Genomic DNA, 96,300 nt, shown 5'->3' on the forward strand with positions numbered 1-96,300 from the left:
CCGTAGTTTCACTACGTTGTCAGAGAGGCTTTATTAACTCTCGTAGGTTCATCTGACGACACAAATGGTTTTCGGAATTTCTTCCGATTAACAACTCAAAACAGCGACTTTTCTTGTCGCACCACACACCACGCAATGTGATTGCTTTAAAGAATTTGCGCATAACCATATGATTTATATACAAATAACTAAACAACTCTTTAAAAACGAGTAATTTAAAGTAAAATCCCTATGTATACAATTGTATACATAGACCCCTTGTAAAATCAATGGATATCAACTTAAAAATACAGTTGTATACATAAATAATACTATTGTATACTTGTATTGATTCAATAAATGAGCCCCTCTATGAAAGAAAATGACGTCATTACCTTACGTATTTCAGAATATGAGCGGGAGTACTTAAATAAAATTGCACATCAATTTGATTTACAAAAACGAGGCTCATCAGATATTTCGCCAGCAAAAGCATTAAAATTTCTTTTAGAATTTTGCCTGCATAATGAAATTTCACCACATAAAAAAAGTGAAAATCCATTGCAAGATATAAGAAAAATGATTGAACAAATTCATGCATCCATACCCCATTTGATGTATCACAATCATTATCAAAGCTTAGTTATTTCATCCAATATTAATGACGATTCCTTGAAGGAAATAAAACAAAAAACCATCAAATATTTAAACGATAATTTCTCAGGATTTCAGAATAATTCTTATAAAGAAGTTCGGTTTAAAATGAACGGAATTGGACTTAAAACAATACCTATAGAAGAAGGTGAATCGTTATGGAAATAACTATTGATGTTGGTGCAGATACTCTTCATTCGTTGAATAAAATAGCAAAAACAAATAACACCGAATTAAATATAACTGCAGCAGAAATGCTATCATTTGGAGCACGTATTTATCTGCAATCTTTAGAAAAAAAGACAGATGAATCAACCCAATTATTACTCGAAAATAGTGTTCGCTCCATACAAATTATTACTGAAATTTTATACAGTGTATACAACAAAGATTTGTCTAAAATTGGTGCTTATGATGCAGAAACTGCATTAGCCCTGATTGAACGTATGATTCCAAATTTATTAAAAGGCAGGTAACAGGATCTCAGTAATGGGATCCAATTACCTACCAAGAAAGTGATTCCTTGCTACCATGAGCAGCGAGGCAAACTAACATCACTTTATTCTGCAAATATAAATCCTCCCACTTGAGTTTTCCAAAGAGTTGAAAAAACACCGCCCGGTTTTTTTGTTAACTGTTCCAGGCTACCATGCTCAATGATATTCCCATTGTCAAGTACTACAACAGTATCCACTTCTTTTAAGGTTGAAAGTCGATGTGAAATAATCAAAGTTGTTTTATCTTGCATTACTTCATGCAATGATTTTTGTATGGCTTGTTCAGTTTCAGTGTCTAATGAAGAGGTTGCCTCATCAAGAATTAGAATTTTCGTATTTCTAAGGAATGCCCTAGCAATAGAAATGCGTTGTTTTTGTCCACCCGAAAGTTTTAAACCACGCTCACCAACGAGTGTGTTATATTGTTCTGGCAAGTTCATAATAAACTCATGGCAATTTGCTTTTTTTGCTGCACTAATCACTTCATCTTTGGTTGCAGTATCGTTAGCAAAGTGTATATTATCAAAAATACTTCGATGAAATAATTGCGTTTCCTGAGGAATAATTGTTATTTGTGAACGAAGAGATTTGAACTGAACTTCGCTTATCATTTGTTTATCAATAACGATATTTCCTGAAGATGGTTCTACAAGACGCAGTAATAATTTCAAAAGTGTTGATTTACCACTGCCTGACTTACCTACAAGCCCAATTTTTTCTCCTGCTGCAATAGATAGATTAAGTTGATTAAAAAGGAGTGCAGAATTAGGGTATGAGAAGTTTATGTTATCAAAAATAATTTCACCTTTTGAAACCTGTAATGGAGGGACGTTAGGTTTATCAATAATGGCATGCGGAATTTTAATGAAGCTTAATGCATCATTGCATGCACCTATAAGTTGATGTACTTTCAAAATTTGCTGTCCTAATCCGAATATCATCATCAAACATGAGAGTGCGATACTAAGTACTAGAGCAAAATCACCTGCATGAATAGAATGTTTTTGAGCGCCATAAATTAGGGCACACACAAATGCTGACGTTAATGCAGTTACTAAACAGCCCTGGTAAAAAAACACTTTAATCGTTTGGCATTGTATTTTTTTCTCAGATTTTGCTACTTCAGTTACCGCCTTTTGAATCGTTTTAGATTCTTTGGTACTACCTGAAAATAATATTGTGCTAGAAATATTGCTAATAGAATCAGAAAGGTAACCGCTTAATTTTGTTTTGGCACTTGCTAGTTCTGCTGAGGAGGTCTGCGTAGTATCCGCAGTAATAAATGAGATACCTACAAATAGGATTGCCCATGTAAAGAGAATTAATGCATAAATACTACCCACAAATACATACAGAGTTAGCACAGCAATTAAAATTCCAAGAACAGAGTTATAGATCCAGCCTGAGGCGATTTTAAGTAACTCCTCAATGCTTTCAGAAATGTCTATTATTTTTTTTGTTAATGTACCAGAGAAATTACTTTCAAAAAATTCATAGGAATGACCTAATAAGTACTCAAACATATCTTTTTTAATGTCCGATTTCATTGAAGGGTATAAACACGCCTCAAAATACTCTTTTAATCTAACAGCAATGTTAGTTATCATTGGCATGATTGCATAAAATATGGCAGGCCAGATAATAAGCGATAAAAACTGTTTACTTGAATTATAATTACTCACAATAGAAACCATTTTCCCTAATAAATAGGGAGAGATGGATCCTTCTAATGCAAAAATTGTAATCATCGCGAGTATACCAATCATAAGACGCTTATTCTTTTTAATCTGTAAATAGCGCCATATAAAATGGCTTAATGTTGATGGGATCTCTTGGCTATAATTCATCTATTGAGGCCTTATAATGGAGGATGTTTATCATCCAAATTGGTTTTGTTATTTGGTATTGAGCTATGGTATTTATCGTATAACTCTCGAGGGTTTCTTTGTTTTTTAAAATTTTATGCAGTAGCCTCACTAATGCTAGTGCTTAGCCAGCTCTATGATAAGACGTGTCAATTCTTTTTGTAAATCTTTAACAACAGAGTTACTCCCTTATGTTTTCCTGCAGATTTTGCTTTGACCACGCCTTCTCTGCCTAAATGGAAATACTGTACATATTTTATATATAAAAAATATTCAACAATCTTATAAATAACTTTTTTACTATTTTTTTACAGCGAAAGCAGTGTAATTTTATTAATCATCTTAATCATGCTAAATTGTCACCTTTGGGACGAAAACATATTAACTTTTTGTGGGTCTTTTCGTTTCAATGATTGTCACACTCCGATTTTTAGCATATTAAACTGTTAAGCATGAATAAGTTGCACAGAAATGTCCTAATGAAAAAAAATTCAGTACATGTATGGTTCAGGTCAGGCTATTCATTTAAAAATTTTTAAAGCTCGCGCTCCATTTCTCGATTAGACTGTGATTTATTAAAAGTACGAATATTTTCTACAAAATCTTTGTTGTAAACACGGTCTTTAATTTCATTAATTAATCCTTGATTGAGTCTTATAAACTGATTATCGCTTTGTGCATTAAGTTTGCGTTCTTGTTTTATCAAAGACTGAATTTGTCTATCCTGATTTATTTTTATTAGCTCCGATTCCTTATTTTCTAAAGCACATTGTTTTTTAAATTCCTCTAAGCTCATACACCGATTTAATTGTTTTTTTAGCTCGTCCTTTCCTTCTTTAACAAGAACATCATTTAAATCGGTATTTTCTTTTTTAGGAATCATAATGGATATGTGGATACCAGAATCATGCAATCTCTGAGCTGCTTTTATAATCGCATTGGTTTGTTCGTTCTTTGCGTATTTATAGGTGTCTTTTCCATCATTATCCAGGCAAATAATCACCTGTTTGGGACTATTTTTTGGATCAATATTTGAAAAATTTACTTTCCCCAATACTGCATACACACGCGCATGTTCATTGGCTTGAAGTATACTTAATCCTGTCTCAACCCCTTCGGTAAAATAAGCAATATCGCCTTTACCATGGTGATTTAAATTGACAAAATAATTGCTGATTGAGCCAAACGTTTGTTTCACAAATTCACACGACTTATCTTTATTAGCAGAATGAGGATCTAATTTGGTGATCTGAACATGATGTATGTTACCCTGTTCATCTTTACTAAAAGCCAAAAGAGCAGGAATATGCTTTTTCCCATCCTGGGTCTTGGTGTATACCGAACCACAAAACCGTAAATCAGCATGCTCATAATGAGCTAATCCGCGATGAATGATTAAGTATTTTTCAGCGATAGTGCCTTGAATAGGCTGTGATTGTTGAAATAACTTTTGGGCCAGTTGACGTTTCCCTTCTTTGACTCCCCTCTCTTTTTTCTCATTCAATTTTTGCGGTGCTTTACGCTCGTATTCAGGAATGTAATGGATATATTGCGCTGCATGCTCCAGAGTTTCTTTAAAACCGGATAAACCCTTCTCACGTTCAATAAGATGAAATAAATTACCCGACTCCCCTGTCTCAAAATGGTGCCAAAGACCTGAATCAAGATCAATTTTCAAGCTTCCTTTGGCTCCATATCGATATTCGGATTGGGTTGATAATCGATGATTCGGCTCTCCTAAAAGGCTTTTAACTAAAGAATCAGATACGTTCAATAATCCATTATACAGTTCTTCCGCATTAATGGACGGCTTTTGAGCAGACTCATATTTTTTTATGAGTGGAGAATCTTTTACCTGTTCCTTAGGTTCTTCCAGAATGTGCTCCTGAGCTCGATTCATTAACTGCGTACTGATTCTTTGCTGTTTCTGTTGTTTAAAACGATAATCCTCTTCGGTAAATACAGCAGAGGTTTTATCCGCATCGCGTTGTTTCAGGGGATCTTCAAGTCTTTTGACTAACCCCTCGAAATTATCGGTATAAAATGTTGCTTGATGGCTGGCACGAGTTGCATCAATTTCATGAGATCTATGGGTGGTTACAACAAGACGGTCCTCCAATTCCAAGGCAATCATGAACTTGGATGTAGCACCCTGACTGGAATAAGCCGTATTCGTATAGGAGTAATCCCAATGAAGATCTGATTGTTTTTTTAAATTCAGCGTGACCTGATTTTTACTGTTGCTTAAGCCTACTGTTTCACCAAAAACCTGTGTGACCGTATATTCTTCATTGGCAATAATGCCGCGAGCGTCATCATTTCGTTTTAATCGAATCCGATCCCCTGAGGCTAAAGGCCGTTCGTGCAATTTATAGAAGGAAGGCATTGTTTTGGGTAAAATAGAAGCGCTGATTGTAAACGCAACCTGTGACTCATCAACACAGAACAATTTATTTGATTCACTATCAATGGATTTGATAGTGAAATAGTCGTCCTTTTTAGCCACCGAATAGTTTTTACCAAACCGAATGACATCACCTGGCTCAAAAGATTGTGCTCGTACCTGGTCGGCTTGATCCATACTGATTGGGAATAACCGTTTACAAAGTACATCTTGACTGTGTAGTTGATGTTGTTTATGCAACCCATCACGTATTAACACTTCAATGGGTGTTCTGTCCTCATGAGCATGAACAACTACTAGCGTATTTTTTTGACACTCAGGGGTTCGGCTAAGAAAATCTGCAGCAATTGCACGGTAAATGGATTTATAGTCCTTTTTTCCTTCCTCATCAGTACAATTAATTTCAATCAGTGATGAATGATTCAACCCCTGTACCGGTGTCTTTCGCTGCACGTACTCTTCTGGATTAATGTTTTTTATGAGTTCAAAAGCCTTCCCAATTTCTCTACGTGATGCAAACTCCGCTGCTTTTTTTAATTCAGGATTCGGATTTTGGCGCACAATCTCCGTCATAAATGCTGTTTTTTGCGATTGGCTTTTGATGGTAAGCTCATGAGGAATCCCTGAAGCCAGCGATTGCAACTGAGTAATATCCCCTGTAAACACCATTCGCGATTGGGAATCAATGCACTTTTGTTGTAAGGCATGGTACTTCTCATTATCAATCATGGAACTTTCATCCACAATGACTAAGTAACTGGCACCCAACCCACCGTCCTTGCGCAAAAAACTATCGATGGTCTGCGCCTGGATGCCATTCGCATTGAGCTCCTCTACGGCTTTATGCGTAGGTGCTAATCCAAGTACTTGAAACTGATTGCTCTCAGCAATGTCCTTCACATGCCGCATCATTGTGGTCTTACCAACACCCGCAAGCCCTTGAATGGATACAAACCGGTCGGATGTGCTCACCACCAACGTGATGGCATCTTTTTGTCCTTGCGTTAAGGTTTCAGGTAATAACAAAAGCTTTTGTGCAGAAGACTCAATGGGCTTTACCGTATTTTGCTCTTTGTAATTAGCCTGCAGTATCGCCTCTTCAATGTTTAACGACTCTTTGGTCGTCCAATAGGTATCCAAATAAACTAAGGAATCTGCTATTCGCCCTTTAAGTAATGGAGCAATGTCTTCAAAATCTGCCGTTCCTAATGCATGCATTAAAGCATGGGTCATTAAATCACTGTGTTTAAAGGCTGCATTGCGTTCCGTGCATTTAGCAAGCGCATACGTGAGCGCTGTGGCCACAATGTGTTCTTTGTCTTCTGATTTTAGATCCAGGTGATGAATTAACGAGTTAAGTTCTCGTTCCAGTGCCTTATTGGCATAGGCCATATCACGGTAGACTAAATCTGGCTTTTTTTGTTGCACATCATAGGCGGTCCATTTTAATTGTTCTTTTTCTAAAAAGCGCTGTGCTTTTTGCCCATCATCAGTAAACAGAATCACATGCTGCGCGTGTTCACCGATTTCTCCGATAAGGTTACGATTGAGTTGGTAAGGTCGTGCCGCCATAAACACTTGTGTGGTGTCTGGTTTTATCTCATGCGGTTTTTTACAATAATCATAATCAAAATGGTATTCAGACAACGCTTTATTAGTCAAAAATAAGGTGTTGGACTCATGGCGTACATAGATGCCTTCTTCAGTAATTTTTGACACAACAAACGAACTCTTAGGCGCATATTTGACTCGTTGATGATATAATGATTGTTCATTGATTAACCGTTCTCCAACAGCGACCTCTAGTATTTTTTCTCGTGATACACTAAAGTCTTCTTTAGTGTCATAAGCAAACAGACTTGTCTTGCCTTGGGCATTTTTTAAATGCAGCCCATTGGCACCAAGGTCACACACCTTATAGTGCTGCGGTATTCGACCTTCATTATAAAATGTGATTTTATCGCCCACTCTATAAGACTGAGCGTGTCCTTTTTCCGTTTGTGTCAATGAGACTGTTGCCAAAACAGTTACCTTTTTCATTAATCTTGATAACTGCCCCTGCTGCACCAGCCCTTCTCGTATCTGGCTCGTCAAAGTCTCCTTTTGTTTGTTATTCAAGGCAACCAGTGCACTTTTTTGCTGTTGTTCTGGCGTTAATTGAAGCCAAGCAGAACTCATGGATTCATTTGCTTGTTTCCCAATCGAGAGCTTAAGCGCTCCTTTGATAGGGGCTGTTAACGATTTATACGAATGAATGCCCTGCTCTTTTAATAGCTTAATCGGATTTCCTGCACTAAAACCCAATGTTCCTGCCGAGTTATTCAATAAAATGAGTTTGCTTCTGTGTGCTTGAGTGATGTCGCTTAACGCGGATAAATCATCAAAAGAAAGTTTTTGTGCATCATGAACAATCACTAAATCTTGCTTTTTTTTCGTAAACGGTGATGATTTGATGTGCTTCCCATAATGATATTGAAATCCAGACACCGTATGCACAATATCGTCTTTAAACAAATTTTTAATCCTGGAAATAAATCCTGTATCCAAATGTTTGATGTCTGCTCGAAGTTGCTGCGTTTTTAGGCTACCAGGATGAAGTACATAAGAATTGAGAAAATGCGCTTCTGCAAGATGCACCATGTCTTGAATCAGCTCTTTCTCGCACCGAAAACCGGCTACATCAATGATTTGAATGCGCTCGTTATTTTTAAATACCTGCGAAGAGAGCCCGTGATTTGGTACTGGAATCGAAAAGCTTACTTTTAACTCGTTGGTAGTTTTTGCAATAAAGTCCTTCTCGCGTGCAAGAAGATGCGCCGTTGTATAATATTCCAAGGGTTTTCCCTGGAGTGCCCTTGCCTCCAAAAGAGATCCAATTTCCCGTTCAATGTCCTCATGGCCAACAAGACCTGCTGAAAAAGTCATAGCCTGGCGCACCAAAGCCCCATGCTGGATTTGAGTAGAATATTCGGACAAATGAGCCAGTGCATCACCCACTGCTTTTTGCGCATCAGGGCTTAAAGGTGTGGTGTGAGTGCTTTTAACCGCTCCTCGTCCGCTATTTAATTTGGAATCCTGAATAATCGTGCCTAAATCAATACCAAGCTCCTTAATTTCATCTACCCACTGTTGATGCAGCGCTTGACTGTCTATTTCAGTTTTTGGGTTGCGCGTCGATAAATTAGATTTCTCGGCAGCCTTGGCACTGCTTGTACCGCGTTCCTTCATATCATCAAGAATCTGCACGCGCCTTTTGGATGTAGCAGTAATAGCCTCATCACTAATACCTACAATCTCAAAATTACCGTACCTGTCTTTAATGCGAATATCGTAGCCCAGCTCCTTAACTTTTTTAGCTAAAGAGGACATGTACACCAATCCCAAATAATGCTGGTTGGAATAAATTAATTCACGAAAACCATGATCCAGATGTTCTTTATCATTTTTTGCTCGTGACGATAAAGAACGCCATAATCCATCCGAACGCTCAGTCATATTGAGTATGGGTACATGCGTGTGCAAATCGGGATCTAATTCACGAGAGGTTGTATGGACAAACATGGCTGCTACTAAATTACGGGTTTTTTCAAAGGTGGTTTCGCCATTAAATGTAATGCGTGCTTCTGCTGCCAGCTGCTCAATCCGACCAAAGGTAATGTTCACGGCTTCTTGATGGGCTTGAAGCAAGCGCGCGTCTTGCCCCACCAGGGCTAAAATGGATACGGACTTAGGCGCTGATAAGGTCACATCAGTGCCAGGACGATGTTGACGTACTCCCTTATCGATAATACCCAGCAGTTGCCCGCTGGGTAATTGTCCATCCAATAATTGCAAAAATTGCGAAGGCTCAATTTCACCGGACAATTGTAACTTCTGCGCACCGCGCCCGATCCATCGGGACAGACTGTTGAGCGAATCTCGATCGCTTAAATAATAATTATCTTGATTGGTGTAATAATGCAGCGCGTCTTTAGCCGCACTTATTTTATTTAAGGTCAACATAATACCTCCCTGGATGGCTTAAAAAATTTCTTTTATAACAATGGAGGCCTCACGCAACTCAATAGCATCAGTGTCGTTTTTGTTGGCTGTAACGTGATCTTTGGGTTCCGCATAAGGTGATTGTGGAGGTACTAAATCCTTATCCGATACCTCATGCGCCAATGTTTCAAATTGATGGATTTTTTTAACATCCTCATTTCTTTGAGGATTATTTTGGACCATTAACGCGCGGTGATTTACTTTTTCCAACGCATCAAAATTGATGGATCGCTCAACAAGTGGTACGCAAATTTCTTTACGCTCAATGTATTTGTTTTTCAAACGAGTGATGGGATGATTTCCTACCAAACGGACATAACACTCCATGTCATCAAGAGTCATAATATCGCCCTCTTCAACCGTATTTCTTTTAGTGCGTTGCGAGCCCACCGTATTACCATCACGAACCGAATCAGGACCATAAGACTGACTTTCTTTCATCTCATTAATCACTTGTGGGCCTAAATCCTCGGAAACCCACTTAGCCACTTTCGATTTTGGACTCCTAAAATAAATGGATGTATTGAGTAGATCCGCAATGGCTCCGGCCTCATGAGTTCCATAGATAAAATCTAATTGCGCAATGGATTGAATGCCAATGGCAACACAACCTCCAAATTTACGGATATCAGCCAGAGTGTCTGAAATGGTTTCTAAACGATGCAGGCTTGCTAATTCATCCATGACAAGCCATATACGCCCCTTATTATTAGCCACCAAGGATTGCACCCCTTGCATAGCGAGTCCTAACCACAGAGAAATTAAAGGCTTTATCTCTTTATGGTATTTGGAGCGTGAGGTAATAAATAACCACCCTTTATTGTATTTTTTAGGATCGGTTGTATTTTCAATCCATTCTTTAATCGAAAAATCTTCTTTACCCGATTTATCAAGCCCTTCAAGAAAGCGCAGCGCCTTGGTATAGGTTGCCAACACTGATTTAATGGAAATGGCCGTTTTTTCAATTTCCTTACTCACCAGATTTTCAGATTCCGTACCTTTGAGAATGTTCCTGATTTCCTCCAATGAGGTGGTGAGTAATAACTGCAGAAGAAACACTGGATCTTTTTCTGCATAATCCCTGATTTTCCACGCCATCGAGGTGAAAATGGTTCTTGCAGAGTCAACCCAAAACGGATCGCTGCCTTGAACTGATTTAGGAATTAAATAAGTGGCAAAGGAGCCAAACTCCAACGGATTGGCACATTCTCGCCACATTTTCCAATTGGCACATAATTCTGAAATGGGATTGAGTTCAACATCAATGAGCTCATCAAAGAAATAAGGTTTGATGGTACATTCTTTATCATAGATGATTGCCGGCTCGCCCAGCGCCCTAATTTGCTCCAACAGCATCATCATGGCTTGCGTTTTTCCTGCACCAGTTGTGCCATGAAACAACATCCCTTGTTTTTCAGAATACTTAGGCATAGGAAGTCGGTTCAAAAGTTTAATTTCTGAAGCGCCACGTTGTGATTCGTTGACCGATTTGATGGTTTCTTTAGGCGATAGAGCTAAGCGCGTACCGGAAACAAATTGATCTTTGGTGTATTTTTCACCTAACTTAATAAAGAAACGGGAAAACAACAGCGTAATCAACAAATACACCGCTCCACCAAAAAATAAAGAAACTTGCGCTTTTCTCCAAAGAGCATCCAAAGCCTGCTGCACGGATGCTTGAATAAGGGGACTTTTTTGATAAAAAAGCGCTGTAATTTTACTCCCATTGAGACTTGTCCATAATACATACTCCCCGTAATGGAATTTAACCAGGAACCTTGAAATGTGGTTAAGCACCACCAGCTTTAATTCAGAGGAGGCATAAAATGCCATAATCAGCGAAAAAAGTACGACAAAACCTAAGACAGCCCAGTGAAAAATACGTTGACTTACCTGAATCATCATTTTGGTTTTATAGTCAAAAATCTGACCGCCACTCATAAATTGCCACATATTTTGCAAAGAACTTTGTTTCATGATTTTAAATCCATCGATTTGACCGCTCTTCTTGAAGAAACCAATGCACTAGGCGCACGCGTAAGCGCGAATGTTTGCTTATTCATAACGCCCTTCCTTGTACCAACGCTCATTGTCCACATAATCGTGTTTTTGTTTTGCTTGCCGATTCGCTAAATCCGCTTCAGATGCTTTAATCTCCTTTTGTGTACTGCCCTCTTGGTGTTGATAGGCTTTCGATAAATCTTCTCGATTCTCCATACGCAGATCGTGAGCTTGCTGGATGGTGTTGTCTTGCACCTGGCTTAAATGTCGCTCTTGCGATTTATTTAAAACGTCTCCAGAACCATCCTGATGGGCTTGGTTGATTAGTGCTTTTTGATGTGCTGTCATCGAAGCACGTTGCGCCTCAAATTGGCTCTTAGCCTTATCGGATGATGAGTGGATCATGCGGCTTACTTGCTCTTTTACTGCCGATTGTCCTTGGGAAGAACTCATAAACTGATCGGCCAATTGTTGTTGTGCACTCAAGCTCGAAGCATCTGTCCCCATCAGTGCCTTTTCTGCCTGCACCCCATGATGCTGCACCACCCAATCGTGAAACGCTTGATCCAATACTCTATCCATACCGTCTGAGTGCTCTTTCACACGGTTAGCCATGTGCTGATAATGTTCGCCCTTACTGTATTCTGCTGAGGCCATATCAGATAAAGCATGTCCTTGAGATAGGTTGGCTGCGATTTGTTCCGATTTCGACAAGTTAAACGAATCATTGGCATCCAAGTGATGCGTCTTGGCTGTAGACTCCATGTGGCTTAATGCGCTAGAGAATGATTGACCTTCACTGGAGTTAAAAAAGGCTTGAACCGAGTTAGAAGCAGACAAACCTGTTTTCAAACTCGTGCTCGCTTCCCCAGAAATACCCGTGACTGCATGAGCGAACGATCCAAATACCCCTTTGCGTGTATCAATTCTGGCCGAAACCGCCGCATCCCACGACACCTGTCCTGATTTGTCATGATGCTGATTGTATTGGTTAACCGCATCGTGCATTTGACGAATATCTTGATTCAACGCATTACTGAGCGTTCTATTAATACCCGTTCCTTCGCGCACCTCGCTGGCATCGCTTTCATTAAATTGAGAGAGTCCACTCAACGCTTGTTGGTAATGAGAATCTGCACTGGTTCGATGCGATTGGGCATTTTGGAACGATTGGCTTGCACTGTCTTGCAATGAAGCGCTGATTCTGTCGGATGCGTGTAATCGCGTTGCCATCTGACTCATTGCAGACTGTGCGTTAATCACGCGTGACCCATCCAATCCTTGCGAGAGCAACGCACCATTATCCGCTTGAACAGTAGCTCGTCCTTCCATATGCTGATAATTAGTATCCCATTTATTCGCATGCATGTTGTTGTAGTTCATGTTCCAACCACTGTAAGACGCCATGGAAATATTTCCTTGCGTGGCCGATTGAGCCTCTCCAGTAGATAATGATTGGGCCATTCCTCCTAGATGTTGAGACGCAGCACTTAATAAATTAGGTAAGCCTTTGGCAATAAAAAGGGCAATCACTGGAACACTAATAGCCAAGCCCCCTGCCGTATACGCAAAGCTACTTTGAATACTGGCGATGGAGTCAATGGTTGAAAAAGTAACCCCGCCATTTTTAGAACCAAATAAAGTCAGTGTGGTAGAAGACGCTAATGACACAAAAAAATGAATAATGATAAACATCGGAGGCCAAGACCATAAAAACACTTGGGTTTGCATGTAGATCATGTATACCCCATGCATGGCGGGCACTAGCGCTAGTAACATCACTAAAGGGAAAATACACAGAGTCAGCATCCAAAAGACGGTCATATAATAAGGAAGCCGATATCCTGCAAGCCAAAAACTATTCGCTTCAGCCACGTGCATTTTTTGCAGACTGGAGCTGTTGGTGTAATTCATCAGCTCAGCATCCGCACCAGCAAAAGCAAAGGCATCAAGGGCTGATTCTCGGGTGGCATTAATTAAAATATTTTGTGTGAGTACTTGGGCTGCATCTTTGGACACGTTCATAAAATAGGAATGAGCTGCCGCCAAACCATCACTAAACTTCTCTTTATCCCCCTTGGTCATAATATTCGATAAATGAACGAGTTGTTTTTCTATTCCCATATTCAATTCTGGTTTTAAACGTGCTGCTGCATCAATACAGCTCAAATTAGTGCCATCATGAAATAAGACACGATAAATAGGAGAGGGATGCTCAAAATACAGGCGAATTAAATCCGAGCTGTGCTTCATTTCATTGGGTGAAATTTGCTGACTCCCCAAAAGTTTGGCTGAAAAAATGCATTGCCTGATGTAAGTGGACAAATCACGAGAGAGTTCAGGTGACAAAGACAAGTTAGAACTGGTGGACGCTAAGAAGGTACGTGAACCAAACAACATGCCAGTTCGTGTGTAATCTAAATCCTGTGGCATATGAAACACATCACTAAACACTTTAGTAATCCCATACCCAATGCCACTAATAAGTGCTGCAGGTAGCCCTACTCCTAATGGCACATTATCTACAGTAAGTGCAAGCCCCGCTGAATCAGCCGTTTGCATGTCAATGATGGCCACTGGCGTTTTGATGCCTAAAATACAGAACAAAAAGACAAACGTACACAAAACATAACGACTAATGGCTTGAATTCGTTTACCACTGACGTATTGAAACCCAACCACCCCTACAGCAAGAATACTCACAATGTCCTGAGCCGATTTGTAGGTTGAGGTGCCAAGCAGCGTGACCATGGCATCCAATACTGTTTTGAGATACTCCCCATTTTGTGGCGTATAAATGGTTAAAAGACTCATTGCGCGTCTCCATAATAGGCTGTTCTTAAGGTGGGTGTTAATGCACTTAATGCTTGTTTGACGTTATTGCGGATTAATTCATTCGTCTGTAACGCTGCATTAAACCGCTCACGGCTCTCCGTGCTAAACCGCGCCACAAACTGTTGTGCCGTCTGCAGATTTTTGTATAAACGCTCTTCATTGTGAGCGCCGAGTTCTTTTCCTGAGAGCGAAGCGCGAATAATATCGAGGGAATTGGAAAGGTATTGTGCCAATAAATCAGTTGCCACACTTTGAGCCAATTCATAACTGCCTTGAATACCGGTGTTTTGTTGCGCATTGGCGGAAATAAGATTAAAAACTGCGGGTTGTGTTAACTCAATCAGCCCCTTTTGCTTATCGGATAACTCTTTGCCCATTTTAATGTTGTCATAAATCCCCTGCAGTAATTCCTGGACTTGAGCCACTAAGGCTTTTTTGGCACTGATTTCTTGCGTGTTTGTGGTATCAATAGATAAGCAATGCGACTGTGGCCCTGTATCAGTACAGTGGTAACTGGGTAACTTTCCTCCATACAACAAGGCTTTAATAAAATCTTGATTGGTTGCAAGCGAAGGGTAAGTCATTAACGCCCCTTTCGCGTTAAAGACAATGGTTCCTGAAATGGACATGTATACTTCCGCTAATTTGGGATCTTGTGCAATAAACTGATTAATTTGTAAGGAATCCCAAACAATATTGGTGTTGATTAACACACGGTCCTTGTATTCAGGATTATTTTTAGCCTCAGCTAATATGGAATCCGCTTCACCGCCTGTGGAGCATTTCTGACGCGCCATGGCCCAATCCGTAAAGGTTCCTTTGTGACGACCCAAATCTTCGCAAAGACGCTGTTGTGCCGCCCTATTTCGCGGCCACACCGCAGCACTTAAATTTTCACCCATTTCACAGGAATTAAAATTGGTGCCATTAATTTCATTCGCCAGTTTCTGCATAAACTGCATCGCATGTGCAATTTCAGGCAATTCTGTTTCTAAAGCCAGGTTTAATGCGTAGCCTGCTCCTCCTGATAAAATATTTTGCATGAACTTCACAATCTGATCCGACTTGATGAAGGAAAAACCGCCTGCGAAGAGATCAATGCCACCACAACCAGAGCGCATTCCAGGTACATCCACATGCGCAAGGCGGATGGTACGTACTTGATTACGGGCATACACCGAACCAAGGGCTGCATAACCTGCCGCTTGTGTTTGATAAGCATGCGATCCCGTCACATTGGCATCAAACCCCAAATTATTAAAAAAATGGGATAAATCGGATTCTGCGTTTGCAAAGAGCTGACTGGTCCCTAACAACAATAAGGCTGCAACGGTTTTTTTAAACATAGTCATCTCGCAAAGTTGTGAATCTATTCATCATGAAATTGTTCCTCCAAATGCGTCATGAGTTCATCCACGCGGTTTGCAAGTTGTGCAGGCTGTGCCTCACCAAACAACACGGCATACGCTTGATTCGTAGGACGATTCACGAGATACAGGGCAGGCACTACAGGCTTGTATTCACCAGACACATATAAAGTTTGAAACAACTCAGGCGTTAAATTGGCTGAATCAAATCCATCTAAAGACTCGCCATCCAAACTGTAAGCCTCTACAGGGATATGAAAACTGGATGCAAAATCACGAAGTATGGGCGCAAATTGATGACAATGAGGGCATGTAGAGCGGTATATAAAAATAAAGTAATGTTGTTCCGAAAGTGCATTGATTCTTTTGTTTTTGGTGCGCGCCAATACTTGTTGCTCTTGTTTTTTATTTAAGAGCTGGGTTAGCTCATCCAATGCAACATTCGCAAACGCCTCTGTGCTGAGAAGGAATAGCACGATTAAAAAGAAGCTTTTCTTCATTCATTCACTCCTTCATAACTGAATCGTTTAAACTGCGTCATCACATCAAAAATGCGCTGCTTCAGCTCTTCTAAAGATAAAAACCCATAAGACACTGGCGACATCTTATTACTCTTTAAATCAACGAAATAAAGAGCGGGCATATACTTCGCCTCAAGTGCTACTTGTTTTTGGACCTTTTCCAGAGGAATTGATTTAGGATTAGGAAGCCCATCAATGAGTTGGCCATCCGTACTGACTGAAATCATGGAAAAACCATATTCTTTGATAAAGGGAAGCAAATGCATGACCATTTTTTGTGAAATGGAACTCGTGCCACGATAAAATAAGATAAAGCCATAACGCGCACTGCTTTCTTGAATGACTTTGTTGATTAATACTTTTTGTGCATCATTGCGTACTGCAATCGCTGAGTTATCGGTTGGAAAATTAAGCGTGCTGTCCAGCTCAGGATGGATTAATAAGACTTGTTGCCAATAGCGTACAAATTGCTGGTTATTTTTTGAATAATCCATCTGTGCATTCATGTATTCATGTGTTGAATCAAATGAAGGAGAGAGCAATGCTTCGGCCAATTTATTCAGTGTAATCTTACGCTTATCCATTAAGCGTTCATAAGGAGATTTCACCACGGGAGCAGGTCGTGGCTGCAGTGTTTTTTTAATCGGTTTGGGCGCCTCTTCAACGGTATACCAATGAAAGCCTTTTGCATGCTCCTGCACAATGTCCGCATGAAGCGATGTCATGAACAGTCCCCATACCATCAGCATCAACAGGCGACTCATAATTCACCTGCCTTTTTTTGCATTCTTCGTGTGACTTCATCAATGGACTTTTTAGGATCTTGAGACTTGATCTTTAGATCACCTGCAATCCCTGCCGCTTTATTGGGTGTCCCGTGACCAAAAGGATAGATTGGGGTCACAAAATCAACCCGCCCCAAATCCATCTTCTGCAGTTCCGCAACACTCATTCCTGCACAGGTTGGATGCTCTGCATCACCCAAACCATGACCATTAACTTGTGTAAGACGAGCCTCCTGGATAATTCGGGCCATTTTGCTTGGAAATACGCAGTAAGAGCGTTTGTGTTCTAAACAAACCCCAGCCACTTTTTCACTACAATACTCGCCCAGATAATGAGCTACATAATTTAATTTGGCGCGACCCAGCGCTTTGTCTTCCTCACGACAATGAAGCAAATCAATGTCTTTTCCCCATCCTTTATCATGACAACAATCAATAAGATCCAAGGGCCATATTTTGCATTGCACTGCTTTACCACCAAAAAGAGACGCATTGGGTTGTTGACTTAATTCATGCCCCGCTTCCCCCACAACCGCTAAAGAAGAAACACTTTGCCCAAAATCAGTATTTTGGGTTTGGGAATGCTCTGTACAGTCACCATCGGCACAAAATAAGTCTTTAATGCATTCGATAGGTGCTTCACACACATTTTCTTGACAACTGTACGTTTGCTTATACAGAGCACAAGTCTGCTTATCAAAACGCGCACACCCAGAGGCCGTTTGAAAACACCCTTTATTTTTCTGTGTGATGCATTCATCAGCAGCCGCGCTAGAACAAGAGTACGTCAGCACACGCGCCCAACACACACGGGATACAGGAAGACCATCAATTACTTTAGGTGACTGAGTATCCGTGCATTGTTCTTTTTTGATTCGACACAGCGACCCCTTATTTTCAAAGCTCATGCAATGATTGTCCCAATATTCTTGGCTGATGTAGGGTTTGGAGTGTGCTGTGACCGTCAAAGCAACTTGAATGGGATAAATTCGTCCCCATCCTTTATTAATATAAAAGGTCAACAACCCATTATTAGCGCATGTTGGAGTACCAATCACCTGAACCCAATACGCATTCGCCCCATTATTTCGTATCGAATGAATGGTGGCACTCATTCCATCACACGAATGTTTCATCCGAATGGGATAAGGAACAGAGCCGCCCACAGCATTAGTGATTGCGCCAGTCACCAAATTTACAGTAATCACTCCGGTCCATTTTTTAGCAACATAAAACGAAAAATCAGCGCGTTGCACCACTTTTTCGGAATCCACCAGGACCTTAAGGTACTTGGTGCAGGTTTGATCGGGCAATAAACGAGAGCTGAAGCATTGTTCTTCATGTGTCTTAATCGTGCAGGTAGGCTTTTGATTCGAGCATTGAACGCGATTATTGGATTGTCCGTGCGTAATCGCATAACTTTCATCCTGAATTAATTGAGATTGAGCCAATACGGAATTTGCTTGATTGAGTTCAAATTTGTTTGTTCCAAAATGATCAATGACCGTTTGGGCACCAGGATCATTTTTAATCGCCGCATTGGCCTGGCTTGATAAATCTGTTTGCTCCTTTTGAATCCCTTGATAGTATCCTTCTTGCGCAGGGTGCTCTGAGTACTGATCAAAAAGCGCATGGGGATCAAATCCGTGCATGGCATCTTTAGGTTGGGCGTTTAACGATTTAGCATAATTTTTAAAGGCGTTAAAATCGGTTCCTGTTTGATTCGCAAAACATCCCATAGAAAGTAACGCCATTAAAACAACCCACTTAGACATGAGTGTTCTCCAAAAGAGCCTGCGCCACCTCGTTTGCACTATCCCCTTTCTGTGCAATGAGTTGTAAACTGTTTTTTATAGATGCATTGCCATACACCACATCATAAGTCTGTTCGGGACAAATAAGTTGCTGTCTACAGGAGCTCGGCCTTTTGCTCACAACAAGTGCAGGCACCGCAGTGATATGAAATTGTTCAAACCATAGAGGATCAATCGATATTCCATTAAACGCCCATTTGGACTCTTTTGCCTTGGCTTGAAGCATGGAAAACGCTGTGATGGTTTTTTTAAAATCCCCCTCAATCAAACCATTAATCACTACTGGAATTTTATAAGAAGCTGCCTCATCGCTCAGTGAAAACAACAAGGATTCGGGCATGGAAAAAGACACAAATAATACGGCTCCATCAACCGTTTGACCTTTTTGAGCAACGGGAGCTCCTTGGCGTAAACGTTCAATAATCTGATCAATCAGAGTCTTATTTTGTGCATAGGATTGATTGGATGTTGCATTCCAATGAGCCAACGTGTCCTGGCTTACTGAATCGTGCGCCGCCTTACCCGTTGCCGATGCCTCATTAAGAAAATCATTCACATTGGCATGACTTGCGGTGGCTAAAAACAGGCTACTTAAAAAAATTCCGAATGCATTCATAATTCATCCCCATCATTTAAAGAAAACAACAGTTCCTTTTCTTCCAAATTAAAAACCCAAAATTGTCACCATCACCTGGATAGGTGTGTCCTGCTTCCCATCCAATGACGGATTGTCCAAACGGATGGCAACGATGCGCTTCAGGCAAGGTATTCACCAACTGATAGCGATAACGGTCTTTGGGCATAATGCTCGATGCATAGGTATGACATACAGCAGGCCAATCTTGGCCTATCGAATCGCGAATCGCAGGTGTCGGTGGTCGATGCAACTTAAAATCAACGCGTTCTGCAAGTAAGGCTGCGGTACTTATAGGACTTGCTTGATGTGCCACAAACCCCGTTAATGGATACGTAGAACCTTGCGCACCCTGGCACCAAAAAAGACTGTTCACGGCAGTGCCTGCAAGTGCTTTGGTCGCATCAAAGGCACAAGAAGCTCTTGCAGACGAGGAGGTAAATAAAACGGCTTCAGGATTTAGAACAAAGGCCAGTTCTGAATCATTCCAAGTGGGGTCTAACTCCGACGGATATAAGATGTCAAAATCTTCAGTTTCCATACACCCTAAGGACGTTAATACTTGCAGCCAATAAACCAGAGGGTATTTGTACCAATGAACGTAATAAAACGCACCGCGTCCATCGGTCTCCGGCATCTGTGAGCCACCTAACCCTTTTTTAGTGACATTCAGTTGCACGCCTAAATTGACCATACACCAGGGTTTAGGCGTCACATCAACCAAGGCCGCTGGTTCCCAATAACCAATAGTGACGCCTAAACGCTCGCCAATGGGTGTAGGGCATAAACACAAAGGATTACCTGGATTTTTTGTATCAGGATAACTGCTTTTAACCACTTCACTACTGCCAATAGTAAGTGGAAACAAACAATTCCAGCAGACATCGGTAATTGGATTGACGAAGTGTCCTTTGCACTGAGACGCATAGACGAAGTTCAGCGAACTCAATAAAAACAGCACCATGAATCGGGTAATCAACGTTTTTTTATTCATAGTACCTACTCCTATTTGCGTAACTCGTATTGACCAATTTCTTGAATACGCCAAACCAATCCTTTTTGGCTGGCTACGGAAGGCACATGCTTTAAGTGAAAATAACGACTCAAGCGCCCTTCTAAATCAAAATAAACCGAACCCAAAACCTCGGAGGCCTCCTTAACATCCCCTCCGGTTAAAATAAATTTCACCTGGTCAAAATGCTTATAATGCGCTTTGGCCCAGGCGAGTTGCTTCGGATCATCGGCATCGAAAAAAAACAGTGTTTTAGAAAAAGATACGCGTTCAAAAGGATTAAGGTGCGCCCCTTTCTTCGCAATAATCGTCCCATCCTGGGTGTAAAGCGTTTGATTCACGACGATACTTGGATCTAATTCATGCGTTTTAGGAGTGTTCGTCGTAGGTAAATGAAGTGGTTTTGGTCTTCTCACATGCTCCTCCACTCGCGCCACTATTTGTTGTTGATGTTGTTTCAAGGCACCTGATTGCTCTAAGCGATGCAGCTTCGCCATGATGACCTGACGGATGTCTTGCTCGACAACAGGAAAAAGCTGGCCGTAATTGCCTAAGTTTTTGGCATATATCGGAGCAACGTTCATTAAGAGTGCTGCAATCAAGCTCGCCACTTTTTTCATAGTGCACCCAACTGTTCCAAGGTTGCTGCAATCACCTCATCCGTCACATCGAAACGTCCACTGGAAATCACTGTTGCGGTGATTAGGGTCACATGATGAGAAGCCCCATACTGAGACAAGGTCTGAGGCAACAACGATGAATACTGCTTTAACACCTTTTTTTGCTCTTGTTCTGATAAATTACTTTGGCTCAATAAAACCGCCGGCTGATTCAGTAACCGCTGCATATCCACCACAGCCAGCGGTGCGGGCTTGTGCATGCTCCATAACACCATGCCAGACAAGACTAAACCCGCTAGAATCAAGAGTTGGGTTTTATAATGACGCAGCATCAGCAAGCCCTCCTTCCACTAACACGTTTTTGGATAGGCCATAGTGTTTGTTGGCTACCAGCATGGCGGCATGAATGTACGATCGCCCAAGTGCTATGTAATTCATTACCGCTTGATAATCGCGTCCATCAGAAGACAATAGGACCCGTGTAAACGGATCAACAAAGAGCCGATGAAACGAGGAAATACCGTCTGCACGAATCAGAACTTGTGAGAATCCAGCGTCCTTCGCTTTAGGAAAGGCAGAAAGTAATTTAAATTCAAAATCAGAAAACGTATTATGCTCGTGTTGGTGCTTGACGAGAGAATCTCCATCTTGAAGAAAAATGAGTTTGATTGCAGAGTTTTCCCAAGCAGCACGTGCTTCAGGAAAAGCGTAATAATCATCGATACCTTGCGTGATCGTCACAAAAGAAGCATTATGCCGCCGCCCTGTACGAAACCCTCGGTTAATGAAATTCACTGCAATTTGATCGCCAGAGAATAAGGACCAGGCTTCATCAATGATGCACATTTTTTGACGGCTGCGATCGGAGTTAAACATACGGCCTTGAAACTGAGACAAAATAGACAGTAAAACCGGTGCACGAATGTGTTCATCGTCCTCAATTTCTTTTAAATCCACGACAATAATGCGTGCATCAGGCGCTAACTTAGAAGGCGCATTAAAGACCGTGCCATGCTCTGAATGAGTGCAATAGGGATCAAGATTTTTCGCCAGAATTTTCCCTGTAGGGTATTTTTCTCGGTCGTTCTGATGCAACTCCAGAAGCTTAGCCTGCACATGATCAATTAATGTGGCTTGCTGATGTTCAAAAAACGCCTGCAATATTGCCTCTCGTAACGTTCCTCGGTCATCATCACTGGCTCCATCCTTAGCGCACGCTAATAATTGAAACAAAGAAAGAATATGCTGTATTTCTTTGCCAATATTCGTGACATGAGTAAAGGGATTCATTGCCAAATTGGAGTATTCCAGATACACACCGCCTAAGGTGTGGCATAACTTCTTATAACTTCCCCCGACATCGACAATAAAGAGATCCCCGCCGTTGAACAGCACATTGAGCATCAGCATTTGAATAAAAAAACTCTTTCCCCCGCCTGATGTGCCGGTCACAGAAATGTTGTAATTCGTGCCCAACTTACCTGAGAATGGATCAATACAAGAAAATTGGTTGCGTAGTGTCGGCAATAAAATGCCCGATCCCGTACCCGACCAATCCGAAAGAATAGGCATGTATTGAGTCGCATTCCATGAGGAAATAGGCCACATCATCGTGGGTAGCTGAAATCCTTTTTGGAGATGATTCGTAAATAAAAAAGGCAATGTTGCTAGAAAATAGGGAGATTGCATCCTACGGCTTAGCGCGAGCTTAATACCGTTATAAGAAAAACAGGTACGAGCGGCTTCCACATCGCGGGCATATTCGGAACGTCTGGAAAATAGCACGACGTTATACAGCATCTTACAAGAACGCGTCTTTCCTGAAGCCAAATCATCACGAAAATGACGCCATTCACGCGCTTTTTTTTCTGTACCGGCAACATGCAGCGCATAATCGCCTTTCGCTTTTTTATCCAAATCACTGGTTTTGCGATTCGCACGTCCCTGCGCTTTGTTTTGCTCGTCAACCAGGTAGGTAACAGAAATAATGTGATTACAGGGAATACTTTGTTCTGGATGAAAAATATTGGCGCTGTTATTAATGTTATCCCAAAGATGGTATTCACCTGGTAAGCCATCAATGGTCATCACTGAGACGACCGTTTCGAATGCCTTGCCTTGATTATTAACCCCACTCACAAGCAGGCCTTCTTTGGCTACCTCTACATCAAAATCACGGCCAACCACCTGATGCTTAATGAGTTGCGTTGGATCATAAGAGGAGGATTTGGGGTAAATATTATCGGGTTCATGAGCCAGGTAAAAATGAAGTAAGCGTAATAAATCTTCAGCATTACAGGTTCTAAAGCCAATTTTGGCCGACATCAACGAGGCTTCAAAGGCAATACGAAATTGAGCAAAGCAGGCTTTAACGTCTTCCTCATTTTTTCCATTGATTTTATCGACTACGACATAACACTCAGTTTGTGTCATTCTGGGATTGACATTGGTATTGGTTTTAAATCCATGAACTGCCGCCTCACCATAAAACGAACGAAGGCTTTTACCCATCACACTTAACTGCTCAAAATCTTGATTCATGAACTGCTTTGAAAAAGCATCCAGTTCCGGTCCCACTTGATTGTGTTTGACCAAGATGAGCTGTAAGGTAAATTCATCAGAAACCTTCGTTCTTAAAATCGAATCCAACTGCTCTGCTATTTTTTCATTCGCACCGGTTAACGGGGTGATGCGATACAATAAGCCTGTATTCCAGCGATTAATAAATAAATGCGATTCCTCGTCATAATACTGATAAGGAAGTTCCTTGCAAAAAAGAGGGTATTGGTGATCGCCAACATTTAAGGTATTTTGGGAAGACGATACCTCTTCATCCACCAAATAGCCATCGATTGAATTCCTAAAACCCTGGACGTATTTTTTTAGTGTTGCGAACATAGTTAATCCTAAAAAAGTTCCGTTTCATTTATTTTGAATAAGCACTGCAGCCTACGCATTGCTCTTGTTGCACGTATTGCCCATCCGGTGTAAATCGCCGTGCATCCACCATACGATTCACCTGCTCCATGCTTTGACATCCACCACGCTCGACAAAAGGACAGCGAACATCTTGATGATCAAAAATGGAGCGTGAACACCCCGTAAGCATCACTGCCGAACAACAACAGAACAAAACAAACCAAGCTTTAACCATGTACGTCTCCTTTAGGATTAACTGTTGAAAAGAGGGGTTGATTGGGCATCCCATTCTGATTTAAGAATTGCTGCGCCGTTTGCGTATCGGATTGGAACGTGGATTGCGGAGCAGTTGACTCTCCACTGCTACTCTCCCCACCTTCACCGCCTGCTCGGCTAATGGTTGTTGTAATCGCGGCCTCATTTTGAGCCGATTGATTATCAATGGATTTACCCGATTCAAACGATTGGTGCGCCCTATCAATCCAAAAGCCTTTGGTGAACATGATGGATACACGCCGTCCTGCACGTGCCACCACCAGAGGGTGATAAATATCGGCGATTTTCATAATGTAATCAGAGATTTTATTGGCTGGATTACTTACCGCTCCTCCTGCTGCTGATTGCATCAGCGTAGAGGCCTGACCATAAGTCGTAATGGTGCCCGCGCCTGGATTAATGGTCTGAGCCGTATTGAGGTTTTTAAGTCCATCCCCAAAGCCTGCTAAAATCCCTGCAGCCGCACTGTATTCTAAAAGAGGTTTGGTTTTTAAAATGGACGTACCGCGTAAATCTTGCATCGCATCCAAGTCATACACCGCCCCATACACCTTTTGCTCAAAACTTAAATTAGGTTTCGCACACGAAAGGGTTTCAAGGTGCATCACTACCGCATCATCAGACAAATCACCATATGTAGAGACAATAGCTAGACAACCATTAAGGCGCGAATGGCGATTGTTGGGCATAATTCCATTAGAATCCAGGCGAATCAGTGCCGTTCCCATATTTTTAGCACCATTAATCCCAGCATCCCCTTTAGCCCCGCTCAATAAGAAGCCTTCGGCATGGGTTCCTGCCCAGACATAATTATCCGGTGTACGCTCTTCTTTTTGTTGACGGCGGTAATTAAAATGAACCGTTTCAAGACCTGCTTTGCCATAATAGGCTTTTTCATCCAAAATCCGTTGTTTATGACGGGCCTCTATTTCTTCGCGTGTAGGCGGTCTTGCGGCCACAGCAGCTAAACTAGTTTGTGAGTTTTTAAGCAACGCTACCTGTAGTTTTCCGTTGATTTCTTTATTTTCAAGTGCAAGCTGCTCTAATTGTTTTTGCATGGCGTTTAATAACGCTTGGTTTTCGGAAACCAAATCCTCTGATTTATTGGGTGTGCTCTTTTTATTTTTTTCTACCAACGCTTTGAGCGCATCAATTTGGCGTTGTTGTTTTTCAAGTACTGCCTCATCACTTAATTTGCTAAAGGCGCTGTCTAATACCCCATCAAACACAGGCTTTTTATTTGCAGGAAGCGTAGGTTGTGGCTTTGAAGAATAAAGATAGAATCCATAACACAATCCACCAAGTAGTAGAAAAGCCAAGCCATTACGGAGCTGCTCCACTTTGGCACTTTGATTAAGATTGGCTTTTTTACTTTTCTTTATTAACTTTTTAAACGATTTCATCATGACACGCTTCCTTATTACCCGATGTTGGATTGTTCACGGTAAATGCCATAAAAATAGGCGACTTGACTGGGCTGCAGCATTTTTTCGGACAGCTCCATCATAACCAGTTTGGGGTGTTCGAATAATGTTGGTGTTAATTCCATGGGTTTGTTGGATTGATTTTCGATGCGATACACATAGCCCGAAGACTCTTTGCCTCGGACTTGTTTCACCAGGGTTACTTTTAACTGTTTATGCAAACGAAAGGTCGTGGGTTTAATACTCACTTCTTGAAAACCAGAAGGTGTGGTGCCCTCCATAAGCGCCGTCATTAAATCACTTTGTTGGTATTGGCTCTGCTCTTGCGCCTTGGCATAATCAAACCCTTTTAATTTTTTGGATACCAGTTTAATGGTCTTACCTAAATCCTCAGTCGGAGATATGGTGGCTGAGAAATGATGATTCAGATTTGTTGTGAAATAGACGGTTAACGGAATATGCGCTAATGGCTTTAAAACCACAGCACCATCCAAATCATCCTCTGCATCGAAGCTTTGTTCTACAATAAAGGAATGTTCAGGGAAGCTGACTTTAACAATTCGCTCGCCTTCTACATCAATACGATTAAAGTTAAGAGAAGACAAAGACAGCGCAAATCGCTCCCCTTCTTCAAACTTAAGCGTGGCTGCTGTATTGCCTGCATGCAGTGAGGTAGAAAGCACGCTACTTAACATGAGGATTTGAAGTGATTTCATTGATGAACCTCCTTAATAGCCTTAGGCCACATCATCCCGTTCAAGTGAGCAAACTGGACTAAATAAATTTTCTTTTGTGGTTTCACTTCAAGACCATGACTGGTTCGATTTAACGTTCCGTCTACTTTGGCTTGCAGGGTGGATTCATCAATGTGAATGTTCTTTTCATAAAATACGGAACTAATGTTTTTTTCTTTCACAACGGCTGACTCTGAGTCCAGAATGGTTTTGAATGCCTCTTGATGAGACGCAGGAATTAAATGGACTAATGAAGCAAATCGAGCTGCTACCGTGTCTGGATTGTAGGTTAATCGTAATTGAATAACCTTTTTAGTCATGTCTTTAATATAAGAAGGTGAAAAGGAGGAGTTACTCAAGAAGTAACCGTCCTCAGTACAGATGGGCAACCAATGAGTTTCTTTGTTATTAACAACATGAACACAAAGCCCACCCAAAATGAACACCGCAATGGTGGATGTGACTGCCCAAGCCAGTGTCAGGTGAAGCAACACTTTATTTTTTGAAAGCACATTGTCACGAAATACACTGTTCATAAACTCACCCTACATAGATTCGATGCGCTGAATTAGGGAATGACCTAAAAATAAGCGTCGTCATGGCATGCGGTAAGGACCAATAAATCATTCCTAATAAAACCCGTAAAGGCAGCCCACCAAACTGAACATGCATGATTAAACTTAAAACGGCCCCAATCACAAAAAGCTGCGGTCCATAACCAATCAGTAATCCAATACCCGTGAGTAAATACACAGGTAATCCGGTAGTCAAAGGAACCCCTGCAATGCGTGGTTCCTCTGACAACATAAACGTCGAATAGTTATGCGACATAACTTAAACCCCAATGTGTGAAGATCATCAGTAAAGGCAAACCAATAAATACCCAAGGACTTTTTGTTTTCCACCAGGCAACCCCAGCACCCAAGGTTTCGCCTAGATATAAATAGCCAGGCAAATCCGAATTCTTACCAAAGGTGGCACTAACATCTCCTTTCATCGCACTTAAATAATTCTGACCTTCTGCATGTCCAGTGCTGGTAAGGCATAAAACAACAACCCAGCTGAAGACCAACAAGGGAACTGACCACTGTATAAATTCATAGAGCTTGATACTGCTCTTTCTGATTACTGCACTTACATTCATAATGCTCTCCTTTAGTTTGATGAACGCTGATTGAGTGAATCTAATTCGTGAATTAAATGATTTATTTTTTGTGTAAAAGGTCGTGTCATTGATGAGAAATAAGGACAATCGTTATAATTAGATGCAACGCGTGCTAATGTTCTATTCGCAAAATCGAGATTATCCCGTGCAAGTTCCATGCGTTCGCCTCGAATTAAGGAGGCAGACTGCTCCATCATGCTTCCTGAATAACCTACATCGATTGTGCAATACTCTTTGAGGTTGGCTTTTGCCAATTGGCTCAAACTAGCTCCCAAAAATTGGCACTCTGAAGCCAACTCCTCTTTACCCAGAGAGGCCGAAAACACGGCTCCCGATAAAAGCAAGGTGCTTAGGAATACTGATGATTTTTTAAGCTTCATTTGTTTCATTTTTAATAAATCTCCGTTTTTTGGGTAAAGAATCCCCTGAGCCTCCTATTTGTGCTCATTTTTTATTCTTTTTATTTAATGAATCGCGGTTTTAAAAAGAGTGCTTACTCATCCATGGTCATTCCTTTTGGCTTAATAATTGATTGTTCTTTTTCAGTTCCTCTAAAATTTGTGACAACACCTGGTTTGTTAAATCCAGTTTTTTGTATAAAGCTACATACTCAACGGATTTGGATATTTCAGGAAGTTCGGTATTCAGAGCAAACAAAAGCGCATACAGCCCGCCATTGGAAAGAATGTGTTTGAAATATTCGATATCCTGTTCTTCATTCGTTGAAGCATAAGCGGTAATTACCTGATTAAGCTTTACATTGTTTTCAAGCCCTATCTCTGGCTCAGCATAAGTCACTCCACTTCCAACCAAGAATGTCATCGACAATATAAGTATTTTAATTGCGTTCATTAGGTACTCCTTTTCTCATTCTTCAAAATTAATCCGATGTCTGATCTGTATCTGGAATGGTGGTGTTCTCAAGTTCACTCCTCATCACGATGACTTTTGCAAGATAGGGTTTTATCTTCGGTGCTAGATGAACACAGTAACTTCTTGCATTGCTGATTTCTTTTAATTCATTGTGCCCATAGGCCATAGAAACCAGTGCCCTGTCTTTGTTTTGATGCTGCAATTCATGTCCCGCTGATTCCAGGCTGCAGCAATTGCGATATCTCCAGAGCATAAATCGGTGGTGTGTTCTTCTGCTATCTGGTTTAATTGGTAAGACACATCAAAAATTCGCCGTTCTAAATCGTAGTTATTTAAATTAGCTGCAGCAGCGCATTGCATACCTAATGTCATGATAATAAATCCAGCTAGTATATTGATTCTCATTACTATTCCCTCTTTAACAGATTATTTTTTAAGGCATATGCTTCTTTCATAGAGCTCTATTCAGGTCAAATCAAAAGATACCAGCAATTGTTTTTACCAAACCCTGCTCTAATGCAGGACGTGCGTCCACAAACTTTAGATTCATTTTATTTGCGTTCGACACTATGCGCGTTTTATAGCTTTGATACTTGCTGTCGCGGGAATAATTTTGAGAGATCATTGTGCTACTGCCATTTTTTAGATTCGATTGCACTTGTTCTTTCACCTTAATTTCTTTCCCCACTTTTTCGCTGATTTGAATGTCAGTAATCATCGTGTAATTAATTTCTTTAACTAACGAATCCGCAGCCATACCAATCAATCCACCACCAAAACCACCAGCGACCATTCCAGCCGTGGAGTTAGTGAAACTTCCTGCCGCCGTACCTACCACAGCTCCTGCGATAGCAGACTCATAACCACCAAGTAATGCTGATTGGCTCGCTGAAGCACTCATTTTCCCAATTTTTAAGATATTTGCTTGCAAGATATAATATGCAGCATCTGGATTATTGAGTACCTTATACCCATGGTTCATTAATGCTGTTTTTAGCTGAGGCTGGATAGTAACCTCTTCATCAGAAGTATTTCGCACAGAAACATAAACCGTTTTTTGAGCGCTGGATACGGGGTGTAAAAAGATAGTGTCGCTTTGTTTTGTACTAACTTGCAACGACCCATGTTCTAGTACAGTGTGAGTTGCCGCACAGCCTGTAAGTGTGGCCATGGCTCCAACGATCAATGAGCGTGTCAATCCTGATTTAATGTATGCCTTCATTGCATTATCCTTATTTATCTTAATTTATAAGTGGTTAATTCCAGTGAGATCCCCTATTAAACTGACTCGTTAAACGCTCAATCACCGTTTCATTCAAGGCCATATCATGCGTATAAGTACCCTCTTTAATCTTTTGCATAATTTGCGTTTGAATCTCAAAACGATGGATTGGAATAACCTTAGGCGCATCAAATGCCAGCTTTATTTGACCATCGTGTTGTTGTTCTAAAACAGTACAAAACACTTTATTTCCGATAACCACGGTATCCCCTACCCTGCGCGTTAAAATCAACATATTTATTCCTCTTCTATTGGCTTATTTTTATCTGCTAATGCACTGTTTCATTCTCAATTGGATACATTAAAAACAACTGCTGCCGTCGCAATAATGAATAGGCATAGATTGCCGCTTGTGCATGTTTATCAAAATCCAAACCACTTATGTTTATGGCTGCCTGTTGTAAACAGGAAATACAACTCTCTAAAATATCGAATACTTCTTGTTCTACAGTCATAATTGATTATTTTGATAAGCGATAAGGTTATTGAACCATCATTTAAATGACGGTGCATTCACCTAGGTGCAAGGATAAGAAAAAAGTGAAAATATTTTTTTAGGATGAATAGGCTAATTAAAATAACTATTGAAATCGTAGGTAATTATCAAATATTTCATAAGATTTACATAATCGGTAAAGAGTTGTTCTAGGTTAGACTCATGCAATCCCATGTCCTTTAACCAGTTAAAAAAATCCTCTCCTTTTAACAAATTATGCACCTCCCTAAATTGTTCGACTTGATATATAAGCTCGTATTCTGTAATTGCGTACGTTTGTTGATCAAGAAGAGATAGTAAGTATTGATAATGGATCCTATTCTTTTTTGTTTCAGGAATTGATAGTAATTTAAGAATATTTTCAGCCCTCTGTAGAGAAGCTGAACATTCTGTCTGCTCATGCATAGGAGCACGCAACCAAACAGGAGACAAAGTAGACTCAATTAATTTTTTTTCAAAAAGAGTAAACTCTCTTTTTTTTCTATTTAAATAAAAATCCGTAGAAGGAATGAGCTGTTTGCTTAGAAAAAGCAATAACGACTTTGCATCCTCTTTTTTAGCCTCTATATAATTGGATTTAATCAAATGATAAAGATCTTCTGACACGTGTTGTGCAATTTTCTCCCAAGTTCTTTCAGCATAAAAAATAGATCGTATTGAATTTAAAACAGCTTCTTTATTAATACTATTTAGTCCCTCAAGGGTTAGGCGAATATTGATTAGAGGAATAGTTTGAGCATTATTGAATTTAGAATAAGCAATAGCTACTTCATCGTCACCAACTACTTCTTCATTCTTATACATCTCATATATACGTCCATAACCTCTCATGCCATAAGCATCCAGCTCCGCCGCTCTCAAAGCACCCATTGAAGCCGCACCCCAAACCTCAATACCGTAGTCTAATGCTGTTAATATTTCTTTATGCCACACAGAAGGAACCCAGGAAAAATTTCCATCGATGATAACTATCCGTTTATACCCTGCTTTTATTGCTTTAAGCACATCTCCCTTTTTGATTGAAGGTAAATACATCGCATGGGGAAGTAGATGTATCGCCTCTTGATAGGTTAAGGAAGTTTCTAAAAAAACGACGGTTTCATGCATGACTTATCAAATCCATAGAAACTAGTTTTACTTTTAAAATGCATATTTCTTTATCATAGTATTTATAAACTAAAATATCCTGATTCTTCCCCTTAATCTTTTCAAATAGAACCGAAAGAGTATCGTCTATCGTCTCTACCGAATAATTGGGCAACTCAGCAAAACCCTTTTTATCTATGACAACAGGAAACTCACTAGTTTTAAAATCATACTTAGTATGAATCAAGTCATCGCGGGAGCCTGCTATTGTGGTTACTCGCGATTGAATGGCCTCAGCCAGTGCACGATTTAAAGCTATTTGTTTATTGAGATGACATCCACCGCCTTTAAATAGAATTTGATTTTCAAAAGGATTTTTTGATTTAATCAATACCTCAAACGAAGGAATTTCATAAATATTTTCATGAGAATAAATATGACAATCAAATTTATTTGATAAATTTTTTGTCATTTTGCCATTAACAAAAGCAATTTCAGATATCTGCTGGGTATTTTGTCGTTCTATTACCTCTAGAATTCCGTGTAAAAGAGCCTCTTTATAATTATTTCCCCCAGCAAGTCCAGTTGTATCAGGAGAATAAATCAATACTTCTGGCAAATAAGAATTTAGTGAGTACTCAGCAAAAGGTACGAGAATGTTTTTTCTTGAAAATATTAATTCAGCTAGTACCCAACACATTGGCCGTGATGAATCATTAAAATGTACAGACTTTGAAAGATGATTTATTGGTATAAAAATAGTTTTGTCTTTAACTAACTCAAACTCTGACTTGTTAGTTACTTGTGGGACTAATTCTTCGGCAAAATATACTTCAATGGACTCCATCAATGCCGAGCACTGAGCCGCTTCTTTTGTAAATCCTTTTCCTTGACTCGTGGTTAACGATTTTGCTCTAGGCCTTATTGCAGTATAGACAGGTAGGGTTGTGTAATCTAAGTGGGTTAACTCGGCTAATCGTGTAATTCCTACCAGTTTCTTGAAAGGAGACAATACGCTTAGTGTTTCGCCGTAATTGCGAGCTCTTAAAGACGTTTCTGTATACTCAAAAATCATTTAGAAAACCTTTCATTAAGATAATAGGCATCAACGCCTAAGATTCTCAGTTCTGATACAAACAATTTACTTCGATATCCTGATGCACAATAAAATACCAACTTCTTATCTTTGTAGGATAAGAAAAAAGAATAATCAGTATTCTCTTTAATAGGAAAAAATAGATCATCATCTAACTTAGTAATCTCTCGTTCTTCTTTTTGCCTTATATCAACTAGAAAATGTTTGGTTCTATCAAGTTGCTCCAAGGAAATTCCATAATCAGCGCTTTGATTCTGCAGATACCTTAAGCTGATTTTTCTTTGTTTACATGCAAAACAGTTATTATTTTGCTTTATGGGCATGGAAGAGATGTTGAAGTTTTTTGCATCTATTATTCGTATCTGTGGTACTTTCTCATTCTCTATCTTGAGTAAATAATTTAATGCAAGATTAGCAGCCATGGTTCCTGCTATTCCTGTCACAGTGCCTAACACACCCGCTTCAGAACAATTAGGTATTACACCTATAGGTGGTGGATTGGGGTATAGACAACGATAACAAAGCTGCTTTGTATCAAATAAAGCAAGCTGAATGATATTGACCAAAATACTACAGCTGATAAATACTTTATTCTTTAAAACACAAATATCGTTAATAAGATATCTTGTTTCAAAATTATCTGTTCCGTCAATAATCAAGTCGATATCAGATACTAAGGAATATCCTAAATCCACATCAAATCTTTTAGTGTGAGCCTCTATAACAATATTTTTATTAATTTTACTTAAAACATCTCTCGCCTTTTCTGCCTTATAGAATCCTATATCGGATTCATTAAATAAGATCTGTCTATGCAAATTAGAAAGGTCTACTTTATCATCGTCGACAAGAATTAACTTTCCTGCACCAGCTGCGGCAAGATATTGAGCTACAGGACTACCTATCCCTCCGAGCCCAACGATCATAATTGTTGCGTTATTTATTAGTTTTTGACCTTGCTCTCCAATAACAGAAATTTGGCGTTTGTATCTATCCACTCTATTATCCTCCTGAAATAGAAGTTACAATACATACCTCATCATTAGGGTTAAGAGTAATTTCTTTAATGGATGATATCTGTTCTGAATTAACAAAAACGGAAATGTATCCCTTTGAACAACCATTTTCGTCAAACATCTTTTCAAAATTCTCTTTATAAAATTCTGCTAATACTTGTTGCAAATTTGATTTATTGGAAACCAATTGGATTTGTTTTCTATCTGAATTAAACTCTATTAATTGATATTCATGCATTCCTATAACCCGTAGATTTTTGTATAAACGACATATATAATTTACTTATATTTTTAACAATTGTGACGAAAATATGAACGAACAACTGTTTAAAGACCTTACTAAAAACTCATCAGCAGCCAAAATGAGGCTATAATCGATTTTTAGAATTAATATATTTCTACAATATCTTGCTCTGCAAGAAAGTTCCCTATTTTATTTATTTCAGTAATAGAGTCATCCCAACAAATCACCATCGCTGACTTAGACATATGCGCCATTTGCTCGCTTGTATCATCAGGCCTAACAAAAAGTGTCCACTCATTTTGTACAGAAAGTTCAGGCTTATTAATTTTTTTTATAACACCGTTCTTTCTAGGAAAATAACCGCAAACATAATGGTTTTTATTCTTTACCAAACGAGGAGGTTCAACTCCACAAACAATACAACATAAAATTGTTTCAAGGCTGATCGAGTATTTCTTCTGGTATAACTTATTAAGACCAATACCTGGAGGTCTAGCATTGGTTTCAATAAATTGAATATAACCATTCTCACTCATGAAAAACTCAGTGTGAAGTACCCCGTTATTGAATTCTAATAACTGGCACACCTTAACTGAAGCATCAAAAATCAATTTTCTCTGATGTGCATCTAAAATATTCAGACTAAATATAGGTAAATTTTTACTGACCATTAAATGATTTGGATGAGTATATTTTCTAGCTTCTACAAGTAATATATTCCCATCAAATACTGCCAATTCTGAATGGTATAAATCATCTGTCACATAAGCTTGAACGATATATTTTTCCTCATTCTCTTTCTTATTGAGCAAAAAATTACAAAACTCCTCTTCAGTTTTAATATGATATGTCTCATAAGAACCAGAGGAATTAATAGGTTTAATAAATATCTCTTGTACATCTATCTTTTCTTTGATTGATTTTAGGTTTGAAGATTCAATCAATGGAGTTGTTTTAGGATATGAAAATAAACCATCCAATTTTTGATACATAAGATCTTTATGACTTAATAGCATCGATGTATTCAAGCTCATACCTGCAATATTTAGATTTTCCCTGACTTTTGCTATATCAACAAACATATCTTCCGAAAAACAGACTATATAATCAGGGCGAATCGAATCACAAATAGCTAGTAGATCTTCAAATGAAAATGAGCTTACTAATACATTTTCTCTGTCCTTAACAAACTTAGATACATCTTTAATCAAAAAAAGGGGAGAAATCCCTAATTGAATGAGTAGATCACAATCAATTAGTTCATAATCCTGAAGGGGATCAATGCATAACAGAGTCTTTATTTTCATTGTATTTAATACCAAAACATCCTACTAAAAATGTTGTTTTCGAAGGGAACTGCTCAACTGAATAACCAAGCTTATCAGTTACCTCTAAAAATCGAGGATCGTAAGAAAAGATTGTCTCTCTAGGCAACTTAAATAGGTTATTAGTTACTTGGTTATTTTTTTCATGAAAAAGCGTTAAATCCAGATTAGTAGCACTTTCAAAAAACGGGGTACTCTTGAAATGACCTAATTTCTTTATATGATCTGCATATTGTAAGTAAGTATCGTATATTAATTCACAGCGTTGTGGTTTATTAGAAAATGAGGTTGGTTTGAAAGCCATCTCTTCTTTGAGTATTGAATAAAAAACAGGATCGTTTTTATTTTTATCAAAATGAACAGGCTCCATAACAAAGGGAGTATATTTGGATTTATATATATCGCGATACACCTCAATAATAAAATCTAAGGGCAACAAATCATCACCAGCAGCTAATCCGTAGCCAGGAACTTGTCCTGTTCCTATAGTAATTAATTGGCTAATCGCATTATTAGTGAATTCATTTTGAGATATTTCGGGATTATTTGCCCGAACATAAGCCATTAGATAATTATAAAAAGGTAGATTTGCATAATATCCTGTCTGATTAGAATCAAACTCCATCACTAAACTCAAAAGAGTAGGTAATTTATTCTCTTTTATTAAGGTTACAATTTCAGAAGGAAATACCAATAATCTTGACCGCCAGTTACAATTAGCCGCATCACATAAGCTTTTGAAGGTTAAATAATGATTTCCAAGATCATCTGGTACTGGAATATCTGCCTTAAAATACTTTTCTAAACTAGCATGAGGCCTTGCATCTGCCACGGGACAAAGCAAGAATGTATTCCTCGCGCCCGAGGATATTTGTAATATATCGGTAGGATGATGAGTATTTGAAGCATTATAAAGTGAACTAACGCTTAAAAAATCTCCTTCTCTATAGACCTGGTGTGTACTCGACTTCCCTTTAAATTCAATAAACATTTCAAGATTCTTTTCTAAAACCATTGAAAAAGGAACTGAAGACAGTCTGCCACCAGTATTTGGTAAATAAAAATGGTGTTCATCTGCAATGATCTGTCCATACTGATATTCAAGTACAGTAAAAAGCATATTTTCAATGCCGTCTATGGTTTCCAATACTTCATAGAGGCGTTTGTTAACCCGAGCTATGTCCGTTTTTACCTTATCCCACGATAATTCACTCATATGGCATCAATATAAAATCCTATTAATTAACTGAATCATACAAGAGAACATGAGGGTATTCAATCAAGTTGTATTTCATGTAATAAAATTTATTGGTAAAAATAATAATTTTTATTGCATTAATGCATTTCAAGTTATAAATTATGTCACATGGAATGCGTTTTATATAAAAACGGAGTTTTAAATGACAATCGATCATGTGGATAATCAAATCATAAAAATGATAGTCAGCGGCTGTCATGTGAATGACATTGCAGAAGATACAAAAAAGTCAAAAAGATACATTCTTTATCGACTCAGTGACTTAAAAACAAGCTTTAATTGTAAAACCACGCCTCAATTAATTTATATGCTGACTACATCAGGTTTAATTAAGTAATATTTTTCACATGGATGTATTATGAATAATTCGATTTATTATTTAGGCTTTAACAAGCTTCTTTCATTAACCAAATGCCCTAAAGAAGCACTTCTTTTAGATAAAATAATCTTTCATCATCAAGGCACTCTTTTAAAGCGTGAGAATAGATTATGGTTTACAAGAAAAATCCCTGATCTTGCGGCAGAACTTGGGTTTAGTGAAAGCAGAATATACATCTACCTAAAGAACTTAGAAGACGAAGGCCTAATTATCCGAAAACGATTTAAATATTACGGCGTACCTCGATCGTTTATAGCTATTACAGAGACACTTCAAAACAAATTACAACTGATCTACAAAGAACCAGAAACCATTATAGAGATAAAAGAAAAGGAGATTACCCCTGAACCGGATATAAGCGAGAGAATGGATTATCTTGTTTCAACAGATACCATTAATAAAGAAAAAAATAGAGTAATTAATAATATTACTTTTCCTAATTCAGGCAATAAATTACCATTTACTGAGCTCAATATCGTTAAAGGGATGTTGATGAATGTTCAAAAGCAACACGGAGTAAAACTATCCTCACCGCAAAAAATCTTCGATGAGGTGGTATTTTCATTAAATAACCAAGAGCAATTTCAAAAAATTGGCACTTTTCAACACAAAATTAATATCATTTCTCAACTTCTTCGCACTAATCGCTGGAGAACACCCAAAGGATTTAATAAATACTCTCCAGAAGGGAAACATTACCAAGAAAAGCAAGATCAAGAAAAGGCTGCCCGCCTACAATTGAAGAAGGAAGAGTGTACTTATTCTGGATTAGATGAGATAGCTACGAATAACCGTTTATGCAATGTTTATGAATTGGCTCATCATCCAAGTACTAACAAGGAATTGCAAAAATCCCTTCAAATTCAACAAAGCCTTATTAATGGTATTAAAAAAGATATTAAAGCAATAAAAAACCCTAATATATTGGATAATTTTCTAAAAATATTAACTCAAGAAGAAACAAAATTATCTAAGTTACAGGCCGAATTATCGTTACAATAGATTATACCATTGCCTTGATAGCTTCGGTCGAGTTTTTTTGTATACTATTCTCAATCGTTTTAGAACAAAACCAGAGAATAAGTGCACCAAAAATTGCATAAAAACCTAGCTGGGTAAAAGCATCCAAATAGTGTTCATTACTAATAAGAGGATTTAATGATTCAGATTGAGTCATTAAATTAGAAAAATAATTGGATATTGTGGCTGCTATTCCTGAGGCCATCATCCATATACCCATCATGAGCCCTTGTAATTTTTCTGGTGCAAGACTTCCTATCATCGCGTAACCAACAGGAGCAATAAGCAACTCCCCTATTGCTTGAAGAAGATAATGCACAATAATCCAACTCATGCTAGTTAATCCATCAGTACCACAACTCTCTATGCCAACAGTCAATGCCAAAAACGACAAAGCAATAAACAGTAAGGAACTCATAAATTGTTTTGATATGGAAATGGTGATTTGTTTCTTCCTTAATTTATCAAATAGTTTGACTGCTATAGGTGAGCCAATAATTACGAAAATTGAGTTTAAATTCATTAACCATTGTGGAGGAATATAATAAGAACCCATATAAATATTCACGTTGTACTTCAAAAATTGAGAAATACCCATCGGTCCTACAAAATAAAGCATCCAAAATACAATTGAACTTCCAGTTAAAAATACAAAAGAATAAATTTTTTTTCGTGCATTATGCGGACTTAAACTACGTCCAAGTAATGTAATATATAATAATGCCGCAGCACCAATAAAAAGTATGAGGCTATTTGCTAACCAGGAATAATAAAACCCTGCTAGAAGGATAGGTATAATTAGTATGATTAATACCAGTCCTAGCTGACCCCTCTTTATCTCCTCTCTGATATTTACGTTATCTTTTGCAAAATATCTCCACGATTTAATTATGAAAAACACCGTAATTAGATTAATCAAATTACTTACTTCAAATAAACGATCGTATCTATCGTTAATATCAATAAACCCACTCATAACATAACCAGAGAGAAACCCTATATTCATCGCGCTGTAATTATAAAAAAATGCTTTTTCTCTTAATTCATTTTCGTTACTAGTAAATTGTTGGGTAATAAGGCAATTAATACATGTAGATCCTAATCCGCAACCGATAAGAAACAAACTTAGCCCTAGATATACAAATGAATCAGAAAAATTAAGGACTATTAGGCCTAAAGTTTGTATGAGTGTTGAAATGGCAAATAGCAATCGATTACTTAAAAATCTGTCCCCAATGTAACCAGCTGCAAAATGCAAAATGAAATTTGATGCAAGAAAAAATCCAACGACCCCATTGGATTGCATTTGAGTTAAGCCAATGTTCTTTGTCAAATAAAGGGATAATGATGAAAATAAAATAGCAAAACTAAATGTAGTTACTGCGTTTAACCAATGTAAATACACTATTCCTTTTTTCTCACCTCTTACAGCATGCATTTCATATCCTTATTAAAAAAATTCTTTACTGTTACATCACACAATTAATTTCTTCATGTTTTAGTAGGATTAAATCCCGAAACAATTTTTTAGGGTTCAACTTGCATTGATGGAATGACTGTTTATTCGGCCAATATAAATCCACTTTTACAATGCTCAATAATACTAAATATCTTTATAAAATAATTATCAACGTTAAGAAATCCTATCTTTTTGTCCAGCTCTCCAACTTTTATGGCATTCCATGTTTCGATCGCTTCCTCTAGTGTTCCTAAATCATCTGGCATAATGACAAATGCGTCTGCCAGTTGTTGAAGCATTTCTTTTCCTTTCTTGCATGGAAGAGACTATATGAAGTTCATCTAGAATGTCTAACGTTTTTTGCTAATAAACCGATCATACCCAGACTTGACCCACAATAAACTATGGGAAAGTCTATAAGACATTTCATGAGCAAATTTAATAACAGCTTTTTTAAATGCAGGATTACTTCCAGAGCTAGCGCTAATCTATACAAAAATTGTTTTCATTACACATTCTCTTTATTACTTAGTATCATACAAACAATGCTTGCTATGAAATAGGAATAGAAATTATGGAGCGAACCCTCCCTGCAAACGTCCCACCATAAAATAATACCCGTCCCCGTAAATGTCCCATCTTTAAAGTTTATATCCATTCCTTAATCGCTATTGAACCAACTCCATATAATCTTCCATTGATATGATAGTACCTATTTCATTATGTTTATTTTCTTTAATGAAGCTATGAAAAGAGGCTTTGGTTGCAGGGTGATCTAGGCCATGCTTTTTATACCAATTTTTAAGAATACTACTTTGCTCTTTTATGAACTCCTCAAAATCATTGTTTAAACCGCTTTTTTGATGTTCTGTTAATTTATCTAGATAAGTGTTTATCTTTTTATTTACATACTGCTTATAGCGCTCTGACTGCTCTTCCAATTTTTCTTTCTTTTCTTTTTCTTTAGCCTCTAAGATCTTGCGACGCTCATTAATTACAGCTTTGCTCGATCTGCTTAGCTTATAATCTTTTTTCAGTGCTTCAATCAAATAGCCAGCTAATCCTCTAATTTTTCCAGCAACAAAACTTTCTGATTGAGTAATAATTTCTACTTTCTCTCGAATATACTCACTATCATATTTTGCATATGTCTCATCAATCATTTGAGTCGAAAATCCAAAAGTTTTAATTAATATTTGTTTTAACTCTTCATCAATTGATAAATTATTTAGTTGAATTGGAGATTCATCTATCTGTTTTTCTAGTTTGAATCGAACTCTAGTAACTTTCTGATTAACTCGTTCTATTTCAGGAACAATATGAATAGGTGATACGGTATTTACTTCATTTACCCCAACATCAAGTACTCTTTTCTTAAAATCCTTAAATACTTGATATTTTCCATCAAATACGCCCATTAACTTTCTAAAAATCTCTATAGGAAACCATGGTGTCTGCGCAAGTCCTTTATATCGAATACAGTTCTCATAAAGCGCCAAACCATAACCTGATTTAAACTTTGAAATTAGATCAATATTGATTTGACCATAAATCTCTGGTTGATACATGAGATCTTTCATTACCTGACTATATTCATAAATACAAATCCCATTTGAAAGTTCCGCAGAAGCCAATATTGAGCTTGCCTTCCACTTTTTTTCTTGTCCTGTTGAACAATCAATAACGTTCCACTCGATAGCTATTGTTATTAATCCAATGAGAGCTTCCTTTAACTTTGCAGTATCTTTGCTATTGTAACCAATCAGTTGATATAGCTCTTTTCCTCTAATTTCGAATTGCTGTTTGTAAGGAAGATCTGGATATGCATTAAATAGCAGGGCATTAAACAGCTTTCGCTGAACTAATGACAGGTTATTAGAACAATGTATCGCGTTAACATGTTTTTTGAGTTCTAGGCTCTTATTATTTATTGCTACGCTTCCCATACGTTTCTCCATGCTACTAAACACGTAATCCGAGTACTCGGATTAGCTTTCAATCCGAGTACTCGGATTCTGCTACAATTTGCTCTAAATAATTTGAAACGTGTTTACACATATCTTCTACATTAACAAAACTAGCAATCTCTTTATTAAGAACAATAGATGGAAGTCCTCGATAATCTGACTTAAAAGTAAATAATTTTTTCCCATTTATAGAAATATAAGACTTAGCATTACTGGTAGTTTTAGTTTCATTTTTTTGTAGTAATGTCTTATCTTCAAATATTTTTTCTAATTTAGCTTGTGAGGTGATTGTCTTACCTAACTGATTCGCAATAGAGAGCATTTTATCGTAGTTGCTTTTAGACTTATTAAGTAATTGAACAATCGTTACAGCAAGCTGTTTAGAAAGGGTATGTACATCAGGGATAGCACCCACTATATCTTCTGGAATTTTAGAATAAGCCATCAATTCATTAAATGTTGAATAGGAAATACGTAATTTTTCAGAAAGTTCCTTTTCTGTTTTAAATACATTATCTGATAACAAGCGTTTATAAAGCATCGCATTAGAATAATTACTAACATCATTCCGTAGCTTATTTTCTGCATCTTGCGATGCAATCGCGTCTTGTACGTTGGGAATATCTTTTCTAATTACAAGAAAAGGAATTCCTAATCGCATACAGGCGATGTGTCTTCTTCGACCGAAAATAACCTCATACTTTATTTTCCCATGAGGATTAGGGTGGTTTCTTACTAAAGCTGGCTGTAACTGCTTATTTGATTTAATAGAATCAATTAGACCATCAATATCACCCAACTCACCTTCTTGGCGGTTAGCATATTTCCATGGCTCGCACTCTTCTGGGTTAACGTAAATTAATTCCTGTTCGGCAAATTCAATCCCAGATTGGGTTTTAAAATAAGATGGCGCCTTAGGAGCAGCTTGTTTTAAAACCACTTCTTCCTCAGCAGTTTCTATTTTCTTCACTTGACCACTTTTCATTAGCATACCTAAGGGGCCAGAATTATGAACGTTACGTTTGCTATTATCCATGTTACTCTCCACTTACAAAGGATGCTTTAGATTGCTTTTCCCAGATTTCTTTAAAGTTATTAATAATTTCAAGGTTTACATCATCCAAATGTTGCAAAGCTCTGCGATAAGCTTCGCGACTACCACGCGGTTTTGAAACATCATAAATGGTTCCAATCTCATTAGCTGCTTTTGCAACTTCAACGGTTTCACACATATGATTTGTGAGAATATATCTACCAAACTGCTCTCGCATCATATTCTCCATCTGTAATGCTTCGTTACTTCCGCTGTGTTTGGAAATGAGGATTCGCAAATACTCCAATTTTTTTGAAGGTAATTCCTTGAACATATTTCGTAAGGTAGCCGTATACATAATAAAACTTGAATAATCGTTCATACTTGGAGGAATAGGAATAATGATTCCATCGCAGGCAATGATTGCGTTGAGCGTTAACAAACCAAGATTTGGGCCACAGTCGATCAAAATAACATCATATTGATTTTTAATAATCTTTAATGACTCTGATAAGCGAATAAAAGGAGAACCTAAACGCTCATGGTTGTTTTCTTTTTCGTTAGGTAAAATAAGATCACAATCTTGTATAGCTAAGTTAGCAGGGATGATATCTAAACCATCAAAATGCGTTTTTAGTATTACATTTTCGATGTTGTTAGGATTGGAGATTAACACATTGGTTATTGTGTCTTCGTAACGTAGTTCCAAATCGGGGATTAACCCTGAACTAATTAAAGTTGCTGTTCCTTGTGCATCGAAGTCTAACAGGAGAACCTTTAAACCTTCGATGGCAATTTTCTTTCCTAAATCAACTGTAGTTTCAGTTTTCCCAACTCCGCCTTTTAAGTTAGAAACAGCTATGGCTAAGCATTTCGAACCTTTTGGCCTTTTGTATCGAGTTTCTGCTTTATCTCTAAGCGTATTAATGGCAGCCAATGTATATTTTTTAACTTTTCTGCCATTTTCAGAGTCTTCGATTACTACTCCTGGTATATCATCTGAGGATTCTAATAATTTTCTGAATGTAGGGTCAGAAACCTTAACCATTTTTGCGGCTTCAATTGCTCCCCAAGTTCTTGGTTTTTTTCTTTTTTCGGGATTAATTACAAAATTTCTTAATGTAAGTAACATTTCGTTACCCGCTTGATAGAATTTATCCATTAACTGTTCTGGATGATCTGTACCATACGTAATGATTTGAGGATCAAGCATGATTTCCCTTTTATTAAAATAATTAATTTTCACATTTTTTATAATTTATCTATGATTTATTGAAAATGCAACAGAAAATTAAAATTTCTATTTACTATAGAAACACAACGTGTTTTAATTTTTTTAAGATCATTTTATTAGTTGTTTAGATGTTGGATGAGTCAATGTTCTTAAGGGTTTGAAGGGAATTTTAGGGACATTTACGGGAATTATCAGGGACGTTTACGGGGATGGCTGTGGCGTTTACGGGATAGGGTGAGACGTTTTCAGGAAGTAATAATAAGAAAAATAACTGATGGTGCGACGTTTACAGGTAGGGTGGGACGTTTGCAGGGATAATTGAGGAGAGACACCCGTGTCAAATTTAGAATTGAAGGGATTGAAGTTGCTTCGAGCCTTAGACAATTCATTCCAGGATGGAGAATCTATACCCAGCGAATCGATAACTCATTTAGCTATTGAGTTATTAAATTCTGGCAAATATCAGCCTAGAAAACAATTTGATGAATCTATTTTAGACGAGCTTGCAAACTCCATCAAAGTCCAAGGGATTATCCAGCCACTTATTGTTAGAAAGATTGCAGAAGAACGTTATGAGATTATTGCTGGCGAGAGACGTTGGCGAGCAGCAAAAAAAGCAGGATTATCTTATGTGCCTGTTATTATTAGAAATATTGATGATAATGTTGCTCTTGCATTTTCACTGATTGAAAATATTCAGCGTGAAAATCTTAACCCGATTGAAGAAGCGTTAGCATTAAACCGTTTTCGCGAAGAGTTTGAAATGACTCATGAGGACATAGCACAAATGATAGGGCGCTCTAGAGCCTCGGTTACTAATACGCTTCGCTTACTATCTTTGGATTCTAGAGTAATAGAGATGCTAAACGAGGGTAAGATTGATATGGGACATGCCCGATCGATTTTGAAACTTTCGCCAGAACATCAATATCAGGTTGCATGCACCGTCATTGAGAAACAGCTCAATGTGCGTGATACGGAGGCATTAGCAAACCGATTGAAGTCATCAGGGAATAAGGAACGTGACAAGACTTTTTCTTCAGCTACACGGCATGACAAGTGTGAGGAGTGGAGTACCTATCTATCTCAACAATTTACAACAAATGTTTCTGTAAAAGTAAATGCTGAGGGTAAGGGAAAAGTGATTATCGAGGTGAATTCTGCTAGTGAGGTTGATTGGTTGATCAAACTAATGAGCGAAAGAGGATAGTTATCCACAAAATCTGTTGATAACGTTTTGTGATAATCGTGGGTTATAACGTAATTAAGCCTGTTAATGAGAAAGAAGAGTGTGTTTAATTTTTGGATTAATGATGAGACCATTGCGTATTTTTATCAGTAGCGTACAACAAGAATTTAAAGAAGATCGTCTAGAGATATGCCATTGGTTGAAAAATGATCCCTTAATGCGTCGTTTTTTTGATCCATTTTTATTCGAAGAATTACCTGCCCATGATAGAAGAGCAGATCAAGTTTATCTAGAACAAGTACGTGCTTGTGATATCTATATTGGTCTTTTTGGTTATGATTATGGCTTTGAGAATGCAAAAGGTGTTTCCTCTACGGAGGAAGAATACAATCTAGCTTCCGAGGAACATAAGACCCGATTAATTTTTATAAAGGGAAATGAAGAAAGTAAACGCCACCCTAAAATGAAAACCCTTATTACTCGTGTTGGAACTGAATTAATCAGAAGACGCTATCAATCTGTTTCCGAGCTTATCTCTGGTGTTTATGCTGCCCTAATACATGATTTAGAGGAACGAAAATTAATTAGAAATAGCCCTTTTGATGCTGCTCCTTGCAGAGGAGCAACATTATTAGACTTAGATGAAGAAGGAATAACGACTTTTTTACGTCGAGCAAAACGCGGACGTGGATTTCCATTGCCTATCGATGCGACCCCTTTTGAATTATTGTCTCATTTGAACTTGCTGGATGAGGATAAGCCTACACATGCAGCAATGTTACTCTTTGGAAAACAACCACAACGGTTTGTTATGTCATCCGAGGTAAAATGTGCTCATTTTCACGGGACAGAAGTAGCCAAACCCATTCCTTCATATCAAGTATATAAAGGCACGTTATTTTCACTGGTCGATCAAGCGATTGATTTTGTAATGTCCAAAATTAATCTTTGGGTGGGAACCAGAGAGGGAGGGGCGGAAGTGCCTGTAGCCTATGAAATTCCCCAGGAAGTTGTCGCAGAAGCGATTGTGAATGCGGTTGCTCATCGTGACTATGATAGTAATGGAAGTGTGCAGGTTATGCTGTTTGCAGATCGATTGGAAATTTGGAATCCAGGAGGACTCCCTCCATCATTAACTTTAGAGAAGTTACGTCATCCACATGGTTCTGTTCCAAGAAATCCCTTGCTTGCTGAGCCATTGTATTTAACGAAATATATCGAGCGTATGGGAACTGGTACAGGGGATATGATTCGTCGTTGCCGTGAGGTTGGAATGCCAGAGCCTGAATTTTCTATCTCTGATGGATTCAAGACTACCATTTGGCGTAAATCATCATCGATGACCGGACAAGTTACCGGACAAGTTACCGGACAAGTTACCGGACAAGTCGACCCATGGGTTGAGCGGGTACTCAGAGCATGTGAGCTAAAAGGTGAGCTGAAAAGTATAGATCTACAAGAGGTAGCAGGAATCAGGCATCGAGAAACTTTTCAACGTAATTATCTTGATCAATTGCTCAGGGATGAGTTAATCGAGCGTACTATCCCAGATAAACCTAAAAGTAGATTGCAAAAATATCGCTTGTCCCAAAAGGGAAAAATTTTATTAGAAGATTTATCTAAAAATAAAAAATAGAATTAAGCAGGTGTTAGAAAAGAGAAAGAGATAAAAGCAATTATTAAAGTGACTTTGTTTGAATGATTTCTTGTTTAAGTGAGCAGTGTTTAGCAAATATCAACGAAGGGCATTTTTTATGCGCTTAAGTAAAAAAATCAACTTCCATATTTTAGTTTTAAGCGTTGTTTTCACTATAACCAATGGTTTGGTTACATAAAAAAACGTCGTTTCATTAAGCGCTATTAAAACACGTTTATAATAACTCTGTATATTAAATAATCATTAAGCATAGATGGATTCGATATTAAAAGGGAAGATCAGCCAAGCCAAAACGGTAAGCTATGGTATTATTTAGAAAATAGTCAAATTAGCAATGCGTTTCAGGCGATCCGGGTTATCTTCAACATAAATTGCGGTAGTAACAATGTTGGCATGATCTGCAAGACGAGAGACTGCTTTAATATCAGCGCATTGCTCAATTAAGCGGGTAATGAAAGTACGTCGACCAGAATGAGAACTTGCTCCAATAATTCCTGCCTTATCATAGGGTGACTTGAACCATTTTTGCAAACTATTGGGCGTAAAGCGACCTTTACGTTGAGTCTGAAATAAGGGATTGTCTCGTGCAACATGTTTTAGGGTATCGAGATGTGCTTGGAGGGCTTTGCGGATTTTTTCATTGGCAAGATAAGCGTAACGTTGCTTATCACCTTTGGTCATTGAGCGCTTCAAACAAATCGCTTCAAGTAATTGATCGTTGTAATCGGCGACATCTGCAATAGTAAGTGAAGCAATTTCTTTGACTCGGAGTCTAAGTCCAAAAGAGCAAAAAATAAGTGCTACATTTCTAATAGCAAACTGTCCATCTTTGGCAAGGAGAAGACGTTTAAACTCCATTTCACTTAAGACTTCAGTTTTTCCTTCTTTTGGGATAAAAGACTCAATATTTTCCTGTTTTAATGGTATTCTAAATAAATTAGGCTGTCTTGGCAAAAGCAAAAATAAAACTGTTGTTTATAGTAAGAACTTTAGTATGAATACACTCATCGATGCAGCAATAAAATATCTTTCCAATCATTATTGCAGTGAAAAAGAACTCATAAGGCAATTGGAGAGGGATTTTTCTCATGTGCCCGAGTTAGATGCTCAGATTCATGCAACCATAGCTCGTCTTCGGGAATTACATTTAATTAATGATAATCGTTTGGCTGAATCATTAAGTGCCCGCTATATCCATAAAGGAAACCGTTTTATTCAACAAATATTAAAACAGAAGGGCGTTAAAGAAGAAGTGATTAAGCAAGTCTTAGAACATATTGAATTGGAAGAAGTTCGTGCCCTGGATGAAGTCCGGAAAAAAATGCGTGGATTTAAAAATGAGACCGATGAGGCGATAAACACAAAATTGGCTCGTTTCTTAAGTGGTCGAGGTTTTTCCCATGCTACGATAAAAACCGTACTTAAACAGTTAAGTGAAGAACAGACCACTTAAAGTTTTAGATAGTGTAGTGGATGAGTACAACAATCATTTGCATCCTTAAGAAAAGAATACAGTAAATTAAACTCTGAATGAAATGATAAACTTACAACGCATCATGATTATTGATCGACCAGGAAGTGGCAAGTCCACTTAAAGATCTATAATGAAGAAATGATTGGTGATTACAATCATACTCCCTTTACCATCTACATAAAATCTATCGACAAAAGGACCGTTTTAGCAGGTTGTTATGGGGATGTCACTCGAGCCAATTGCTATGTCGATTGCATTTGGGTTCATCCGGATTTTAGACAAAAAGAATTAGGACGAAATCTCATGGAAAAACTGGAAATTTTTGCAAAACAAAAGAATTGCCAAGTGATTACCATTGAGACGGCCGAATTTCAGGCAAGATCTTTTTATGAACAGCTTGGGTATGTTGTCATATCCATGACAGAACATAATTGTTTTTTGGATTTCAACGTTTATTTGATGAGAAAATCGCTATGAAACAAGAACACCAATTGATTTATGAGCTAGAAATTTCTCTATTAAGGTCGGAAACGAGAAAATCTAGTGCGCAACTGAAACTATTGATTGCTGATGAATTTATCGAGTATGGGGCCTCTGGCTCAATTTACAATAAGAACGACCTACTTGATTCTCTTCCAGAAGAAGAGCAACGAAGCTATATGGTTAATGATTTTTCAGTTTTAGAGGTGTCGCCTGAAGTCATGTTGGCAACTTATAAGGTTACTGTTGCCTCAAAAAGTTCTTTACGTTCTTCACTCTGGCAATACAAACACAATCGTTGGCAAATGGTGTTTCATCAAGGAACGCCTTGCCACGAGTGCGAGGAATAATCCATTTTTACAGGTATTATGATGATAACAATAGCCTACCTAAAACAATATTCAGACTGTATTCCAAAGCTTGCTAAGATTTGGCATGAAGTTTTAGGTAAAATCTGGATGCCAGAGATTGGAATTGAAGAAATTGAATCTTTGTATTACGAAGAGCTGAACCAAGATATGCCTTTTACTTACATTGCGCTATACGATGAAATTCCTGTAGGTTCTTGTACTTTGCAACTAAATGAAGATATTCGACCAGATTTAGGGCCTTGGATTGGTGATTTGGTGGTTGATCCAAAATATCAAAAACAGGGGATCGGAAAAATGTTAGTTGATGCCGCAGTCGAGAAAGCAAGAGAACTTGGCTTTGAAAAACTGTACTTGTTTGCTCTTGATCCTACCATACCTGAGTATTATAAGCGCCTTGGTTGGAAAAAAATCGGTATGGATGAATTTAAATCTCATCCTGTAACGGTGATGGAGATCAGTTTATGAAGATAAAAAGGGTAATGCAAAAAGACTGGGAACTATGGAAATCATTTCGATTAGAAGCGCTAAAGAATTCACCTGAAAGCTTTGGCTCTTCTTATGAAGAGGAAGTGCTTATGTCCGATGCTGATTTTCAACATGGATTAAGTAAAGGATATGTATTGGGTGTCTTTGTTGACGATTTATTGGTGTCTTGTGTTGGATTCTATACGCTTAATTCACTTAAAACCAAACACCGAGGTGTACTTTGGGGTATGTATACTCGTCTTGAATACAGAGGAAAAGGTATTGCAACAGCATTAATTCAAACCCTGATACAGCATGCAAGGACCTGCGTCACTCAATTGCACCTAACCTGTATAGTAAGTAATTTTGTGGCCTGCGCTTTTTATCAAAAGCAAGGATTTCGAATTTATGGTACCGAACCTAAAGCACTTAAAATTAATGGTACCTTTTATGATGAATATTTAATGGTATTGGATTTCAATGAGGAACCCATGAAAAAACTGGAAACTTATCAGAGCCTTTGTACTGAAGTATATGATTTAAGTAAACCTAATGCACCACAAGATGAATACTCATTCTATCGAAGCTATGCCGCAGAGGCTAAAGGCTTGATTTTAGAGCCTATGTGCGGCTCAGGTCGATTTTTACTGCCTTTGGCTGCAGAAGGATTTGATGTTCTTGGCTTTGATGCAAGTCAACCAATGCTAGAACGACTGCATGCAAAAGCGAAGAGCAAAAACCTTAAGCCAAAAGTCTGGCATGGTTTTATTGAAGATTTAAAGCAATCCGACAAATACTCTTTGATTTTTATACCTAGCGGCTCATTTGGTCTCATCACAGAAAAGGTGGATATCCAAAAAGCCTTAAAAACCATTTATGAGCACTTGGAAGATAAAGGTCTTTTTGTATTTGAAGTAGAAACACGCCATGCGGTTCCTAAAGAATTAGGTATTTGGAGAGGTACAAGATGGCCAAAAGAAGATGGAACACTTATCCTACTCAGCCAATTAGCTATGCTCGATGAGGAAATTTGTTACTCTATAGGTAAATATGAACTGATTGATAACAACCGTGTAATTCAAACAGAGGTTGAGGAATGCAAAATTCGAATTTATCAAGATACTTCTTTCTTACTTAATTTGCTTACTGAGGTTGGTTTTAGCAATGTACGAACGGTTAAAGCATTTGACCGAAACGCATCGCCTAATGAAACAGACGAAAGTATTGTTTTTGAGTGTAGAAAATAATTGAGGTAATAAATGAATATTCTATGTCCAGAACCACTGCAAAAAGGGGATATCGTAGGGCTTATTTCTCCCTCGAGTCCTATTACAGAAAAAGCAATAGAGGTGGGAGTTCATTTATTAAAGTCGAATGGATTTAATGTAAAGTATGCAAAGCATATGTTTGCATCAGAACGATTTTTAGCTGGTAAAGACCGTGACCGTGCACAAGATGTGATGGATTTCTTTATAGACTCAGAAGTGAAAGCAATTATTGCAACCCGAGGAGGACAAGGTTCACAACGACTTTTACCTTTCTTAGATTATGAATTGATTAAGAAAAACCCAAAACCATTATTCGGGTTTAGTGATACTACAGCGTTGCAACTAGGCCTGTTTAAAAACAGTGGCTTAGTAAGTTATACAGGGTTTACTTTGACCATTCATTTAAGTACCCAAGTTAAAAAAACATTACTTTCTTCTTTGTTAGGCCAAGAGTACACAATTCGCAAAGGAATAAAGGTTCATGGAGGCGTTAGCCGAGGTACTCTTCTTGGTGGCAATTTAACACTTATGACTAATTTAATGGGCACACCCTACATGCCTACTTTTAAAGGAAGTATTTTGTTGGTAGAAGATGTTGGCGTCGAGCCCTATAATATTGATGGCATGCTCTCTCAATTAGATTTAGCTGGAGTCTTTGATGAAGTTTCCGGCGTTATTTTTGGTACATTTGAACAATGTAAAAGTAAGAAGTCGAATCAGAGCGATGGTACGGTAGAAGATGTAATCAATGAATGGGCTTCTAAATTAAAAGTCCCTTGTATTAAAGAGTTTTCCTATGGACATGGTAAGCAAAATTGCATTCTTCCAATTGGCAAAGTAGTTACTTTAGATGCAGATACTACTTGCGTTACGATTCAAAATTAAAAATGAAGAAATAACCACTTGATAAAACTGATGAGAGCATTGGTTTAATAGAGGCATAAATGAATACACAAGAAATACCCAAAGAATATCAACACACTTCACCAGCAGGAGCTGAGGTTCGATTGCTGATGAATAATCATTTAGGTGGAATGGCTCACTGTACTTTGAAGGCAGGCACAATTTCCAAAGCAGTTCGTCATAAAACTGTATCTGAATTTTGGCATGTCCTTTCTGGTGAGGGTGCAATTTGGCGTAAGTTGAACGATGAAGAGAGCATTACCCCTTTAACTGCTGGAGTCAGCATCGATATTCCCTTGGGAACACATTTTCAATATCGAAGTGATGCAGCAGATTTGGTGTTTATTTGCGTTACTATGCCACCTTGGTCGGGCAGTGATGAGGCAAGTTATGTGGAGCATGGTGCCTGGCCTCCTACAGTGGAATACATTAAATGACTTTAAAATTATCGTTTTTAGAAAATCCAAACCCTGATGATGTTCAAATATTAACGAATGGGATTAAGGCGTACGCCAAACAAGCAAGGGGCTTCGAGTCCTTAGATTTCTTTGCATGCTTTATTCGTGATGCAGACAATAGCATTGTGGGTGGTTGTAGTGGTGGAACACTCTATGGAGGACTTCATGTCGATAATCTTTGGGTGAGTGAGTCCATCAGACATCAAGGATGGGGAACAAAGCTCATGCAAGAGGCATTGAAGTACGGTAATGAGAAAGGCTGTGCTTTTGCAACAGTTAACACTATGGATTGGGAAGCAATAGAATTTTATAAAAAATTAGGTTTCGAACTTGAATTTGAGCGGCATGGGTTTCAGAAAAACTCTGTTTTTTATTTTTTGCGTAAAGAATTTCAGGAAACAACAGACATCGGGCTCTTAAATGATGATTCAGCCTCGATCTTAAGTCAAAACCTAAAATCGCCTACATTAGAATCTGTAGTGAGCGAAGAGGTTGTTTCAATAAACAATACGCCTCATTTTAAGTGGGGACAAAATTGTGATGGATGGTGGTTAAAAAATGAGGGGCAGTTTAGTGTTATTTATGAAACGATGCCCGCAGGAAGTTGTGAGATAAAGCATTATCATCAGGAAACAGAACAATTTTTTTATTGTTTACAAGGACAATTGGTTATTGAGTTTGAAGAATATGAACAGGTGTTGCAGGAACAGGAAGGAATAAGTATAAAAGCAGGGGAAGCTCATCAAGTGAAAAACAGTTCCAAAAATTTAGTTTCTTTTTTGGTGATTTCATCTCCTAATCTATCCGGGGATAGAGTGAATCTGGAGTGCTAAAATGTCTATTGAGTTGATTATCCGCAAAGCAGTAATTGATGATGCTCAACATCTTCACCCTTTAATGGAACAATTAGGCTATCCGCAATCATCTGCTGAGTTACAAAGACGACTTGAGCTATTTACTAATGAACTGCATTACGGTGTTCTTCTTGCGGAAATTGCTGGAAAAGTTGTTGGTTGGATTGCTTGGTCTAAGAGTTATCTTTTTGTTTCCGAAACAACAAGATTTCATATTGAAGGCCTTGTGGTCGACCAAAGTTATCGTAATCAAGGAATAGGTAAAAAGCTTATGATTACTGTTGAGGAGTTTGCCAGGCAATTTAGTCCCTGTATCATTGATTTGACATCGGGACTTAGGCGAGCCAAAGAAGGCTCCCATGATTTTTACAAATCGCTTGGATATCAGAATGAAGGTCATATGGCGAAACTGTATTTAAGGAAAATGCTGTGAACATCAAAGAATTACACTCTGCTTTAAAAGTTGAGACAGCAACATTAGATGATTATCCTACCATCCAAAACATGGCACGATTTTATGTATATGAACTCTCGCGTGACTGTGGTTTTATTTCAGATGATTGGGCTTTGCCTTCCGATGGCCTGTATGAAAGCTTCGATTTTAAAAAATACTTTGAAGAGCCGACAAGAAAAGCCTTTCTGATTAAAGTTGGTAATGAATTAGCTGGTTTTGCTCTATTAAATCACGAAGGAGTTTACCCTGATACTGCATGGAATATGGGCGAGTTTTTTATTACTGCTAAGTTTCAAGGCAAAGGTTTAGGTTATTTAGTTTCCTCTGAATTATGGAAAATGCATCCAGGCTTATGGGAGGTTTCTGTGGTTCCAGAAAATAAGCGAGGGCTTAGTTTTTGGCGCAAAACTATTTCAAAAATTACAATGGGCAATTTCCAGGAAGAAATTAAAACAATCAATTATGATCCGCATCAACCACAACGAGTTATTTTTCGTTTTGATAGTACAGCACATGAATGCAGCAAGCCTTTAGAAAGCAAGAAAGAATATCAAATCCAATTTGTTGATGAACTTGATGAAGCTACGGAAAAACGAATGACAAATGGATTTATTGCCTATGAGGCTCAGCATGGTATTGACGTCAATTATCGACGTTTTTCAGTGACCATTTCTTCTGCCCATGGAGAAATTTTTGGTGCGCTTAATGCCTTTACTGCGTTTGCAGAAATTTATGTGGATGATATTTGGGTAGACAGTGCTTATCGTGGTAAAGGATATGGCAAACAGTTATTACTTGCTCTTGAACATCACTTCAAAGGTCAGGGCTTTAATAATATCAATTTGATGACCAGTGCTTTTCAAGCTCCAGAGTTTTATAAAAAGTGCGGTTTTATGCCGGAATTTACGAGAATCAATAAAAAAAATCCCAAGTTAAGCAAAACATTTTTTGTTAAATTTTTTAATGAAGAGTCAGAGAAACAAGGCATTCTTAAGGCGGCTCATAGTGAATAGAAGTCAACTAGAAACAATCTGTAAAAAATTAAAGATGAACCAACCTTTTGACTTGCCTCAAAGAGTCTATGGCGGTCTTTTGCATAAAATGTGGTATCTGAAGTGCAATGGCTCACAGTTTGCTGTAAAACAACTCGATAGCAGCATCCAATTGACTGAAGAAGTTAAATCCCAATATGAATTGACAGAAGAGATAGCTTTCCAATTTTCCCAGCGTACTATTCCCGCAGTTCATGCTCTAAAATTAGAAAATAATTACTTAATCCTTTCAGAAGATGAGGCCTTTCTTGTTTATCCTTGGATAACAGCAAAAGCATTGGATAAAGACGCTATATCTGAGATGCATGCGCTTAAAATAGCCACTCTTTTGGCTAAAATTCATCGTATTAATCTTAATGTTTCCCAGCTAAGTGCTCAAGAATTTGATATTCATCCCAATGAAAAAATTAGTGTGTTAATAGACCAGTCAGCAAGCAAAAATTTGGTGTTTAAGAAGCAATTAAAAAGTAATCAACGAGTTATAATTGAGCTTAACGATATCTATCAAAAAGCAATACCTATTCTACAAAGTAGTAGTGTAGTAAGCCATGGTGATTTGGATCAAAAAAATGTTTTATGGGATAAAAATGATACTCCATTTCTCATTGATTGGGAGTCTGCGCGAAAACTTAATCCCACTTATGAAATAGTCAATTGTGCTCTTGATTGGAGTGGAATTACTACTCCGCTGTTTAATAAAACTTTATTTATAAAAATGCTAAAAACATATGCATCTTCTGGAATAACAATAAATCAGGATCATTTAGAAGCTGCTTTTTATGGTGTTCTTGGCAATTGGATCAATTGGCTAGTATATAATATAAACCGTTCTTTTAATTCTGATAAAGAGCAGCAGGACATTGGTATAGAGCAGGTTCTTCAGGTTTTACCTACTATTATTCAAGTCAAGGCGAGTATTCCAGAATTAACTCAATTAGTAACACATGAATTAGGAATAACCTTTTAACTTTCGCCAACTTTGATTACCATACCGCACGAAAGTAACTTAAGTTTCAAGGAATGCTTCATGACGAACATCAACAATAATAAAGCTGCATTAGTGACCGGAGCCAGCCATGGAGTTGGTCTTGAACTTGCTAAAATTCTTTTAGGTGACGGCTGGGCTGTCTATGGAACAGGGCGGGATGTGAGCAGCTTAGAGGATACTAAAGCGCTATATCCTCGTTTTGTGCCCATTCAATCGGATTTTATTCGCAATAGTGATATCGAACAGGTTGCTAAAATTATTAATGATTCTGGAATACCGCTTCATCTTTTAGTTCAAAATGCAGGAATGAAAAGTCCTCCACGTCCGTTGACCGAATACGATTGTGACAGTATTGACGAAGTTTTTCAGGTTAATTTATTAGCTCCAATGAAACTTACGGCACTACTTGCCGCGCAGATGCCTGAGAAGTCTCGGATTTTATTTGTTACATCAAGAGCAGCTACTCTGAAACTTAAAGAAAGTTCAACATACTGTGCCAGCAAAGCGGGTTTGGATGAAGTAACTGCTATTGTGAGAAAAGAGCTAGCAGAGAAAAATATTGGTGTGTCTTGTGTTATTCCAGGGGAAGTGGATACAAGAATTCAAAAAATTTTAAGAGAAACAACTTCATTTCATTTACATAAAATGTTTGATGAGGCTTATCAGTCTGGTCAATTAATAAGTCCGGAAACTTGCGCAGAATTCCTTAAATGGTTTCTTTGCGACTTATCTTTTGATAAATTTAAGCAAAGCAATATGCCCGTTTCCATCTATGAAGAGTGGCATCATTCATTCTGGCTTAGAGATAGGAATCAGCTACCTCCTTTTCCTTTCTAATTTATTTATGAATTTTTATGATTAGTTCCAATAAAAATTCAACTCTGGAGAACAGATGCTTCGTTTCTTCTGTTCCTTTTTCAAGGCATACTCTCTTATGGGGGATATGCCCCACTCTTTCTACAATTGTTTTCTAAAATAGATCCGATCATGTCCTTCTAAATAATTTTTAATTGTCCCTATGTGCTGATAACCTTGTTTTAAATAAAATCCTTCTGCTTGAAAAGAAAAAGTATCTAATGTTGATGCAGGAATACCTCGCTTAATTGCTTCGGCTTCAACGCTGCGTAATAGTTCAGCACCGATACCAAGGCCACGGTATTCTTCCTTAACCCAGAGGACATCAACGTATATTGAGCTTTTATGAGCATACACAATAGCTCCGCCAATAATATTACCCCCGTTATCTTTCCCATAGATTGAGTAACGCTCTGGTTTGGTTTCTGTAAAAGGAGCATTAAAATTTACTATCCCATCACGAACAATTTTATCTTGCTGTTCTAGTAGATTGGTGTCTATAACAAGCTCTAGTTGGTAATTCATTTGCGATTGATTCATGAGTTATATCTTCTAAAATTAGCTTGAATACAATAAATCATTGACCACTTCCATAGTAATTTCGGGTAGTTTTTGTGTTTGATCAATACACTCTTGGATGGTTATAACCGCTTTTCTAATTTCATTGGGTAACATCTTAGATGGTGCATTGTCGCCTGGCCAAGAAGCATCTCGAGTAGCTTTATCGGGCCAACGAGAATAAGCAAGCCACATACCATCGTTAGTTTTATGCAGGCAAGAACCTAAGGCACCGCGATATTGCACAAAATAGGAAGCAACCTGATGCCAAGCCTTTTGATACTCCATCTCAAGTCCAGGCTTAATAAAGGCTCGGTAAATAACAGCAAAACATTTTTTTGAAAGCTGCTTAAATTGTTCAAGTGCCTCTTCAGCTGTTAAATCTTGTGCACCCAAAACATCCTCCGCTTTGAATATATTTATACCTTTGGGAATTGAAAATTGGGAAGTAAAATACATCTGATCAAGGCCTATTCCAAAAGCACAATGTTTATAGCCTAGAACACGAAAGTAATTAATTGGTTGATGATTTTCATTAGCCAAGACATATTTTCTGAATTTTGGATTATAAAATCCATAAGTCATGTAGTAATGAATACCTTGGCTTTCAAGATCTTGAATGATTTGCACCAAATTCTGGTGCAGTTTTTCAGGCGAATAAAGTTCAATATACATCCCAGCTTTTTCAAGCGTCGAATGTTCATTCTCTGGATAAGGAGGATTCAGCGCCACAAAATCACCAGGTGACGCAATCGAAATCACTTCCATAAAATCCCCGCTTTTGAAGGTAACCCGATTAGCATTGAGTAGAATAGATACTCGGTCAATTTCACTTAAAAACATTTCCAAAGACAAGTTCGCTTTCTCAAGAAATCTATCAGCCTTTTTTTCTTCAAATAGTTCACCTTCACGGTAGATAATGTTTAATTCCTTATCATAAAAAAGGATTCCACCCCATGAATGATTAATGATAAAAGGGAGCAGTAATGCTTTTTCTTCATCAGTTATTTGGTTGTAATTCCCAATCACTTCAAGGAAAAAATCTTTTTTTGATAATGAGGCATCATATTTTTCTACTAATGCTGTATAGGGCTCTTTGATTAGATCTGGTTTGTCTTTAATTAATTGAAGTGTATTAATAAGAATTTTATTGCTGTCATTGATGATATATTCCTCTGCAAGACCGATCTCCATTGCGGCCATACTCCAGGAAGCAGACCCTGCAAAAGGTTCGATTGCTTTCTTGTATTTTTGACCATTATTATTTGCCAATAATACAGAGAGATGCTCATTCAACCAGCTAGTATCAGGGGACATATGCCCTGTCAAATCTGGAAGAGTAAGGTACCTATTTCCGAGATAATGGAGAGGCCCACCATGATTTTGAGTTAATTGAATAGAACGTGGATTCATAATGGTCACTATGTGGTAAATTTATTTATAAAGCTGCACATCTTAACATGAAATAATAAATTTTTTATTCTATTGAGCAAGCATATCTTATTTTTTAATTATTGATGTGGCTCATTATTGTGATATTAAAACATACTATTTGAATTAGCTGATTTTACCGGAATATCTTGTATTGCGTCCCAATGCTCTATGATTTTCCCGTCTTCTAATTTGAATAAATCAAAAATAGCTCTACCCCGAGTGCCAGGCTCACGAATAGAATGTACATAAAGAATAACATAGTCCCCATCAGTAAAAATTTTTTTAATTTCACTATGAGAATTAGGATAATATTCAATTAAATATTGAATAAATGCTTTTAAACCTTCAGGTCCATCAGCGGCAGCAGGATTATGTTGTTTATAATTTGTTCCCAGGTACTTTGATGCTGCTTCAAAATTTTTTTGATTAATTGCTTTATTATAAAACTCAGTAACTATTTGTTTATTCATTTTTTGTTGCTCATCAATAAATGCATAACTATTGTTAATAATTGATAGAAACAAACTTATAGCAAAGATTTTTTGATTTATTAATAATCATAAAACACCAATGGTTATTTATTCTCAGGGTTTATCTTGAGATAGCCATCAAAAAATTCGGGTAAATCTTTCAATGCTTGTGCTCTTGCTGCTTCATTAAAACCAATATGATAATGTTCTCCTTTTTCGTCAATAACTTCTTTTGAAACTGGGAACTCAAAGTTATCAAATCCATGCAATGCATTTTCATAAATTTGGATGGAAACATTTTGATTGCTACCAGTACTTTGGTCGACTAACTGAATGCAATCTTGGGTTGTTGCACGATCATCATGTTCCCCAATAAATAGTTTGGTGATTGCCCTTAGTTTTGTTCCTTCTTCAAGTCGATGACATACGCCATAAAAAGAAGCCGCTGCTTTAAAAGAGAGCTTTTGGTAAGGTTTCGGATCTTGTTGTGATAACGCCATGATTTTCAATACATCAAAACCTCCCATAGAAAATCCCAAAAGTCCTATTCGGTCAGGATCAACAGAAGGAAGCTGCTTAAGATATTCATAGGCAGGAACGATATCATCAAGTTGTGCTTGTGTTGCTCTTTCCCAGCCTACTGAGCGACGATCTTCCCAACCTCTGGGTTTAAAACTGTCTATTATATAGACTACGTATCCATGCTCTTTTAATCGGGTGGCCCAATCATAATTCACTTTTTCGATACCGGTACTCGCATGCAATAATAAAATAGCAGGGGATCTCATCGTTGCATCAGGAATATAAAGACTGTGATGTGGATCATTAGGATCAAAGACATAATCTTCATTATGTGCTAGTACTTCAGTACACACTAATAAAATAAATAACATAAAAAGCATCTTGGGATGGAAAAACATAATTTTAATTCCTTAGTTTTAAACAGTTAGCTTTAGACTGGATGCCTCATTATTTTCTAGCTTTTCCATGTGTTCTTTTAGATTGCAAATTTCATCAAAACGAGCACCTTCATGAATTCGAGTGAGGGCAGCCGCTTCTTTTTCCTTAATCTCTTCTGCTTTATTAATAGCATTAACTGCTTCTTCTTTATTCATGACAATAATGCCGTCTTCGTCAGCAAATATCAGCTCACCAGGATTTACCTCAACAGAACCACAATTGATTGGTTTTCTTATACTGCCAATTTTATTTTTACTTCCTGATTTGGCGCATTGTCCCTTAGCAAGAAAAGGGATATTTGTTGTTCTGATTTCAGAAACATCTCGACAATTTCCATCAGTAATAATGCCACCAAAACCCTTCGTTTTTGCTACATCTGCACACATGCCACCTGCTACAGCAAGCTTGGTGCCGCAGGAAGCGATAACCAATAAAATGGGAACTCGGTCATCAGAACAACCAAGGGCAAGCATAAAATCAGGCAAGTCATCCAATGCTTGCATTGTAGATAAAGAATCTTGAGCCGAGTTAACTGTATAAGCTCTTCCTACAATTCTTGTTTGTGGCGATGTGTTAAAAGAATGAATATCTGAATCCATGAGACGCACACCGGGTAAAGCATCACAGATTAAGGGCGTTGTCAGTTGAGATAATCGCTTACATATTTCAATATAGCTATGTTCGATCTTTAGTTTCATAATAATCCTTAATATATCGATTCAGTTCTATCCAATTTGTATGAGGTTTTAGGGATAAAATAGGTGAAAATCTCCCTCATTTAATAAAGTTGTTATTTGTTGATAATCTAAAGTATTTGCTGTTTGAGAAGCATTTTGGAATTTCAATCCGATGACGGATGCCATTGCTGACCAGGAGGTGGGTTTAAAATTGTACTGTGTAACATAGCCTTTCTCATAAAGGTTTGTTGTTACAAAATAATCATAACCTCGAGCAATATTATCAGGTTTCCAAAGTATTTCTTCTCCAGGTGCTGGGGTAAGGATAATTTGGTTTGCTTCTGCTATTTCTTTTTCAAGATTGTAATTATCAATACCATAGGTAGATAATAATATTTGTATTTGATATTGCTTGAGCAATTCCTGAGTCAAGCTTTTGAGTTTATCTTTCTGGGATTCGGTGTCTAGATAAACAATATCGGGATCATAAACTTGATTGTCAATTAAAAGTCCACCGCTTTTGATAACAGTACTTTTCCAATATTCATATCCTCTTAGCATTTCACGACCTTTAGAACCATCCTTCCCTGTCAATGGTAAAGCAACTCCCATGCGCAGTTTTTTGTGTGTTCTTTGGGTAAACTCAGGGATGAATGCTAAACCATTTGGTCCAGCATGGGTTGGAATAGAGATGAGTTCAAAATTATGCAAATCTATTTTAGATAAATGCTTGTCTGTTGCATTAGATACATAAGCATATTGACCCTCTGGGTCCATTAAAACGTTAATCGGATTTAATCCGGTGACTAATCGTTTTATCACTTGGCCTGAATGAACATCAATCACTGCAACTTGGTGATCAAAGGGCGCCGGTGCTAATACATAGTTTTGATCAGGAGTAATATCTGAGTAAAGAATCGGTCCTAGATTCAAATTAGTGAATTGTTTTTTAATGGCGAGGGTATCGGGATCAATAAAGACGATCTGATTGACAGCTGATACCATCAAGGAACGATGATCTGGCGTATATTTTAAACCCCGTACAGCTGAGGGCAATGTGAGGTTTCCAGTAATTATTCCTGAATCAGGATCGATTCGAATGACGCCATCTTTACCCGCCATTAACCACAAGGTTTTTCCATCATTAGAAAAAAACAGATTATGTGTATTAGGACTGACCGCAATTTTTTTGACGATGGTTTTGGTATCAACATCAAAGACGAGAATCTTACCGCCTTTTTCCACATTCACAAAAAGTTGTTTTTCAAAAGGAGGTCGTAACTTAACACCATGAGGCGCACTATCGATGTCTGCATAGTCTTTGTTCTCTAGTGATTCAAAAGTAAATAGCCGATATTTCTCGACTTGATTTAATAAATCGATAACAGAAATGGACACACCAGGTATACCAGAGCCACTGTCGTAGTCTCTAATGCCGAAATTGCTGACAAAAGCTGTTTTCCCATCTTTTGTAACAGCAATCTCATGAGGGAGGAAGGCAAGTTTCAGGCTACCTTTTCTTGCACCTGTATCGGGATTATAGAAACTGATACGATCGGCATTTTCTTCAACAACAGCTAACGTGGTGTTGATAGAAGAGGAATAAGTGAGGCCATTGAAAATCGATAGAGCAATAAATAGGCTGCTAACTTTTTTGAACATCATTAAATCCCTTTATAAACACAAAAAGTGCCGCCATGATAGTAAGGGGATACGATATTGTCAATATATATAGGCGCCTATATAATAGCGCAAAAAGGAACTATCCATGACATTTAATTTGAATGAACATACTGGTGTCTTGATTAAAAAGGCAGCTCGCTTGTTTGAACGTGTTTCAAATCTCAACCTTGAAGAACTTGGTGTGACCTATAGTCAGACTATTTTTCTGGTTCGCTTGTGGGAGCGGGACGGCCAAACGCAAATGGAACTCACAAAAAGTGCGGGACTGAAACAACCTACCGTAGTAGGTATACTTGATAAGATGGAAAGAGACCAGCTTATCACACGTGTTCGAAGTGAACAGGACAAACGTTGCTATCATTTTTTTCTTACTGAAAAAGCGAAACATGCTTGTCGCGAATTAGAAAAGCAGGGGATATTGATGCAGAATTTGTCTGCTGGTAATTTACCCAATAAAGAAGTTAGCAAGTTAAATGAGAATCTATTATCAATTATAGAAAACCTAGAGCGTTTTATTGAAAACATTCAGGGGTAGACTTATGGCCTCATGTTCAGTCACCTGAAATGTAGAAGCAAATTGATCCATCACCAAATCTACATCACGATAAACCATAAATGAAGAATGTGGTGTAGGAACAGGATGATTGTAATTTGCTACAGGCCCTATACAAACTAGATTTTCATGTACCTTTCCGTATGTATCGATCACTTGATAATGATCCGTTAAATGGATGCCACCATAAGGCTTAGTGCTTATTAATCCGGTTTGTGCCAACTTGTCTAATAACATGGGCTTGACACTATTGGGATCTGGTTTGTAACGATATCCAGTTGCATCAATAAGAGTTGCAGCATGCAAGACTTCGCCTGATGTAAATAATAATTGGAACCTGTGATTTACTTCATCATAGCTTACAGAAGCCAAGCTATGATGCTCAATAATTCTATTTTTCTCATAGAGATGGAGCATGATTCTAGCATTCACTGGTGTGATACCAGTCAAATAAGCCATTAAAAGAGAATAGAAGTATTTTAGAAATTGTTCTTTGCCTTCAACATTCAAGCTTTGCCACATGTGAGTATAACAACCACTAAAATAAAAAGTTTTAATAAATGCTCGTAGCTCATCAATATTACCCAGTATGGGATTGTTTTCTGGCAGATGATCAAATTTATTCATTTGATAACGTAAAGTCTCAAGAGCACCAGGGGAATGGGTAGGAGCAACAGGATTTTTAGCATCATTTTGATAAGCATTCCAAAATAATGTTTTTGCTTCGAAAAAGGTTAAACTGTCAGGAAAGCGTTTTTGCAGACTATTTGATAATTCCTGTTGTTTTGTAGTGTCACAACCATCTGTATTGCCTTTGGTTGTTAATATATTAGGATTTCGCGTGACACTGTGTATTTTTCCTGAGTACTGCTTTTTCATAGTTAACCAAAGTGCGGCATCAACAAATGCTGCCTGACCACCAATGATATAAACATCATCTGCTAAATCCCATGCATCTGGATTTCCTGTTGTGTTTTCAAAACGGAGAAAACCTGGTTGATTCTCGACAGTATGAAAAAAAGGATTTGTTAAATGTCCAGTTGTTATAAAAAGTCTATCAGCGATATAATTTTGATCCATGCATGCTATCTGATAATTCCCTTCTTTTAGTGGACAAATATCTGAGATTGGCAAAAAAATTTCTTTGACTGTTATCCCTAGTGATTTAACCAGTGTTTTATGTTTTTCATATTGAGCGCGTAAATAATGACCCACTAAAGCACGAGGAATATATTGTTTGTCTCTATGTGGATAATGATCTTGGAGCAACTCTGGATTAGCATCTATCCATTCTGTTAGGCTATCTGTAGTAGAAGTAAATTTGAAACCATCAGCTGGATTATTTAAAGTCCAGAATTCTGGGCTATCAACAGAATAAGCAAAGCCTGTAGCAAAGTATTGTGGATTTTGTTCAAAGATTAAGATAGTAATGTCATCGTCAGAATATTTCATTGTTGCAAGCAGGTGACTTAAACGACAAAAAATAGCATTTCCGCAGAGTCCCATTCCCGCGATAGCAATTACTTTTGGCATTATATCAAGACAATTGTTGGATCAGAGGAAAATTCTAGGGTTTAACCTCGATACTGTCAATTTGTAGATTTCTTATCTTTAAATGACAACAGATTGATCGATCCACATCCTTAATTTAGAGCTAAATCGTCCCTGACGGCAAAGAGTTTTGACGGCCTTTGTAGTGATGCTTTTAATTAAGCGGTATTCCCCCAGTACTGCATGTATAGTCCAACATTGGTTAATAATTGTATAGTCTATTATTCTTCAGTTTCACTGGTGTAAAATTGAAAGTGTCTTTTAAATAGGAGTCCTTAATGCAGGATGCAATAACGATTGAGAACAATTGGCGCTCTCGTGGCTTTAGTTTTGAGCTTTGGGAAGATCCCCCAGGTCAAATTTGGAAGGATTTTAAGCATGAAACGGATGAGTTATTCATGTTGCTTGAAGGTGAAGTCATTTTAACCGTGGGCAATAAAACGTTAAAACCTGCTATTGGAGGTATTGATTTCAGGAGGAGTAGATCATACGGTTCAAACCAGTTCCACCACAGGAAGTCCTTGGTATTATGGTTACAAAATAAGAAGGTAAGGGAATGACACAAAAGAAAATATCACTAGAAAATGATGCTGTTCTGCAATTCATTGTTGATGAATTAATATCTTTACATCATTGCCATACAATTATTTTATATGGCTCGCGCGCACGAGGAGACTTCACAGTAACCAGTGATTATGATTGCAGGGATTAGGGAAAAAGGAGATAAGCAACGAATTGCACGCTTTGATGAAGCACATCAAGTTTATCATGATATTTTTGTTTATCCCGAGAATGCTTTTGATTCAATTTCTGATGAACATTTATGTATGTCAGATGGCATCGTTGTTCTTGAAAAAGCTCATTTTGGCACAGAGTTATTAAAAAAACTCTCTGCTTTTTTAATATTGCCTGAGTCCCTCCCTCCTGATGAAATTACAGCACGTAGAGTGTGGTATCAAAAAATGCTGGCAAGGGCGTATACTAGAGATTTAGAAGGAAAATATCGCCATATTTGGTCAATCTTCACAATTCTAGAGGATTATTTTGTATTCAAAGAATTGCGTTATCAAGGTCCAAAAAAGCATTCAAGTATTTAGAAACACACGATCCAGAGACTTTATCATTATTTGATGAGGCCATAACGAATATCGATAATTTGGATGCCTTAAATAGGCTAATTACAAGAGTTATAAAGATAGACAAAACGTAGGATAATTATGCCAGAATTAGATATTGAAATTATCAAAGATAATCCAGAGTACTTTCTTGTGAAAAGGCATCTATTATTTTTATTTAGAGTGCCTAGTAATGAAATTTAATATTTATATTAAAATTTTGACTGCGTTCTTTGTGATTTTTTTAATTCTTGTTTTGGCATTTTTTAAATATTTAAAGTCAGTTGAGACAAAGATAGTTGTTAATGCTGGAAAAACGACCTCGCAAGGGCTTTTAATTAGTTTAGAAAAAGAGTTAATTAATAACCCGAAATCAAACTGGGATGCGATAATAAAGAAGAAAACAGATAATGTTATTCATCTTATAGCAATCGACAGTCTAAAACTCACCCTGGTGCAGAATAATCAATTAAATAATGATGAAATCATTTTTTTATCAGGTACAACCTATCAATTTCTAAACGAGGTCATTGTAGAACATACTGCGTATAAAAAAATTGGTAATACCCCATATGCATTAGCTTACAATTTTTCAGATCCTGGCGAAATTATTTTTAATTATATGAATCCTGTTTTAAAACAAGTCGTTCAACATTTATTATCAAAATCAAAAAATACCTGGAGTAATGAACTATTACATTTAGAAAAAATATATGGTTTCCCTCTTCATGTTTATAAAACTAAAAGTAAATACTTACCAGGTAATATAATTAATTCTTTATCAACAAAGCGTCTAGTATTTGAAACCAATAAAAACTCGTCACAAATTGTTATTCTCTATTATCGTTTTAGTGGTGGAATACTCAAAATTGGCCCACTAAGCTATCTACCAGTTATGGCAAGAATCAGTGATGTGATGTATTATTTTATAGGAACTTTCTTTTTTATATCCCTTTGTCTTATTGCCTTATTTTCATTGCTTTTTGTTAGAAATATGAAAAAGGTGTATCAGATAACTAAAAATTTCAGTCAAGGGAACTTTGATTTTCATCGGAAAATAGGTACTACCTCTGTTTTGTATGGGCTGTATAGGAATATCATCCAAATGGGTGAGCAATTAAAAGAACTGATTGAATCACATAAACAATTGTGCCGGTTTGTCGCGCATGAAATTAGGACCCCTTTGTCAACCATACAAATGGCGACGGATAGTATCAAAAGGAAAAACGCTGAAGATGCATTGCTCAATAAACAGATAAACAGCATACAAGAAGATATTGCAGATATGAATCGGCTCGTCAGCACTTTTTTGATTTACTCAAAAATGCATTCAAACGAATTGAAATTAAAACAGTCTGAGACCGATATAATAGTATGGTTAAGAAAATTATTAGAGTCTTATTCTTCCTCAACATTTGAAATTACATTTCATTCTAATGAGTTAAATTCTTTGAAAGCATACATAGATGAAAATATTTTAAAACACGCTGTTACCAATTTGATTACAAATGCCATGAAATTTGCAGAGCACACTATTTCTTTAACCATTTCGCTGGATAATAGTCATATTTTACTTCACGTAGACGATGATGGCCCAGGCTTGCCGGATGATGGTGCGGATGACATTTTTTCTGAATATACAATTGCTGAGGACGCAGGAATTGGAGATAAACATATTGGGTTAGGATTAGCTATTGTTAAAAAAGTTGTTAATCTCCACGGAGGAAAGGTCATGGCTACACAATCACCGATATTAAAAGGTGCTCGATTCACCATAGTACTTCCAATATATTCTCAACGATTAAGATTTTAGTTTTGGAAGTTGGTCCTCAACTGTAGCATCTTTTGAAGTATCCATCTCTTGTTTCATCTCAACCAGTGCGTCGATAACCGCTGTTAACTGGAGTTTTGCATTTTCAAAACGTTTAGGGATAAACTCATCTTCCTCACCATCAATCGCTTCTCCAGTTCCAATTCCTTTTTCAAGAGCGCTGATAACCACACTAAGCTCTGATTCAAACGCCGATAATAGTTCATTACTCCCCGTTGCAGATTGCAAGATTCCATGCAATTTTTCCACTACATCTTCAGGAATATAAAGAGTGCCTTCACTGCATTTGCTATATTCACGTTTCGCAATAGGTAATGAAAGTAGTTCATCAGCCTTGTGTTGACTCATCTGAAATATTTGTCTAACAGATTGTTTTAGTTCTATGGGAGTTGGTGGCGAATTGCTAGATTTCAAAGATGCGAGAAGCTTATCACTAGCAGTTACTCTTCCATCTTTGCTATGTTCTTGCGCTGTCTCGATAGGAGCCTGTCCTTTTTCATTTCGCACTTCAAGACTAGCACCACACTCTAATAACTTTTTAATGAGATGTAACGGCTCTTTTCTATAATTATAAAAATTCTGTACCGCATAGTGCAAAGCCGTCATGCCTTTTTTATCAGCACTATTAATATCAGCGCCATGTTTTAATAATAAAGCAATGACGCTATCATTACTTGGTCCACCAATAAGGACTTTTCCACAACTTACCATTGCCAGGTTTAACAAATCTTTATTAACTAGAATTGACTCTAGCAAGTCTTCATGACCTTTAAATACAGAAGGTTCTTTTAAACCTAAGAGAAGTTCTAGTACATCTCTATCTGTCAGTTGTTCTATAGGGTCCGCCCGACCTAAGATATCACGGACACGTGTTAAATAATTTTCTTGTTCTTTACCTAATATTTGATTTTCCTGTTCAACAAACTTTGCAACATCTTCTCCTTTAAATCGCAATTCTGGGAAACCCTCAATTTTCTTTAAATCTTGAATGTTTAGAATATCTCGATTTAAAGCGATTTTTGCTATCAGTTCATCGGCTCCGTCTTTACCTAGAATTGCACGGGCATATTCTATGGTGTTCACTTTTAATTCTTTAGCTGTTTGTGTTGAGGCAAATAAAGATTTTCGAACGGCAACTTGATATTCACCATGATGAAAAATAACACTGTTTCCAGCCTTCCAAATATTTCCTGCCATCGATGTGATAGGGGATGCCGGCGAAAGGGATCGGAAGCCGGTCTGTACATCTTGCGCATTCCATGGTCCAGTTCCACCAAACGTGATTTCTGGATGTTTCACTGATACTCTTTCTAAAAATGTTTTTTCCTGTGAGTTTGCTGCAGCATTAAGTTGATTGTCTGTATTACAACCTTCTAAAGTCACATAAACTTCAACATGATGTGCGGGCAATGCTCGTTTAAAACCATGTAATAAATTATCAAAATGATTATCATATAACTGCTCACTTGGGCCATGGCAATTACCCATACCATATTCGCCACCACCAGCATGGCCCATAATAAATAATTTTGGGTTCTTCTCAAATATATTGTCTAGTTCTTCCGGTAAGTCTCGTTTGAGTTCATCCAAACTACTATAGATTTTTGGGGATTTATCACACTGATCAAAAAAATAATACTTCAAATCAGAGCCTTCTAAATAGACGCCAATTGGAACAAATTGCTTGAACCGTTGTTTTAAGTAAGGATTTATCACCACACCTCTCTGATTTTCAGGCAGTGGATGATCTGGATCTGGTTTATATATTAAGATTTCTATTGCAGCGTCTTTCATGGCTCATCTCGACTATTACTTAAAATAATAGGTTGATTTTATCAAAAACACTCGGCTCAAATGTATATATAATGTACAAGCGTAAAATGATACTTTTGTCGATGGTAAATGATTATAGATTTGCGATATATTTGGTGAAGCTTTCATAACTGGACGAAAAATCTCAAGGTCGAGGCAAAAGAATTTTTTACTATATTTCATAAGTCTTACATAAGATCGGTGGCTGTGATCTGTATTTATTCCCAAGCCGCTGATACAAATATATATCCTTTTTTATGGATTGTTTTTATACGATAGGGCTTTTTATTATTATCATTCAATGCTTTTCTTAAACGTGATATTTTTAAATCGATACCTCTATCAACCCCATCATATTCATGCCCAGAAAGAGCATACATAATGCTATCTCGACTCAGCAACCTATCATGGTTCTTAACCAACAAAGCAAGCATTTCAAAGTCACTGGTACTTATTGAAATTTCTTCATCAAAGAGATGAACACTCTTAGTACTAAAATTGATAGAAAAATTGCCAAATTGAAATTGATTTTGATTATTAACTAAATTGGGTCGACGTAACAATGCCTCTATTCTTGCTTTCAAAACCTCGTCTGCAACAGGTTTAGTTAAGTAGTCATCTGCTCCTAAATTTAAAGAGGATACTTCACTTTCAATATCATTAATTGCTGTTAGCATGAGTATTTTCCCCAAATACTCATCTCTAATGGTATGGCATATTTGATCTCCATTCATGCCAGGAAGCATTATATCTAAGATTACTAGGCAAGGTTGCTCACGAATGATGCGATAGACCGCTCTATCACCACGTTTTTCAATAGAAACATCATAACCTGCTTCTTGTAAGCTTTCTTTGAGGTAATTGGCTAACTTAACGTTATCTTCTACAAGCAATATTGATTTATCTTTCATTCGTTCTGTCTAAGCCCCCCTCTTTAAATAAGAAAACTCTCTAAACAAATTTAGTCTGAATTGATTTTTAAGTTCAGTGTTACATAGATATCAGTAGGTAAGCAAACACACGGCGCATCCGTACATTTTATATACAATTGATCTGTTTTAACTCGATATAATGATAGCTAATGGGCGAGTCTGTGGGGATAAATTATGAGCGCTTATGTTAAAAATTTTGATGAACATAAAGAAATCAAATCTTCACGTGACATTTGCAAATCATTAAAACCTGTTCCCACAGCATATATGGACAATAAACATTGTGAGCACTGTGATCCCGAAAAACGTTCTCATTTTCGAAGAAAATTTTTTAATTTATTCCATTATTTTATATTCAATCCATTTATCTATCTTTTATCTAAACTCTTTCTCCTATCAGAGCATGATTTTTTACGATTCAATAACCTATTAAATCAGTTGGTCATTAATATTTTTCAAAAACTAAAACTATATACCAAGACTCAGACCATTGATAGGAAACAATTCAATAACAGTGTCCTTGCATTTTGGGATGAAGCACAAAAAAGAGGGCTAGAGCTGTATAATTTTAAGGAATCTAACTTGCATACTCTGTATTTTAAGTTGGTCTACAATAGGAAAAAATATTATTTCATCCAGACTCCAATCTCTCTTATTTCTCAAAAAAATACACGCTTTGATGAGGATACTAAATATGATAATAAATGGATCCTCAAGAAAAAATTATTAGATAGCCAAATTCCCTGCCCCTTAGGGAGGGTTTTTATTTCCAGCAAAAAAGCCTACAACTATGGCATTTCATTGGGATTTCCTCTTGTGGTTAAGCCATTATCTGAATCTCTAAGTATTCACACTTCATGTACTATTCAAACTCCAAATGAATTAAAAGAAGCGATAAACATAGTAAAGCAAGTTGATTTTCGCGTGCTGGTTGAAAAACACATACCTGGGGATGTTTATCGGTCATTAATTATTAATGATTCATTAATCGCTTGTGTGAGGAGACAACCTGAGAGCATTGTTGGCGATGGTGTAACTACACTTCAAGAGTTAATTGATAAAAAAAATAAAGTTACGTGGAAAGAAGGTCATGGTAAATATCCATATAAAATTACTCCAAATAGCAACTTGATAAACATTTTGTCAGCCCAGGGAGTTGCTCTTAATACGCTAATAAACAAGGGACAACAAATCTTCATTGCAAAAAAAGTTACTATGAGTAGTGGTGCAAAAATCAGTGATGTTACCGATCTGATACATCCTGAGAACAAACTATTATTGGAAAAAGCCCATAAAATCCTCAATATACCGCTTACGGGTCTTGATTTTATTTGTCAGGACATTTCTCTTCCATGGCATAAGCAACAATTTGGAATTATTGAAAATAATAGCTTCCCTTACATTGAATTACATCTCAATCCGTCTGATGGGAAAGGAATTAATGTAGCAGGTAAAATTTGGGACTATGTACTCGATGTTTTAAGTCAAAAAAACGAGTAACCCAATAAATGTACAATTTATATACAATTGGGGTTTTTTAACTCGGTATAATAACAGATAAGTAAATCTTTATTCGGATGAAACCATTATGAACTTGCACTGGAGTATTCTCATGAAAAAAGACAAAGAGAAGCATCAGCCTGTCCTTGAATCCATAACGGCAGATGAACCCAAAACCTCTTCTATAGCATTAGCTTTACAACAATTTAGAAAGGAAGCAGAAAAAAAAGAGGCTGCTGAGGAAGGTGCAAAAGTACGCTGTCCGACTTGTTTTAAAGAAATCGCACCTAAGCGCCTTTGTTCCGGACATGGCGCGGGTGGTAGCGGAGGTGATAGTGCCACCTCTGATAAGAAGACATCTGAGGAAAAAGCGAGTCCTGGTGAAGATAAATTCCTAACTAAATCAGGCACAGTAGTTGGGTCTGAAGATGAATTGGTAGGAGTGTTTGGTTCAGAAGAACTTGATTTAGAGTCTGGTTTTGACCCAGAAATAATTGAAAAATTAATTGCTGATGGGAAATTGTTGGTTGATAGTGATCGTGAATCAATGACTCTTAAGCTTGAATTACAATGTGATCCTAATGAATTAACTCCAAAGCAACGACATGAATTAAAAAAATTCATGGAAGCGATTATAAACGAATTCAGTGAATTTAAAGAAGAAAATCATCTTTCTGATGATTGCATACAAATCCTTCAGGATGAGGAGGGAAACATACATTCTCTTCGCATTACCATGCCCACATTAGCTTTATACGATGCATTTATCCAACAGCTAGCAAATAATTTAGTACCCGTACCCAGTCCGAAAGCACAAGAAAGAGATGAGGTAACAAAAGAGCAAAGCTTTGCTCCAAATCCACTTTCGAGGGAACCCAGGCCGTCTAATAAAGATCAATCCTCCACACAAGAAGCTAATGAGATACATACTAAATCTGAAGATGGGGAACAAGAAATTTTTAACCCATCTCCTTTTAATATGAAGCCGTGGTAATAAAGAGCAGGGGTTTATTGATTATTGAAAAGAACTATTCAAGATCCCCTTTCGTATCCAATAATACGATTACGTAATTGGGAAATACCATTTATGCTTTCTCCAAGACGGAGCCCTTAAGTCTTGGCACAAGAGCGTTGAGGTCATTGGTTGTAGTGTTGATGCTCTTCAGTGGGGCGTCGATTTATAACTGATATTTATTTTTCTGGTTTTCCTATTTATCTGATTGAATGGTGTAGCTTTTTAGGCTATGATTGAAGCTTAGTTGGCTTCAAAATAAAAATCATGTTTGATACTTCAATATTGTTTTCTGAATATCGGCGGCGTGTGCTGGCACTTTTATTGCTTCATCCTGATGAGCGTTATCATGTCCGAGAGATTGCGCGGTTAACGAATACCACAGCGGGTACACTTCATCGAGAACTATCCAAACTTGCTAAATCCAAAGTACTTCTGCGCGAGCAGAGTGGTAATCAAGTTTATTACCAAGCAAATCGAAATTTTCCTATTTATATGGAGCTTACAAGCATTTTAAAGAAAACGTCTGGTTTGGTGGATGTGTTGTTTGATTTTTTAACTCCATTAGCTGAAAAAATTGAAGTGGCTTTTTTTTTGTTCGGTGGCCAAAGGAACTGAAAACCTTGGAAGTGATATTGATGTGCTTATTATTGGTGAGGTTGACTTTACAGAAGCAGTTGAGGCTCTTTATGCTGCTCAAGCTAGTTTAGGGCGAGAAATTAATCCCAAAATATATTCCAGGGAACAATGGAAGGCATCTTTACAAAAACAAGATCTTTTCATTCAGGAGGTTTTAAATAATCCCAAGCTCTTTATTATGGGAGCTGAACATGACCTTGGATAATTTAATTGGCATCAGCCTGGAACAAATGGATGTGTATCAATCCGATGAGGTGCAGGATTCATTTGATGGTGTTAAGCCAAGCATTAATGGGTTTTATGCAATAAAAAAAGAACCTCCATTTTTGTCTGTCCCTACCCATGGAGTTGCGATGGTCGCTGTAGTAAGTGGAGCTATTTTTCTTGAGGACTGTGTTTGAACAGGCATTGGCTTTAAGATTAAAATGCCCGCATAGGGAAAACCCATCAATTAATGCTTTTTTGCAGCATTTATTTTGAACTAAAACGAGTAAACTAACATGGAAATAAGAACCGTAGCCTTTGAATCCGATTTAATTATTACCCTGGAAGGCAATCAGAAGGTAGTTATTACTCCCTTTAAGACTCTTGAGCCTGGCAACTTTAAGTTGGGTATTGAGGCTCCTAAAAATATATCCATTAACAGACAGGAAATCCATTTAAGAAAACAAGAACAATTAAAGAAATATGAGGGTTAGGGAAGACTGGTGCTATTTTCGTAATCTGCTGCATCGCAAAGAGGTGAAAAAAATTATTCAATAGGTAGAAAGTAGATTGAATTAAAAGGAGGTTCCTCTATATTGATATGATGGTGATCGTGTTAATGGGTATTTTTGAGCATTAATTGGGAACAAGAAAAGGCCATTCTAATATGTCAGTCAAAATCACACTGTATCGTTGGGAAGGACAATATGGGGCTTTCAAAATCAAAGTCCCTTGTGGTGAATGTTCGCTCACCAAGGATATTATCTTGGATGCGATTGCAACGGATTTAAAAGACATTCCTGTCGAATTGGACATTCATGCCTGGCTTAATGAGTGGTGGAAGCCGTTATTGAAAGGGGCGTGGCATGCCCCTATTGTACTGGTTGAGGGTAAAGTGATTAGCCAAGGCCATGCTCTGAATCGTGGGGTGTTAACTCAAGCGGTGATTGAGGCCCATGCAAAACAAACCACATTAACGGGGAATCATATTTTTGGTAAACCCCATTGCATCCACTGCCAGCATGCCAAACAGTATTTCGAAGAAGCCAAACTTTCTTATGAATTTCACGATGTGGTAAAAAATCCAAGGGATTTGTATGAGATGCTGGCACGGGTTAAGCCCATTGTTGGTGCAAAAACACCGATAACTGTTCCTCAAATATGGCTTGATAGTCAATACGTTGGAGGAGCTGAGGAATTAAGTGCCATTCTTGGGCGAGAGGTTGAGCCTAATCCTGAGCGAGGGATTTGCTCTCTTACCGCAAAAGGCCATGAGAAAAATTAAACCACTGATTAAATCAGTTCAACGTCTTCTGCTTGCAAAGACAATGTGATTAAAGATACCAAAGACTGGAGAAAAAGTAATTATTTTCTTGTGCTGATTATTATTGCACCGCCTAAGATAATCATAGTTCCATGTGAATTAGTCATGATGATTCTCCTTAGGCTCCAATGTGGTGAAAAGAAGGGCAGAGGTTATTCGGTCGATGCTGTTTACACGGATGCAGTAAGTGCTGCAATGCCACCTTTAATCGCCTTAACTCTTCAATTGGTGGATATCATTATTCTGGGGATTTTCCAGCAAGATTTTTATGAATTTACTGTAACTCCAAACGGAACAAACAGTGTTTTCCCATCGATTTGCACTTGGGCGAACATTTTAATAAATCCTACTTTGTTAGGTTTTATATGAAATAGCAATTCAGGTCCTCCTCGTTCCGTATTATTTGTAGGCTCCTTGCCCATTGGATGAACATGAGTTACTGTTTTAAAGTCCTCATTAAAACCAACGATGTGGGCATAAGCACCCATAATGGGCTCTAAGGTATGAACTGGGTTTTCCTTTGCATCGGTGATGTCAATTTTGCCCATGACTGCTTGACCGACGTGCAATGGTGTTTTATCAAAAGACAATTTAAAATGGTAGCCATCAACACTACTTTCAAATAATGGTTGTCGATGAATAGGATTTTCCAATTTCTTTTTTGTCTTTGGGAAAGGTAAATCGGCAACTACATATTCTTGGGTTTTTGTATTAGTCGGTATAAGATCAGCCCATGCTCGATAGGAGGCACTCTTAAGCGTAGGCTGCCATTCAAATTGATAGATGCCTGGTATCGTTGTTTCGACTGGATGGACATGACTATAGTCAAGGAGGCTATCATCGATAATCAACAAATGAATCTTTTGTGTATGTGCTTCAATAAGATCGTTTAAGGTGATTGGTTTATTGTTTTTTGTGTCAATTAATTTGATGAACACCAGTTTCTTGTCCTTTTTATCCATTATCTCTTGAATAGATAATTGCAAGGTATTTTTTGATTTCAAAGAATGTGTTGCTTGATTGTTCATCATGCGCTGATTAGGCTTTTCCGAGAAAGCAGTGGGATGATATAAGTTAATGAATATCAAGCTCATTAGGGTGATGGCAAATTTCTTCACAATATTTTTGTCTCCAAGAAAACCAATTGGTTATAAAATAATTTCTTATAGTCCTATTCTGTAAGCTATTTATTTTGATCAGCATATAGAATGATATCATGATTGTCCTTTTAAGACAGGCATTAAATATAAGTAGAGGTATCTTAAATGTTTATTAGGAGCGTCATCGATGTAATTGATTGGGATGACGAAATTGATGTGATATGTGTCAATTAATAGTTTAATATTTCAAAAAACCAGCTCAAATTTTGAATCGGTTTAGGATACGAAAAAAGTGAGCTAAAAACAATTCAACTATCATTCAATTAATTCAAAACAAAGGGACAAAATTTTCTTTTGCACGCTAAATCTTTTTAGGTTTTTTTGAGGACACATCAAGACATTTTAATTGGGTTTCTCAAAGGTTATTCTTAGCTAACTGTCTGTCAAAGCAGAGAACACTTTGTTTTGACTTATCCATACCAAAGAGTCTATATTGTAATTATTTCCCTTTAAAATCAAGGATAGAAATCATCATGAAACAAAGTCATTGGATGGTTTTGGCGTGTTGTTTTATTCTTACTGCATGCATGAGCAGTGGCACGAGCAGTAAGAATACTAAGAGTCTGGAAGAACATGTCGCTCAAGGCCATGTTGGTCATGGTGGCGGTGGTGGTCGCTAACACTAAAATCTTTTACTCAATCCTAAAGGTTAACATGAGCGCTCACTCTATTAAATAAGAACTATTTGGGCACTAAAAATTGGGATAAAATGATGCGCACCACATCATAATGGATGGCGAATGCAAAGGATGGCTGTTATGGCAGAACAGTGGCACGAAAAATCACCTGCAGATATGGCATTGTTGTTTGAAACTGACTTATCTTTAGGACTATCTGAGAAAGAAGCACAACAGCGGTTAAAAGAAGTGGGACTCAACCTGCTGAGTCAACAGAAAAAAACGTCTCCTTTCCTCATTTTTTTGCAACAATTTGCAAGTGTGGTCACCTGGGTGCTTTTAGGTGCTGTTGTTGTGTCTTTTTTGTTGGATGAAAAAGCCGATGCCATTGCCATTTTGGCCATTGTCATTTTAAATGCCATCATTGGATTTGTTTTAGAATATCGTGCCGATCGCGCCATGCTTGCTCTTCAACAAATGGCCGCTCCTAAAGCCACCGTGTTGCGAGATGGCCGCGTGAGGGTGATAGCTGCTTCTGATATCGTACCAGGAGATATTCTTCTATTTGAAAGCGGTGATTTAATCGCTTCCGATGCTCGCCTTTTTGAATTATCAGCGCTTAAAGTCAATGAAGCACCACTCACCGGAGAATCGATACCAGTCGCTAAAAACCTAGAGATTTGTGCTAAAGAAACGCCTCTAGCCGATCGTAAAAACATGGTGTTTATGGGCACCTCTATAGCCGATGGCACAGGTCGCGCGCTTGTCGTGGCGACTGGTATGCAAACGGAAATGGGGCACATTGCCAAAATGCTGGGTGAAGCGTCTCGTGATGAAACGCCTTTGCAGAAAAAACTCAATCAAGTGGGTTCTCGTCTATTGTGGCTTTGCTTTTTCATTATCATTGCCATTTTTGGCTTAGGTCTCTTACGTAACATCCCTATCTTCAGTTTGTTCATGAGTTCAGTCAGTCTTGCAGTGGCTGCAATTCCTGAAGGATTACCTGCTGTAGTCACAGTGGCTTTAGCGCTTGGCGTGCAGCGTATGGTACGGCGTGCCGTACTGGTAAGGCGATTATCGGCGGTTGAAACACTCGGCTGTTTACAAGTCATTTGCACCGATAAAACAGGAACGTTGACGGTAGGGGAAATGACGGCGCGTAAGCTTGTGACAGCAAGTGATGTTTATAGCATTCAGGGAGAGGGTTATAACCTGACAGGGGGATTTTCACTACAAGGCCAGGAAATTAATGTGTCTGATGACACGTTGTTGCAAGCTACCTTACGAGCAATGACAGTTTGTAATAACGCAGAATTTAGCGAGCAAAATGGACAGACGACAACCGTGGGAGACCCAACTGAAGTGGCTCTTTTGGTTGCTGCAGCCAAAGGAGGCGTTTGGCAAGGGGAACTGCGATCCTCTTATCCTCGCATCAAAGAGTTACCCTTTAGTTCCGAACGCAAACGCATGACGGTTGTGTGTCGACAAGACCATCAAAACATCGCTTTTGTTAAGGGAGCACCCGAACTCATTTTGGAGCGCTGCACCTATATTTTGACCAAAACAGGCATTAAAAAATTAACACCTAATGATAAAGCGCGCATGAAACAATCCTGCGAACTCATGGCCAGCGAAGCATTAAGACTGTTAGCTTTTGCTGAGCGTCAAATAGAGCCTATAGCTTTAGAAAAAGAAGAGGAAGAGATTGAAAATAACCTGGTTTTCTTAGGTCTTATTGGTCTTCAGGACCCCCCTCATGCGAGTAGCAAGGAATCCATCAGTCGCTGTAAAAAGGCTGGCATTAAACCAGTGATGATTACAGGAGACCATCCTGATACAGCAAAAGCCATTGCCAAAGAGCTTGGCATTTTGGAGGCAGGGGATCGATTGCTCACTGGCAACGAACTTGAAAACATGTCAGAGGAGGAGTTTAACCATTGCGTCAAAGACATTGCTGTTTATGCTCGTGTGACTGCGGAGCATAAATTAAAAATCGTACGGGCCTGGAAAAAACAACAAATGGTGGTGGCGATGACAGGCGATGGGGTGAATGATGCACCTGCTTTAAAAGAAGCATCTGTGGGGATTGCGATGGGAAAAACAGGCACTGCAGTTACCAAGGAAGCCTCTGACATCATTGTCATGGACAATAATTTCACCTCGATTGTGGCGGGCATTGAAGAAGGCCGGACTATTTACGATAACATTGCCAAAACACTTGGCTTTTTATTAGCAGGCAATAGTGGGGAGTTACTGGTTGTGTTTGTAGCCCTTTTAATTGGTTGGCCATTGCCGTTGCTTCCTATCCAATTATTATGGATTAACTTAGTAACCGATGGTTTACCGGCCATTGGCTTAGCTACCGATATGTCAGAGCCAGGGATTTTGAATCGTCCCCCCAGAGCCACGCAAAAATCCATGATGGATATGGCGTTTTTCAAACGAGTAACCTTTGTGGGTTGTTTAACGGCTTTAGTCACTCTTGGTGTGTTTGCTTATGAATATTTAATCGATAAGGATTTAGTCCAAGCCCAGGATGCGGCGTTTTCTGTCTTAGTAACCGCCGAACTTTTACGGGCCTTTGGAGCACGAAGCGACACGAAGAACATCTGGCAAGTAGGATTGTTTTCCAATTTAAGACTCTTTTTTATTGTGAGCATCAGTTTTTCCCTGCAGGTCTTGATTCATCATATCCCGGCGCTGCGCGAATTATTTGGCATTGAACCGGTCTCACTCACTCAGTGCGTTGTTTGGATTCTATTAGGCATGGTGCCTTTGTTAGTGATAGAAGCTCAGAAGCGGCTAAGGAAGGCACCAAATGAAGCATTTTAGTGTTAAAAAAATGATTTGGACTATTCTCTTAGGTTTTTCATGTTTTACAGGACCAGTATCTTATGCCAAGATACCGCCTGCTTTATCGCAGCTAATCAATGAGGCCACGCAAAACAATCCTCAAATTCGTGCGGCACGCGACCGACTGCTGGCAGCAATCCATGTGATTCCACAAGCGCGTGCGTTACCTGATCCCAAGTTGAATGCAGGGTACATCAACATGTCTGAGAATATCCCTATGGATGTGGATCCAAGGCGAGAGCAAATGTTGGGTGGCCAACAAGAAATTCCTTTTCCTGGTAAACTCATTGTGCGAGGAAGGATAGCAACGCTAGAGGCCAAAAGAGCGGAAGCAGAATATCAAGCCACTAGTTTCGCCGTTATTGCTGAATTAAAACGGCTTTATTACGACCTTTATTTTGTCAATAAATCCATTGAAATCGTACAAAGAAACCAAGAGCTTCTTCATGAAATGGAAAAGAGTTCCGAAGCCAATTACAGTGTGGGGAAAACACCACAACAAGATATTTATCGTGCCCAAACTGAGATTTCTCGTCTGCTGATGCGTTTAGTCATCTTAAAGCAACAACGGGGATCCCTGCAGGCGGGTATCAATCGCCTTTTAAATCGTTCTTTAGAAATTACAATCCATACACCAGCAGTGCTCCCTGTAACGCCAATGTGTCATAATTTAGAGTATTTTTATACGCTCGTTAAGAGCCGAGCGCCGCAATTAATCATGCAGCAACGTGCTGTTCAAAAAGGACGGCAAGCCATCCGCTTAAGTAAAATGGAGTATTTCCCGGATGTGGAAATCGAAGGGGGACGACTTCATGATACGGGAATGCACACCAAAGGCTATCAAGTCTTGTTAAAAGCAACCGTGCCTCTTTATTTCATGCAAAAGCAAAATCATGCCGTGCGCGAATCACTTGCGCGGTATAATGCGGATATTGAGGATTTGCAGACCACCTATCGTATGCTTTCTTTTCAAGTGAAAAATGCTTATTTGTTGGCAGAGCGCTCTGCAAAACTCATTCATCTGATTCAACATACCATCATTCCACAAGCCAGCTTAACATTTACTTCATCGCAAGCCACCTACGGCGTGGGCAAAGTGGATTTCTTAACGATGCTGAATAATTTATTGACGCTGCAAGAAAATGAATTGGAATGGCACGGTGAACTCGCTGAACATGAAAAAGCGATAGCACAAATCGAAGAAAGCACAGGGACGTTCTTATGAATTTTAAGATGATAATCAAGGGTGTGGTTATCTTGAGTTTACTTTCGTTGTTGCAGGTAACTCAGGCGCAACAGGCCATGGATAATCATGACAAGATGGACATGAAACAGTCCACTCAAGGAAATGAGATTGTGATTGATCCGGCTCGTTTACAAGCCATTGGCATTACGTCAGAGCCGGTGCGTCGCCAAGTGGTTGAAAAAATAATCCGTACCGTGGGGCGTGTTGAAGCCGATGAGCGGCGTGTTGCCCATATTCATGTGCGCTTTGATGGGTGGATTGAGAACTTATTCATTAATTTTACTGGAGAAAAAGTCAAAGCAGACCAAGCTCTTTTCACCGTTTACAGTCCTGAATTGGTCGCCACCCAGCAAGAATATTTGCTCGCCCTTAATGCCCAAAAAATATTAAGCAAAAATACGACATCGAGTGCGGCTCGTGGTGCGCAGTCTGCTTTTCAAGCAGCCCACCAAAGGTTGTTGCTGTGGGGGATTTCCGAAAAAGACATTGAGCAATTAAGACGTACGGGCAAAATCACTCGGACGATGACGATTCATTCCCCCATCCAAGGTACGGTGCTTAAAAAAATGGCGCTGGTGGGCATGCGCATTGAGCCAGGAGATGAACTCTATACCATTGCTGATTTATCACGCTTGTGGGTTTTAGGGGACATTTACGAATATGAGCTTCCTTATATTCGTCTTGGTCAAATGGCTGATTTGACCCTTACCTACTTGCCCAATGAATTATTTAAGGCCAAGCTTGATTTTATCTACCCTACGATTGACATGAAAACACGTACAGCCAAGGTTCGCTTTGAAGTGGACAACCAGAAGGAGCAATTAAAACCGGGCATGTATGTGAATCTGGAACTCAAAGTACCTTTGGGTGAACGTCTTGTGGTCCCTAAAAATGCTGTTCTACTCACAGGTGAGCGCGCAGTGGTGTTTATTTACCATGGTAATGGCAAAATTGAATGGCGGGACGTGACCTTAGGGGTTAGGGCAGGGGATTTGCTTGAGATAATCAAAGGGGTTAAAGAGGGCGATCAAATTATTACGTCTGCCAATTTCCTCATTGACTCAGAGAGCCAGTTGAAAGCGGCCATGGGAGGTATGCAACATCAATAGACTTTCTTACCGAGCCTCTACAATAGGAAAGAAGCTCTAATAAAGAGGCGTGATTTGGCCTTGGAATAAAGGGATTTTATGGTTGAACGGATTATTGAGTTTTGTGCACGCAATCGTTTTATTGTGTTGCTTTTTGTGCTCGGGTTTTCTTTCATGGGCTATATGGCCTTGAAGAATACCCGTATGGACGCATTGCCTGACATTTCAGACACTCAGGTCATTGTGTATACGACCTGGATGGGACGTTCGCCCGATCTCATCGAAGATCAAGTCACGTATCCTATTGTAACTGCATTGTTGTCAGCACCAAAAGTAGTAGCTGTGCGGGGATTTTCTGATTTTGGCTTTTCTTATGTCTACATCATTTTTGAGGATGGTACGGATATTTATTGGGCGCGAAGTCGGGTCTTAGAATACATGAGTCAGCTGTCTGGAAAATTGCCCGAAGGAGTGACTCCTCAATTGGGCCCTGATGCGACACCGGTGGGTTGGATTTATCAATACGCCTTGGTGGATGACAATGGCAAGCATAACCTGGCTGAGTTACGCACATTTCAGGATTGGTATTTGCGCTATTGGTTAAGAGCGGTTCCTGGGGTGTCTGAAGTAGCCAGTGTGGGAGGTTTTGTCAAGCAATACCAAGTCAATTTGGATCCAGTCAAAGTCCTTGCCTACAACCTATCGGTTCCTGAGATTGTTGAAAAAATTCGTATGAGTAATAACGACACCGGTGGTCGAGTCATTGAGTTTTCGGGCGTGGAGTACATGATTCGTGGTCGCGGATACATTAAGTCTACTGAGGATATTGAAAAAATTGCCGTGGGCACCAATGCCAATGGCACACCGATTTTACTGCGTGATGTCGCCACAGTACAACTTGGCTCGGACATGCGCCGCGGGGTGGTCGATTTAAATGGCCAAGGCGAAGCCGTGGGCGGTATTGTCATCATGCGCTTTGGGGAAGACGTGCTGCAAGTAATTGGTCGCATCAAGGATAAATTGAAAGAATTAGCTTCAGCCATCCCGGAAGGTATAAAAATGGTTACTGTGTATGATCGCAGTAATCTCATTAGAGAAGCGATTTCCACCGCCAATTGGAACTTGATTGAAGAGCTCGTCGTGGTTGGGTTACTCATTATTGTGTTTTTAGGTCATTTTCGTTCCGCACTCATTCCTATTATTACCTTGCCACTGGCGATTTTGATTTCGTTTATCCCCATTTATTTCTTACATGTCGGACTGAATATCATGTCCATTGGTGGCATTATTGTCGCCATCGGTGATATGGTCGATGCGGCCATCATCATGGTCGATAATGCCCATAAACGCTTAGCGGATTGGGAAGCAAAAGGAAGTCCAGGCGATCGCACCCAGGTGTTAATCGATTCGGCGAAAGAAGTAGGGCCTGCGATTTTTTCATCCCTTTTGGTCATTGCCATCTCCTTCATGCCTGTTTTTACCTTGGAAGCTCAAGAAGGGCGGCTGTTTTCGCCCTTGGCTTATACCAAGAACTTGGCCATTTTCATGAGTGCCTTACTCGCCATCACCTTAATTCCTGTCCTATTGCCTCTTTTGGTGCGTGGTCGAATCATCCCTGAACAAAAACATCCGATTACGCGGTGGATGCAAGCCATGTACGCGCCCGTGTTGAGGCTTGCTTTGAGATATCGCCAATTTGTGGTGGGAATTGCCATTGTATTGGCTATGGCCACCATTCCTCTTTATAAACTCATTGGCTCTGAATTCATGCCCCCTCTTTATGAAGGGACGATTTTGTATATGCCGGTTACTTTACCAGGTATTTCAGTCACTCAAGCGACGGCTTTACTTCAAGAAATGGATAAGAAATTAAAAGCATTTCCAGAGGTGGCACACGTTTTTGGCAAGACGGGAAGAGCCGAAACGTCCACCGACCCTTCTCCATTTAATATGATGGAAGTGATTGTGGAGTTAAAGCCTAAAGAATTTTGGCGCAAAGGAGTGACTTATGAAAGCCTGGTGAAAGAGATGGATGAAGCGTTGCAATTCCCAGGTGTGAGTAATGCCTGGACCATGCCCATTAAAGCGCGTAATGACATGCTCACCACAGGCATTCGAACGGCCGTAGGGATTAAAATTTTTGGCCCAGACATTAAAAAGATTGAAGCCATTGGCAAAGAAATTGAAATGGTGGCCAAAGAAGTAAAGGGCACAAGTAACGTCTATGCAGAGCGGGTGGCTGGAGGCTACTTCCTTGATTTTCAAATTAATCGGGACCAGTTGGCTCGCTATGGTTTAACCATTATGGATGTTAATCGCATCATTGAATCGGCCGTTGGTGGTGAAAACATTGCCACCACGATTGAAGGGCGTGAGCGCTACCCAGTGAATGTGCGTTATTTGCGGGAATTACGCGACGACCCTGACAAGCTCAATCGTATTTTAGTCAAAACACCCAGTGGTGCGGAGGTACCTGTCGCGCAATTGGTGACTTTAACGTTTCGTTCAGGACCTGCTATGGTTCGCGATGAGAATGGCATGCTAGCAGGTTATGTGTTCATTGACATCAGTGGCCGGGACATTGGCGGCTATGTGGAGGAGTTAAAGCAAGCGGTCAACGCCAAAGTGAAATTGCCACCAGGTTATACGTTGGCATGGTCAGGTCAGTACGAGTTCATGCAACGGGTCTATGAGCGACTTAAAATTTTTGTGCCACTGACCTTGGCCATCATTTTTGTCTTATTTTACTTTACCTTCCGCACCATCACCGAGACCTTGATGGTGATGTTAGGCGTTCCCTTTGCTTTATTTGGCGGCTTTTTACTGCTTTATGTATTAGGGTACAACATGAGTATTGCTGTTTGGGTGGGGATGATTGCACTTGCTGGTGTTGCGGCTGAAACCAGTGCGGTGATGCTCGCTTACCTTGATTCCGATTACAATGAACAAAAAGAAAAGGGATTACTCAAAACCCTCCCGGATTTAATTCAAATGGTACAGCTTTGTGCGGTGTCCCGCATTCGTCCCATGGCCATGGCGGGTCTTGCTAACATCATTGGCCTATTACCGGTGATGTGGGCTACAGGCATTGGGGCTGATGTGATGAAGCGTCTTGCAGCACCCATGGTCGGTGGGGTTTTTTCTGCCCTTTTACTGACCTTAATTGTGATTCCTGTGGTTTATGTGATGTGGCGTTGGCAAGTGGATTTGAAAAAAACAGCAGACTTAACGGAGGCAAGATGAAATTAACTTTTTTAGGAGCAACTGAGACGGTTACTGGTTCTAAATATCTTTTGACCATTGGTTCTAAAAAAATCCTGATTGATTGCGGTCTTTTTCAAGGCTACAAAGAATTACGATTACGTAACTGGGCGCCCTTGCCAATTGATCCCCATGATATTGATGCGGTGATTATCACTCATGCGCATATTGACCATTCAGGCTATCTTCCCTTGCTCGTCAAAAACGGATTCCAAGGCAAAATTTATACAACACCGGGTACCAAAGCACTGTGTTCCATTTTGTTACCCGACAGTGGTCATCTGCAGGAAGAAGAAGCACGCTTGGCCAATAAGTATGGATTCTCCAAACACCAACCTGCTCTTCCTCTTTATACTGAAAAAGAAGCTCGGACAGCATTGCAGTATTTTGAAACCATTGATTTTGATACCCCGCATCAATTATTCCATGATTTCAGTTTTGAGTATCATCGTGCCGGTCACATTGTGGGTGCGGCCATGGTCAAAATAAAAACCCAAAAGGGTTCCATTGTGTTTACTGGAGACATTGGCCGTCCTTATGATCCCGTTATGAAAGCCCCTGCCTTCATTCAAGAAACGGATTATCTGGTGATGGAGTCCACCTATGGTGACCGATTGCATGATGCCACAGATCCCTTACCCCAAATGGCTCAGGTGATTAATCAAACCGTTAAACGAGGGGGCTCAGTCATTATTCCTGCGTTTGCAGTAGGGCGTGCGCAAAGTCTTCTTTATTTTATTTATGAACTGAAACGACAAGGGCAAATTCCCAAAGACCTTCCTGTCTTTTTAGACAGCCCCATGGCCATTGATGCCACTCATTTACTCTGCGCTTATAAAGAAGACCACCATTTAACTGCAGAACAATGTCGTGGACTATGCCATGTTGCCACCTATGTGAACACACCTGAGGAGTCCAAGGAGATTGACCGTCATCACATGCCGCAAATCATCATAGCGGCCAGCGGCATGGCGCAAGGCGGCCGCATTCTGCATCATTTAAAAGCCTTTGCGCCTAATCCTAAAAATACTCTACTTTTTACTGGCTTTCAGGCAGGTGGCACTCGTGGTGCTCGAATTGTGAATGGGGAGAAGCAAGTCAAAATTCACGGGAGTTTTATTCCGATACAAGCTAAGGTCGTAGTCATGAGCAGTACATCGGCTCATGCCGACTACCTGGAATTGTTAGAATGGCTAACTCATTTGACTAATCCGCCTAAAAAGGTTTTTATCACCCATGGGGAGCCTCACAGCGCCCAATCGCTAAAACAGAAGATTGAGAAGCAATTAGGTTTTTCTTGCACCATTCCTTCTTATCTGCAAACGGAGGAATTGTGGTGAGTAAGAAAACCTCTCATGGGCTTCGGTTAAAACATTTAGGGATTAAAACTTATCACGAAGCTATTATTTACATGCGCGAGGATTGTCATGTTTGTCATTCGGAAGGATTCGAAGTACAGACGCGTATCCAAGTGACTTTAGGTCAGCACTCTATGATAGCCACTCTTAATGTGGTGACCTCAGAGCTACTTCAGCCTGGTGAGGCTGGTTTGTCGGATTACGCCTGGGAGTCTTTACATGCCAAAGAAGGCGATGAAATTCAGGTCTCCCATCCAAAACCCTTGGAATCCTTAAGCTATGTGCATACCAAGATTTATGGCAAAGAACTGTCTTATGAACAAATGAAGATCATCATTGATGATGTGTTAAGCGGTCGTCTTTCTGATGTACAAATCTCCGCTTTTTTAGCGGCAAGTAGTGCAGGACGTCTAACCCGTACGGAAATCATGAAACTCACCAAAGCCATGATAGACAGTGGTGATCGCTTATCCTGGTCTTCACCTCTGGTCGTCGATAAACATTGCGTGGGAGGATTGCCGGGAAATCGCACAACTCTGATTGTAGTTCCCATTGTGGCCGCTTTTGGATTGATGATTCCAAAAACATCATCGCGTGCCATTACATCACCCGCGGGGACTGCGGATACCATGGAGACTTTAGCTCCAGTCCACTTAAGTCCCCAAAAGATGCGCCAAGTGGTTGAACAAGAAAACGGCTGTATCGTATGGGGTGGGGCTGTGAGTTTAAGTCCTGCTGATGACGTGCTCATCCGTGTGGAACGAGCCATTGATTTAGATAGTGAAGGGCAATTAGTGGCTTCCATTCTTTCTAAAAAAATTGCAACAGGGGCCACACACGCGGTTATTGATATCCCCGTAGGACCTACTGCCAAAGTGAGGAATCAGTCTATGGCGCTCCTTCTGAAACAATTGCTTGAGGAGGTAGGTAACGAGTTAGGGCTTGTTGTCCATACTTTATTTACGGATGGGACGCAGCCGGTAGGCCATGGCATTGGCCCGTCGTTAGAAGCTCGCGATGTATTGGCAGTATTACAAGGGTTGCCTGATGCGCCCAATGATTTGCGTGAACGAGCGTTGACGCTTGCAGGTGCTGCGTTAGAGTGTTCTTCGAAAGTACCAACGGGTTTAGGTAAATCCATTGCGACGCAATTATTGGATAGTGGACAAGCGTTTAAGAAATTTCAGGCCATTTGTGAGGCTCAGGGTGGGATGAGGGAATTGACCAAGGCACGTTTTACTTATCCTGTTGTGGCTGCAAAGGCAGGAAAAGTCTCCCTCATTGACAATCGAAAGCTTGCAAAAATAGCTAAGCTTGCTGGTGCGCCTAAATCGAAATCGGCGGGTATTGACCTCCATTCCCATGTCGGCGAATCCGTTGAAAAAGGCGAACCTTTGTTTACAATTCATTCGGAGTCTTCAGGGGAGCTCCATTACGCCTGTGATTTACTTCGCGATAAACAAGACATCATTATTTTAGGAGAAAATTCTTGAAGCCTCTGTTATGTTCATTATTTGATTCTTCAGAAATTGCCGGACAATTACAAAAGACACTTCAAGTGGAAGTGGGTAAGGTCACATTCCACCGTTTTCCTGATACAGAATGGTACTTAAAAATTGATTCAGAGGTTAAAAGTCGCAGCATTATGGTAGTGGACAGTTTAAACCAGCCGGATGAAAAAATACTGCCTTTGTTGTTTTTTGCCAAAACGGCTAAAGAGTTGGGGGCTAAAAAAATCGGTTTGATTGCTCCTTATCTTTCCTACCTACGGCAAGATAAACGTTTTCACGAAGGAGAAGGAATTACTTCACGTTATTTTGCGGACATTTTATCGACTTCATTCGATTGGCTCATGACGATTGATCCGCACTTGCATCGCTATCACTCTTTAGATGAAATCTACTCAATTCCCACTTTTGTTTTGCATGCCACATCGATGATTGCCACATGGATTAAACATCATGTTCCTAAGCCAATTCTTATTGGTCCTGATATGGAAAGTGAGCAGTGGGTTGCCGATATTGCAGAAAAAGGTCGTTTTCCTTATGCGATTTTGGAAAAGATTCGGCATGGTGATAAAGAGGTGACTATTTCAGTACCCTATATTCCTGAGCTCGAATCTTCGACACTCGTGCTCGTCGATGACATCATTTCCACCGCCAGAACCATGGTAGAGACGGTGAAGCATTTACAACAAGCAGGGAGCAAGTCCATCGTTTGTATTGGTGTGCATGCGCTGTTTGCAGAAGACGCTTATTCTCTATTATCTGCGATGAAAGGGGTGCAAGTCATCACGTGTAATACCATTCATCATGTCACCAATGCGATCGATGTGAGTGGTTTGGCTGTGGACGTTTTAGTCCAAAACAAACTGGCCGCTTTAAAAAGTAAGCGTAAATGAGTTGATTATTAACAAGGAGTATCCATGTTGAAAGCCTTTAGAATGATTGCAGTGCTTATTGGGTTAATCGGAGGACCATTCTTTTTGAGTTCCTGCGATGGAGCAGTGAAGCATGGCTCCCAAGAGGTCGATGGCGGCTATGGAGGACACAGCGCGGGTGGGCATGGTGGTCATGGCGGTGCTGGGCATTAAGCCCATTCGCTGCATTGGTAAATCAAGCCAAAGCATACTCACACTTAACAGGTAGGGCAAACCATGAAACACGACCACCATCAAGGACATACCCATTCTGGTAAAGGACATGCTTGTCCTCACGAACATAATTCTCCCAAGACTCAGCAAGCCTCTTCCAAAATGGAGGGGCCTATTGTTTATACGTGTCCCATGCACCCAGAAATTCGCCAATCTGCCCCTGGTCATTGTCCTCTTTGTGGTATGGCTTTAGAACCGGAAACGGTGACGGTTTCGGAGGTTGTGAGCCCTGAATATCTTGATATGAGACGTCGATTTTGGATTGCATTGATGTTAACTATACCTGTTGTGATATTGGAGATGGGTGGACATGGTTTGAAGCATTTTATTTCTGGTAATGGTTCCAGTTGGATCCAATTGCTTCTTGCCACGCCAGTGGTGTTATGGGGAGGTTGGCCTTTTTTCAAGCGCGGTTGGCAGTCTCTAAAAACAGGCCAACTCAATATGTTTACCTTGATTGCCATGGGTATTGGTGTGGCGTGGATTTACAGTATGGTGGCTGTCCTTTGGCCAGGTGTATTTCCCCATGCGTTTCGAAGTCAAGAAGGAGTAGTTGCTGTTTATTTTGAAGCGGCAGCAGTGATTACTACGCTTGTCTTGTTGGGGCAAGTGCTGGAACTAAAAGCTCGAGAACAAACGGGTAGTGCCATCCGTGCCTTGTTAAAATTGGTCCCTGAAAGTGCACACCGAATTAAGGAAGATGGCAGTGAAGAGGAAGTGTCCCTGGATAACGTTGCCGTTGGTGATTTGTTGCGTGTTCGGCCTGGTGAAAAAATACCAGTGGATGGTGAAGTGCAAGAAGGCCGAAGCTTTGTCGATGAATCCATGGTGACGGGTGAGCCCATTCCAGTTGCTAAAGAGGCCAGCGCTAAAGTTATTGGTGCTACGATTAATCAGACGGGTAGCTTTGTCATGAAAGCGCTGCATGTGGGCAGTGATACCATGCTTGCACGCATTGTGCAGATGGTGAGTGATGCCCAACGAAGCCGTGCGCCGATTCAGCGACTAGCCGATACCGTCTCAGGATGGTTTGTGCCCGCTGTGATTTTGGTTGCGGTGCTGTCTTTTATTGTGTGGGCACTGTTGGGTCCGCAACCAGCGCTTAGCTATGGTTTGATAACTGCTGTGTCAGTACTCATCATCGCTTGCCCTTGTGCGTTAGGTTTAGCAACGCCCATGTCCATTATGGTCGGTGTTGGAAAAGGAGCACAAAGCGGGGTATTGATTAAAAATGCCGAAGCGTTGGAACGAATGGAGAAGGTCAATACCCTGGTGGTCGATAAAACGGGCACGCTTACTGAAGGTCACCCTAAATTGACACGCATTGTGACCGATGATTTCGTGGAGGATAATGCTTTAGCATTAGCTGCGGCACTTGAGCATCAAAGTGAACATCCGCTGGCCAATGCTATTGTGCATGCTGCAAAAGAAAAAGGATTGTCCCTTGGAACAGTCGAAGCGTTTGAAGCGCCCACTGGAAAAGGGGTTGTAGGTCAGGTAGACGGCCATCATGTTGCTATTGGTAACGCCAGATTAATGCAAGAGCATGGAAGCGATAATGCCCCTCTTTTTGAAAAGGCTGATGAACTTCGTGGTAAAGGCGCCTCAGTCATGTTTATGGCGGTTGATGGTAAAACAGTAGCTCTCTTGGTGGTTGAAGACCCTATTAAATCGAGTACTCCAGAGACCATCCTCGAACTTCAGCAAAGTGGCATTGAAATTGTCATGCTCACCGGAGATAGCAAAAAAACAGCAGAAGCGGTGGCAGGGACCCTCGGCATTAAAAAGGTGGTAGCTGAAATCATGCCTGAAGACAAGAGTCGCATCGTGAGTGAATTAAAAGACAAAGGTCTTATTGTTGCCATGGCAGGAGATGGGGTGAATGATGCCCCAGCGCTTGCCAAAGCTGATATTGGTATTGCCATGGGAACAGGCACTGATGTGGCCATCGAAAGTGCTGGGGTCACCTTGTTGCATGGAGATTTGCGTGGTATCGCCAAAGCGCGACGTTTGTCAGAAAATACCATGAGCAACATTCGCCAAAATCTTTTCTTCGCATTTATTTATAATGTACTGGGTGTGCCTTTGGCTGCTGGGGTTTTGTACCCCCTAACCGGCTTGCTCTTAAGTCCTATGATTGCAGCAGCGGCGATGGCGCTTTCTTCAGTGTCAGTGATTATCAATGCGCTGAGACTAAAGAGAGTGACACTATGAAAAAAGGATGGTCAGATGAGCTTAAGATGTGATTAGTCTTTATTGTATTGGCTAAACAAAAATCATCACGATCACTTCATTGAAGAAAAATCAAGTCTATACTAAAAAAATAGTTCAGACTGTATTTAAGGCAAAATCATGGTTATCCCAGTTGTTATGATAGTGTTTGGTATTGTCTTTCTTGCTAAAGGAGCTTATTTAATCAATGGATTAGTGCAACAAGGGAATCACTATCGGCGACTAAGGTTTGTTTCTCTTTCTTTTATTGGCATTTTTATCCTCAGTTATATAGCCAGCATTTTTTATGGTTTATTGGTCGATCCTCATTGCCTTAATTATTTTTATGGCAGTGTATTTTTGTTAGCAGCGACTTATACTTATTTTTCGTGTCATTTGGTGACTAAGACCATTCAAAAAGCGGAATTAATGGCTGATTTTAAAAGTCGCTACGAACTATTAAGGCAGCATGCTCAGTATGATTCGCTAACTGGCTGTCATAACAGAGAGACCCTTTTTGAGGTTTTGAACACAAGGCTCCAACAAATTAAGATGCATGGAGGATGGGTTATCGTTCTTTTTATTGATATGGATAAATTTAAGACGGTCAATGACCGTTATGGTCATGATGCGGGAGATAACACGTTACAAACATTTGGGCAACTCCTAACGCAGCGATTGCGAAAGGATGATATCGTGGCTCGTTATGGTGGGGATGAGTTTATTGCCGTGATGGAAAACATCTCTATCGATGAGGCGAAAAAGATTGCTGAAAATCTTATCACTGTGACGAGACAATCGTTCAAAGAAGGTATTTTATCGGAGCTTAATCTAGGTTGCTCTATTGGCATCACTCAGATGAATCCTCACTCGGCCTCAGTGAATACCGTCATCAAAGAAGCGGATTTGGCGTGCTACGCGGCAAAACAAAGAAAAATCAATGGCTCGGTTTGTGTCTATAGTCCAATGCTTGCAACAACAAACCATCTCATCGACACGAGTATCCATCCAATCGCTGACTAGAAAAAGAGAATGCATAAAACAGTCATCTTACTGCAGAAGCAGGTACGACATCATCTATTATTTTACAACCCATTGTTTAATGGCATTGGGTGGGAGATACTAGAAAATAAAAATAATAAAAAGAAGGGATTAATTTATGACTCATTATCTGATGAAACGCACCCTCCTGGTGATAATTCCCGCCTTTCTGGTGGGTTGTTCCTATAATGCCAAGTTAACCCCTGAAGGAGAAAAAGTAACCATTCTCCAGTCAGGTCAGCTCTCAAAAGGCTGTACTTTTTTAGGGGAAGTCAGAGCCTACGATCGCAATGGCATGAGCCAATCCTATCAATCACACGAGCATTTGATCAAGGACGAACGAAATATCCTAAGAAATGAAGCGGCGTTATTAGGTGCTAATACGGTTTTGGTGAGTCAACATCAGCAAACTTATGAAGGCAATCCCAAAAATGATTTCGTGGCAGACCATTGGATGGTAGGTCGAGCCTACCGATGCAAGATAAAACAATAGATAGACCTCTTTGAGCCATTGTTTATGGAATATCATCGTGCTTGGCGGTTTTCTTATAGGGTCGTTCTTCTGTTGCTGTATGCCTCTTTGGCAACAGCGGGGAAGGCATGGACTCTTCAGGAAATAACTCAAATGGCTTTTGCAAACAACAAGGATTTAAAAGCCGCTCGTTATAATGTGGCTATTGCCAAGGCCCGTTTGCTACAAGCTGGCCTTTGGCCCAATCCAAGCCTCAACCTCTCCAACAACGACGATCGCTTATTTAATGATGAAGGGGAATATTCACGAAGTGCTGGGTTTAATCAAGCATTCCCTATTTCTGGGCGTATTGCAAAGCAAAAGACAGTGGCGCGTTTAGATGTATTGAAAGCCATGGCAGAAATCAGGGAAGCAGAGCGCCAATTAAGCGCCAAAGTAGCAAATGCATTTTATGCCGCGATGATTACTGAGCGTCGCACGCAACAGGTGAATTACTTATTACGGATAAACCAAGAGCTTGTTGATGTGATTCATAACCGTTATCACGCGGCTGAAATTTCAAAGCTGGATGAGAATGCGGCACGCATTGAGTATCTGCGTATCGGGCAAGAAAAGCACCTGTTGCATAGTCTTCGTATTAGCCAATATGCGCTACTGAATCAATTGATGGGGCGAGAAGCCAATTCACCCTTATCCCTTAAGATGGATTTTATCGCTGAGAGAACGCTCCTTAAATTACCCCGCTTAAAAGCCTTAGCGCTTAAAAATCGTCCAGACCGTCAATCCATCGCATTATCGATTGAACGCGCCAATGCCGATCGCCGTTTGGCCAAAGCCGAGCGTTTTGCTGATTGGACGGTAGGGCTTGGGGTACAACAAGATAAAATTGTGGTCGAAGAGGGCCCACCTCAACCTGCCGATAGGACTTTGGGTGTGACTCTTTCCGTGCCTCTTCCTCTGTTTAATCGTAATCAGGGGCGAATTTTAGAAGCAAGTCACACAGGGACTCAGGCAATAATGGCTTTGCGTGCTTTGAATTTAAGTATTGAGACGGAAGTAACCAGTAACTATGGGCAATTAAAAGCGCTGCAAATGAGTCTTAGGGAAACGCAACAGGTTTCTCTGAAATTAGCGGTTGAGAATGTCACACTGGCTCGTGACTCTTATGAGAATGGACAAATTTCTTTTTTGAATGTGCTGCAAGTACAAAAACAACAAAATGATTTACAAACGACTTATCTCAACACGTTAGAAAAGTATTTGCAAGTGTATGTGGCTTTATGTACAGCTATTGGTCCTGGTAAAACCAATGGGTTTTGCCCTTATTTAGCGTATCAAAGGAATGGGGATAGTAAATGAGATGGCAACAGCGCATGAGAAGGATGGCATTAATTAGTCTGTTTCTTAGTCTACTCTTTCCTATTCAAGGGTGCTTTGCCCATGGAGAAGAAATTGAAGTGAGTGAGGGAGGAGCTAAAGGCCCAGTTCATTTAACACCCCAGCAAACCAAGATGCTTGACATCAAGGTAGTGGAAGCAACCAATCGTCCTATGGCGCAAATGCTTGGTTTAAATGGCCAAATTCAATTGTTACCTGATGCGCAAGCGGATGTTAGCATTCGGATTAGCGGAAGTGTGACGGCCATTGATGTGAATTTAGGAGATAATGTCAAGGCAGGACAACGCTTAGCCACAGTGCAATCAAGATTAGTGGGTAATCCTCCACCAAGTGTTGCGGTCACGGCACCCATTGCGGGCATCATTGATGCCAGGAACATTAACTTAGGTCAAGCCGTTGAACCGAACACCGTTCTTTTTCACATCAGCAATCGCGACAAACTGTTAGTCATCGCTCAAGTGTATGAAGAAGATTTAGATAAGATTAAGGTAGGGCAAGAAGTGAATGTTCATGCCCTAAGTTACCCCAAGCGAACTTTTCCAGGCCAAGTGACTTTAATTGAACCCAATCTTGACTCCTTAACCCGTACCGTGAATGTGCGCATCACCTTGGATAATGAAGAGAAACTCCTAAAGCCCGGAATGTTTGTACGCGCCAACGTCATTTTAGCGCGTAATGAAGCAGCACTTGCCGTACCCAATGCGGCCGTGTTGCAGGCAGATAACGAGTCGTTTGTTTTTGTGCAAAATAAGGATATTTATGATCGCGTCGTTGTTCAAATGGGTGCCGTGGATGATGAGTATTCAGAAATTAAAGACGGGCTAGTTCCTGGCGACCTTGTTGTGACGCAAGGACATCGTGAGCTTTATACTTTGTGGTTGAGTGGGGGTAGTAAGCCTCATTCAGGCCAAGAGGAGCCTCACTAAATGTTTACGCACTTAATTGCCTGGTCGTTACATAATCGCCCCTTGATTTTGGCCTTAACGATTATTCTTTGTTTGCTGGGTGGTTATACTTTAAAACAAATGCCAGTAGATGTGTTTCCCGAATTTGCCCCACCGCAAGTGGTGGTGCAAACGCAAGCGCCTGGCATGGCCACGCAAGATGTAGAAACTTTAATTACTTATCCTTTGGAAAGTGCGATTAATGGCACGCCAGGGGTGGTTAGTGTGCGCTCTAAAACGTCTGTGGGACTGTCCACCATCACGGTGGTGTTTGACGACCAAACTGACATTTATCGTAATCGCCAGTTAGTTAATGAACGCATTCAACAAGTAGTCAATCGCCTCCCTCCTGGCGTTGAGTCACCCATCATGTTACCGGTTACGTCTGCCGTGGGGTGGTTGGTCAAATATGCGTTGGTGAGCCGCACCGAAAGTCCTGAAACCTTGCGCACTATTTCGGATTGGACGATTCGTCCCAGGATTCTAGCATTAGGTGGCGTAGCTTCTGTAGTTTCCCTGGGTGGTGAGGTCAAGCAATACCAGGTGCGCCTCATTCCTGAGCGTATGCTCGCTTATCGAATCTCGGTGGAAGACGTGCGACAAGCGCTGACATCGGCGAATCAAAACGTACCCGGTGCCTTTGTTCACCAGGCAGGAACCGAATTCGTAGTGAGTACCCTTGGGCGGATTAAGACGCTTAAAGACATCAAAAAAACATTGATTGTGGTTCGTAATGGGGTACCTATTACCATGAATAATGTGGCAAATGTTGCTTTTGGTGGAGAAATTAAGCGAGGTGATGGAGCTTATAATACCCAAAATGCGGTGATTGGGACAATTTCTAAAGCCTATGGGGCTGATACGGTCACGACCACAGAGAAAGTCGAAAAAGCACTTGCGGAAATTAAAAAGTCCTTGCCTCACGATGTGACCTTAATGACTAATGTGTTTCGCCAAACCAGCTTTATTGAATCTGCCATTCACAATTTAACTCGGGCTTTGCTTGAAGGGGCTGTGATTGTTATTGCGGTTCTTTTTGTTTTTTTGATGAATTGGCGCGCTTCGTTTATTACGTTCCTTTCGATGCCCGTTTCGTTCGTAGTGGGTATTCTAGTGCTTCATTATTTTGGTATTGGCATCAATTCCATGACCTTAGGTGGTATGGCCATTGCCATTGGAGAAGTAGTCGATGACGGCATCATTACGGTGGAAAACGTGGTGCACCGTTTACGGATTAATCGTCAGGAAGCCCATCCTTTACCCACCATACAAGTAGTTTTTGATGCGGTGCTTGAAATTCGAAGTTCAGTGGTTTATGCCACGATTATCATTAGTTTGGTTTTTTTACCCATCTTCTTTTTATCGGGGATTGCTGAGCATATTTTTAGCCCCTTAGCCATTGCCTACATTGCCTCGGTATTGGGCTCTCTCGTGGTCTCCATCACTATGGTTCCTGCTTTGTGTTACTGGTTACTGGTGTGTGGTCAAGAAAAACAGCAAGATGTTGAAGTGAGTCTGCACGCTTTATCGAATAAGGAACGGCATTATGCCGTAGAAAAGGAAGGTAACCATCAGGCGGAGTCCGAAACTCGCTTTGTCTTGTGGCTTAAAAAGCATTTTTTAACAGCACTCCAATGGTCTATTGCCCACTGCAAAATGGTTCTTGCGTTTGCATTATCGGCTTTTGTCTTTGCACTGGCGTTACTTCCTTTTTTTGGCACGTCTTTTTTACCGGAGTTTCATGAAGGCAACTTTATTGTCGTGATGAGTACCTTGCCGGGAACCTCCCTTAATGAATCCATGCGTTTAGGTCAACAAGTACAAAAAGCATTGCTTCGCTATCCGCAAGTGATTTCCATTGCGCAGCGGGCAGGGCGCAGTGAGCTTGATGAAGATGCGCTACCACCCAACATCAGTGAATTTGATGTGCTTCTTAACTTTGATAAAGACAAGTCCATGA

At 39.2% G+C, this 96,300-nt stretch carries 92 protein-coding genes and 2 pseudogenes; 46 read left to right on the forward strand and 48 right to left on the reverse strand.

Annotated elements, in window-relative coordinates; all coding sequences use genetic code 11:
- The first annotated feature begins 351 nt into the window (after positions 1 to 351).
- Together ACWTEW_RS23030 and ACWTEW_RS23035 are read left to right on the forward strand one after the other, a co-directional pair.
- Positions 352 to 801, forward strand: coding sequence for a hypothetical protein (locus ACWTEW_RS23030; RefSeq protein ID WP_058460617.1), 450 nt, complete (start codon positions 352 to 354; stop codon positions 799 to 801).
- A complete protein-coding gene (locus ACWTEW_RS23035; protein ID WP_115684391.1) occupies positions 792 to 1,109 on the forward strand; it encodes a hypothetical protein in 318 nt (105 codons plus the stop codon). The genes ACWTEW_RS23030 and ACWTEW_RS23035 overlap by 10 nt, the downstream gene beginning before the upstream one ends.
- 83 nt (positions 1,110 to 1,192) lie before the next feature.
- Here ACWTEW_RS23035 and ACWTEW_RS23040 read toward each other — a convergent pair whose 3' ends face one another.
- The 31 genes from ACWTEW_RS23040 to ACWTEW_RS23190 all read right to left on the reverse strand — a co-directional run bounded on the left by ACWTEW_RS23040 (position 1,193) and on the right by ACWTEW_RS23190 (position 36,181).
- Positions 1,193 to 2,977: an ABC transporter ATP-binding protein gene (locus ACWTEW_RS23040; protein ID WP_058460614.1), complete on the reverse strand. Its 1,785-nt coding sequence runs from the start codon at positions 2,975 to 2,977 to the stop codon at positions 1,193 to 1,195.
- Positions 2,978 to 3,530: 553 nt separating this feature from the next.
- Positions 3,531 to 9,401, reverse strand: a complete 5,871-nt coding sequence (gene traI / locus ACWTEW_RS23045; protein WP_454783393.1) for a conjugative transfer relaxase/helicase TraI — start codon at positions 9,399 to 9,401, stop codon at positions 3,531 to 3,533.
- 18 nt (positions 9,402 to 9,419) lie between these two features.
- Positions 9,420 to 11,417 (reverse strand): type IV conjugative transfer system coupling protein TraD, encoded by a 1,998-nt coding sequence (traD, locus tag ACWTEW_RS23050; protein WP_454783394.1) that lies wholly within the window; start codon positions 11,415 to 11,417, stop codon positions 9,420 to 9,422.
- Positions 11,418 to 11,495: 78 nt separating this feature from the next.
- Positions 11,496 to 14,255, reverse strand: coding sequence for a conjugal transfer protein TraG N-terminal domain-containing protein (locus ACWTEW_RS23055; RefSeq protein ID WP_454783395.1), 2,760 nt, complete (start codon positions 14,253 to 14,255; stop codon positions 11,496 to 11,498).
- The gene (locus ACWTEW_RS23060; protein WP_454783396.1) at positions 14,252 to 15,622 is read right to left on the reverse strand and encodes a conjugal transfer protein TraH; all 1,371 of its coding nucleotides are present in this window, start codon (positions 15,620 to 15,622) and stop codon (positions 14,252 to 14,254) included. The genes ACWTEW_RS23055 and ACWTEW_RS23060 overlap by 4 nt, the downstream gene beginning before the upstream one ends.
- Before the next feature lie 23 nt (positions 15,623 to 15,645).
- Positions 15,646 to 16,143, reverse strand: coding sequence for a type-F conjugative transfer system pilin assembly thiol-disulfide isomerase TrbB (gene trbB, locus ACWTEW_RS23065; protein ID WP_454783397.1), 498 nt, complete (start codon positions 16,141 to 16,143; stop codon positions 15,646 to 15,648).
- Positions 16,140 to 16,928: a type-F conjugative transfer system pilin assembly protein TraF gene (gene traF, locus ACWTEW_RS23070; protein WP_454783398.1), complete on the reverse strand. Its 789-nt coding sequence runs from the start codon at positions 16,926 to 16,928 to the stop codon at positions 16,140 to 16,142. The genes trbB and traF overlap by 4 nt, the downstream gene beginning before the upstream one ends.
- Positions 16,925 to 18,724 (reverse strand): type-F conjugative transfer system mating-pair stabilization protein TraN, encoded by a 1,800-nt coding sequence (gene traN / locus ACWTEW_RS23075; protein WP_454783399.1) that lies wholly within the window; start codon positions 18,722 to 18,724, stop codon positions 16,925 to 16,927. Before traN ends, traF begins: the two co-directional genes overlap by 4 nt.
- Entirely contained in the window at positions 18,717 to 19,379 is a 663-nt protein-coding gene (trbC, locus tag ACWTEW_RS23080) for a type-F conjugative transfer system pilin assembly protein TrbC (protein WP_454783400.1), read from the reverse strand. Before trbC ends, traN begins: the two co-directional genes overlap by 8 nt.
- A 16-nt stretch (positions 19,380 to 19,395) precedes the next feature.
- Positions 19,396 to 20,391, reverse strand: coding sequence for a conjugal transfer pilus assembly protein TraU (gene traU, locus ACWTEW_RS23085; protein ID WP_010655334.1), 996 nt, complete (start codon positions 20,389 to 20,391; stop codon positions 19,396 to 19,398).
- 11 nt (positions 20,392 to 20,402) lie between these two features.
- Positions 20,403 to 21,029, reverse strand: a complete 627-nt coding sequence (gene traW / locus ACWTEW_RS23090; protein WP_454783401.1) for a type-F conjugative transfer system protein TraW — start codon at positions 21,027 to 21,029, stop codon at positions 20,403 to 20,405.
- Positions 21,026 to 21,361 (reverse strand): type-F conjugative transfer system protein TrbI, encoded by a 336-nt coding sequence (gene trbI / locus ACWTEW_RS23095; RefSeq protein ID WP_454783402.1) that lies wholly within the window; start codon positions 21,359 to 21,361, stop codon positions 21,026 to 21,028. Before trbI ends, traW begins: the two co-directional genes overlap by 4 nt.
- Complete coding sequence (gene traC / locus ACWTEW_RS23100) at positions 21,345 to 23,927, reverse strand: type IV secretion system protein TraC (RefSeq protein ID WP_454783403.1); 2,583 nt, start codon at positions 23,925 to 23,927, stop codon at positions 21,345 to 21,347. The genes trbI and traC overlap by 17 nt, the downstream gene beginning before the upstream one ends.
- Before the next feature lie 28 nt (positions 23,928 to 23,955).
- Entirely contained in the window at positions 23,956 to 24,183 is a 228-nt protein-coding gene (locus ACWTEW_RS23105) for a hypothetical protein (RefSeq protein WP_454783404.1), read from the reverse strand.
- Entirely contained in the window at positions 24,176 to 25,630 is a 1,455-nt protein-coding gene (locus tag ACWTEW_RS23110) for a TraB/VirB10 family protein (protein WP_454783405.1), read from the reverse strand. Before ACWTEW_RS23110 ends, ACWTEW_RS23105 begins: the two co-directional genes overlap by 8 nt.
- A gap of 14 nt (positions 25,631 to 25,644) precedes the next feature.
- Entirely contained in the window at positions 25,645 to 26,364 is a 720-nt protein-coding gene (traK, locus tag ACWTEW_RS23115) for a type-F conjugative transfer system secretin TraK (protein WP_454783406.1), read from the reverse strand.
- Positions 26,361 to 26,918 (reverse strand): TraE/TraK family type IV conjugative transfer system protein, encoded by a 558-nt coding sequence (locus tag ACWTEW_RS23120; protein ID WP_454783407.1) that lies wholly within the window; start codon positions 26,916 to 26,918, stop codon positions 26,361 to 26,363. Before ACWTEW_RS23120 ends, traK begins: the two co-directional genes overlap by 4 nt.
- A 4-nt stretch (positions 26,919 to 26,922) precedes the next feature.
- Positions 26,923 to 27,213, reverse strand: coding sequence for a type IV conjugative transfer system protein TraL (gene traL, locus ACWTEW_RS23125; protein WP_454783408.1), 291 nt, complete (start codon positions 27,211 to 27,213; stop codon positions 26,923 to 26,925).
- Positions 27,203 to 27,526 (reverse strand): pilus assembly protein, encoded by a 324-nt coding sequence (locus ACWTEW_RS23130; RefSeq protein ID WP_454783409.1) that lies wholly within the window; start codon positions 27,524 to 27,526, stop codon positions 27,203 to 27,205. Before ACWTEW_RS23130 ends, traL begins: the two co-directional genes overlap by 11 nt.
- Positions 27,527 to 27,537: 11 nt before the next feature.
- Entirely contained in the window at positions 27,538 to 27,936 is a 399-nt protein-coding gene (locus ACWTEW_RS23135; RefSeq protein WP_454783410.1) for a hypothetical protein, read from the reverse strand.
- 118 nt (positions 27,937 to 28,054) lie between these two features.
- Positions 28,055 to 28,399 (reverse strand): hypothetical protein, encoded by a 345-nt coding sequence (locus ACWTEW_RS23140; protein ID WP_454783411.1) that lies wholly within the window; start codon positions 28,397 to 28,399, stop codon positions 28,055 to 28,057.
- Positions 28,400 to 28,561: 162 nt separating this feature from the next.
- A complete protein-coding gene (locus tag ACWTEW_RS23145) occupies positions 28,562 to 28,825 on the reverse strand; it encodes a hypothetical protein (RefSeq protein WP_454783412.1) in 264 nt (87 codons plus the stop codon).
- A gap of 70 nt (positions 28,826 to 28,895) precedes the next feature.
- On the reverse strand, positions 28,896 to 29,642 hold the full coding sequence (locus tag ACWTEW_RS23150; protein WP_454783413.1) for a complement resistance protein TraT: 747 nt from the start codon (positions 29,640 to 29,642) through the stop codon (positions 28,896 to 28,898).
- 34 nt (positions 29,643 to 29,676) lie between these two features.
- Positions 29,677 to 29,937 (reverse strand): carbon storage regulator, encoded by a 261-nt coding sequence (locus ACWTEW_RS23155; RefSeq protein WP_454783414.1) that lies wholly within the window; start codon positions 29,935 to 29,937, stop codon positions 29,677 to 29,679.
- 34 nt (positions 29,938 to 29,971) lie between these two features.
- Entirely contained in the window at positions 29,972 to 30,157 is a 186-nt protein-coding gene (locus ACWTEW_RS23160) for a hypothetical protein (RefSeq protein WP_454783415.1), read from the reverse strand.
- A gap of 113 nt (positions 30,158 to 30,270) precedes the next feature.
- Positions 30,271 to 31,305: a TfuA-like protein gene (locus ACWTEW_RS23165; protein ID WP_454783416.1), complete on the reverse strand. Its 1,035-nt coding sequence runs from the start codon at positions 31,303 to 31,305 to the stop codon at positions 30,271 to 30,273.
- Positions 31,298 to 32,359, reverse strand: coding sequence for a YcaO-like family protein (locus tag ACWTEW_RS23170; protein WP_454783417.1), 1,062 nt, complete (start codon positions 32,357 to 32,359; stop codon positions 31,298 to 31,300). The genes ACWTEW_RS23165 and ACWTEW_RS23170 overlap by 8 nt, the downstream gene beginning before the upstream one ends.
- A complete protein-coding gene (locus tag ACWTEW_RS23175) occupies positions 32,356 to 33,378 on the reverse strand; it encodes a ThiF family adenylyltransferase (RefSeq protein WP_454783418.1) in 1,023 nt (340 codons plus the stop codon). The genes ACWTEW_RS23170 and ACWTEW_RS23175 overlap by 4 nt, the downstream gene beginning before the upstream one ends.
- Positions 33,379 to 33,382: 4 nt before the next feature.
- The gene (locus ACWTEW_RS23180; protein ID WP_454783419.1) at positions 33,383 to 33,634 is read right to left on the reverse strand and encodes a MoaD/ThiS family protein; all 252 of its coding nucleotides are present in this window, start codon (positions 33,632 to 33,634) and stop codon (positions 33,383 to 33,385) included.
- A gap of 149 nt (positions 33,635 to 33,783) precedes the next feature.
- A complete protein-coding gene (locus ACWTEW_RS23185; protein ID WP_454783420.1) occupies positions 33,784 to 34,947 on the reverse strand; it encodes an ATP-grasp domain-containing protein in 1,164 nt (387 codons plus the stop codon).
- Entirely contained in the window at positions 34,919 to 36,181 is a 1,263-nt protein-coding gene (locus ACWTEW_RS23190) for a hypothetical protein (protein ID WP_454783421.1), read from the reverse strand. The genes ACWTEW_RS23185 and ACWTEW_RS23190 overlap by 29 nt, the downstream gene beginning before the upstream one ends.
- Before the next feature lie 184 nt (positions 36,182 to 36,365).
- On the opposite strand from ACWTEW_RS23190, the gene ACWTEW_RS23195 reads away from it, so the two are divergent.
- Positions 36,366 to 36,560: a hypothetical protein gene (locus tag ACWTEW_RS23195; RefSeq protein WP_011212464.1), complete on the forward strand. Its 195-nt coding sequence runs from the start codon at positions 36,366 to 36,368 to the stop codon at positions 36,558 to 36,560.
- Positions 36,561 to 36,581: 21 nt separating this feature from the next.
- Positions 36,582 to 37,604, forward strand: a complete 1,023-nt coding sequence (locus ACWTEW_RS23200) for a hypothetical protein (RefSeq protein ID WP_454783422.1) — start codon at positions 36,582 to 36,584, stop codon at positions 37,602 to 37,604.
- A gap of 1 nt (position 37,605) precedes the next feature.
- On the opposite strand, the gene ACWTEW_RS23205 is transcribed toward ACWTEW_RS23200, so the two are convergent.
- From ACWTEW_RS23205 to ACWTEW_RS23230, 6 genes and pseudogenes are all read right to left on the reverse strand, one after another.
- Positions 37,606 to 39,060 carry a peptide MFS transporter gene (locus ACWTEW_RS23205; protein WP_454783423.1) on the reverse strand — a complete coding sequence of 485 codons (1,455 nt, stop codon included), beginning with the start codon at positions 39,058 to 39,060 and terminating at the stop codon, positions 37,606 to 37,608.
- 122 nt (positions 39,061 to 39,182) lie between these two features.
- Positions 39,183 to 39,380, reverse strand: coding sequence for an LOG family protein (locus ACWTEW_RS23210; RefSeq protein WP_454783424.1), 198 nt, complete (start codon positions 39,378 to 39,380; stop codon positions 39,183 to 39,185).
- A 369-nt stretch (positions 39,381 to 39,749) separates the two neighbouring features.
- On the reverse strand, positions 39,750 to 41,027 hold the full coding sequence (locus tag ACWTEW_RS23215) for a replication initiation protein (RefSeq protein ID WP_454783425.1): 1,278 nt from the start codon (positions 41,025 to 41,027) through the stop codon (positions 39,750 to 39,752).
- A gap of 49 nt (positions 41,028 to 41,076) precedes the next feature.
- On the reverse strand, positions 41,077 to 42,084 hold the full coding sequence (locus ACWTEW_RS23220; RefSeq protein ID WP_454783426.1) for a ParB/RepB/Spo0J family partition protein: 1,008 nt from the start codon (positions 42,082 to 42,084) through the stop codon (positions 41,077 to 41,079).
- A gap of 1 nt (position 42,085) precedes the next feature.
- Positions 42,086 to 43,294 (reverse strand): AAA family ATPase, encoded by a 1,209-nt coding sequence (locus ACWTEW_RS23225; RefSeq protein WP_454783427.1) that lies wholly within the window; start codon positions 43,292 to 43,294, stop codon positions 42,086 to 42,088.
- Between the two features lie 56 nt (positions 43,295 to 43,350).
- Positions 43,351 to 43,422 (reverse strand): annotated as a pseudogene (locus tag ACWTEW_RS23230) (hypothetical protein); the annotation flags it as partial.
- Between the two features lie 227 nt (positions 43,423 to 43,649).
- Between ACWTEW_RS23230 and ACWTEW_RS23235 the strand changes: the two are divergent.
- Together ACWTEW_RS23235 and ACWTEW_RS23240 are read left to right on the forward strand one after the other, a co-directional pair.
- The gene (locus ACWTEW_RS23235; protein WP_454783428.1) at positions 43,650 to 44,525 is read left to right on the forward strand and encodes a ParB/RepB/Spo0J family partition protein; all 876 of its coding nucleotides are present in this window, start codon (positions 43,650 to 43,652) and stop codon (positions 44,523 to 44,525) included.
- Between the two features lie 100 nt (positions 44,526 to 44,625).
- Positions 44,626 to 46,140 (forward strand): ATP-binding protein, encoded by a 1,515-nt coding sequence (locus tag ACWTEW_RS23240; protein ID WP_454783429.1) that lies wholly within the window; start codon positions 44,626 to 44,628, stop codon positions 46,138 to 46,140.
- A gap of 333 nt (positions 46,141 to 46,473) precedes the next feature.
- On the opposite strand, the gene ACWTEW_RS23245 is transcribed toward ACWTEW_RS23240, so the two are convergent.
- Entirely contained in the window at positions 46,474 to 47,121 is a 648-nt protein-coding gene (locus ACWTEW_RS23245) for a tyrosine-type recombinase/integrase (protein ID WP_454783430.1), read from the reverse strand.
- Between the two features lie 34 nt (positions 47,122 to 47,155).
- On the opposite strand from ACWTEW_RS23245, the gene ACWTEW_RS23250 reads away from it, so the two are divergent.
- The 13 genes and pseudogenes from ACWTEW_RS23250 (at position 47,156) to ACWTEW_RS23310 (ending at position 55,765) form a co-directional block, all read left to right on the forward strand.
- On the forward strand, positions 47,156 to 47,614 hold the full coding sequence (locus ACWTEW_RS23250; protein WP_454783431.1) for a regulatory protein RecX: 459 nt from the start codon (positions 47,156 to 47,158) through the stop codon (positions 47,612 to 47,614).
- 159 nt (positions 47,615 to 47,773) lie between these two features.
- On the forward strand, positions 47,774 to 48,112 hold the full coding sequence (locus ACWTEW_RS23255; protein ID WP_454783432.1) for a GNAT family N-acetyltransferase: 339 nt from the start codon (positions 47,774 to 47,776) through the stop codon (positions 48,110 to 48,112).
- Positions 48,109 to 48,465, forward strand: coding sequence for a nuclear transport factor 2 family protein (locus ACWTEW_RS23260; RefSeq protein ID WP_454783433.1), 357 nt, complete (start codon positions 48,109 to 48,111; stop codon positions 48,463 to 48,465). The genes ACWTEW_RS23255 and ACWTEW_RS23260 overlap by 4 nt, the downstream gene beginning before the upstream one ends.
- Positions 48,466 to 48,486: 21 nt before the next feature.
- Positions 48,487 to 48,951, forward strand: coding sequence for a GNAT family N-acetyltransferase (locus ACWTEW_RS23265; RefSeq protein ID WP_454783454.1), 465 nt, complete (start codon positions 48,487 to 48,489; stop codon positions 48,949 to 48,951).
- Positions 48,952 to 48,965: 14 nt separating this feature from the next.
- A pseudogene (locus ACWTEW_RS23270) lies at positions 48,966 to 49,400 on the forward strand (GNAT family N-acetyltransferase); the annotation flags it as partial.
- Positions 49,401 to 49,442: 42 nt separating this feature from the next.
- Entirely contained in the window at positions 49,443 to 50,198 is a 756-nt protein-coding gene (locus tag ACWTEW_RS23275; protein WP_454783455.1) for a class I SAM-dependent DNA methyltransferase, read from the forward strand.
- 12 nt (positions 50,199 to 50,210) lie between these two features.
- On the forward strand, positions 50,211 to 51,104 hold the full coding sequence (locus tag ACWTEW_RS23280; RefSeq protein ID WP_454783434.1) for a S66 peptidase family protein: 894 nt from the start codon (positions 50,211 to 50,213) through the stop codon (positions 51,102 to 51,104).
- 59 nt (positions 51,105 to 51,163) lie between these two features.
- On the forward strand, positions 51,164 to 51,559 hold the full coding sequence (locus tag ACWTEW_RS23285) for a cupin domain-containing protein (protein ID WP_021460598.1): 396 nt from the start codon (positions 51,164 to 51,166) through the stop codon (positions 51,557 to 51,559).
- Positions 51,556 to 52,413 carry a GNAT family N-acetyltransferase gene (locus ACWTEW_RS23290; RefSeq protein ID WP_454783435.1) on the forward strand — a complete coding sequence of 286 codons (858 nt, stop codon included), beginning with the start codon at positions 51,556 to 51,558 and terminating at the stop codon, positions 52,411 to 52,413. The genes ACWTEW_RS23285 and ACWTEW_RS23290 overlap by 4 nt, the downstream gene beginning before the upstream one ends.
- A 1-nt stretch (position 52,414) precedes the next feature.
- Positions 52,415 to 52,867 (forward strand): GNAT family N-acetyltransferase, encoded by a 453-nt coding sequence (locus ACWTEW_RS23295; protein ID WP_454783436.1) that lies wholly within the window; start codon positions 52,415 to 52,417, stop codon positions 52,865 to 52,867.
- Entirely contained in the window at positions 52,864 to 53,901 is a 1,038-nt protein-coding gene (locus ACWTEW_RS23300; protein ID WP_454783437.1) for a GNAT family N-acetyltransferase, read from the forward strand. Before ACWTEW_RS23295 ends, ACWTEW_RS23300 begins: the two co-directional genes overlap by 4 nt.
- Positions 53,894 to 54,907 carry an aminoglycoside phosphotransferase family protein gene (locus ACWTEW_RS23305; RefSeq protein WP_454783438.1) on the forward strand — a complete coding sequence of 338 codons (1,014 nt, stop codon included), beginning with the start codon at positions 53,894 to 53,896 and terminating at the stop codon, positions 54,905 to 54,907. Before ACWTEW_RS23300 ends, ACWTEW_RS23305 begins: the two co-directional genes overlap by 8 nt.
- A gap of 60 nt (positions 54,908 to 54,967) precedes the next feature.
- Positions 54,968 to 55,765 carry an SDR family oxidoreductase gene (locus ACWTEW_RS23310; protein WP_454783439.1) on the forward strand — a complete coding sequence of 266 codons (798 nt, stop codon included), beginning with the start codon at positions 54,968 to 54,970 and terminating at the stop codon, positions 55,763 to 55,765.
- 120 nt (positions 55,766 to 55,885) lie between these two features.
- Here ACWTEW_RS23310 and ACWTEW_RS23315 read toward each other — a convergent pair whose 3' ends face one another.
- From ACWTEW_RS23315 to ACWTEW_RS23340, 6 genes are all read right to left on the reverse strand, one after another.
- Positions 55,886 to 56,323, reverse strand: coding sequence for a GNAT family N-acetyltransferase (locus tag ACWTEW_RS23315; RefSeq protein WP_454783440.1), 438 nt, complete (start codon positions 56,321 to 56,323; stop codon positions 55,886 to 55,888).
- 18 nt (positions 56,324 to 56,341) lie between these two features.
- The gene (locus ACWTEW_RS23320; RefSeq protein ID WP_454783441.1) at positions 56,342 to 57,754 is read right to left on the reverse strand and encodes a DNA adenine methylase; all 1,413 of its coding nucleotides are present in this window, start codon (positions 57,752 to 57,754) and stop codon (positions 56,342 to 56,344) included.
- A gap of 125 nt (positions 57,755 to 57,879) precedes the next feature.
- Positions 57,880 to 58,245 (reverse strand): nuclear transport factor 2 family protein, encoded by a 366-nt coding sequence (locus tag ACWTEW_RS23325; protein WP_454783442.1) that lies wholly within the window; start codon positions 58,243 to 58,245, stop codon positions 57,880 to 57,882.
- 104 nt (positions 58,246 to 58,349) lie between these two features.
- Entirely contained in the window at positions 58,350 to 59,165 is an 816-nt protein-coding gene (locus ACWTEW_RS23330) for a dienelactone hydrolase family protein (RefSeq protein WP_454783443.1), read from the reverse strand.
- A gap of 18 nt (positions 59,166 to 59,183) precedes the next feature.
- Positions 59,184 to 59,903: an RraA family protein gene (locus ACWTEW_RS23335; RefSeq protein WP_454783444.1), complete on the reverse strand. Its 720-nt coding sequence runs from the start codon at positions 59,901 to 59,903 to the stop codon at positions 59,184 to 59,186.
- 48 nt (positions 59,904 to 59,951) lie between these two features.
- Positions 59,952 to 61,547, reverse strand: a complete 1,596-nt coding sequence (locus tag ACWTEW_RS23340) for a YncE family protein (RefSeq protein WP_454783445.1) — start codon at positions 61,545 to 61,547, stop codon at positions 59,952 to 59,954.
- 103 nt (positions 61,548 to 61,650) lie between these two features.
- On the opposite strand from ACWTEW_RS23340, the gene ACWTEW_RS23345 reads away from it, so the two are divergent.
- A complete protein-coding gene (locus ACWTEW_RS23345) occupies positions 61,651 to 62,100 on the forward strand; it encodes a MarR family winged helix-turn-helix transcriptional regulator (RefSeq protein ID WP_454783446.1) in 450 nt (149 codons plus the stop codon).
- Here ACWTEW_RS23345 and ACWTEW_RS23350 read toward each other — a convergent pair.
- A complete protein-coding gene (locus ACWTEW_RS23350; protein ID WP_454783447.1) occupies positions 62,068 to 63,651 on the reverse strand; it encodes an FAD/NAD(P)-binding protein in 1,584 nt (527 codons plus the stop codon). The genes ACWTEW_RS23345 and ACWTEW_RS23350 overlap by 33 nt on opposite strands.
- Positions 63,652 to 63,947: 296 nt before the next feature.
- Here ACWTEW_RS23350 and ACWTEW_RS23355 point away from each other — a divergent pair, with 296 nt between their 5' ends.
- The 4 genes from ACWTEW_RS23355 (at position 63,948) to ACWTEW_RS23370 (ending at position 66,597) form a co-directional block, all read left to right on the forward strand.
- A complete protein-coding gene (locus ACWTEW_RS23355; protein ID WP_021460548.1) occupies positions 63,948 to 64,229 on the forward strand; it encodes a cupin domain-containing protein in 282 nt (93 codons plus the stop codon).
- Positions 64,226 to 64,381, forward strand: coding sequence for a nucleotidyltransferase domain-containing protein (locus ACWTEW_RS23360; protein WP_021460547.1), 156 nt, complete (start codon positions 64,226 to 64,228; stop codon positions 64,379 to 64,381). The genes ACWTEW_RS23355 and ACWTEW_RS23360 overlap by 4 nt, the downstream gene beginning before the upstream one ends.
- On the forward strand, positions 64,365 to 64,766 hold the full coding sequence (locus ACWTEW_RS23365; protein ID WP_021582646.1) for a hypothetical protein: 402 nt from the start codon (positions 64,365 to 64,367) through the stop codon (positions 64,764 to 64,766). The genes ACWTEW_RS23360 and ACWTEW_RS23365 overlap by 17 nt, the downstream gene beginning before the upstream one ends.
- A 211-nt stretch (positions 64,767 to 64,977) precedes the next feature.
- Complete coding sequence (locus tag ACWTEW_RS23370; RefSeq protein ID WP_454783448.1) at positions 64,978 to 66,597, forward strand: sensor histidine kinase; 1,620 nt, start codon at positions 64,978 to 64,980, stop codon at positions 66,595 to 66,597.
- Here the strand turns inward: ACWTEW_RS23370 and ACWTEW_RS23375 are convergent.
- Together ACWTEW_RS23375 and ACWTEW_RS23380 are read right to left on the reverse strand one after the other, a co-directional pair.
- A complete protein-coding gene (locus ACWTEW_RS23375) occupies positions 66,586 to 68,409 on the reverse strand; it encodes an ankyrin repeat domain-containing protein (protein WP_454783449.1) in 1,824 nt (607 codons plus the stop codon). The genes ACWTEW_RS23370 and ACWTEW_RS23375 overlap by 12 nt on opposite strands.
- Before the next feature lie 236 nt (positions 68,410 to 68,645).
- Positions 68,646 to 69,338 carry a response regulator gene (locus ACWTEW_RS23380; protein WP_021460541.1) on the reverse strand — a complete coding sequence of 231 codons (693 nt, stop codon included), beginning with the start codon at positions 69,336 to 69,338 and terminating at the stop codon, positions 68,646 to 68,648.
- 195 nt (positions 69,339 to 69,533) lie between these two features.
- Here ACWTEW_RS23380 and ACWTEW_RS23385 point away from each other — a divergent pair, with 195 nt between their 5' ends.
- The 7 genes from ACWTEW_RS23385 to ACWTEW_RS23415 all read left to right on the forward strand — a co-directional run bounded on the left by ACWTEW_RS23385 (position 69,534) and on the right by ACWTEW_RS23415 (position 73,999).
- Positions 69,534 to 70,859, forward strand: coding sequence for a hypothetical protein (locus tag ACWTEW_RS23385; protein ID WP_454783450.1), 1,326 nt, complete (start codon positions 69,534 to 69,536; stop codon positions 70,857 to 70,859).
- A gap of 112 nt (positions 70,860 to 70,971) precedes the next feature.
- Positions 70,972 to 71,853: a hypothetical protein gene (locus ACWTEW_RS23390; protein WP_454783451.1), complete on the forward strand. Its 882-nt coding sequence runs from the start codon at positions 70,972 to 70,974 to the stop codon at positions 71,851 to 71,853.
- A 285-nt stretch (positions 71,854 to 72,138) separates the two neighbouring features.
- Positions 72,139 to 72,489, forward strand: coding sequence for a winged helix-turn-helix domain-containing protein (locus ACWTEW_RS23395; protein ID WP_021460536.1), 351 nt, complete (start codon positions 72,139 to 72,141; stop codon positions 72,487 to 72,489).
- Entirely contained in the window at positions 72,473 to 72,715 is a 243-nt protein-coding gene (locus ACWTEW_RS23400; protein ID WP_021460535.1) for a nucleotidyltransferase domain-containing protein, read from the forward strand. Before ACWTEW_RS23395 ends, ACWTEW_RS23400 begins: the two co-directional genes overlap by 17 nt.
- A complete protein-coding gene (locus tag ACWTEW_RS23405; RefSeq protein ID WP_029345383.1) occupies positions 72,702 to 72,911 on the forward strand; it encodes a hypothetical protein in 210 nt (69 codons plus the stop codon). The genes ACWTEW_RS23400 and ACWTEW_RS23405 overlap by 14 nt, the downstream gene beginning before the upstream one ends.
- 99 nt (positions 72,912 to 73,010) lie before the next feature.
- Positions 73,011 to 73,208 carry a carbon storage regulator gene (locus ACWTEW_RS23410; protein ID WP_021460533.1) on the forward strand — a complete coding sequence of 66 codons (198 nt, stop codon included), beginning with the start codon at positions 73,011 to 73,013 and terminating at the stop codon, positions 73,206 to 73,208.
- Positions 73,209 to 73,381: 173 nt separating this feature from the next.
- The gene (locus ACWTEW_RS23415; RefSeq protein ID WP_021460532.1) at positions 73,382 to 73,999 is read left to right on the forward strand and encodes a glutaredoxin family protein; all 618 of its coding nucleotides are present in this window, start codon (positions 73,382 to 73,384) and stop codon (positions 73,997 to 73,999) included.
- 305 nt (positions 74,000 to 74,304) lie between these two features.
- Here the strand turns inward: ACWTEW_RS23415 and ACWTEW_RS23420 are convergent, their stop codons facing one another.
- The gene (locus tag ACWTEW_RS23420) at positions 74,305 to 75,156 is read right to left on the reverse strand and encodes a hypothetical protein (RefSeq protein ID WP_021582650.1); all 852 of its coding nucleotides are present in this window, start codon (positions 75,154 to 75,156) and stop codon (positions 74,305 to 74,307) included.
- A 515-nt stretch (positions 75,157 to 75,671) separates the two neighbouring features.
- Here ACWTEW_RS23420 and ACWTEW_RS23425 point away from each other — a divergent pair.
- From ACWTEW_RS23425 to ACWTEW_RS23495, 15 genes are all read left to right on the forward strand, one after another.
- Entirely contained in the window at positions 75,672 to 75,818 is a 147-nt protein-coding gene (locus tag ACWTEW_RS23425) for a hypothetical protein (RefSeq protein WP_021460531.1), read from the forward strand.
- A gap of 138 nt (positions 75,819 to 75,956) precedes the next feature.
- Complete coding sequence (locus tag ACWTEW_RS23430; RefSeq protein ID WP_031301740.1) at positions 75,957 to 78,647, forward strand: cation-translocating P-type ATPase; 2,691 nt, start codon at positions 75,957 to 75,959, stop codon at positions 78,645 to 78,647.
- Positions 78,634 to 79,893: a TolC family protein gene (locus ACWTEW_RS23435; RefSeq protein WP_021460529.1), complete on the forward strand. Its 1,260-nt coding sequence runs from the start codon at positions 78,634 to 78,636 to the stop codon at positions 79,891 to 79,893. Before ACWTEW_RS23430 ends, ACWTEW_RS23435 begins: the two co-directional genes overlap by 14 nt.
- The gene (locus ACWTEW_RS23440) at positions 79,890 to 81,023 is read left to right on the forward strand and encodes an efflux RND transporter periplasmic adaptor subunit (protein ID WP_021460528.1); all 1,134 of its coding nucleotides are present in this window, start codon (positions 79,890 to 79,892) and stop codon (positions 81,021 to 81,023) included. Before ACWTEW_RS23435 ends, ACWTEW_RS23440 begins: the two co-directional genes overlap by 4 nt.
- A 78-nt stretch (positions 81,024 to 81,101) precedes the next feature.
- Positions 81,102 to 84,245 carry an efflux RND transporter permease subunit gene (locus ACWTEW_RS23445; RefSeq protein ID WP_454783452.1) on the forward strand — a complete coding sequence of 1,048 codons (3,144 nt, stop codon included), beginning with the start codon at positions 81,102 to 81,104 and terminating at the stop codon, positions 84,243 to 84,245.
- Positions 84,242 to 85,603, forward strand: a complete 1,362-nt coding sequence (locus tag ACWTEW_RS23450) for an MBL fold metallo-hydrolase RNA specificity domain-containing protein (protein ID WP_021460526.1) — start codon at positions 84,242 to 84,244, stop codon at positions 85,601 to 85,603. Before ACWTEW_RS23445 ends, ACWTEW_RS23450 begins: the two co-directional genes overlap by 4 nt.
- Positions 85,600 to 87,114 (forward strand): thymidine phosphorylase family protein, encoded by a 1,515-nt coding sequence (locus ACWTEW_RS23455; protein WP_025519943.1) that lies wholly within the window; start codon positions 85,600 to 85,602, stop codon positions 87,112 to 87,114. The genes ACWTEW_RS23450 and ACWTEW_RS23455 overlap by 4 nt, the downstream gene beginning before the upstream one ends.
- Complete coding sequence (locus ACWTEW_RS23460) at positions 87,111 to 88,022, forward strand: ribose-phosphate pyrophosphokinase (protein ID WP_021460732.1); 912 nt, start codon at positions 87,111 to 87,113, stop codon at positions 88,020 to 88,022. Before ACWTEW_RS23455 ends, ACWTEW_RS23460 begins: the two co-directional genes overlap by 4 nt.
- Positions 88,023 to 88,046: 24 nt before the next feature.
- On the forward strand, positions 88,047 to 88,214 hold the full coding sequence (locus ACWTEW_RS23465) for a hypothetical protein (protein ID WP_015961484.1): 168 nt from the start codon (positions 88,047 to 88,049) through the stop codon (positions 88,212 to 88,214).
- Positions 88,215 to 88,277: 63 nt separating this feature from the next.
- Positions 88,278 to 90,488, forward strand: coding sequence for a copper-transporting P-type ATPase (copA, locus tag ACWTEW_RS23470; protein WP_058393167.1), 2,211 nt, complete (start codon positions 88,278 to 88,280; stop codon positions 90,486 to 90,488).
- A 138-nt stretch (positions 90,489 to 90,626) separates the two neighbouring features.
- Positions 90,627 to 91,508 carry a GGDEF domain-containing protein gene (locus ACWTEW_RS23475; RefSeq protein ID WP_025519938.1) on the forward strand — a complete coding sequence of 294 codons (882 nt, stop codon included), beginning with the start codon at positions 90,627 to 90,629 and terminating at the stop codon, positions 91,506 to 91,508.
- 136 nt (positions 91,509 to 91,644) lie between these two features.
- Entirely contained in the window at positions 91,645 to 92,019 is a 375-nt protein-coding gene (locus ACWTEW_RS23480) for a DUF4156 domain-containing protein (protein ID WP_021436947.1), read from the forward strand.
- A gap of 24 nt (positions 92,020 to 92,043) precedes the next feature.
- Positions 92,044 to 93,357, forward strand: coding sequence for a TolC family protein (locus ACWTEW_RS23485; RefSeq protein WP_015961480.1), 1,314 nt, complete (start codon positions 92,044 to 92,046; stop codon positions 93,355 to 93,357).
- Complete coding sequence (locus ACWTEW_RS23490) at positions 93,354 to 94,322, forward strand: efflux RND transporter periplasmic adaptor subunit (protein ID WP_015961479.1); 969 nt, start codon at positions 93,354 to 93,356, stop codon at positions 94,320 to 94,322. Before ACWTEW_RS23485 ends, ACWTEW_RS23490 begins: the two co-directional genes overlap by 4 nt.
- Positions 94,323 to 96,300, forward strand: a 1,978-nt coding sequence (locus ACWTEW_RS23495) for an efflux RND transporter permease subunit (protein WP_454783453.1), incomplete at its 3' end; no start/stop codon positions are given.

The sequence above is a fragment of the Legionella stuttgartensis genome, from assembly GCF_977063405.2.

Excerpts from the sequence above, each read along its gene's own strand:
- ACWTEW_RS23030 (WP_058460617.1), top strand. The coding sequence starts at position 352 with ATGAAAGAAAATGACGTCATTACCTTACGTATTTCAGAATATGAGCGG.
- ACWTEW_RS23035 (WP_115684391.1), top strand. The coding sequence starts at position 792 with ATGGAAATAACTATTGATGTTGGTGCAGATACTCTTCATTCGTTGAAT.
- ACWTEW_RS23040 (WP_058460614.1), bottom strand. The coding sequence starts at position 2,977 with ATGAATTATAGCCAAGAGATCCCATCAACATTAAGCCATTTTATATGG.
- traI (WP_454783393.1), bottom strand. The coding sequence starts at position 9,401 with ATGTTGACCTTAAATAAAATAAGTGCGGCTAAAGACGCGCTGCATTAT.
- traD (WP_454783394.1), bottom strand. The coding sequence starts at position 11,417 with ATGAAACAAAGTTCTTTGCAAAATATGTGGCAATTTATGAGTGGCGGT.
- ACWTEW_RS23055 (WP_454783395.1), bottom strand. The coding sequence starts at position 14,255 with ATGAGTCTTTTAACCATTTATACGCCACAAAATGGGGAGTATCTCAAA.
- ACWTEW_RS23060 (WP_454783396.1), bottom strand. The coding sequence starts at position 15,622 with ATGTTTAAAAAAACCGTTGCAGCCTTATTGTTGTTAGGGACCAGTCAG.
- trbB (WP_454783397.1), bottom strand. The coding sequence starts at position 16,143 with ATGAAGAAAAGCTTCTTTTTAATCGTGCTATTCCTTCTCAGCACAGAG.
- traF (WP_454783398.1), bottom strand. The coding sequence starts at position 16,928 with ATGAGTCGCCTGTTGATGCTGATGGTATGGGGACTGTTCATGACATCG.
- traN (WP_454783399.1), bottom strand. The coding sequence starts at position 18,724 with ATGTCTAAGTGGGTTGTTTTAATGGCGTTACTTTCTATGGGATGTTTT.
- trbC (WP_454783400.1), bottom strand. The coding sequence starts at position 19,379 with ATGAATGCATTCGGAATTTTTTTAAGTAGCCTGTTTTTAGCCACCGCA.
- traU (WP_010655334.1), bottom strand. The coding sequence starts at position 20,391 with ATGAATAAAAAAACGTTGATTACCCGATTCATGGTGCTGTTTTTATTG.
- traW (WP_454783401.1), bottom strand. The coding sequence starts at position 21,029 with ATGAAAAAAGTGGCGAGCTTGATTGCAGCACTCTTAATGAACGTTGCT.
- trbI (WP_454783402.1), bottom strand. The coding sequence starts at position 21,361 with ATGCTGCGTCATTATAAAACCCAACTCTTGATTCTAGCGGGTTTAGTC.
- traC (WP_454783403.1), bottom strand. The coding sequence starts at position 23,927 with ATGTTCGCAACACTAAAAAAATACGTCCAGGGTTTTAGGAATTCAATC.
- ACWTEW_RS23105 (WP_454783404.1), bottom strand. The coding sequence starts at position 24,183 with ATGGTTAAAGCTTGGTTTGTTTTGTTCTGTTGTTGTTCGGCAGTGATG.
- ACWTEW_RS23110 (WP_454783405.1), bottom strand. The coding sequence starts at position 25,630 with ATGATGAAATCGTTTAAAAAGTTAATAAAGAAAAGTAAAAAAGCCAAT.
- traK (WP_454783406.1), bottom strand. The coding sequence starts at position 26,364 with ATGAAATCACTTCAAATCCTCATGTTAAGTAGCGTGCTTTCTACCTCA.
- ACWTEW_RS23120 (WP_454783407.1), bottom strand. The coding sequence starts at position 26,918 with ATGAACAGTGTATTTCGTGACAATGTGCTTTCAAAAAATAAAGTGTTG.
- traL (WP_454783408.1), bottom strand. The coding sequence starts at position 27,213 with ATGTCGCATAACTATTCGACGTTTATGTTGTCAGAGGAACCACGCATT.
- ACWTEW_RS23130 (WP_454783409.1), bottom strand. The coding sequence starts at position 27,526 with ATGAATGTAAGTGCAGTAATCAGAAAGAGCAGTATCAAGCTCTATGAA.
- ACWTEW_RS23135 (WP_454783410.1), bottom strand. The coding sequence starts at position 27,936 with ATGAAACAAATGAAGCTTAAAAAATCATCAGTATTCCTAAGCACCTTG.
- ACWTEW_RS23140 (WP_454783411.1), bottom strand. The coding sequence starts at position 28,399 with ATGAACGCAATTAAAATACTTATATTGTCGATGACATTCTTGGTTGGA.
- ACWTEW_RS23145 (WP_454783412.1), bottom strand. The coding sequence starts at position 28,825 with ATGAGAATCAATATACTAGCTGGATTTATTATCATGACATTAGGTATG.
- ACWTEW_RS23150 (WP_454783413.1), bottom strand. The coding sequence starts at position 29,642 with ATGAAGGCATACATTAAATCAGGATTGACACGCTCATTGATCGTTGGA.
- ACWTEW_RS23155 (WP_454783414.1), bottom strand. The coding sequence starts at position 29,937 with ATGTTGATTTTAACGCGCAGGGTAGGGGATACCGTGGTTATCGGAAAT.
- ACWTEW_RS23160 (WP_454783415.1), bottom strand. The coding sequence starts at position 30,157 with ATGACTGTAGAACAAGAAGTATTCGATATTTTAGAGAGTTGTATTTCC.
- ACWTEW_RS23165 (WP_454783416.1), bottom strand. The coding sequence starts at position 31,305 with ATGCATGAAACCGTCGTTTTTTTAGAAACTTCCTTAACCTATCAAGAG.
- ACWTEW_RS23170 (WP_454783417.1), bottom strand. The coding sequence starts at position 32,359 with ATGATTTTTGAGTATACAGAAACGTCTTTAAGAGCTCGCAATTACGGC.
- ACWTEW_RS23180 (WP_454783419.1), bottom strand. The coding sequence starts at position 33,634 with ATGCATGAATATCAATTAATAGAGTTTAATTCAGATAGAAAACAAATC.
- ACWTEW_RS23185 (WP_454783420.1), bottom strand. The coding sequence starts at position 34,947 with ATGAAAATAAAGACTCTGTTATGCATTGATCCCCTTCAGGATTATGAA.
- ACWTEW_RS23190 (WP_454783421.1), bottom strand. The coding sequence starts at position 36,181 with ATGAGTGAATTATCGTGGGATAAGGTAAAAACGGACATAGCTCGGGTT.
- ACWTEW_RS23195 (WP_011212464.1), top strand. The coding sequence starts at position 36,366 with ATGACAATCGATCATGTGGATAATCAAATCATAAAAATGATAGTCAGC.
- ACWTEW_RS23200 (WP_454783422.1), top strand. The coding sequence starts at position 36,582 with ATGAATAATTCGATTTATTATTTAGGCTTTAACAAGCTTCTTTCATTA.
- ACWTEW_RS23205 (WP_454783423.1), bottom strand. The coding sequence starts at position 39,060 with ATGCATGCTGTAAGAGGTGAGAAAAAAGGAATAGTGTATTTACATTGG.
- ACWTEW_RS23210 (WP_454783424.1), bottom strand. The coding sequence starts at position 39,380 with ATGCTTCAACAACTGGCAGACGCATTTGTCATTATGCCAGATGATTTA.
- ACWTEW_RS23215 (WP_454783425.1), bottom strand. The coding sequence starts at position 41,027 with ATGGGAAGCGTAGCAATAAATAATAAGAGCCTAGAACTCAAAAAACAT.
- ACWTEW_RS23220 (WP_454783426.1), bottom strand. The coding sequence starts at position 42,084 with ATGGATAATAGCAAACGTAACGTTCATAATTCTGGCCCCTTAGGTATG.
- ACWTEW_RS23225 (WP_454783427.1), bottom strand. The coding sequence starts at position 43,294 with ATGCTTGATCCTCAAATCATTACGTATGGTACAGATCATCCAGAACAG.
- ACWTEW_RS23240 (WP_454783429.1), top strand. The coding sequence starts at position 44,626 with ATGATGAGACCATTGCGTATTTTTATCAGTAGCGTACAACAAGAATTT.
- ACWTEW_RS23250 (WP_454783431.1), top strand. The coding sequence starts at position 47,156 with ATGAATACACTCATCGATGCAGCAATAAAATATCTTTCCAATCATTAT.
- ACWTEW_RS23255 (WP_454783432.1), top strand. The coding sequence starts at position 47,774 with ATGATTGGTGATTACAATCATACTCCCTTTACCATCTACATAAAATCT.
- ACWTEW_RS23260 (WP_454783433.1), top strand. The coding sequence starts at position 48,109 with ATGAAACAAGAACACCAATTGATTTATGAGCTAGAAATTTCTCTATTA.
- ACWTEW_RS23265 (WP_454783454.1), top strand. The coding sequence starts at position 48,487 with ATGATAACAATAGCCTACCTAAAACAATATTCAGACTGTATTCCAAAG.
- ACWTEW_RS23275 (WP_454783455.1), top strand. The coding sequence starts at position 49,443 with ATGAAAAAACTGGAAACTTATCAGAGCCTTTGTACTGAAGTATATGAT.
- ACWTEW_RS23280 (WP_454783434.1), top strand. The coding sequence starts at position 50,211 with ATGAATATTCTATGTCCAGAACCACTGCAAAAAGGGGATATCGTAGGG.
- ACWTEW_RS23285 (WP_021460598.1), top strand. The coding sequence starts at position 51,164 with ATGAATACACAAGAAATACCCAAAGAATATCAACACACTTCACCAGCA.
- ACWTEW_RS23290 (WP_454783435.1), top strand. The coding sequence starts at position 51,556 with ATGACTTTAAAATTATCGTTTTTAGAAAATCCAAACCCTGATGATGTT.
- ACWTEW_RS23295 (WP_454783436.1), top strand. The coding sequence starts at position 52,415 with ATGTCTATTGAGTTGATTATCCGCAAAGCAGTAATTGATGATGCTCAA.
- ACWTEW_RS23310 (WP_454783439.1), top strand. The coding sequence starts at position 54,968 with ATGACGAACATCAACAATAATAAAGCTGCATTAGTGACCGGAGCCAGC.
- ACWTEW_RS23315 (WP_454783440.1), bottom strand. The coding sequence starts at position 56,323 with ATGAATCAATCGCAAATGAATTACCAACTAGAGCTTGTTATAGACACC.
- ACWTEW_RS23320 (WP_454783441.1), bottom strand. The coding sequence starts at position 57,754 with ATGAATCCACGTTCTATTCAATTAACTCAAAATCATGGTGGGCCTCTC.
- ACWTEW_RS23325 (WP_454783442.1), bottom strand. The coding sequence starts at position 58,245 with ATGAATAAACAAATAGTTACTGAGTTTTATAATAAAGCAATTAATCAA.
- ACWTEW_RS23330 (WP_454783443.1), bottom strand. The coding sequence starts at position 59,165 with ATGTTTTTCCATCCCAAGATGCTTTTTATGTTATTTATTTTATTAGTG.
- ACWTEW_RS23335 (WP_454783444.1), bottom strand. The coding sequence starts at position 59,903 with ATGAAACTAAAGATCGAACATAGCTATATTGAAATATGTAAGCGATTA.
- ACWTEW_RS23340 (WP_454783445.1), bottom strand. The coding sequence starts at position 61,547 with ATGATGTTCAAAAAAGTTAGCAGCCTATTTATTGCTCTATCGATTTTC.
- ACWTEW_RS23345 (WP_454783446.1), top strand. The coding sequence starts at position 61,651 with ATGACATTTAATTTGAATGAACATACTGGTGTCTTGATTAAAAAGGCA.
- ACWTEW_RS23350 (WP_454783447.1), bottom strand. The coding sequence starts at position 63,651 with ATGCCAAAAGTAATTGCTATCGCGGGAATGGGACTCTGCGGAAATGCT.
- ACWTEW_RS23355 (WP_021460548.1), top strand. The coding sequence starts at position 63,948 with ATGCAGGATGCAATAACGATTGAGAACAATTGGCGCTCTCGTGGCTTT.
- ACWTEW_RS23360 (WP_021460547.1), top strand. The coding sequence starts at position 64,226 with ATGACACAAAAGAAAATATCACTAGAAAATGATGCTGTTCTGCAATTC.
- ACWTEW_RS23365 (WP_021582646.1), top strand. The coding sequence starts at position 64,365 with ATGATTGCAGGGATTAGGGAAAAAGGAGATAAGCAACGAATTGCACGC.
- ACWTEW_RS23370 (WP_454783448.1), top strand. The coding sequence starts at position 64,978 with ATGAAATTTAATATTTATATTAAAATTTTGACTGCGTTCTTTGTGATT.
- ACWTEW_RS23375 (WP_454783449.1), bottom strand. The coding sequence starts at position 68,409 with ATGAAAGACGCTGCAATAGAAATCTTAATATATAAACCAGATCCAGAT.
- ACWTEW_RS23380 (WP_021460541.1), bottom strand. The coding sequence starts at position 69,338 with ATGAAAGATAAATCAATATTGCTTGTAGAAGATAACGTTAAGTTAGCC.
- ACWTEW_RS23385 (WP_454783450.1), top strand. The coding sequence starts at position 69,534 with ATGAGCGCTTATGTTAAAAATTTTGATGAACATAAAGAAATCAAATCT.
- ACWTEW_RS23390 (WP_454783451.1), top strand. The coding sequence starts at position 70,972 with ATGAAAAAAGACAAAGAGAAGCATCAGCCTGTCCTTGAATCCATAACG.
- ACWTEW_RS23395 (WP_021460536.1), top strand. The coding sequence starts at position 72,139 with ATGTTTGATACTTCAATATTGTTTTCTGAATATCGGCGGCGTGTGCTG.
- ACWTEW_RS23405 (WP_029345383.1), top strand. The coding sequence starts at position 72,702 with ATGACCTTGGATAATTTAATTGGCATCAGCCTGGAACAAATGGATGTG.
- ACWTEW_RS23410 (WP_021460533.1), top strand. The coding sequence starts at position 73,011 with ATGGAAATAAGAACCGTAGCCTTTGAATCCGATTTAATTATTACCCTG.
- ACWTEW_RS23415 (WP_021460532.1), top strand. The coding sequence starts at position 73,382 with ATGTCAGTCAAAATCACACTGTATCGTTGGGAAGGACAATATGGGGCT.
- ACWTEW_RS23425 (WP_021460531.1), top strand. The coding sequence starts at position 75,672 with ATGAAACAAAGTCATTGGATGGTTTTGGCGTGTTGTTTTATTCTTACT.
- ACWTEW_RS23430 (WP_031301740.1), top strand. The coding sequence starts at position 75,957 with ATGGCAGAACAGTGGCACGAAAAATCACCTGCAGATATGGCATTGTTG.
- ACWTEW_RS23435 (WP_021460529.1), top strand. The coding sequence starts at position 78,634 with ATGAAGCATTTTAGTGTTAAAAAAATGATTTGGACTATTCTCTTAGGT.
- ACWTEW_RS23440 (WP_021460528.1), top strand. The coding sequence starts at position 79,890 with ATGAATTTTAAGATGATAATCAAGGGTGTGGTTATCTTGAGTTTACTT.
- ACWTEW_RS23445 (WP_454783452.1), top strand. The coding sequence starts at position 81,102 with ATGGTTGAACGGATTATTGAGTTTTGTGCACGCAATCGTTTTATTGTG.
- ACWTEW_RS23450 (WP_021460526.1), top strand. The coding sequence starts at position 84,242 with ATGAAATTAACTTTTTTAGGAGCAACTGAGACGGTTACTGGTTCTAAA.
- ACWTEW_RS23465 (WP_015961484.1), top strand. The coding sequence starts at position 88,047 with ATGTTGAAAGCCTTTAGAATGATTGCAGTGCTTATTGGGTTAATCGGA.
- copA (WP_058393167.1), top strand. The coding sequence starts at position 88,278 with ATGAAACACGACCACCATCAAGGACATACCCATTCTGGTAAAGGACAT.
- ACWTEW_RS23475 (WP_025519938.1), top strand. The coding sequence starts at position 90,627 with ATGGTTATCCCAGTTGTTATGATAGTGTTTGGTATTGTCTTTCTTGCT.
- ACWTEW_RS23480 (WP_021436947.1), top strand. The coding sequence starts at position 91,645 with ATGACTCATTATCTGATGAAACGCACCCTCCTGGTGATAATTCCCGCC.
- ACWTEW_RS23485 (WP_015961480.1), top strand. The coding sequence starts at position 92,044 with ATGGAATATCATCGTGCTTGGCGGTTTTCTTATAGGGTCGTTCTTCTG.
- ACWTEW_RS23490 (WP_015961479.1), top strand. The coding sequence starts at position 93,354 with ATGAGATGGCAACAGCGCATGAGAAGGATGGCATTAATTAGTCTGTTT.